90 protein-coding genes and 1 tRNA gene (2 of these 91 cut by a window edge) are annotated in these 115,343 nt (G+C 42.5%); 58 read left to right on the top strand and 33 right to left on the bottom strand.

Features of this window, described 5'->3' with window-relative positions; all coding sequences use genetic code 11:
- Positions 1 to 833 carry the 5' portion of a metallophosphoesterase gene (locus K2W90_03710; GenBank protein MBY0353445.1) on the bottom strand. It extends 574 nt beyond the left edge of the window, so only the first 833 of its 1,407 coding nucleotides appear in the window; the start codon lies at positions 831 to 833; the stop codon falls past the left edge of the window.
- 19 nt (positions 834 to 852) lie between these two features.
- On the bottom strand, positions 853 to 2,571 hold the full coding sequence (gene thrS, locus K2W90_03705) for a threonine--tRNA ligase (protein ID MBY0353444.1): 1,719 nt from the start codon (positions 2,569 to 2,571) through the stop codon (positions 853 to 855).
- Positions 2,572 to 2,745: 174 nt separating this feature from the next.
- Between thrS and K2W90_03700 the strand changes: the two genes are divergently transcribed.
- Positions 2,746 to 4,236, top strand: coding sequence for a PhoH family protein (locus K2W90_03700; protein ID MBY0353443.1), 1,491 nt, complete (start codon positions 2,746 to 2,748; stop codon positions 4,234 to 4,236).
- Positions 4,237 to 4,243: 7 nt separating this feature from the next.
- Here K2W90_03700 and cmk read toward each other — a convergent pair whose 3' ends face one another.
- Together cmk and K2W90_03690 are read right to left on the bottom strand one after the other, a co-directional pair.
- Positions 4,244 to 4,927: a (d)CMP kinase gene (gene cmk / locus K2W90_03695; protein MBY0353442.1), complete on the bottom strand. Its 684-nt coding sequence runs from the start codon at positions 4,925 to 4,927 to the stop codon at positions 4,244 to 4,246.
- A gap of 26 nt (positions 4,928 to 4,953) precedes the next feature.
- The gene (locus K2W90_03690; protein ID MBY0353441.1) at positions 4,954 to 5,493 is read right to left on the bottom strand and encodes a hypothetical protein; all 540 of its coding nucleotides are present in this window, start codon (positions 5,491 to 5,493) and stop codon (positions 4,954 to 4,956) included.
- 144 nt (positions 5,494 to 5,637) lie between these two features.
- Between K2W90_03690 and mutS the strand changes: the two genes are divergently transcribed.
- Together mutS and K2W90_03680 are read left to right on the top strand one after the other, a co-directional pair.
- A complete protein-coding gene (mutS, locus tag K2W90_03685) occupies positions 5,638 to 8,226 on the top strand; it encodes a DNA mismatch repair protein MutS (protein MBY0353440.1) in 2,589 nt (862 codons plus the stop codon).
- Positions 8,227 to 8,488: 262 nt separating this feature from the next.
- On the top strand, positions 8,489 to 8,956 hold the full coding sequence (locus K2W90_03680; GenBank protein MBY0353439.1) for a hypothetical protein: 468 nt from the start codon (positions 8,489 to 8,491) through the stop codon (positions 8,954 to 8,956).
- Positions 8,957 to 9,038: 82 nt separating this feature from the next.
- Here K2W90_03680 and K2W90_03675 read toward each other — a convergent pair whose 3' ends face one another.
- A complete protein-coding gene (locus tag K2W90_03675; GenBank protein ID MBY0353438.1) occupies positions 9,039 to 9,701 on the bottom strand; it encodes an endonuclease III in 663 nt (220 codons plus the stop codon).
- A 150-nt stretch (positions 9,702 to 9,851) separates the two neighbouring features.
- Between K2W90_03675 and K2W90_03670 the strand changes: the two genes are divergently transcribed.
- Both K2W90_03670 and K2W90_03665 read left to right on the top strand, forming a co-directional pair.
- A complete protein-coding gene (locus K2W90_03670; GenBank protein MBY0353437.1) occupies positions 9,852 to 10,787 on the top strand; it encodes a tyrosine-type recombinase/integrase in 936 nt (311 codons plus the stop codon).
- A 19-nt stretch (positions 10,788 to 10,806) separates the two neighbouring features.
- Positions 10,807 to 11,913 (top strand): protein phosphatase 2C domain-containing protein, encoded by a 1,107-nt coding sequence (locus K2W90_03665; GenBank protein MBY0353436.1) that lies wholly within the window; start codon positions 10,807 to 10,809, stop codon positions 11,911 to 11,913.
- Between the two features lie 5 nt (positions 11,914 to 11,918).
- Here the strand turns inward: K2W90_03665 and trpS are convergent, their stop codons facing one another.
- The gene (gene trpS / locus K2W90_03660; GenBank protein MBY0353435.1) at positions 11,919 to 12,926 is read right to left on the bottom strand and encodes a tryptophan--tRNA ligase; all 1,008 of its coding nucleotides are present in this window, start codon (positions 12,924 to 12,926) and stop codon (positions 11,919 to 11,921) included.
- 158 nt (positions 12,927 to 13,084) lie between these two features.
- On the opposite strand from trpS, the gene K2W90_03655 reads away from it, so the two are divergent.
- A complete protein-coding gene (locus K2W90_03655; protein MBY0353434.1) occupies positions 13,085 to 14,971 on the top strand; it encodes a heparinase II/III family protein in 1,887 nt (628 codons plus the stop codon).
- Here the strand turns inward: K2W90_03655 and K2W90_03650 are convergent.
- The 4 genes from K2W90_03650 to murF all read right to left on the bottom strand — a co-directional run bounded on the left by K2W90_03650 (position 14,968) and on the right by murF (position 20,060).
- On the bottom strand, positions 14,968 to 15,501 hold the full coding sequence (locus K2W90_03650) for a hypothetical protein (GenBank protein ID MBY0353433.1): 534 nt from the start codon (positions 15,499 to 15,501) through the stop codon (positions 14,968 to 14,970). The genes K2W90_03655 and K2W90_03650 overlap by 4 nt on opposite strands.
- A gap of 207 nt (positions 15,502 to 15,708) precedes the next feature.
- A complete protein-coding gene (locus tag K2W90_03645; protein MBY0353432.1) occupies positions 15,709 to 17,496 on the bottom strand; it encodes a hypothetical protein in 1,788 nt (595 codons plus the stop codon).
- Positions 17,497 to 17,593: 97 nt separating this feature from the next.
- Positions 17,594 to 18,547, bottom strand: a complete 954-nt coding sequence (locus K2W90_03640; protein ID MBY0353431.1) for a hypothetical protein — start codon at positions 18,545 to 18,547, stop codon at positions 17,594 to 17,596.
- Between the two features lie 100 nt (positions 18,548 to 18,647).
- Positions 18,648 to 20,060, bottom strand: coding sequence for a UDP-N-acetylmuramoyl-tripeptide--D-alanyl-D-alanine ligase (murF, locus tag K2W90_03635; GenBank protein MBY0353430.1), 1,413 nt, complete (start codon positions 20,058 to 20,060; stop codon positions 18,648 to 18,650).
- Between the two features lie 382 nt (positions 20,061 to 20,442).
- Here murF and K2W90_03630 point away from each other — a divergent pair, with 382 nt between their 5' ends.
- Positions 20,443 to 21,792 carry an AAA family ATPase gene (locus K2W90_03630; GenBank protein ID MBY0353429.1) on the top strand — a complete coding sequence of 450 codons (1,350 nt, stop codon included), beginning with the start codon at positions 20,443 to 20,445 and terminating at the stop codon, positions 21,790 to 21,792.
- On the opposite strand, the gene K2W90_03625 is transcribed toward K2W90_03630, so the two are convergent.
- The 4 genes from K2W90_03625 to K2W90_03610 all read right to left on the bottom strand — a co-directional run bounded on the left by K2W90_03625 (position 21,789) and on the right by K2W90_03610 (position 26,340).
- Positions 21,789 to 24,374, bottom strand: a complete 2,586-nt coding sequence (locus tag K2W90_03625) for a DNA translocase FtsK (protein ID MBY0353428.1) — start codon at positions 24,372 to 24,374, stop codon at positions 21,789 to 21,791. The two genes, K2W90_03630 and K2W90_03625, sit on opposite strands and share 4 nt — an antisense overlap.
- Before the next feature lie 100 nt (positions 24,375 to 24,474).
- Entirely contained in the window at positions 24,475 to 24,918 is a 444-nt protein-coding gene (locus K2W90_03620) for a hypothetical protein (GenBank protein MBY0353427.1), read from the bottom strand.
- Positions 24,906 to 25,199, bottom strand: a complete 294-nt coding sequence (locus K2W90_03615; protein ID MBY0353426.1) for a hypothetical protein — start codon at positions 25,197 to 25,199, stop codon at positions 24,906 to 24,908. The genes K2W90_03620 and K2W90_03615 overlap by 13 nt, the downstream gene beginning before the upstream one ends.
- Before the next feature lie 16 nt (positions 25,200 to 25,215).
- Entirely contained in the window at positions 25,216 to 26,340 is a 1,125-nt protein-coding gene (locus K2W90_03610; GenBank protein ID MBY0353425.1) for a hypothetical protein, read from the bottom strand.
- 528 nt (positions 26,341 to 26,868) lie between these two features.
- On the opposite strand from K2W90_03610, the gene K2W90_03605 reads away from it, so the two are divergent.
- From K2W90_03605 to K2W90_03590, 4 genes are all read left to right on the top strand, one after another.
- A complete protein-coding gene (locus tag K2W90_03605) occupies positions 26,869 to 28,434 on the top strand; it encodes a hypothetical protein (protein MBY0353424.1) in 1,566 nt (521 codons plus the stop codon).
- A gap of 193 nt (positions 28,435 to 28,627) precedes the next feature.
- Positions 28,628 to 29,764, top strand: coding sequence for a PDDEXK nuclease domain-containing protein (locus K2W90_03600; protein MBY0353423.1), 1,137 nt, complete (start codon positions 28,628 to 28,630; stop codon positions 29,762 to 29,764).
- Between the two features lie 110 nt (positions 29,765 to 29,874).
- The gene (locus K2W90_03595; protein MBY0353422.1) at positions 29,875 to 31,428 is read left to right on the top strand and encodes a hypothetical protein; all 1,554 of its coding nucleotides are present in this window, start codon (positions 29,875 to 29,877) and stop codon (positions 31,426 to 31,428) included.
- A gap of 147 nt (positions 31,429 to 31,575) precedes the next feature.
- Entirely contained in the window at positions 31,576 to 33,318 is a 1,743-nt protein-coding gene (locus tag K2W90_03590; protein MBY0353421.1) for a hypothetical protein, read from the top strand.
- A gap of 112 nt (positions 33,319 to 33,430) precedes the next feature.
- On the opposite strand, the gene K2W90_03585 is transcribed toward K2W90_03590, so the two are convergent.
- Positions 33,431 to 34,633: an ATP-binding protein gene (locus tag K2W90_03585; GenBank protein MBY0353420.1), complete on the bottom strand. Its 1,203-nt coding sequence runs from the start codon at positions 34,631 to 34,633 to the stop codon at positions 33,431 to 33,433.
- 239 nt (positions 34,634 to 34,872) lie between these two features.
- Here K2W90_03585 and K2W90_03580 point away from each other — a divergent pair, with 239 nt between their 5' ends.
- From K2W90_03580 to K2W90_03525, 12 genes are all read left to right on the top strand, one after another.
- Positions 34,873 to 36,003, top strand: coding sequence for an ATP-binding protein (locus K2W90_03580; GenBank protein MBY0353419.1), 1,131 nt, complete (start codon positions 34,873 to 34,875; stop codon positions 36,001 to 36,003).
- A 108-nt stretch (positions 36,004 to 36,111) separates the two neighbouring features.
- Positions 36,112 to 36,996, top strand: coding sequence for an Rpn family recombination-promoting nuclease/putative transposase (locus K2W90_03575; protein ID MBY0353418.1), 885 nt, complete (start codon positions 36,112 to 36,114; stop codon positions 36,994 to 36,996).
- Positions 36,997 to 37,220: 224 nt separating this feature from the next.
- Positions 37,221 to 37,445, top strand: coding sequence for a hypothetical protein (locus tag K2W90_03570; GenBank protein ID MBY0353417.1), 225 nt, complete (start codon positions 37,221 to 37,223; stop codon positions 37,443 to 37,445).
- Positions 37,442 to 37,777 carry a type II toxin-antitoxin system RelE/ParE family toxin gene (locus K2W90_03565; protein MBY0353416.1) on the top strand — a complete coding sequence of 112 codons (336 nt, stop codon included), beginning with the start codon at positions 37,442 to 37,444 and terminating at the stop codon, positions 37,775 to 37,777. Before K2W90_03570 ends, K2W90_03565 begins: the two co-directional genes overlap by 4 nt.
- Positions 37,778 to 38,250: 473 nt before the next feature.
- Entirely contained in the window at positions 38,251 to 39,744 is a 1,494-nt protein-coding gene (locus tag K2W90_03560; protein ID MBY0353415.1) for a hypothetical protein, read from the top strand.
- 109 nt (positions 39,745 to 39,853) lie between these two features.
- The gene (locus K2W90_03555; protein MBY0353414.1) at positions 39,854 to 42,046 is read left to right on the top strand and encodes a hypothetical protein; all 2,193 of its coding nucleotides are present in this window, start codon (positions 39,854 to 39,856) and stop codon (positions 42,044 to 42,046) included.
- A 21-nt stretch (positions 42,047 to 42,067) separates the two neighbouring features.
- Entirely contained in the window at positions 42,068 to 42,484 is a 417-nt protein-coding gene (locus K2W90_03550; protein MBY0353413.1) for a hypothetical protein, read from the top strand.
- 261 nt (positions 42,485 to 42,745) lie between these two features.
- A complete protein-coding gene (locus tag K2W90_03545; GenBank protein ID MBY0353412.1) occupies positions 42,746 to 44,500 on the top strand; it encodes a hypothetical protein in 1,755 nt (584 codons plus the stop codon).
- Between the two features lie 21 nt (positions 44,501 to 44,521).
- Positions 44,522 to 44,938: a hypothetical protein gene (locus tag K2W90_03540; protein MBY0353411.1), complete on the top strand. Its 417-nt coding sequence runs from the start codon at positions 44,522 to 44,524 to the stop codon at positions 44,936 to 44,938.
- Between the two features lie 382 nt (positions 44,939 to 45,320).
- Positions 45,321 to 46,946: a hypothetical protein gene (locus K2W90_03535; protein ID MBY0353410.1), complete on the top strand. Its 1,626-nt coding sequence runs from the start codon at positions 45,321 to 45,323 to the stop codon at positions 46,944 to 46,946.
- Positions 46,947 to 47,298: 352 nt separating this feature from the next.
- A complete protein-coding gene (locus K2W90_03530) occupies positions 47,299 to 48,153 on the top strand; it encodes a hypothetical protein (protein ID MBY0353409.1) in 855 nt (284 codons plus the stop codon).
- Between the two features lie 37 nt (positions 48,154 to 48,190).
- A complete protein-coding gene (locus tag K2W90_03525; protein MBY0353408.1) occupies positions 48,191 to 48,862 on the top strand; it encodes a hypothetical protein in 672 nt (223 codons plus the stop codon).
- An 87-nt stretch (positions 48,863 to 48,949) separates the two neighbouring features.
- Here K2W90_03525 and K2W90_03520 read toward each other — a convergent pair whose 3' ends face one another.
- Both K2W90_03520 and acpP read right to left on the bottom strand, forming a co-directional pair.
- The gene (locus K2W90_03520; GenBank protein ID MBY0353407.1) at positions 48,950 to 50,404 is read right to left on the bottom strand and encodes a beta-ketoacyl-[acyl-carrier-protein] synthase family protein; all 1,455 of its coding nucleotides are present in this window, start codon (positions 50,402 to 50,404) and stop codon (positions 48,950 to 48,952) included.
- 12 nt (positions 50,405 to 50,416) lie between these two features.
- Positions 50,417 to 50,665, bottom strand: a complete 249-nt coding sequence (acpP, locus tag K2W90_03515) for an acyl carrier protein (GenBank protein MBY0353406.1) — start codon at positions 50,663 to 50,665, stop codon at positions 50,417 to 50,419.
- A 155-nt stretch (positions 50,666 to 50,820) separates the two neighbouring features.
- Between acpP and K2W90_03510 the strand changes: the two genes are divergently transcribed.
- Both K2W90_03510 and K2W90_03505 read left to right on the top strand, forming a co-directional pair.
- Positions 50,821 to 51,120 (top strand): nucleotidyltransferase domain-containing protein, encoded by a 300-nt coding sequence (locus tag K2W90_03510; protein MBY0353405.1) that lies wholly within the window; start codon positions 50,821 to 50,823, stop codon positions 51,118 to 51,120.
- A complete protein-coding gene (locus K2W90_03505; protein ID MBY0353404.1) occupies positions 51,108 to 51,545 on the top strand; it encodes a nucleotidyltransferase substrate binding protein in 438 nt (145 codons plus the stop codon). The genes K2W90_03510 and K2W90_03505 overlap by 13 nt, the downstream gene beginning before the upstream one ends.
- A gap of 9 nt (positions 51,546 to 51,554) precedes the next feature.
- Here the strand turns inward: K2W90_03505 and fabG are convergent, their stop codons facing one another.
- The 3 genes from fabG to K2W90_03490 all read right to left on the bottom strand — a co-directional run bounded on the left by fabG (position 51,555) and on the right by K2W90_03490 (position 54,812).
- Complete coding sequence (gene fabG, locus K2W90_03500; GenBank protein ID MBY0353403.1) at positions 51,555 to 52,352, bottom strand: 3-oxoacyl-ACP reductase FabG; 798 nt, start codon at positions 52,350 to 52,352, stop codon at positions 51,555 to 51,557.
- Entirely contained in the window at positions 52,295 to 52,639 is a 345-nt protein-coding gene (locus K2W90_03495) for a hypothetical protein (protein ID MBY0353402.1), read from the bottom strand. Before K2W90_03495 ends, fabG begins: the two co-directional genes overlap by 58 nt.
- 331 nt (positions 52,640 to 52,970) lie before the next feature.
- Positions 52,971 to 54,812 carry a cation-translocating P-type ATPase gene (locus tag K2W90_03490; GenBank protein MBY0353401.1) on the bottom strand — a complete coding sequence of 614 codons (1,842 nt, stop codon included), beginning with the start codon at positions 54,810 to 54,812 and terminating at the stop codon, positions 52,971 to 52,973.
- 217 nt (positions 54,813 to 55,029) lie between these two features.
- Between K2W90_03490 and K2W90_03485 the strand changes: the two genes are divergently transcribed.
- Positions 55,030 to 56,208 (top strand): ATP-binding protein, encoded by a 1,179-nt coding sequence (locus K2W90_03485; protein MBY0353400.1) that lies wholly within the window; start codon positions 55,030 to 55,032, stop codon positions 56,206 to 56,208.
- Positions 56,209 to 56,236: 28 nt separating this feature from the next.
- Here the strand turns inward: K2W90_03485 and K2W90_03480 are convergent, their stop codons facing one another.
- The 6 genes from K2W90_03480 to rpmF form a co-directional block, all read right to left on the bottom strand.
- Positions 56,237 to 57,121: an Rpn family recombination-promoting nuclease/putative transposase gene (locus tag K2W90_03480; protein MBY0353399.1), complete on the bottom strand. Its 885-nt coding sequence runs from the start codon at positions 57,119 to 57,121 to the stop codon at positions 56,237 to 56,239.
- A gap of 42 nt (positions 57,122 to 57,163) precedes the next feature.
- Positions 57,164 to 58,252, bottom strand: a complete 1,089-nt coding sequence (gene fabD, locus K2W90_03475; GenBank protein MBY0353398.1) for an ACP S-malonyltransferase — start codon at positions 58,250 to 58,252, stop codon at positions 57,164 to 57,166.
- 62 nt (positions 58,253 to 58,314) lie between these two features.
- Entirely contained in the window at positions 58,315 to 59,730 is a 1,416-nt protein-coding gene (gene gltX, locus K2W90_03470) for a glutamate--tRNA ligase (GenBank protein MBY0353397.1), read from the bottom strand.
- Between the two features lie 23 nt (positions 59,731 to 59,753).
- Entirely contained in the window at positions 59,754 to 60,476 is a 723-nt protein-coding gene (locus tag K2W90_03465; protein ID MBY0353396.1) for a hypothetical protein, read from the bottom strand.
- A 140-nt stretch (positions 60,477 to 60,616) separates the two neighbouring features.
- Positions 60,617 to 61,582 carry a phosphate acyltransferase PlsX gene (gene plsX / locus K2W90_03460; protein ID MBY0353395.1) on the bottom strand — a complete coding sequence of 322 codons (966 nt, stop codon included), beginning with the start codon at positions 61,580 to 61,582 and terminating at the stop codon, positions 60,617 to 60,619.
- 110 nt (positions 61,583 to 61,692) lie between these two features.
- Positions 61,693 to 61,968 (bottom strand): 50S ribosomal protein L32, encoded by a 276-nt coding sequence (gene rpmF / locus K2W90_03455; protein MBY0353394.1) that lies wholly within the window; start codon positions 61,966 to 61,968, stop codon positions 61,693 to 61,695.
- Positions 61,969 to 62,176: 208 nt separating this feature from the next.
- Here rpmF and tsf point away from each other — a divergent pair, with 208 nt between their 5' ends.
- From tsf to frr, 3 genes are read left to right on the top strand one after another with little or no spacing between them, the layout of a single operon-like run.
- Positions 62,177 to 63,043, top strand: a complete 867-nt coding sequence (tsf, locus tag K2W90_03450) for a translation elongation factor Ts (GenBank protein ID MBY0353393.1) — start codon at positions 62,177 to 62,179, stop codon at positions 63,041 to 63,043.
- 2 nt (positions 63,044 to 63,045) lie between these two features.
- On the top strand, positions 63,046 to 63,741 hold the full coding sequence (locus K2W90_03445) for a uridine monophosphate kinase (GenBank protein ID MBY0353392.1): 696 nt from the start codon (positions 63,046 to 63,048) through the stop codon (positions 63,739 to 63,741).
- A gap of 20 nt (positions 63,742 to 63,761) precedes the next feature.
- Positions 63,762 to 64,346: a ribosome recycling factor gene (gene frr, locus K2W90_03440; GenBank protein MBY0353391.1), complete on the top strand. Its 585-nt coding sequence runs from the start codon at positions 63,762 to 63,764 to the stop codon at positions 64,344 to 64,346.
- 55 nt (positions 64,347 to 64,401) lie between these two features.
- On the opposite strand, the gene K2W90_03435 is transcribed toward frr, so the two are convergent.
- Positions 64,402 to 65,388 (bottom strand): ankyrin repeat domain-containing protein, encoded by a 987-nt coding sequence (locus tag K2W90_03435; protein MBY0353390.1) that lies wholly within the window; start codon positions 65,386 to 65,388, stop codon positions 64,402 to 64,404.
- A 110-nt stretch (positions 65,389 to 65,498) separates the two neighbouring features.
- The gene (locus tag K2W90_03430; protein MBY0353389.1) at positions 65,499 to 66,479 is read right to left on the bottom strand and encodes a hypothetical protein; all 981 of its coding nucleotides are present in this window, start codon (positions 66,477 to 66,479) and stop codon (positions 65,499 to 65,501) included.
- A gap of 297 nt (positions 66,480 to 66,776) precedes the next feature.
- Between K2W90_03430 and K2W90_03425 the strand changes: the two genes are divergently transcribed.
- Positions 66,777 to 67,409, top strand: a complete 633-nt coding sequence (locus tag K2W90_03425) for a hypothetical protein (protein ID MBY0353388.1) — start codon at positions 66,777 to 66,779, stop codon at positions 67,407 to 67,409.
- A 159-nt stretch (positions 67,410 to 67,568) separates the two neighbouring features.
- Positions 67,569 to 71,009, top strand: a complete 3,441-nt coding sequence (gene dnaE / locus K2W90_03420; GenBank protein ID MBY0353387.1) for a DNA polymerase III subunit alpha — start codon at positions 67,569 to 67,571, stop codon at positions 71,007 to 71,009.
- 4 nt (positions 71,010 to 71,013) lie between these two features.
- On the opposite strand, the gene K2W90_03415 is transcribed toward dnaE, so the two are convergent.
- Positions 71,014 to 71,568: a hypothetical protein gene (locus K2W90_03415; protein MBY0353386.1), complete on the bottom strand. Its 555-nt coding sequence runs from the start codon at positions 71,566 to 71,568 to the stop codon at positions 71,014 to 71,016.
- Positions 71,569 to 71,712: 144 nt separating this feature from the next.
- On the opposite strand from K2W90_03415, the gene K2W90_03410 reads away from it, so the two are divergent.
- From K2W90_03410 to K2W90_03340, 15 genes are all read left to right on the top strand, one after another.
- Complete coding sequence (locus tag K2W90_03410) at positions 71,713 to 73,245, top strand: acyl-CoA carboxylase subunit beta (protein ID MBY0353385.1); 1,533 nt, start codon at positions 71,713 to 71,715, stop codon at positions 73,243 to 73,245.
- Positions 73,246 to 73,331: 86 nt separating this feature from the next.
- On the top strand, positions 73,332 to 75,344 hold the full coding sequence (locus K2W90_03405; GenBank protein ID MBY0353384.1) for a hypothetical protein: 2,013 nt from the start codon (positions 73,332 to 73,334) through the stop codon (positions 75,342 to 75,344).
- An 84-nt stretch (positions 75,345 to 75,428) separates the two neighbouring features.
- Positions 75,429 to 76,109 carry a GNAT family N-acetyltransferase gene (locus K2W90_03400; GenBank protein MBY0353383.1) on the top strand — a complete coding sequence of 227 codons (681 nt, stop codon included), beginning with the start codon at positions 75,429 to 75,431 and terminating at the stop codon, positions 76,107 to 76,109.
- A gap of 308 nt (positions 76,110 to 76,417) precedes the next feature.
- A complete protein-coding gene (locus tag K2W90_03395; GenBank protein MBY0353382.1) occupies positions 76,418 to 81,382 on the top strand; it encodes a GNAT family N-acetyltransferase in 4,965 nt (1,654 codons plus the stop codon).
- Positions 81,383 to 81,489: 107 nt separating this feature from the next.
- Positions 81,490 to 82,029 (top strand): DJ-1/PfpI family protein, encoded by a 540-nt coding sequence (locus K2W90_03390; GenBank protein ID MBY0353381.1) that lies wholly within the window; start codon positions 81,490 to 81,492, stop codon positions 82,027 to 82,029.
- A 31-nt stretch (positions 82,030 to 82,060) separates the two neighbouring features.
- Entirely contained in the window at positions 82,061 to 83,179 is a 1,119-nt protein-coding gene (gene hflX, locus K2W90_03385) for a GTPase HflX (GenBank protein MBY0353380.1), read from the top strand.
- A 52-nt stretch (positions 83,180 to 83,231) separates the two neighbouring features.
- Positions 83,232 to 84,239: a type I glyceraldehyde-3-phosphate dehydrogenase gene (locus tag K2W90_03380; protein MBY0353379.1), complete on the top strand. Its 1,008-nt coding sequence runs from the start codon at positions 83,232 to 83,234 to the stop codon at positions 84,237 to 84,239.
- Positions 84,240 to 84,283: 44 nt separating this feature from the next.
- Positions 84,284 to 84,360 (top strand) — tRNA-Ile (locus K2W90_03375).
- Between the two features lie 38 nt (positions 84,361 to 84,398).
- Entirely contained in the window at positions 84,399 to 85,136 is a 738-nt protein-coding gene (locus K2W90_03370; protein ID MBY0353378.1) for a hypothetical protein, read from the top strand.
- 18 nt (positions 85,137 to 85,154) lie between these two features.
- The gene (locus K2W90_03365) at positions 85,155 to 85,676 is read left to right on the top strand and encodes a ribonuclease HI family protein (GenBank protein ID MBY0353377.1); all 522 of its coding nucleotides are present in this window, start codon (positions 85,155 to 85,157) and stop codon (positions 85,674 to 85,676) included.
- An 18-nt stretch (positions 85,677 to 85,694) separates the two neighbouring features.
- Positions 85,695 to 87,023, top strand: a complete 1,329-nt coding sequence (locus tag K2W90_03360; GenBank protein MBY0353376.1) for a SpoIID/LytB domain-containing protein — start codon at positions 85,695 to 85,697, stop codon at positions 87,021 to 87,023.
- A gap of 23 nt (positions 87,024 to 87,046) precedes the next feature.
- On the top strand, positions 87,047 to 87,523 hold the full coding sequence (locus K2W90_03355) for a metal-dependent hydrolase (GenBank protein ID MBY0353375.1): 477 nt from the start codon (positions 87,047 to 87,049) through the stop codon (positions 87,521 to 87,523).
- 313 nt (positions 87,524 to 87,836) lie between these two features.
- The gene (locus K2W90_03350) at positions 87,837 to 90,641 is read left to right on the top strand and encodes a hypothetical protein (GenBank protein MBY0353374.1); all 2,805 of its coding nucleotides are present in this window, start codon (positions 87,837 to 87,839) and stop codon (positions 90,639 to 90,641) included.
- Positions 90,642 to 90,657: 16 nt separating this feature from the next.
- Complete coding sequence (locus tag K2W90_03345) at positions 90,658 to 92,037, top strand: hypothetical protein (GenBank protein MBY0353373.1); 1,380 nt, start codon at positions 90,658 to 90,660, stop codon at positions 92,035 to 92,037.
- Between the two features lie 30 nt (positions 92,038 to 92,067).
- On the top strand, positions 92,068 to 92,622 hold the full coding sequence (locus tag K2W90_03340; protein MBY0353372.1) for a hypothetical protein: 555 nt from the start codon (positions 92,068 to 92,070) through the stop codon (positions 92,620 to 92,622).
- Between the two features lie 197 nt (positions 92,623 to 92,819).
- Here K2W90_03340 and K2W90_03335 read toward each other — a convergent pair whose 3' ends face one another.
- Positions 92,820 to 93,626 (bottom strand): TatD family hydrolase, encoded by an 807-nt coding sequence (locus K2W90_03335; GenBank protein MBY0353371.1) that lies wholly within the window; start codon positions 93,624 to 93,626, stop codon positions 92,820 to 92,822.
- Positions 93,627 to 93,915: 289 nt separating this feature from the next.
- On the opposite strand from K2W90_03335, the gene K2W90_03330 reads away from it, so the two are divergent.
- The 3 genes from K2W90_03330 to K2W90_03320 are packed head-to-tail and all read left to right on the top strand — an operon-like array spanning position 93,916 to position 98,682.
- On the top strand, positions 93,916 to 94,197 hold the full coding sequence (locus tag K2W90_03330) for an HU family DNA-binding protein (protein ID MBY0353370.1): 282 nt from the start codon (positions 93,916 to 93,918) through the stop codon (positions 94,195 to 94,197).
- Positions 94,198 to 94,228: 31 nt separating this feature from the next.
- Positions 94,229 to 95,092 (top strand): CPBP family intramembrane metalloprotease, encoded by an 864-nt coding sequence (locus tag K2W90_03325; GenBank protein ID MBY0353369.1) that lies wholly within the window; start codon positions 94,229 to 94,231, stop codon positions 95,090 to 95,092.
- A 59-nt stretch (positions 95,093 to 95,151) separates the two neighbouring features.
- Complete coding sequence (locus tag K2W90_03320; protein MBY0353368.1) at positions 95,152 to 98,682, top strand: hypothetical protein; 3,531 nt, start codon at positions 95,152 to 95,154, stop codon at positions 98,680 to 98,682.
- On the opposite strand, the gene K2W90_03315 is transcribed toward K2W90_03320, so the two are convergent.
- Positions 98,679 to 99,788, bottom strand: a complete 1,110-nt coding sequence (locus K2W90_03315; GenBank protein ID MBY0353367.1) for a rod shape-determining protein RodA — start codon at positions 99,786 to 99,788, stop codon at positions 98,679 to 98,681. The genes K2W90_03320 and K2W90_03315 overlap by 4 nt on opposite strands.
- A gap of 93 nt (positions 99,789 to 99,881) precedes the next feature.
- On the opposite strand from K2W90_03315, the gene K2W90_03310 reads away from it, so the two are divergent.
- The 4 genes from K2W90_03310 to K2W90_03295 all read left to right on the top strand — a co-directional run bounded on the left by K2W90_03310 (position 99,882) and on the right by K2W90_03295 (position 105,276).
- Positions 99,882 to 102,602 carry an SMC family ATPase gene (locus tag K2W90_03310; GenBank protein MBY0353366.1) on the top strand — a complete coding sequence of 907 codons (2,721 nt, stop codon included), beginning with the start codon at positions 99,882 to 99,884 and terminating at the stop codon, positions 102,600 to 102,602.
- A 108-nt stretch (positions 102,603 to 102,710) separates the two neighbouring features.
- The gene (locus K2W90_03305; protein ID MBY0353365.1) at positions 102,711 to 102,905 is read left to right on the top strand and encodes a hypothetical protein; all 195 of its coding nucleotides are present in this window, start codon (positions 102,711 to 102,713) and stop codon (positions 102,903 to 102,905) included.
- 148 nt (positions 102,906 to 103,053) lie between these two features.
- Positions 103,054 to 104,187 (top strand): ABC transporter substrate-binding protein, encoded by a 1,134-nt coding sequence (locus tag K2W90_03300; protein MBY0353364.1) that lies wholly within the window; start codon positions 103,054 to 103,056, stop codon positions 104,185 to 104,187.
- A 3-nt stretch (positions 104,188 to 104,190) separates the two neighbouring features.
- Positions 104,191 to 105,276, top strand: coding sequence for a hypothetical protein (locus K2W90_03295; protein MBY0353363.1), 1,086 nt, complete (start codon positions 104,191 to 104,193; stop codon positions 105,274 to 105,276).
- A gap of 21 nt (positions 105,277 to 105,297) precedes the next feature.
- Here K2W90_03295 and K2W90_03290 read toward each other — a convergent pair whose 3' ends face one another.
- The gene (locus K2W90_03290; protein MBY0353362.1) at positions 105,298 to 106,482 is read right to left on the bottom strand and encodes a phytanoyl-CoA dioxygenase family protein; all 1,185 of its coding nucleotides are present in this window, start codon (positions 106,480 to 106,482) and stop codon (positions 105,298 to 105,300) included.
- Positions 106,483 to 106,707: 225 nt separating this feature from the next.
- Here K2W90_03290 and K2W90_03285 point away from each other — a divergent pair, with 225 nt between their 5' ends.
- From K2W90_03285 to K2W90_03270, 4 genes are all read left to right on the top strand, one after another.
- Entirely contained in the window at positions 106,708 to 107,691 is a 984-nt protein-coding gene (locus K2W90_03285; GenBank protein MBY0353361.1) for a hypothetical protein, read from the top strand.
- Between the two features lie 114 nt (positions 107,692 to 107,805).
- Entirely contained in the window at positions 107,806 to 108,804 is a 999-nt protein-coding gene (locus tag K2W90_03280) for a hypothetical protein (protein MBY0353360.1), read from the top strand.
- Positions 108,805 to 108,923: 119 nt separating this feature from the next.
- Positions 108,924 to 109,913 carry a hypothetical protein gene (locus tag K2W90_03275; protein ID MBY0353359.1) on the top strand — a complete coding sequence of 330 codons (990 nt, stop codon included), beginning with the start codon at positions 108,924 to 108,926 and terminating at the stop codon, positions 109,911 to 109,913.
- 61 nt (positions 109,914 to 109,974) lie between these two features.
- Positions 109,975 to 110,976 carry a hypothetical protein gene (locus K2W90_03270; GenBank protein ID MBY0353358.1) on the top strand — a complete coding sequence of 334 codons (1,002 nt, stop codon included), beginning with the start codon at positions 109,975 to 109,977 and terminating at the stop codon, positions 110,974 to 110,976.
- A gap of 65 nt (positions 110,977 to 111,041) precedes the next feature.
- Here K2W90_03270 and lon read toward each other — a convergent pair whose 3' ends face one another.
- The gene (gene lon, locus K2W90_03265) at positions 111,042 to 113,495 is read right to left on the bottom strand and encodes an endopeptidase La (GenBank protein ID MBY0353357.1); all 2,454 of its coding nucleotides are present in this window, start codon (positions 113,493 to 113,495) and stop codon (positions 111,042 to 111,044) included.
- Between the two features lie 546 nt (positions 113,496 to 114,041).
- On the opposite strand from lon, the gene K2W90_03260 reads away from it, so the two are divergent.
- A protein-coding gene (locus tag K2W90_03260; GenBank protein MBY0353356.1) for a hypothetical protein crosses the window boundary here: on the top strand, positions 114,042 to 115,343 show its 5' portion. Its footprint extends 150 nt past the window's final position; 1,302 of the gene's 1,452 nt are visible here — the first part of the coding sequence; the start codon lies at positions 114,042 to 114,044; its stop codon lies beyond the right edge, outside the window.

Raw genomic sequence — 115,343 nt, 5'->3', positions numbered from 1 at the left:
TTTTGCAATGCGTTGTGACGATTAATGTTTTCAATCAACTCAAAACGCACATCGCGCGTTACTAAAAGCTGTTGCGGGTTAAAGCCAATTTCAATACCACTGTGCGAAAATTTAATAAAATTAGTAACATGCGTTTTTTCGTTAGCACAACCAACGTAGTACGTCAACGGCAAATAATCGTACCAGTACAACAAATCTGGGTAATAATAAATATCAAACTTTTCAGCAAATTCTTCAATTAAAGAGTAACGCTCTCCTAAATCTTGCTGACCAATTGTTGCATGCTGCTCATATAAATTTTTATTTGCAAGAGCATATTCGTGGTTACCACGCGTTAGAAACACTTTACCAAAATTAACGCGATTAAGATAAAAAAGAAGCCGCACAACTTCAACGCTGTGCGGCATATAATTACTATAATCACCAAGAAACATGATCACAAAATCTTCAGCAATAATGTGAAAGTCTTCATCCAGATAACCTTGCCGTTGCAAATCTTGCAAAATAACCACTAATGATTCAAGATCGCCGTGCACATCGCCAATTACCGCAATGCGCGTTCCCGGTTCAAAAATCTGTTTAACCACAAAAGGCGCAAAGATTTTATGCGCTTTTGCTTCTTCCAAAATTTTAAAATCACCAATCTCGCCATCCAAAAAGTCTTCACTTGGCATGGTATCGTAAAGCCAATTGCCCGCTTTTAAGCGCAATGCCGACTGCCGAACAAAAGTTTTAGCGGCTTCATCAAAATCTTGGTACGTTATGGCACGCAATTTTTTTAATGCATTGCTTTTACTTTTTTTAACAATATTTGGTAACGACCAATCACTCATTAGTTATCCTAAAAAGTTATTATGCTGACTGCTCTGCATTCAGCGCATCTGCTTTTGCACAAAGATCATGCACCGTCAAATCACCCTGCTGCTGGCCATCGGCCAAGCGTAACGTAACCGTTTTTTGCTCTTCTTCTTTCTTGCCAAGCACCAACATCCACGGCACTTTATCCATTTGTGCACGACGAATTTGTGCTGATATTTTGTCGCCCGACGTGTCAATTTCAACACGCAAACCATGCGCCGTTAATTGTTCGTACAAGCTTGTTGCATAGGCACTTTGATGATCGGTAATCATTAAAATACGTGCTTGTACCGGCGCAATCCAAAATGGCAAACGTCCTTTGCAATGCTCCAGCACCATGCCCAAAAAGCGCTCAATAGAACCTAAAATAGCACGATGTACAATAACCGGACGTTTTTTTGACTGATCGGAAGCAATGTACTCAAGATCAAAGTTGGTCGGCAAGGTAAAATCGACTTGAACAGTGCCACACTGCCATTCACGGCCCATGCTATCTTCAATCACAATTTCTATTTTGGGGCCGTAAAAAGCGCCCTCGCCTTCTTGAATTATGTACGCCACACCGGTACGGTCAAGCGCACTTTTGAGTGAATTAGTTGCTTTTTCAAAATCTTGATCATCACCCATATATTTTTCTGGGCGCGTAGAAATTGCTATTTTGATTTTTGAAAAGTTAAAGGCACGGTACACTTTGTCAGCCAATGCCAACACTTTTAACACTTCGTCCCCAACTTGATCGATGGTGCAATAAATATGACCGTCATCAATGGTAAACGCACGCACTCTAAACAAACCGTGCAACACGCCAGAAAGCTCGTAGCGATGCACATAACCAAACTCAGCCAAGCGCAATGGTAACTCGCGGTATGAGCGTGGACGCTCTTTATAAATCAAGATAGAACCAGGGCAGTTCATAGGCCGCACGCAGTCAGTTTGCTCGTCAATTGTGCAAAAATACATCTTATCTTTATAAAAATCATAATGCCCAGAAGTCTTCCATAAATCTTCTGCCATCATGAGCGGCGTACGAATCTCTTGGTTATCTTTGCGCAACAACGAGCGAATAAATTCGATCAGCTTGTTGTAGACCAAGAGTCCTTTGTGATGGAAAAATGGCATTCCCGGTGCTTCTTCGTGGAATGAGAAAAGATCAAGCTCTTTGCCCAAACGACGGTGATCATACATTTTAACTTCTTCAAGACGCTGCAAATAAGCATCTAAATCTTCTTTGGTTTCAAACGCAATACCAGAAATTCTTTGAAGCGCAACACCTTCGCGATTAGCACGCCAATACGAACCAGAAATGCTAGTCAACTGAAAATGCTTAACGTCTCCCGTTGAAGAAGTATGCCCACCGCGACACAGATCATAAAAATCGCCCTGACTATAAATACCTACTGTGTCGCCAGGAATTTCATCGATAAGTTCAAGTTTAAACTGGTTATCGTTAAAACGCTCACGCGCCTCAGCTTTTGGTACTTGGCCACCAACAATTTTGTAATCTTTTTTTGCAAGCTCACGCATTCTTGCTTCAATACGCGGCAAATCTTCTTCTTTAAAATTTGTTGTTGGCAAGAAGTCATAAAAAAAGCCGGTCTCGGTTACGGGTCCTATGGTCATTTTAGTACCTGGAAATAATTCCGTAACTGCATGCGCAAGCAAATGCGCTGCGGAATGTCGCAAATTGTGTAATTGTTCATTCATTTCGCTCATAAGACCCTTTCTTATTTTATGCAAATCAGCCAATGTATTGCAGACTCACTCACAAGATACCTATACTATTTTTCATGGCGGCAAATGATTGAGCACTAGTGTAGCACGAGCTCATCGTAATTAAAAGAAGCCAGCCACGGCAAACCATTCATACAAGTCAGAAAAGGAGACTTTGTGGAAGAAACAAAAAAGATCACCCAAAAAGTAGGCGGAAACGGCAAAGAATGCCCCATCAGGCTCAACCGCATTTTTGTACTTGATACCAACGTGCTTTTGCACGACCCAAAGGCCATTTTTGCCTTCAAGGGCGTGGTCATTGGTATCCCATTTGTGGTACTTGAAGAGCTGGACGGGTTTAAAAAAGAAAGTGGAGAAAAAGGGCACAACGCGCGTGAAGTTATTAGAACGTTGGACGATTTGCGCTCCAAAGGCCGCTTGCAAGAAGGAGTTGAGCTGAAAAATGGGACCGAAGGCGCTATATTACGAGTTTTTCCTTCGCCCACAAAAATTGATTTTTCGCAAACACTCACCAGCTTGAGCGAACAAACCGTCAAAGACAACCTCATTATTCAAACGGTTCAAGACTTGGCAGAACAAAATTGCGAAGTAACGCTGGTTACCAAAGATATCAACTCACGCGTTAAAGCAGATGTTTTGGGCCTGAACGCCGAAGACTATACCCGCGGCCAAATTACCTACGACCGCTACTACAAAGGCTGGATCGAGCTAGCCCTACCCGCAAAAGATTTAAAAGATATGAACAGCAATAAAGTGTTAAGTCTTGTTTCAGCCAAAGACCTTACCCCCAACGAATACATTATTTTAGAAAGTGAAAACAATCCAGAAAATAATCGTCTGTTCAGATTTTTGGGCGGCAACCAGTGCAAAGAAATTAATCCCATCACTATTTTGCACAGTTTTCAAGCGCGCAATATTCAACAGCTCATGGCGCTTGATTTGCTCATGGACGATTCCATTCAAATTGTAACCCTGCTAGGGCCCGCCGGGACCGGTAAAACTTTTCTTACGCTACTTGCTGGGCTATTTAAAGTTGCGTACGAAAAAGAATATCGCAAGCTTATGGTAGCCAGACCAATTGTTGCCTTGGGCGCCGATGTGGGCTACCTGCCCGGCGATATTCAAGAAAAATTGCATTTGTGGATGCAACCGGTACACGACAATCTTGAATTTATTTCAAGTGAACTCTTGCGCGGCAACGAAGAAGATTTACAAATGGATCGCAATGACCGCAAGCCACGCTGGCGCAAAGGCAAACATCACGAGCGAGAACGCGAACAACATCATCAACAAAAACGTTACCAAGATATGCACTATGTTGAAAAGCTGGTACAAAAAGGAATATTGAGTCTTGAAGCAATTACGTACATGCGCGGACGCTCTATCCCTTATCAATTTGTGTTTATCGACGAAGTACAGAACTTAACACCACACGAAGTTAAAACATTAGTTAGTCGCGCAGGCCAAGGAACCAAAGTTATTTTGGCAGGCGATCCGTTTCAAATCGACTCACCATACTTAGATTTTACCAGCAACGGCCTGACGGTAACAACCGATAAACTCAAAGGATCTAGCCTTTTTGGTACGGCATTTTTAGAAAAGAGCGAACGCAGTGAGTTGGCACAATTGGCCGCAGATGTTTTATAAAATAAACTCACAAATCATTAATACAATGCAAAAACTCTTGCAGCGTATCGTCTTTTGTTAACGCAGAATTGTCTATAACCGTGGCTCCCTCAGGAACCCTGAGCGGGGCCACTTCTCTTTGTGTATCGCGCTGATCGCGCACTTCAAGCTCTTCACGAATTTTTTCAAAATTCATGTCGCCATTTTTACGTTTTGCATCACCCACCAAACGCTGAGCGCGCACATCAAGCGAGGCGGTCAAATAAAACTTGTAATCAGCATCAGGGAACACAACCGACCCACAATCGCGGCCATCGGCAACAATGTCATATTTTTTACCAACACGTCGTTGCAGCGGCAACAAGCGCTCACGCACTAGTTTGCTAGCGCTAATAATTGAAGCCAATTGATCAACATCGCTCTGATACAACGCTTCAGTCACATTACGACCATCAATGGTAATTTGTGGTTTGCCGTTATCATACGAATAATCAATACTCTCAATCAACGCCAAATCATCTTCTTGAATCACGCACGGACCAATGCACGTTACTATTTGGCTTATTTGAGCACCATATTTATTTTTCAACAAATAAGCAAAAGCTCGATACAACAAACCAGTGTACAAATAATAGCACCCCAATCTGCTGGCCAGCGCTTGTGCTACCCAGCTTTTGCCACTGGCAGCAGGGCCATCGATAGTAATAATCATCTCACTCCCTTTTTCACAATCTTCTATTACTTTTTTTGTGTTCTTTTAAAAAATAGCTCGGCACGGCTCAAAAGCTCCAGGCGATCATGATCATCGACTGCTTTTTCTTTTTTTGCTTTAATCTTTTGTGCAATGGCAGGATCAGTCAACTCTTCTTCAGGTGCCGTCACCGGATCAATCTCCAGCAAGGCAAGATAGATATACTCCAAAAAAAAGTCACGTGCTGTTTCTAAGAGCCCGGACACGCCAGACCTACCAGGAGTACCAAGCCTTCCCGGTGTACCAAATAGCCGATTTGGACTAGCACAACTCTCTGCTTCTTTTTCTTTTGCCGCCGCATAGGCATCCAGAATCATGCTCTCAGTTATAACATCGCTAGATTTAATTTTTTTACATTTGCCATAACGATCGGGTGCTTTTTTAAGCCCTAATTGCATAGCCATCATCCCACAACCAGCAGGAGCGGTTACTGCAAACTCTCCTTTTTTCTCAGCAGCCGGCAAAATAGGCCTAGAAACTCCGCACAAAACTATGACACTCAAAAAAATAATTAGCTGTTTTTTCATAATGCATCTCCTTGATTTTGATTTCAGAAAAATTCTCTCAGAAGTTTTTTCATGCTACGCGCTTTTTTTAAAATGGCAATAATCAATTAAAACCGCTATACTACCACTCCAAAAGCCTCGCAAAATTTTAACCTGTTAAAAATAATGATTCAAGATAAAATTACCCCGTTAATGCAACAATATTTTGCCATTAAACAAGAATATGACGATGCTCTGGTGTTTTTTCAGGTCGGTGATTTTTATGAACTCTTTTTTGATGATGCTATTAAAGCCTCATCATTTCTTGCCATTGCACTTACCAAACGCGGCAAAAACCAGGGCAAAGATATTCCGTTGTGCGGCGTTCCGGTACATTCACTGAATCATTATCTTAAAAAATTAATTGCGGGTGGCTTTAAAGTTGCCATTTGCGATCAACTCACCAAACCACAGCCCGGCACGGTTGTGCAGCGCGGCGTCACACAGGTTTTAACGCCAGGAACGCTCACCGATTCAGCAATGCTTGATGAAAAATCGGCATCGTACTTAATGTCATTTTTCCCTGGTGAACACGCGTGGGGCATGGTCTTTTCAGAGCTGTTAACTGCACAGCTTTTTGCTACCAGCGTACCAGCCGGTGCACACAAAATGATTGAAGCAGAACTCATTCGCTTCTTTCCTGATGAAGTTATTTTATCGCAAGGCAACCGCATAAAACCGTTTAATGTTTATTTTAAAAAGCTTGGCTACTGCGCCAGCTTTGCGCCCTACCAGATTGAAGAAATTACCGATGATATTTATGGCCCACTGGCCGGAACTGGTTGGTTTGAACAGCAATTTAATGCCAAAACTCAACAGCAACTTTTAGAAAAAAAAGAGCTGGCACACTCACTTGACGTTTTGTACCGCTATCTCAACAAGAACCAAGCAGCCTCGCTTTCGCAGTTTAAATCAGTCAATTTTTATCAGCCAGACGATTACGTAATTTTAGATCATGCGACACAAAAAAATTTAGAAATCATAGAAAACAACCAAGACGGCAGTCGCAAAAACTCTCTCTTTGCCGTTATGGACCACGCCAAAACCGCCATGGGCTCACGCACGCTCAAAAAATGGTTGCAACGCCCGCTGGTGCAAAAAGATGCTATTGTGCAGCGTCAAGAAGTTATTGTTAACTTGATCAACAACATTAGCACCATGCAAAAAACAGAAAATTTTTTAAGCCAGCTGGCTGACCTTGAGCGCATTATTGGCCGCATTGCCCTGCGCAAAGCGTCGCTGCACGATTATCTTGCACTTAAAAACTCGCTGGGCATAACACCCGACATTAAAGATCTGCTAACAACACTTACCAAGAGCAGCCTGGCGCTGGCAATTGCTGACAAAATTTACGACTTTGACGACCTGGTGAATCTGCTTGAAAAAAGCCTCAACGAAGATACCAGCAATACGTACGCAATAAAAAAGGGCTTTGACCACCAACTCGACCATTTTCGTAATTTAATTGAAAACGGCCAACAAGAAATTCTGAAACTTGAACGACAAGAAATTGAACGCACTGGCATTGGCAGCCTAAAAATTCGCTACAACAACATAAGCGGCTATTACCTTGAAATTACCAATCCAAATTTATCGCAAGTACCGGCAGATTATATTTATCAGCAAAAGCTGGTTAATCGCGTTCGCTTTACCACGCCAGAACTGCAAAACTTAGAACGCGACATTAACACCGCACAAAGCGAAATTGATGTGGTGCAGGCCGATGTGTACCAACGTATTAAAAACGAAGTTGAAAAACAGTTAACACAACTGCGCCACACCGCACAAGCTCTTGCCTATTTAGACAGCTTGTTTGGTTTGGCCGAGTGCGCGTACAACAATCATTATGTTGTGCCGCAGTTTAACGACCATCATGACATTATTATTAACGGCGGCAGACACCCAGTAGTTGAAACAACACGTGAAGGCGCATTTGTAAAAAATAATACGGTACTTAACGACGAACAATCGTTATTGATTATTACCGGCCCCAACATGGGCGGTAAATCTACCTACTTGCGCCAAGTTGCCCTGATCTGCATCATGGCACAATGCGGCAGCCTGGTTCCAGCCGACAGTGCAAGCCTGCCACTACTTGATCGCATTTTTACGCGCATTGGCTCTGGCGACAATGTTGCAGAAGGTAAAAGTACCTTTTTGGTTGAAATGGAAGAAACCGCAACAATCTGTACGCAGGCAACAAAAAACAGCTTAGTAATTTTAGATGAAGTTGGCCGCGGCACCAGCACCTTTGATGGCATTGCGCTGGCACAGGCAATTATTGAATATTTAATGCAACATGTTGGCGCCAAATGTTTATTTGCAACCCATTATCATGAGCTTACCACACTGGCAAGCCAATTTTCGGCAATAAAAAATTATAGCATGCAATGTAAAAAAATTGGTTCACGTTTGCACTTTTTGCACACCATAGAACCAGGCATTGCACACAGCAGCTTTGGTTTAGATGTTGCACGACTGGCACAACTACCACAGTCAATTATTGAACGCGCCGGCAACATTCAACAGGACTTGCGCATGCATACCACCGGCACTGCACAGCTTCTTACACAAGAACCATGCACGTGCCAACATGCGCCACAAGCATCACATGCAACAGACAATCTACTCAACAAAATCAAAACAATTAACATGAATGAGCTCACGCCAAAACAAGCGTTTGATCTGTTGTGGGATTTAACAAAGAACGTATAACTAAAAAACAATAGATTTTCTGTCAGAAAATATATGCATAATAATTTTTGGTTATCAAAATGGGCTGCGAGAAATATATTTGATTTTTAAAAATATTATGGTACGATCGTCTCGCTTGGTAAACGTTATTTTGATTTTGGGTGGGTCGGTTCCTAAACCAAAATCGATAACGCAACAAAGTCGCGCGCAACTATGTTCTAAGCATCATTGTTAGTTTGACAGTATTTTGTTTTATTATAGTTTTTTATTAGGGGGTCTCCTCATGAAAAAGTTAGCTCTTACACTCGTTCTTTCCCTTGGCTTGGTTAACGCTACTTTTGCAGCAGCACCAGCTGAACAAGCACCAGAAGCAACCAACAATAATCAAATTATTGCTTGGATGAAAGCAAATCCTAAAAAAGCAACAGCGCTTATTGCAAGCATTATTGTTGCAGGATCTGCAGCAGGTGTTTACCTTGCTAAAGATACAGAATTCATGAAACCTAAGCTTGAAAAAGTAAAAGAAAAATATGAATCTGCAAAAAAATCTGCAACAGAAAAGAGAGATGCAAGCTGGACATCAATTAAAGCACATCCATATATCACCGGCGCAGTAGTTACTTCAATTGTAGCTGTTGCTGGTTTGGCTGCTTATGACCTTACCCGTGATGCAGACAAGTCACAACTTAAGAAACTTGCAAAAAGCATCAGAAAAGCTTTGTGCAAAGAAGAAACTGAAGTTGTTGCTTAGTTAAATACAAAGCACGAATTTCAAAAAAGGGATCAATCTGCGCGGTTGATCCCTTTTTTATTTGTTCATAAACAAACTACTATCATCGGCTACGCGTAACTCCCACGCGCTTACACTCAGATTTTATGGCACACTGGCTGCACTTTGGGCTCAGCGGCACACAAATATTTTGTCCCCACATTACCAACAATTTGTTCCACACGGTCCAATACCGTTGCGGCAATTTTTTCTGTAACGTCTGCTCAGTCTGCTCAACCGTTTTGGTAGCAATTAGCCCCAATCGGTTTGAAATACGGTGGACGTGCGTGTCCACACAAATGGCAGGCTTGTCAAACGCAAGACCCAAAACCAAGTTGGCCGTTTTCAGACCAACCCCTTTAATTGAAATCAATTCTTCAAACGTATCGGGCACTCTGCCTTCAAACCTATCAAGTAATGCCTGACTTACTTCTTGCAAAATACGTGCTTTATTTTTATAAAAACCAGTCTTAAAAACAATTTTTTCTAAACGAGCTCGGTCCATGGCACACAACACTTGTGGCGTTGTGGCAACAGCAAACAGCGCTCTGCACACATGCACCGTAGTAGTGTCTTTGGCGCGCAGGCTTAGCAAGCACGCAATTAAAATAAGAAAGGGATCTTTGCCATATTCATTAGTCAAAATATCGATTAATGGCAACGTCATGGAGCTGGTAGCTTTTTTCAAAATTTTTATAATTTTTATAATTTTTTCATGATTCGTCATTATCAAAAAACCCCAATCGCACTAAACGCGAGAAAACTGTTAACGAATATACTTTTTTTCCATATACTTGTCTGCTACACGCCGGCCTAGTTTATCATGACGGATGCTTGTCTGTATATCCGGGCCACTCAAAACAATAGGAGTACGTACTTGGAACTTTCAACGTTTAAAGAAAAAATGGGTGAATTTATCACCTTTCTTGATGTAGAAAAAAATGTCTCAGAAAATACCTTACGTGCCTATGAGTCTGATTTGCAACAACTTGCAACTTTTTGGGAAACCATTTCTAGCAAAGAAAAAAATGTGCCACACAGTTTTGACAAAATAATGCAACGCTACGCACTCGCGCTCTTTTATAAAAAGATTAGCAAACCTTCCCTTGCACGCAAACTTTCGAGCATGCGTTCCTTTATTGCGTATCTTAAAACACAAGGCGTCCCTGTTACCTTTACCTTCAAATCGCCCCGCCTAGACAAAAAACTGCCCACCACCCTTTCAGTTGACGAGATTTTTTACTTGCTCGATTCGGTAGATATCAAAGAGCTACCCACTAAATATCCCTACCGCGACAAAGCAATTTTTGAACTCATTTATGCAACGGGCGTACGCTGTTCAGAACTCATTAATATCAAACTTCTTGATATCAATCATCACGAACAAACAATCAGAATTATGGGGAAAGGGCGGCGCGAACGCATGGTCCTTTTTGGTAACAAAGCTCAACAAGCAGTTCAACAATATATCGAAGAAGAGCGCCCCGCCATGTTGCACAATCAAAAGCATGACTTTTTATTCGTAAACTGCAAAGGCACACCTATCACCTCCCGCTCGATACAACGCATTTTTGAAATGTTTAGAAAGTTTCTCAAAATAGATCGCAAGCTTACACCGCACAAAATACGTCATTCATTTGCAACACACCTGCTCAACGAAGGTGTTAATTTACGCGTTATTCAAGAATTGCTTGGCCACAAAACCATTGCAACAACCGAAATTTATACACACATCAGCAACCAAAAGCTGGCACAGCTGTGCGATGAAAAACACCCACTCAACGAACTTGACCATTTAGTTCATGAAGAATAATAAAGCAAAGGATAGTACTATGAAAACAATAGTAGCCATTTTCTCACTTTTTCTTTTTAGCAACAACACGTATCTTTTTTCAGCAGCCGGCTCATCAAACCCAGTGCCGGCATCATCATCAAATCGCAAGCGATTAGAACGTTCAGAAAGCCTTCCAATAAAAGCAAAAAAAGCCAGCTCTGTAGTGCGATCACACTCCGCACTCTCAAGCCTACCAACACAACTAAACCCCATTACGGCCACAGCTGCAAGACAAGGTGCACGGCCAAGAATGGAAGATACATTTTACAACAACGACAAGAAAAAACTTTGGGGAGTATATGATGGCCATGGCGGCACACGTATCGCATTACAAGCAAAAGAAAAGCTTCACAAACTTATTTTTGAGCACGAAAAAACATTAACCACCCAGCAAGCACTCATACAAAGTTTCGCTCAATTTCATGAAGAGATTAAATCAGAATCATATCGCATTGGCACCACGGCAACCGTTGCACTTGTGCGATCGGGAAAACTTTACGTTGCAAACGTTGGCGACTCTCGGGCAGTTTTATGCGTCAACGGCCACGCACAACAAGTCTCTATTGACCACAACCCAGACCTACCTTCAGAACAAACACGTATTGAGTCATTGGGTGGTGAAGTAAGTGTTATACCGTGCGGTAGAATTTTTGATTTTCTAGAAACAACTGAAAGCACCGTAAAAAAAGAGTATACAGTTGCTCGCTTTGGCAACAGTGGCTTGGCTGTTAGCAGAGCACTGGGCAATGTAAATTTAGGCGACCTTTTATGCGTAAAGCCAGACATTTACAGCAGAGATCTTAATGGCACGGAAGATTTTTTAATTATTGCAAGCGACGGCCTATGGGACGTTATGAGCAATCAGGCAGCTGTCGATTTGGTAAAACATTGGCTAAACGAAGGAATGCATCCACTTATTTGTGCAAACAACCTTGTTGATAAAGCTCTTGCGCTCTGGAACCACGACAACGTTACTGCAACCATTATTTTTTTTGATCCAGCAATAATCACCAAATGGACTCTTGATAGTGACCAAACAACCGAAGATGACGGCTATTCAACAGAAGAACTGCTTTCTTCTTTTTCAGGCAGTGACACCGAATAGATCAACTAAAAATAGTTAATTTTCATTGCCTGACGAATTTTTTGCATCATTACAGCGGCACGTTCACGCGTTGCCGCTGTTCCTTTTTTCAAAATATCCATCACCGCAGCAGGATCTTTAGCAAACTCTTTGCGACGGTTACGAATTGGTTCAAGAAAAGCCTGCAGTACTTCGTTCAAATATCTTTTAACTTTAACATCGCCAAGCCCACCGCGCTGGTACTGCTCTTTGAGCTGCGTAATCTGCTCTTTGTCGGTGCCAAATATGTCTAGATACATAAACACGGTATTGCCTTCTATCTTGCCCGGATCTTCAACGCGAATGTGCTCAGGGTCGGTATACATTGCCATCACTTTTTTCAGCAACGCATCAGGTTCTTCAGACAAATAAATAGCATTACCCAACGACTTGCTCATTTTTGCTTTGCCATCAATGCCTGGCAAGCGCCCTACTTCTTCATTTGACGGCACCATTGCCTGCGGCTCAACAAAAACCTCGCCATAAATACGATTAAAGCGACGCACAATTTCAACCGTCTGTTCAATAACCGGCAACTGATCGTGCCCTACCGGCACCAACTCAGCATTTAAAAAAGTAATGTCGGCAGCCTGACTCACTGGATAGGCAAGAAAACCAACCGAAACATTTTTTTCCATGCCTTTTTGATGAATTTCAGTCTTAACGGTTGGGTTGCGTTCCAAACGCGCAACGGTTACTAAATTAAGATAGTAAACGGTCAATTCAGCAATTTCAGGAATCATTGATTGAACAAAAATAGTAGTTTTGGTTGGATCAATACCAACGGCCAAATAATCAAGCGCCACTTCCAAAATATTATTGGCAATCTTTTCTGGGTTTTCAACATTGTCAGTCAGACCTTGCACGTCAGCAAGCATAACAAATTGCTTGCAGGTTTCTTGCAAAACCAAACGATTGCGCAATGAACCAACATAATGTCCCAAATGCAGAGGCCCAGTTGGCCGGTCACCCGTTAAAACTATTTTTTTATTCATAACAATTATTTCTTTCTTTAAATTCTGATTTTTCCCGCACTGAGCACTCTTATCACTTTAGTGTACCCAAAAACACCAAGCATTCAAGAAGTAACCCTTTTCTTCAACAACAAGCATACCTGTGCTACGCTGAACGGGTAAAAAAAAGGAGCCTCACCATGATATCTCGACTTACTCACTATCTCAAACGCTTAAGCGAACTTGGTCCTCGTGGCCTACACGCAACACTGCAGCGACGCCTAATTGCCTATCACTTTACAAAAAAACTCAGACAAAAAGCTCTAGCAGGAACGGTGCACAGCACGTGGCACAACATTCAATACCGCTACCGTCTTCCCGAACTCGACGATTTTATTGCACAGCTGCACCAAAACAATATTGTGCACAATCTACTTACCAATCCAACATTTGCAGGCTTACTCCCAACCTCACACACCAATCCAGCAAAAATCATCCACCAGGCTGACTTGGCCGTTCAAAAAACATTTTCTATCTTGGGCTCGGCACCGCAAACATTTACTACCATACCGTGGCAACACGATTTCAAACTCGATACACTTAACCAGCAAGAATTTTCTAGCTCTTCAAACGTTTACAAAAACAGCGCCCCACTTTTTTATACCGACATTACCATTCCCAACCAACCAACAACATCGCAACACTATCAAGCTGACATAAAAATACCGTGGGATCTTTCACGCTTTCATCACGCTTTTTTTCTTGGCAGCGCTTACCAGCTCACGCATGACCAACAGTACTCAAACGCCTTTTTTGAGCAAGCACATTCGTGGATAACAGCCAATCCTTTTTTGTTGGGCGTTAATTGGGTCTGCGCTATGGACGTTGCAATCCGCGCTATCAACTTGATTTGGGGCTTTTTGTTGTGCCAACCAACCTCAGCACAAGCAGAGCAATTAATCTGCTCGCTCTACGACCATGCAATTTACTTAGCCGCCAACAACACCGCTTCAGACAAAGCAAATAATCATTATGTAGCGGAGCTTTTAGGCTCACTCTATTTAACAACATTTTTTAAAGCTATACCGTATTTTGAACAAAAAATAGAATTTTATAAAAATAAACTTGAACAAGAATTTGAAAGACAAATTCAGCCTGATGGCACAAGCTATGAAGGCTCCACTGCCTACCATCGCCTCGATACCGAAATGTATCTGCATTTTGCAAGCATTACAAACGTACTGAGTAAAGCGAACAAAACCGACGCTTTGATAAACTTTCTTGCCAAGAACACAACAGCTAATGGCACACTGATAAAAATTGGTGATGACGACAGTGGGAAATTAGTAACCGGCTTACACATACCACCAACAAATCAGAATCATGCAACAACGTACCCAAATTTTGGTTTGAGTATTATTAAACACAACCAGTGGCACATAACCTTTCGCCACCCAACGTTTGCACAAACGCAACCATCGGGCCATTTTCACCACGACCAACTTGCTTTTACACTCAGTTTAAGCGATACGCAACTACTTACCGATCCAGGCAGCTATTTGTACACAGCCAATGCGTCCTGGCGCAATGAATTTCGCTCAGCGCCTGCACACACCACCTTTTTTGCGTACTGCGCTGCTTGCAAGCACAACCAGAGCGACCTTTTCCAGCTTGCTCGAAAATCAGCACCACAAGCACCAAAAATACAAACCATTAATAACAGGATAATGGTACGCGATTCCTACCAAGCATGCCCTCATCTGAATGCAACACTCAACCGCACACTCACTCTTGATACAACAAACAACAAACTCATAATCGAAGATTGGTTCGAGTCAACAGCGCCAGTAACCGGCTGCTGGAATTTTATAGGACATCCAGAAATCACCCTCACAAAAAAAGAGCAGAAAACATGGATTTTTCAGAAAAATGAGAAACCAATGGCACTATTAACAAGTACGCTGGATCTACAAAAAAATGATACTTTTTTTGCGCCCGAATATGGTGTGCGCCTTGCAAGCCATAAGCTTACCGCAGAACAAATGACAACCTCCAAACAAACAACCGTAATTAGTTGGTCAGTTTAAACTGAGCACAAACCCAATAAAGCACTTGCGTGGTCCAACACCTCAGGATGTTTTTTACAAATACCTGCCTCATCTGGCTCGTATAATAAAATGCCAGTATTTTCATGCCGCATTGGCCAGGTAAACACATGAGGATTTGCAATCCCAATTTTTTGACCAAGTTCAGTCAGTGCATCAGAACAACACGTGCCATCTTTGCGCGCTACATTTTCATGATAAAATTTTTGGACCTGTAAATGAAATGCTGCCTGCTCCATGTCTGCCCCAAACGCATGCGGATTTTGCCATAAATCTTGTTGGTGAAATTTACACTCATCACGACAAAAACCTGCAACGCCCTTTAAACAAGAAAAATCGGGATTATCAATAAGATACGTCGCACGCTTAAAGCCCAACTGCGGCCCAAGCTCGTGCAAAATCATTTGAGCAAGACCTGCCACTTCACGGTTGTGCAATATTTTGTGCGGCAACTTCAACATTACATTACGAAGGTCTTCGTTTGACCATAGATCTGGCGCATGATTCTTCATGGCTCTCTCCCTTCATGCATTAGGTTTAATGATACCTTTGTACCTATTCTAGCCCAATAAAAAAGGATCAAACAAGAAAGGAAAAATAAAGGGGGAAAACAAGCGAATCTTACACATCCCCCCCCAAAAAAAGAAAAAAGCGCCAACATGTTCTGTTGACGCTTTTAAAAATTTAGTTACCAATAATAAGCAAGTAACTCAAAATATTTATTGAGCCACTGCAATATTGCGCGCTTCAAACGCATCGAGCAAGTCGTCGTGCACATTATTTGCCTGAGCTAATGCTATAAATTGTTCCATAGACAACTGTACAGAATATTGCTCCCAAAGACCTTGCAAACGCTCAAAGGCGTTATTAAATGCAACCTTAGGATTGTTCCATCGGTCTGCCATAGCTTCTTGAAATATTATATTAGGACCAACATGCCTAGAAAAAAGACGTATTAAATTTTCTAAAAATTTTCCGTACGCCTCATCTCCCATTACTTGATCAGTAAGACCTGTTTGTCTACTAAAGACACAACGATCTTCTACTTGACGACGCAATGACGTTAACCGAGCAACTCTTACATTAGTTTCAGGGTTAACGCGATCATGAAAATAAATAACCGTTTCTGAATCATCAATTCGAGTTACAGGACAATAACGAAAACCGTTTTCATCTGTTTGAGCACGTGCTTCAATGGTATTTAATTGATCAAGAGCAATTCCGCGCAAACGCGCACAATACTCATCAGAGTAACGAATACCACAATTAAACGTTCTATTAATAATATTGAAGGGTTCATGAAACTCTCTGGCAAACCTTAAGCGTCGTGCATGAGCATCACGTAAAAAGAGATACAAATTATTAACAAGATTTTGACGATATTCTTGAACAGCCGCAGCTGCACCTTCAGGTTGACCCTGCGGTTTAATAGAATCAAAATAATGAAGCCTTAAATCGCCCGCTATTTTTTCAGCACCAACAGTAATCCAATGTCCATTGGTATTGAGCAATAAAGCAATCTTGTCGCCTTGATTTAAACGCTCAACTTTATCAAGCATTTCGTCCAAAATTTGAAAAACCTGACCCTGACTCCACTGAGTAAGAGCATGGTCAGCCTGATCAATAACACCAATATGATTTCTTAAATCTTCATCCAGCGTTGCTACAACCGCTTCCAATTCTTCAGGCGTGAGGTTGTTGATTGGCCCCAGATAATCTTGACCATTATGAGCTCTAACAACGTCCTCCCAACCATTCAAATAAGCATTTTGAAACAACTCTCTATTTTCAATATCTTCTTGCAACTGCACATCATTAGGCGCCAATAAAAAAGAAAGCGCATTAAATACCGCGTAGTAACCACAATGCGTTCCATGATCAGGCAATGCTGGTTTTTCTTCTGGCTTTTCTTGTTGAACTTCTGACGCAACACTTGTTGAAGAAGAACTACTTACCGCAGCTTCTTCTACTTCAGACGGCGTTAATAATTGGGGAACATCGCCACCATTATCTTGAGAAGACACATTTGTGCGAGCATCTTTTATTACCGGTGCATCTTCTATTTCGCTTGAAGTACGCGTACTCCGCTTACGATTTCTACCAGAATTCCTTGGCGTACTCTTTGGTTGGTCCAGTTCTTGTGCAAGCTGTTGTGCAAGAACAAGTGCCATTTGAGCATCTTGATCAAGTAACCCTTGCATAAACTCCATTTGGTTTAAACAATGATATGCTTGGGTATAAGGAGCCAAAGCATATGGAAAAGGTGTTGACGAAGTACTTTCTTCCGCTAAAGCACCTGAAGAAGACGACGATGCAGAAGATGATGATGATGAACTTGAAGAGGAAGAAGGCTGAATTCCAGCAAAAACCCTACTCACAAGCCGACTCAACATAGAACCTGATTCCTGTTGTTCAGATTGCTCGTGGCCAGGTTGCATAGCTATAAGCCCACCGGGCAATGCTATTAATGACAAAAATAAGTATACATATAACTTCTTGATAATCATAAAGCCTCCAAATCTCCATTATTTATTTATATGTGTCAATTATAGCACAAAACTAACCAGGCAACAAACGGCTTTAAATGGCAAAATTTGCACTAATTTAGCGTTTTTTTAACATATCGATCAGCCGATCTGAACTAAAACGCCTAATAAATTCATATAATTGAGACGCTACAGCCAACTGGTTTTGATCTCGATTTAATGAATCGAATTGATAAATCGTTACTATATCATCAACTTTTCTAGCGCCAAGCGTAATCCAATGCCCGCCAATGTTGAAAATAAAAGCAACCTTACGCCCACGCTCAAGTTCCGCAATAACCCAAATCAGCCTTTTTGTTAAACCAAATCCTTGCCCAGCAAACCAGCCGTCAATTAGACCATGCTGAATAACTTCAATAGGCGCTTGTGTAAGAAGCTCACTCTTCTCAATAATATTCTCAATAGCAAAAGTACCCAGATTGTTTTTGTATGATAAATCTTTTTCCCACGGCTTAATTGTACTGCGCAACAATGAACGATTATTAATAGCTCCAGGCCATTCACTGTCGCTCAGACACGTAAACAATTGTGCAAAAAACAGCGCATAATAACCACAGTGAAGACCGTGCGTTATGCGACGAGAACCTTGGTAACTTACCGCACTAGAATCATTTTGCTGCAAACACGTATAAAAAAGAAGTGCGTCAGATGGCGTAGTTGAACTGGAAGAACTTGAGCTACTAGAACTTGAGCTTGAAGAACTGCTTGCTGGAGCATCATAATTAATAGCTAATGTTGGCGTGAAAGGAACCAAAAATTCGTCCCTTACCGCCAAAAGTTCTTGCAATGGCGTTAAAGCGGGCGGCAAACTTACAACTTTCTGGAGTTCTTGCTCAACATCTTCAGACAAATCAATAAGCGCAGAAGACACGGGAAGCACTGAAGGCACGGGCACGTCTTGTTGTAAGCCTCTGCAATGCCGCTTAGGATTGCGCCGTGGTTGCATAGCATTAACGGTGCCAGCAAGCACAAGTAACAACAATAAATAACATGATGTTTTTTTAAATAACATATAACCCCCACTCAAAATACATAAAAAATAACTTAATTATGTATCCAGAATAGCTTAAAATTGACTTTTGGTCAAAAGGCAAAAGGGGCAAAAATGGCGCTTATTCAACGATTTGTTCAACCATTTTGGTCAAATTAACCCCACGTGAAGCCTTTACCAAGACCAGGGACTGGTCATGCTCGCCCAGCATGGTTTTAAGCACTGTGGTGGCCTCTTGCCAGTCGGCAACCTGAGTGGCCTGCACGCCGCGCGCCAACGAATGGCCCGCCTGCCAGGCAAGCTCGCCAACTAAAATAACGGTTTGTATTGAAGAAAGCCGATTAACTAAACGACCAATTTGACGGTGCCAATAAACCTGTTTCTCCCCCAACTCCAACATATTACCAATAACCGCAATTTTGGCACCTGCGGTAGGCATTTGGTCAAAGGCAACCAAGGCGGCCTTCATGCTCTCAGGGTTAGCATTGTAGCAATCACTAATCACACGGCCACGCTTGCCACGAATATCTTTAATTTCAAAGCGGTGGGCAAAGCCTTCGTACTGCTCTATGCCATTGACCACCGCATCCAAAGGAATCTCTAAAAAATAAGCAACGGTACTAGCCGCTAACGCATTATTAACCATGCCCAAATGATTGCCGGGCATAGTAACGGTCACTTTTGCACCATACCATTTCAACACAAACTGGGTTGCCAGCACACCATCGGCACCGGTAACCACACGCACTTTGCGCGCCTGCACTTGGTTTTTTGTTTTAAAACCAAATTTTGCAACCGGATGAGGATAACTAGCATCGGCCAACAAATCTTGATCGCCGCAAATAATGCCAATGTTAGTTGGCGAGAAATACCGAAACATCTTCTTTTTTTCATACGCAATGTCGTGCAATGAACCAAGACCTAGCGCATGCGCATGAGCAATAAACGTAATAACGCCAATGGTTGGGCGCAACAAATCAATTTGCGATTCAATCTCGCCTTTATCGTTAATGCCCACTTCAAAGACGGCTACCTTGTGTTCACGCTGCACGTGTGACAAATTAAGCGCAATGCCCAACAACGTATTTTGATTGCCATAAGAAACAGCAGCAGGCACGCCGGCATGGCGCAACATTGAGCGCAGCATCTCTTTGGTCGACGTTTTGCCAACCGAACCGGTAATCCCAACAAGTGGAATAGTAAGTTGCGCGCGCCACGCTTTTGCCAATGCTATCATTGCTTGTTGCGTGTCGGCAGCAATAATAATAACTAAGCGCTCTTTAACACGCTCGCTCAACGCTTCCAGTACCGCACGCTTGCTAATCAAAAGCCCCCACGCACCATTACCGATTGCTTGATCTATAAAATCATGGCCATCAACGCGGTTGCCCGACAAGGCAACAAACAATTGGTTTTCTTGCTTGGAACGACTATCAATTGAAAAAGAAATATCCCCTTCAACACAAGCCTGTCTGCCAACATATACTGATGCATCGCCAAGCGTTTCGCATAAAAAATCTTTACTAACCCACATGCCCTAAATCTTTCGTGAACAGGTATCTCCATCATCCTGCGCAATCAAAATAACCACGCACACACTGGCAAAATTTACTTTTTTTCTCATGTTTGTCAAGATTTACTTAAAAATCTGACAACTTCTTGACCGTTGAAAATTTTTTGAGAAAAAGCAAAACTACGCTGCCTATCAGCTTTATACGAAATAGCCTTGGATTATACGCTATTTACACAGCACTAGCAAAGGAAAGTGCGCGTTTCAGCAAAAATCTTGACTTCCCAGACCCTCTAGCGTACTTTTTAACCATGACAAAGCAAAAGTATCCGTCTTTTTTAACCATAAACCACCCAAAGTATCCGTCTTTTTTAACCATGGCTCTCATTTTGCCCAGGAAAAACCAATGAAACGCGTCATCGATTTTTATCTCAAAGAATGGAAAATATCTCCCTACCGCAAACCCCTGCTGCTCCGCGGTGCCCGCCAAGTAGGCAAAACGTACGCCATTCAACAGCTTGGGAAATCGTTCGACAATATTCTTGAGGTCAATTTTGAAACAGACGATCAGTTCAAAAATATTTTTGATCACGACCTAGACCCACACCGCATTGCACGCGACCTTGCGCTGCATCTGGGCACCACCATAACTCCTGGCTCAACACTTATTTTTTTGGATGAAATTCAAACGGTCCCACGAGCATTAACAGCCTTGCGTTATTTTTACGAAAAATTTCCAGAGCAACACATTATCGCCGCCGGCTCGTTACTCGACTTTGCCCTCAAAGAAGTGGGTATTCCGGTGGGTCGCGTTTCGTCACTCTACGTCCACCCGTTATCATTTTTCGAATTTTTATGCGCCACTAACCACACAGTTCTAGCCCAAGCAATTTTAGAAAGTTCTCTAGACAACCCTTTTAGCCAAACAATTCATGAAAAACTTTTGACACTTGTTGGCCACTACCTTGCTATTGGCGGCATGCCAGAAGCGATAGCGCGTTGGGCAAGCAACCAAGATCCGCAAGCGTGCGTTGAAGTACACCGCGCATTAATTGATACCTACCGGCAAGACTTCAACAAATACGCCAATAAATTTCAACTAAACTACATAAATCTCGTCTTCAACGCTGTTCCCCGCCAAATCGGTTCAAAGTTTAAATACAGTTTAATCGAGGGCGACTACCGCAAACGAGAACTTGCACCATGTCTTGATCTGCTGTGCACAGCGGGCATTGCGCATACGATTTGTCACAGTGCTGGCAACGGCGTTCCACTGGGCGCCGAAGCTGACCTGAGCGATTATAAAACACTATTTTTAGATGTAGCGCTGTGTCAGACCGTTTTGGGGCTCAACCTTAAAGGGTGGTTTTTACAGCCACAACAAGAATTTATTAACAAAGGTCCGTTGGTAGAAGCGTTTATTGGGCAAGAATTACTCGCACACGCCCACCCAACTCAAAAATCGAACCTTTATTACTGGCGACGCAACACCAAAGGAAGCGAAGCAGAAGTTGATTATCTCATGCAAGACAACGGACAAATAATCCCGATTGAAGTCAAGAGCGGCATGGGCAGCACACTCAAAAGTATGCGCATGTTTTTAGACAGCCATCCACAATCTCCCTACGGCATTCGCTTTTCAACCAACAACTATTCTCAGCACGAAAAAATTATGTCGTGGCCACTCTACGCCATTGCCGGCGCTTTACTAAAAAGCCAACCAGAAACACGAGCCAGCTATGAAAGTATTCTTTAACGAATTACTTTGCGCGGCTTACTACCTTGTGCCGGCGCAATTAAACCACTCATTTCAAGCTGTTCAATAATGCGCGCCGACCGATTAAAACCAATACGATAACGGCGCTGCAGCATAGAAATGGAAATCTCATTAGTTGTCTTTAAAAAGTCGATAATCTCTGGGAACAACTCATCTTCAGCATCGCCACGCCCATCGCTATTTTCAACTTCCAAAACCTCGTGCAAGTTTAGATAGTGCACCTTGCGTTGCTCACGCAAAAACGCAGCCAGCTTTTGAATCTCTTGGTCAGAAATGTACGACGCATGCACACGTTTCAGATTTGTTGAAGCAGAACTCATAAACAACAAGTCACCCCGACCCAATAATTTTTCAGCACCGCCCTGGTCCAAAATAGTACGTGAGTCAACCTTTGAAGAAACACGAAAAGCAACGCGGCTTGGAAAGTTAACTTTAATCAGACCAGTCACCACATCAACCGATGGTCGCTGCGTTGCAACAATCATATGAATGCCAGAAGCTCGCGCCATTTGCGCAATACGCACAATGTGCGTTTCAACATCTTTGCCGGCAACAATCATTAAATCTGCCAACTCATCAATCATGACCACAATAAACGGCATTGGTTTAAGCAAATGCCCTTCTTGGTCGCGCATGCCGTGCGTAACCGCACGTTGATACTCAAGTACGTTACGCACACCAATCCCCGCCATGCGTTCATAGCGCTCTTCCATTTCTTGCACCACCCATTTTAAAACACCGGTAGCACGAGCTGGGTTGGTAACAATGGGAAACAGCAAATGTGGAATATCGGCGTACGGCGTAAACTCAAGACGTTTTGGATCAACTAAAATTAAGCGCAACTGGTCTGGCGTGCATTTGCACAATAAACTTGCCAACATTGCATTCAAACCAACCGATTTACCAGAACCAGTAGTCCCACCAACTAGCAAGTGCGGCATCTTGGCCAAATCTACAATGACCGGCGTTTTAACAACGTCCACGCCCAAAATTAACGGGAGCTCACCCTGAAAGTTTTCAAAGTCTGCCGAGCGCACCACATCAGAAAAATAAACGTTTTCGCGCGTTGGGTTGGCAATTTCAAAACCAACAGCATTCTTGCCCGGAATCGGCGCAATGGTTCTAATGCTCAATGCTGAAAGCGCCATGGCCAAGTCATCTTCAAGTGCGGTAATTTTACTAATTTTACTATCAATTTCTGGCTGATATTCAAACAGCGTGATCACCGGACCCGGCTTAATGTTGGTCACGCGGCCCTTTACGCCAAAATGTTGAAGCTTCTCTTCAAGTTTTTTTCCACGCGCTAACGCATCATCGTGCATGCGTTGCTCAAGTTGCGTGTCGGCTTGCGTGTCAAAAAGTTCAAGTTCGGGCAACGCAAATCTTTTTTGTTGCAACAGCTGCGCTTGCTTGTAAAGAGCAGCTTGATCAAACACGCGCGCATACGCCGTCGGCTCACCTGCAAACATATTTTTTTGAGCTACAGAATTTGGCAACAATAAGCGCTCGCGAAGCGGCGTTTCTGCTGCGTGACGCACAAATGTTCTGATTGTTTTGTTAGCAAATTTTTTTATCAACCCTTCGAGACGCCCTGCGGGCTCCTCAGGGAGAACGGAAAGAATATCTGCCCGTGAATCTCCAACCAATCCAGGCACTGCACCGTCCCACTCGTACGAATTTACATAATCAGAAGCATCTGCCGACTGCTCAACATCCCCCGCTCTCCCTGAGGAGCTCGAAGAGCGTCTCGAAGGGTCAACCTCGCCACTTACCAACGGCACCACAAAACCATCACTATACTGCGGCGCAAAAAGATCTTCAGGCGCAAACGCCTCATTCTCTTCACGATACTTTTTACCGCGCGCAAAAAGCGTACTAAAAACCCAACAGGTATTTGTTACAAGCCAACGCGTTGCAACACTCACTGCAATGATCGTATTTTTAAGGGCCCAGTAGCTGTACTGCGCCACATTATTCAGCACACTCAAAAGCGAAACTTGGCCAATAGTTGAAATGCTTACCCACAACAGAGACCACAAAATAATAGCCGTACCGCCATAGCCAAAGGGAAACTCAAGCAACTTGCACACAGCATAACCCAGCAAGCCACCGGCATAACTGTTGGTAATATCAAAACCATAGCGGTTGCACAAGCCCGCACTGGTAATCAGCATCATGGGCAAAAAGATGCACCGAATACGCGTAGTGCACACAGAACCGTGCACCAAAAAGAGATAGGCAGGTATCATAACGCATACCAACAAAACGTACACCGCTGAACCAAAAAAATAGACGAGCAATGCTGCCACGTTGGCGCCAACAATGCCCGCCCAATTTGTTGCTTGACCAATGCGAGCACCCGCATTAAGTAAATGAGGGTCGCTTGGATTGTGAGAAAAAAGCGCCAGTGCTAAAAAAATAAACAAACCGGTTAAACCAACACCAACCACTTCCTTTTGATACCATGTCGCTTTTTTTCCCGCGCTGGCTTGAAACCGCTGTTTTTGCCGATCCAAAAAATCGCGCATGCTGACTCGTCTAAATTTTTTCTTGCGCCACATAGCATCCCCTCTCCACAAAAAATGATTGCCTACTTCCCTTGTTGTTAAGCATACCGCTTTTGTTAAAAATTTTTCAACTTTTTAAAATTTCTAACAAAAATTATTTTTGCAGACTATTCTTTTCAACAATAGTTTTCATCAAATTGCAATAGTTACTAACTCGCTGAACAAATGGCTCCATAGCCTCAGGCTCCTGCTGGCCAATGCTGTTTTTTATTGAAAGCATCAACAGCGCCTGCTCGCCAAGTTGCGGCGTCAGCAAACCCGCGTGCACTGCCATGCGCACCACATCACGCATACTTTTTGGCCGCGCCAGCATTCCTGGCTTTTGCACACACACCGCCAAGTAGCCACTCAATTCATCAACACAATATTCAAAGCGCTTAGTAAGCGAATCGTGCATCATGGTAGCAAGTTTCTTGTAGCGAGCCTGATCCTTTTGGTCGCACCACTCACTCACATGATTAATATCATACAAAGCCTCTTCCAACGCTTTAAGTTTTTCATGCAACCGTTGCTGGTGCCGGCATGCTATTGTTTCCATACCACAAAACCCTTTTTTACTTCTTGTACTACATCATCATACTCATCATTAAGGTCTGCCAACTCAATGCAATAGGGAATTGTTGACTCGTGAAGATCTTCCAAAATATTGCCCAGCACCGCGATATCAATTTCTTGCTCGCGATCATCAAGAGCAACCTCAATTGGCATGGGCAAGTAGCCCTGAGTCTTGGCCCACGGACCATACAAATAAATAGAACACACCGGAAGGTGTTTGGAAATAATGGCAACAAGCCTATCTTTGTACTGTTCTTCAATCATAAAACGCTCCTTTCGTTTATTGAGAAATTGAGTATAGCACAATCAAAATGGGCAACAGTAGATATCCTGAAAACAGCCACAATAACCGCCGCTCTGCCAGCCACCAGGCACACCAGAGTGCCCCGTAGCCCACCACCGTGGCACCGGCAACCACAAGCATGGTTGTTGGTTGCAAAATTAACGACCAACCGTTTTGCATACATGCCCCGCCAATCCCAAAAACAACAAACGCTGCAATCACTACCGGCAGCTCAAGCAAAAAACAAACCTGAAATGCACGCCGCTGAGTAAAGCCAAGCCAACGAGCAGCCGCGTAGGTGCTGGCAAAACGCGAGATGCCGGGAAGTAAGGCAAGGCCTTGCACCAGGCCAAGGATTGCATACGTACTCCAGCTTACTGTTTTCTGAGATCCCTTATCCTTCGACCCTTCGACAAGCTCAGGGCTCAGGACGTACGGGATCTTAGGACAACCGTACTTTAACAAAATATCTCTACGCCCTGCATTTTCTAGCACAGTATTTTTTGATTCTTCCTGAATGTTAGCAGGATCTGTGTTTTGCCCCGCCCACCCTGAGCCTGTCGAAGGGCGAAGGGGCAAGTGAAACGTCTCAGCAGACTCTGAGCTTTCTCGCTCATCCCGTTCGCCCTGAGGAACAACTCGCAGAGTTGTGTCTCGAAGGGAACGCAGCAAAAACAACACCCCTGCCGTCACACACAAACCAACCAGCATGGTTGCATCATGCGCCAGCAGGGCATTATTTTTTAACAGTATCTTAAACAAACCAAAAAAAATACCGGTAATCACACTTGAACAAAACAAAAAAGAAACCAGGCGCGCAAGCACGCGCACAAACGCACGCTCGCTCTCGCGCACGCGCGCACCACACACGTACGCACGCGCAATGCGCACCACGCGCCGCACCCAGTGCACCCACGCATGCCGAAAAAAAATTAACACAATCAAAACCATGGGCCCGTGCAGCAGGTGGTCTAAAAAATTGGGAACTGATTGCTCAAGTGCTTGCGCACCAAACAAGAGTGGTGCCAACATAAACACAATACGCACGTGCGAAGAACTGCTAATCGGCCACGATTCGCTGATAATTTGCACAAAGATAATCCAATGGATGAAGTTACTCATCATCACCTCTCACGTAAAAAAAATTTTTAAAAAATTTTCTATGCACATCATAACCAAAAAAAAATTTTCAACTTTCCAGACGTCTCTCATTTTTTTTAAAACCGTGTACGTTTGAAATTAAAAAAACATGAAATTTTAATTTCAAGAATAGCGATAACTAGGCCTATTCGAGCTTTCTATGAAAAAATACTTGATATATTAGTTGAGGATCGTTAGTCTATCAACATGAGATTGTGAGATAGTAAAATGGGTACTGCAAGAAGATACAGGCCCAGTCAAGCAAATCACAAACTCTAAGTCAACACACACACGTTAAACGCACGCGCCATGCTATAGTTTCTACGTGAGTTGGAGTTAGAAGATTTATGAAGGTAGTCAATGAAGAAAGGAGGGAGCTCTAGAAAAAAATGTTGTTGATGAACGTTTTTGCCAACGTCATCAATTACTTCTACCAAGCAATTCACGCAAACGTTCTTGTTCAACAAAACGTTACAACGTTAAATTAACAAATTTGTGGAGAAGATGAGTATGAACAAATTAATGAGAAATTGTCTCTTGATTACTGCATTGGCAGTAGTTTCTAACGTACAAGCAGACGGTGATTCACACAATCAAACATTTTTAAACCCACGTTCACACGGCGTAAATCTTGCGCTTGAAAACGTGAACGGCTGGCAAAAACTTATTCACCGCAAAGGTGCCGACGATACATTTGGCGGTAACTTTCAGGTGATTGGTTATTACATGGCTTCAACTGATGAAGATGAGTTGGGCGAATATTTTGCACCAGAAACATCCCCAGCTGCAAACACACTCAGAGATAACCGCTTCAACTTTGGTTCAGTTGCTAACGCAACAAATAACGGTAACACCGTAGCTGATCAAACATTAAACTTCCGTCAATTTGTACACCAAGCAGCTGAGCTTGCAAATTTGGGCGAATTGGTCAAAGTTAACCTTCAACCAGAACAACGTGCTTATGGCGTACATTTGAACTATCACCAAGATTTAGACAAAATTCTTAAAGGTCTTTACTTCAAGATCAACGTGCCTATTGTAAACGTTGAAAACAGCATTGATCCAGAATTTACTGCTGGCGCAGTTACTCCAGCTCTTGCTGACGTAAGCGGTACAGTTCCTACTGCATTGGCTGCTTTGCAAGGTTATTTCAACGGTAGTTTTTCAAACACCAACGCAGTAAACGCTCAAGAAGCACTCAAGTTCTTGAAGTTTGGCGCAAACAACAATGAAGACAGCTCAACCGGCGTTGCAGACATCGACTTCATTCTTGGTTACTATTTCTTGTACACCAACAAATACCGCTTGGCAGTAAACCTTGGTGTTACAATCCCAACTGGTGACGACGCAGACAGCAACAAGCTTTTCGAAGCTATTGTTGGTAACGGCGATCATTGGGCATTTGGTGCTGGCCTTGACGGCGGTGCAACAATGTGGCAAAACGGCGATCACAGCTTAACTTTCCACTCAGCAATTAACTACCGTTATTTGTTTGAAGGAACAGAAAGAAGAACACTTGGCTTAAAAGATGCAGCTGGCAAGATTATTCCTTACGGCCATTATAAACTTCTTGGTCAATCAAATGGTGCCGCTGCTCCTTCAACCTTAATTCCTGCAGCTAACAAGCTGACCGTGAACTGCGATGTTACACCAGGCAGCCAACTTGACATGATTGTTGCATTTGCGTACCACTGCTGTGGTTTCACCTTCGACCTTGGTTACAACTTATTCTTCCGTGAAGAAGAAGATGTTGACCGCAAAGGCGCTATTTTTGGTGAACTTGTAAACGCAGCTGGCGCATGGGGTATTGTACATGCAAACCGAAACGTTGCTGGTGGTATTGCAAACGATGGCTCTCACTTCGTTGAGGCAATTACCGACTCCAAGAACGTTACCACCGACAACGCACAAACTCCAGACCAACTTACACACAAAATCTACGCAGGTCTTTCATATGCAACCTACAGCTGGGATGTGCCTCTGTTTGTTGGCCTTCATGGACACTATGAATGGGCTTCAGACAACTCCGGCATTAGCAACTGGGGAATTGGCGGAAAAGCTGGCGTTGCGTTCTAACGCACTCCAAACTCAGTCAATTAAAAAAAAGCCGGTCTTCTCGACCGGCTTTTTTTATTTAACACAACAAAACCTCACAAGCTGTAAGACTTTTAAAAAAATGCACTGTGCTTTGCAAAAGTGTTCTTTAATGCTATATTTTTCGAACCAAAAAGCATCAACAATAGCAGCCCAGAAATCGAGGAAGTGAAACGTGAGCGTTAAAAAAAAACAATTAAGCAACACAGCACATTACGCATCATTTCTTGAGCAATTAAAAAATAGAGTTAGTCAGGCACAACTCAAAGCATCGTTGGCGGTTAACAGCGAGCTAATTCAACTTTATTGGGATATGGGAAAATCTATTGTTGAGAAACAAGAGCAGGATGGATGGCGCGCACAAACAATAGAAAAGCTGGCCAAAGACCTACAAAATGCTTTTCCAGGAATGCAGGGCTTTTCCCAAACAAATATCTTTAGAATGAGAGCTTTCTACCTAGCTTATGGTAAAGTCCCACAGGCTGTGGGACTCGTAAATGAGCTGCCAGTAGCCAAAATCCCATGGGGACACAATATTTTGATCATCGAAAAATGTAAAGATTATCAAGAGCGTTTGTGGTACGCAAAACAAACTATAGACAACGGCCTCAGCAGATCAGCACTTGAGGACTGGATAAAGTCAAAATCTTACAAACGACATGGCAAGGCAATTACCAATTTTTCTGATCGACTACCAGCACCTCAATCTCAATTGGCTCAAGAAATGCTTAAAGATCCGTACAATTTTGATTTTCTCACGCTAGAGGCAGATTATCTTGAAACAAAATTAGAACAAGGACTTGTTGATAATATTCAAAAGTTACTCTTGGAACTTGGCAAAGGTTTTGCATTTATTGGCAGACAGCATCACCTTGAAATCGCCGGTGATGATTACTACCTTGACCTTCTCTTTTACCACACCAAGCTCCATTGCTACTGCGTGATTGAACTTAAAAATACCGACTTTAAACCAGAATACGCGGGCAAACTGAACTTTTATCTTTCTGCCGTTGATGATCTTTTAAAGCAAAAAAATGATAACCCATCCATTGGTATTTTATTATGCAAGACCAAGAAAAAACTTAAGGTTGAATACGCACTTCGTGATATCAATAAGCCAATAGGCGTTTCTGACTATGTAACCAAGGCTCTTGAAAACCTGCCAAAAAAACTGCAAAGCAGCTTGCCAACAATTCAGGATATCGAAGCTGAACTTATGTCAGGCACAAAAAAAACCACCCGCAAATCGGTCGTTGCTCAAAAAACTAAAACTGTCACAAAAAAAGCATCCGCTCGTAAATCAAAGAAATAACAACACCTTTCCAAAGGGTTTTCCAAAATACTTCCCTTCCCCACCCCCACCATGCTAGCTTTGCAGATAGCGTAGTTGAGTGAAGGTCATTCAAATTTGGAGAAGATGGTATGAAGAAATTAATCAGAAACAGTCTTTTAATTACCGCACTGGCAGTAATAGCCAACGTGCAGGCAGATGGTGACGCACACAATCAAACGTATTTAAACCCGCGCTCACACGGCGTTAACCTTGCGCTAGAAAATGTGAACAGCTGGCAAAAAATGGTTCACCGCACCGGCGCTAACAAAAAATTTAATGGAAATTTGCAGGTAATTGGTTATTACCAAGCATCAAGTGACAGTGAAGAAATTGGTGAATATTTTGCACCAGCAACCAACCCAACCACCAACTCACTCAAAGATAATCACTTCAACTTTGGTTCCAATGCTGGCAACAACGCTGCAGCAAACGAAACGTTAAACTACCGAAACTTCGTACATCAAAGTGCCAACATCACCGGCGCAGACACTGAATTGGTAAAACTCGCTTTCAATCCAAAACACCGTTCATTTGGCGTAACTTTACACCATCACCAAGATTTAGACAAACTGTGCAAAGGTCTTTATTTCAAACTCAACGTGCCATTTGTTAACGTTGCAACACGCATTGATGCAGACTTTACTGAACAATATAATGCAACAACTATTAACTTTGGTACCCCAGTTGCTGCCACTTCGGTTACCAACGCATTAAAAACGTACTTTGATGGCACCGGCGCCAACACCACGGCGGCAGACACGCAAGCAGCATTGCAATTTTTAAAATTTGGAAACATTAATAACGAAGACCATTCAAGCGGCTTGGCAGACATCGACTTCATACTTGGTTATTATTTTTGGTACAAAGACACATCGCGCGTAGCACTCAATCTTGGGTTAACTATCCCAACCGGCGATGAAGTAAAAAGTACTAAACTTTTTGAAGCAATTGTTGGCAACGGCGCGCACTGGGCTTTTGGTGCCGGCCTTGACGGTAGCGCTACCATGTGGCAAAAAAATCATCATGAACTCAGCATGCACGCCGCATTAAACTACCGCTACTTATTTGAAAATACTGAATACAGAACGCTTGGCTTAAAAGGTACGGACGGCACAATAATTCCGTGGGGCCACTACCAACTGGTGGGTCAAATTACCGGCGCTGCAACAACCTTAATTCCCGCAGCCAACAAATTAACCGTTGCATGTGATGTTACACCAGGCAGTCAACTTGATGGTATTCTTGGTTTTGCCTACCACAACCGCGGCTTCACAATTGATCTTGGCTACAATTTATATTATCGCACCCAAGAAGATGTTGACCGCAAAGGCAAGACACCAATTTTTGGCGAACTTGTTGGCGTAGTTGGCGCATGGGGCATTGTAACTCCTGCAGCTACTGCAAACAATACTGGTATTAATGCCGGAGAAATTCAAGTACCACTGACCGACAGCAACATCACAACTGACAATGCAAAAACACCATCACAACTTTCGCATAAAATTTATGCAGGGCTTGCGTACGCCGCTCAGGGCTGGGATGTGCCACTCTTTATTGGTATCAACACACATTATGAATGGGCGTCAGACAATGCAGCACTGAGCAACTGGGGAATTGGCGCCAAGGCTGGCATTGGGTTTTAGTCCCTCGATACACCCGACTTTGCATAAATGCTTCGCCAGGCACTCGGGATGAACTTTCTCAAAATACTTCCGTTCCCAGCATCTACCATGTTAGCTTTGCTGGTAGCGTAGTTTTTGAAAAAAAATCCAAAAAAAGGAGATAAAAGAATGTCACGTTCCATAACACAGTCTCCAGGCTTGCGTACCTCGCTGGTACTGGTAATCCTGCTCTTGTCTAGCCCAACAACCGCTTTTGCTGCCGACGCCGGGCTTTCTGCAGAGCAAGAGCTTTCTCCAGAGCAAACGGTTGAAACAACAGTACTGCCAGACATTACTCAAGTACCACAAGAACAACTACAACAAGAACAACCACTGCAGCAATCACCACAGCCGCAACTCAAAGAAAAAAAGCAAAAAGATAAACAGCCCAAACCAAAAGCCATACCACCCCGCTTTCTCAAACTGTTGCGCAAAGAAATCAACCGCACCGTTCAAGAAGCACAACAAGAAGAAACAAAAGCTCCTGGGCAGCGCCGCAAACGCAGCAAATCAATGGAAGTTCAAAAAAATAAAAGACATGTTGGCGGCCGTAACCGCAAACGCAAAGCTCGTGAACGCAGCAAACAAACCAGAAAACCAAAAGTTTTACACAAACAAGCAGCTCAAGAAAAAATGCAACAACTCGAAAAGCATCACAATCAATCTCCAATCGTTGTCCAAAGACACAAGAAACGAACACGACCACACATGCAACAAAAAAAATTGGGTCTCCCAACAAAAAACATTCGGCAAAAACTCGACCGCAAACGCGAGCGCATAGCCAAAAATGTTGCAACAAATGAATATCGCAAAGAACTTGAAGCAAAAAAAATTGCCGGCACACTCACACAAGAAGAAGCAACAATGCTTGAAGTTTTAGAAAAAGAACGAGAAACAAAAAAACGCATCAGAGAACTCTTACTCAAAGATCCAAAAACACTTACACCACAAGAACGCCGCGAACTCATGGAGCACGAACGCGCACAACGCCTAAAACGTAACGCTCTACGCTCTGAGGCGGCCAAGCATGCTCAGGGTAAGAAAAAACAACGACTCATCAACATGGGCAAGTACAAGAAAAGAAATGTTGGTAACCTAAAAATTGTTAAAGAACAAAAAGCTGGTCATAAAAAACCAAAAATTAAACAGGGGAAAAAAGCAAAAAAGAAACAAGGTAAAACCCTTCGACAAGCTCCCGGCTTCGCCAAGGCTACGACGGGCAGGCAGGGCAAGCGGGATAAACGACAAATGGGACCACGTGGCGTTATGATGCCACCACCGCCATTCCCAGGCGGGCCAGAAGCAAACTTTGCACCACTGCCTGGCGGCCCAGCAATGGAATTTGCCCCAGAACAAGCAATGGCCTACCCACAAGATGCGCAAGCACCACTAACGCCAGCAGAAGAAGCACAGTACCAACAATATCTTACCGACCAACAACAAAAACAACAGGAACCGGCACAACCAGAACTTGAACAAGCAGACCAAAACCAACCAGTAATGCCTGCTCAAGCACCGCAACAAGACACGCAAGCACCGTTAACAGCAGAAGAGCAAGCTCTGTACCAACAATATCTTGCAGCGCAACAACAACCAGCACAACAAGCGCCAGATCAACAAGCACCGTTGTCGCCAGAAGAAGAAGCAATGTACCAACAATATCTGGCAGCACAACAACAAGGCCAAGCACCCGCACAACAACCTCAATTTGAACAACCAGCTGCAGACCAAGCTCCACAACCAGCACCATCACGCAGAAATGTTAATCAAGGGCTTCCACCTGGGCGCTTAACAGAACGCGCAGTTGCAGCAGACGTGCCAGAAGGACCTGATGGCAGAGACATTGTACAAGCAACGCCGCCAGGGGATTAAACGCTGAACCTTTCTAAACACTCACGGAAAAGAGCCGGGCCTTCTGCCTGGCTCTTTTTTTTGCCCTTAGATACATTCTGCTACGCAGAACACTCTCGAGCGCGCGTAAGATTTATCGAGGGATACTGCCCACTTCTTGCCAACCAACAACAGTGCCACCAGACCGCTCATGCCTTTGCGTGCCGGTATACACAACATATCCCAGCGCCGGATCAACCTCGGCCAGTGTGCACCAAAATTTAAGGTTATCAAAAAAACGCTGATTAACTGTTGCGCCAGATTTAATTTCAACAGGCACAAGATCAACGCCATAATCCAAAAGACAGTCAACTTCATGACCATGACTGTCGCGCCAAAAATAGACACTTGGTTCCTGGCCCTTGTTAAAAAAAGCTTTGTAAAATTCTGCAATAACAAACGATTCCATCAGCCCACCACGCAGATAATGATCATGAAGCTGCTCTGACGAACCAATTTTTAAAAGCCAGCACGCAAGGCCGGTATCGTAAAAATAAAGCTTGGGCGATTTGATAAGCCGCTTACTAAAATTTTTAAAATGAGGCTGCAATAAAAAAACTACATAACTCGCTTCAAGAATTGAAATCCAAGAATTCACAGTTGGCACACTCACATTGCAATCATCTGCCAACGAAGTAGCGTTAAAAATCTGTCCAATGCGGCCAGCACACAAACGCATAAACCGCTGAAATTCACTCAGCTTTGCCACATTAATCAGCTGCCTCACATCACGCTCAACATATGTTTTGGTGTACTGCGGATAAAACTCCGCAGGAGTCATGTTGCGCGAAAATATGTTAGGATAACCACCGTTAAATAGTGCTGTATCAATATTTTCTGGCGATAAGCTACTGTGTTGCAACTCTTGAGCTGCCAGCGGCAAAAGTGTAAGCAGCGCAACACGACCGGCCAGCGACTGCGTTATTGCTTCACTTGGCCGGCATAGTCTTGACGACGACGGCTTCATAAGAAAGTTTTGCGAACCCGTCAAAATAAAATAACCAGGTCGATAGTTGGCATCAACAATACCTTGCATGTACGACAACAATGTCGGCTCATTCTGAAACTCATCAATTATGATCCCGGGCGTTCCATAATTGCGTTCTAAAAAATCACGCGGGTCATTGCGCACTGCTTCCAAGGTGTCCGGATCTTCCAACGAAAAGTAGCGGTGCTGCCAAAACACCTCTTTAGTCAAGGTGGTCTTGCCCGCTTGCCGCGGCCCAACAACGGCAACAACGCCAAACTTTGAAGCATAATGCAGCAAAACTGGCTTTAATTTTCTTTCAATAAACATACTTTTCCTCTCTAAAATCGATATACACCTGTGTAAAACTATAACTCGACTTACAGAATTACACAAGTTGTTTAATAACCACGTCCCAGTCGACTTATTCAGGCCGGCACTTCTTTTTAAGAAAATTTTCCGAAGGGCTTGCGTTTTTTATTTTGTCCTTGTAAATTGTAATGTTGATTTAAAAATTGCAGGGACAGGGGCCTAAATAACGCACTTTTTTGCAAAAATTGGAGAAAGCCATGAACAGAAAGTATTTTCTTGAAGAGATCGCCTTTCAGTACAAAATCCACTCCGTCTGCGGGCTGCTGGGGCCACGTCAGGTTGGCAAAACCACACTTGCCAAACAATACGCCGCACAATACCAAAATGTTCATTTTCTCGACCTGGAAAACCCCTTTGACTTGGCGCGGCTGGAAAACCCGATGCTCACGCTTTCTAACATTAACAGCGAACTGATTGTGATCGACGAGATCCAGCGCCGCCCAGACCTCTTTCCCGTACTGCGGGTGCTGGTTGACGAAAAGCCACGAAAGTTTTTAATCTTGGGCAGCGCCTCGCGTGACTTGCTCCAGCAATCATCTGAAACGCTGGCGGGCAGAATTGGGTACCTTGAACTCACGCCATTCGATATTTCTGAAACAAAAGAATATAACAAGCTCTGGCTGCGCGGGGGCTTTCCTCTTTCGTACCTTGCCAACTCAGAAAAAGAAAGCTATGCCTGGCGGCAAGCATATATTTCAACGTTTATGGAGCGCGATATCCCCAACCTTGGCTTCAATATTCCGCCAACACAAATGCGGCGCTTGTGGATGATGCTGGCACACAATCACGGTAATATTTTTAACGGATCTCAACTTGGCGCTTCGCTGGGCATTACACATTACCTTGTCCGTCAGTACGTCGAAATTTTGGCCGGCACGTTTATGGTCCGCATCTTGAACCCATGGTTTGAAAATACCCAAAAACGGCAGGTTAAATCACCAAAAGTTTATCTACGCGACAGTGGCTTGCTGCATGCACTTTTGGGCATTCAAGATGAGGCCGGGCTGCACGTTTACCCGCGCCTTGGCGCTTCATGGGAAGGTTTTGCGTTGGAAGAAATTATCAAAACATATCATGCGCAGCCTGAAGAATGCTTTTTTTGGGCAACGCAAAGTGGTGCCGAGCTTGATCTTTTAATCATTAAAGATGGTAAGCGCCTCGGCTTTGAAATTAAATATACCGACTCACCAAAAGTTACCAAATCGATGTCAATTGCGTTGGAAGATCTCAACTTGGACCATTTGTACCTGGTGCACCCGCACAATACAACCTTTCCACTTGCTGACAAAATTACAGCACAAGGAATTAGCAGCCTGGTTAAGCATTAATTTTTGAATCAAGCAGCCTGTTGGTTATTTTTTAGCTTCCTGTTATGCTGAGCCCAAAGACTTTTTTTAATGAAAAAACAATATGAAACCAGAAGCAAGGAACCTGATATGTTTTTTTTAGATCCAATGATCGATATTGCCTTTAAAAAACTTTTTGGTGATCAAGCAAAACAAGAGATTGTAATAAGCTTTTTGAATAGCGTTTTGGGGTGCAAAGAGGGAGAAAAGATTGTTAAGGTGGTAATTACTGATCCCTACAATACTCCGGACACAAAATGGCTCAAAACAAGCATTGTTGATGTTCGCTGCGTTGATCAAAGCGGTAAACATTACGTTATTGAGCTGCAAGTTGAAAGCCAAGATGATTATCCCGAACGAAGCCAATATTATGCAGCGCTGGCCATGGCTCGACAACTTAAAATTGGTGGAGAATATGAAAGCGTTATGCCGGTAATTTTTATTGGCGTTCTTGATTTTAATATTTTCGAAGATGCCGAATACCTGACACATCATAAAATTCTTAATACCAAAACACACACACACTCGTTGCGCCACCTAGAATTTCATTTCATTGAACTACGAAAATTTAACAAAACCTTGGAAGATCTTGATAATCTCGTTGATAAATGGATTTATCTTTTAAAAAATGCCTCAACCTTAAACACCATTCCAAAGCAATTTAAAAGCACCGTCGCTTTGAAAGAAGCAATGGAAGTGCTGGAAGAAGGAAACATGTCGCCAGAAGAACTTAGCGCATATGATCATTTTATTGATGCGCGACGAGTGGCAAAAAGTATTAAAAAAACACAAATCCGACATGGTATGAGACAGGGTATAAAGAAAACACAGCGTTCCATAGCGCTCAATTTATTATCACAACTCAGCATTGATCACGTTGCACGTGCTACCGGTTTATCGGTTGATGAAGTTAAAAAAATCAGCGCCTCGCTAGATTCTGTGAAAAAGAAAAAAAACAAAAAAACCTCGCGCTAAATTTTTCCGCACCCTCCTACGCCCTATCCTTCGCTTCATCCTTCGCTAAGATAGCTATGGCCGACAGGCCGGACGACAGGCAGATAGCTATTGACAGGCCGGGGCACAGGCAACCAGAATCACAAGCAGCCTGTTTGTTATTTTTTAGCTTCTTGCTATGCTGATCGAATAAAGTCCGCAGTGCAATGAGCAAAGAAAACGTTATTGAAATAAAAGGAAAAAGCATGAGACAAAAACTGAGTGAACTTTCAACTCAATTTATTGTTGATAAAGCAGGAAAAAAAACTGGCGTTATTTTGGATATGAAGACATTCCAAAACCTTCTTGAAGAAATCGAAGATTTGTACCTAGCAACGTTAGCTCAAGCTGCTTTGCAAGAAAAGGGTGAATGCGTTTCGCAAGAAGAAGTTGAAAAATACTTCAAAAAGTCGAAAAAATCCAAAAAATGAGTAGTTCTATTTCTTTCAAAAATTATCATGTTCAATGGCTTAAAGTTGCACTTAAAGCAATTGAATCTATTCCAAACCAAGAAAGAGCTAAAATTTTGGAGAAGACTAAATTTTTAGCAATAAATCAAGACCAACTTGATATAAAAAAACTCAAAGGCTACAAATCTGTGTACAGAATTAGAAGTGGTGACTACCGCATTGTCATAGAAGTTTCAAAAGAAGAAAAAACAATTTATGTGACAGCAATTGGACATCGCAAACATGTCTATGATTTGGTTAAGAAATTGTTTCTTATCTTTGGCATTAGTTCAATGTTCGGGCTACATTCATAAATTCCTGGGACTTCTAAGTCAGAAAAAGTGGTAATTAATGGCTTCTTCCTACGCCCTCCGTGGCTTTGGAGGACAGGCCAACGCACAAGCAACCAGAATCCGAAAAAGTGGTAATTAGTGGTTCCGTCAAGCACCGTGAGCACACAGAGCGCGTAAGCGCGGTTGCAGCGATTCGGTGCGACAAGCGGGTCTTGGGCAGCAGGCCCAAGTGCGCCATCCCAAAGGGGTCGCAATACCCCTTTGGAAAAAAACGAATAAATTTACTCATGAAAAAAGCAGAGATTGTAAAAAGATAAAAAGAGATAAAACTTTATTTGGGGACAAAAAAAACATTTTTAACAAAAATCTTGCTCTCACTAAAACCTTTCTATAGTCTCAAATCGAAGTCGCAAAGTACGCAGTGCGAGAGTATTTTCAAAAAAATATTCAAAGCTGCAAGGAAGAAGGGTTCTATCAAAAGGAGAAGGAAGAACATGAGAGTAAGTCTTCGTACACTCGCGCTTTTAGCGCTCTGTGTTGGCACTGTGTTTGCCGACAACGATAGTCAATATGCAAACAGAACGTTCCTTATGCCACGTCCCACCAATGTGGACAAAGCAATGGAATGGACAACATGGCACGCGCACTTTTTCAAAAAACATCAAGAAAAACATGGCATCAACAGTCATTTTCAAGTAACTGGTTTTTGGCAAGCATCAACCAATGATGAAGATCTTGGTACCTACTTTGGTATTGGGAACGGTAAAAACAGTTTTGTGGTTGGCGAAGCTGGTATTGATGGCGTAGAAATTGACGGCAGCTTGTTAATTCATAATGTTAACAGCAGTGGGAATGTTGATGATTTTGTTGAAAGCAACGTCAAATTCAGACCAGAACGCGAAGCTTTTGGTTTCCGTTTAGACTATATTCAAGACATCAACGCACCAATCAAAGGTCTGTTTTTCAAAGCTAGCATGCCTATCGTTCATGTTGAAACCGACATGGAAGTAAGCTTTAGCGATGAACACAAGGTTGACATTGTTGATGACAACTCAAACACTGAGTATGGCCTTGCAGACTTTTTTGCAGGTAAAATCGACATCACCGAAGGCTTCAACATGCAATCTCCTCTAAAATTTGCCAAAATTAACGGAGACCGCAGCAAAACGGGTATTGCCGACCTTGACTTGGCACTTGGCTACAAATACTTCCACAGTGCAACATCACACGCGTTTGTTTCGGTTTTTGTAACGGTACCAACAGGCTCCAAAGTACGCGGCACCTACCTCTTTGAACCGGTTGTTGGCAATGGCCACCACGTAGCACTTGGCGCAAGCGTGTATGCCGGCGCACAAGTATGGTCTGGTGAACAAGGCAAGTTGCGCGTAGACGGCTGCTTGAACTACTCGTACCTGTTTGAAGGCACTGAAGCTAGAACAATCGGACTTAAAAACATTATCACGGGCAACCCTCTAGCACTTGGCCATTACTACCTTGGCGCACAAATTGGCCAAGTAAACAAGCCATTTTTCCCATTGGCAAACGTTTTAACCCGCGACGTGCGCGTACAACCAAACAGCCAAATCGATGCTTTATTGAACCTTTCATTCCAAAGCAAACGCTTTATTGTTGAAGTTGGCTACAACTTGTACTGGAAAGATCAAGAATCTATTTGGATCAAAAATACTGACGATTTGATTGGCCAAGTAGGTATTATCAATAATGATATCGATGCAACAAGCGGCGTAGCAGTAACCGTAGACAACCTTCTTGGTGGCGCTGCTTTCACCGCAGACAATCTAGACGTTAACGCAGCCAAAACCCCTTCACAAATCACTCACAAACTATCAGCAGGCGCTGCCTTTAAATATAAGATCAATAACAGCTACCCATCATCAATTGGCATTGGCGGTTCGTACGAATTTGCACCTAAAAATTCGTCCGTTGAACAATATGCCGTGTGGGGTAAAGCAGGGTTTTCATTCTAAGAATATTGACTTTATGAGTGTCACCATTTTATAATTAAAATTGACACATAGAAATTAATTCAATAGTAAGAGAAAAGAGAAGAAAAACCCTAAAATTAAGGAGATAGAAATGAGAATACGTAAAAGTCTACTTACCTTGGTCGGCTTGCTCCTGATCACAGCCACAGGGCTTGATCTTAATTCGGCCGGACCCGTACGAGGCAGAGGCACAAGAAAGCCCGCTACTAAAGCAATCATACCAGCAACTGATTGGCAAACTATAAAAGACTATAACAAACATGCATCTAAAGCAGACAGAACAGCCAATGTTCAAAACGCAATAGATGCTGTTAAGGCGGCGGCCAAAAAGAGCGCTATACAAAAGGCAGTTAACGATCTTAAGTTACGCGGTAAAAACGCTAAAAATGCTCATGCTGGCGTTGGTTTTCATAGTGCAAACGCAGACCATGCTAGAGTTTCAACCGGGTTTATTGCAACAGCGAACAAAGTTCGTGAACTTAGAGCTGCAATCGACGCACATCCAAAAAAACAAGCAACGCATTTGAATGATCTCGAAACAAAATTTGATGACTACATAAAAATATTTTTCTTCAACAAACAATTGCCTTCGCCTTATTCCAGAGCTGCAGCAGTCACTACTGCGTTCAACGCGGCAAAAGCACCAGCAGTCAAAGGCGGCAGTGGCGGTGGCGGCGGTGGTGGTGGCACAGCAGCAGCCATTGCAGCCGCAAAAACAGACGCAGAAACAGCCGCAACAACATTGCTTACAAGCCTCAAGAATCATGTCGGGCTTGAGCAAGTTAATGGCGTGGCAGTTGCATCTCCCAATCTTACCACCGGCATCCAAGGCTTCTTGACAGCATTCGCTGCTGTGGCTGCAGCAACTCCTGGCGATCTGCCAGCTAACTGTACGTTCACTGCTGCTGGCGAAGCTGCCATGAAATTTGCAACCAGCGCAGCAGCCGGAAAGAAATTCACTACAGCCAAAACAGCCGCAGGAACACTCAATACCGCAATTACTAATGCAGAAACAGCCTTCAACGCAGCAAAAACCGTTGCAGCTTATAAGGCTGTTGAAGATGGCATGACAACAGCAGGCCAACAACCTCGTGATGCTTATCTTGCTTTCATTGCTGCATTTGACGCCGCAGTAGAAAAAGCAGACCCAAGAACAGGGCTTAAAAAATGGTTGGGCGCAAAGGCAGATGCTGCTAACTTGCTAACCGACACGCTTGCAAGCGATGCAAATATGAAAACTGGTGCTAAATACGATTTTGATTGGCCAGCATTAATTCTTAATTGGACTGCACCAAGCGACATAGAAACTGCAAGAAACGATGTGGTGGCAGATATTACTGCAAACGCCGGAGCCTTCAAAGACGCGATCTTGGCCAACTTGCAAGCTAAAGCAAAAGATAAATCTGGCGACATCAGCGGAGTGCCAAATAACAATGACTTATGGTTAATGGATACACCAGGTACAAACGGCGTCGCAGCTAACAATGACCTTCGTACAATAGCCTTCAACATCGCTGATGCAACTCATAAAGCAACAACCAAAGTCTTTACCGCTGCTGATACTGCGGTAACTTACGGTACAGAAGTTCAAAATCTCAAGACCAAAGCAGAGCTTATTGACGCACTGAAGGCTGCCTACAGAGCCTTAATTCCTGCCGCAAACTTCAAATTCACTACTGCTGGCAATCTTAACGATGGAACAATTACAGCCGCATTTAATAATGGCAATATGACCACCTGGTTGAACACAGCAACTGCTACTGATAACGCCAAAAATAACGCGGCCCATACTGCTTGCCAAACTGCTGCAGGAGAAATAGCGGCAGCTACTCTGGAATTAGCTAATCTTACAGATATAACCACTGCAGGCAATGCCAATAACAAAGCTAATATGCAAACAGCTATTACCGATGCTCATGCTGCGCTTACCACAGCCGTGAACAGAGTTGCAACCGCGATTGCACATGTTGCTGGCGCAAACCCAGTCACTGCCATTCTTGACCCTGGCTTCCCAGCCCTTAGCGCTGCAGATAAAGTAACTGCTATCAATGCTGTAATTGCATCCATAGCCGGAAAAACAGCGGCAGAAGCTGTAGCAGTTCTTGCCCAACTATCAGCAGGCAGTGTGGCTATAAATATGGGCGGTGTAGTAACTGCAGCTCCATCTGCTGGTTATGCCGGACTTGACGCAGCGGTTAAGGATGCTTTCCTTGAAGTAGCTGCGCAAGCTGAGGCCAATGGTCAAATTGATAATGCTGTTCTGACTGCCATAGCAGCATTTTAACTAACAGAGAAAGGATAATAAATGAAAAAAATATTGATTACACTAATATTATGCATCGCCGCAATGAACTCTTCACAGGCAGCTGCTGCGTACAGCGAAGATGATGTCAAAAATCTGGCGACCTTAATGGAAGCAACCGTAATGAACCGCGTTAAAGATGCTATTGCTGCTCTTGATAAAGTAGCAACAATGGCAGCTCTTCCAGATAATAATGCCAAATGGAACGCGTTGTGGGCACTGACCAGTTCATTCCCATTATTGGATATTAACACTGCTGCTGCTGGCGGAGCCCCAAAGATAAGAACAAATGCAATTAAAAACGCTATAGCTGCTGCAATAGCATCCCCAAATAACGGCGGCGCTATTCCTGGAACTTATACACTTGATCCTGCATCAGCAGCACGTCAAGCTCTTATAGTAGCCGGTAAAATCAGCTAATTCAATGGGAGGGCGCCAACCGGCGCCCTCTTCGCTTTTCTAGCCCTTTCTTAATTCCGAAAAAACACTCCACTCTCTTTTCCAGACATTTCTACAGAATCTTAACCGAACATTTTCACTGAGTTCCTACACGCTTCAACAAAACTCTTGCTTTTATATCTAAATATTTTCTATTATTAAATTAATTAGAATTGTGTAAGAATTGTTAAAACCAAAAAAGTAGTACCATATGTTTCACTACTCAAGGAAAGGGATGTCTTGATGAAGAATCGTTTTATTCCATATATTTTCATGCTCTCGCTCACGAGCATGTTTTTAGCGCCACTGCACGGCGGGGCGCCTAGCCCAGAGCTAACAGCGCTAGAACAGGGCCTGGGAGCGCTTAAAGCTAAGCTTGCAAAGCTTGGCGGCAAGCTCGATCGGCTTGTAAACCCTTTACACGCCCAAGCAAAAGATCTCAAAACGTGGCTTGACCTCAAAAAAGGCAGTAGCAAAAAAGTGCTCAGCCTTAAGTATTTGCGTGACGAGAACAACTATTCCAACCCTGTAGCTGCAAAAGTGTGGATCGACATGATTGGCGATTGGACCAACATCAAGGCAGAGTTGAAAGCGGTTAAAAATGAGCTTACAACAGCTAAAACAAGCAAAGATGTACAAGATTTTCAAAGGTTAATCTTGGCACAACTGCACGCCTATCTTAATGATCACACAAGAAGCGGTATACCAGCGACTTACCGCGCTCCCTTTGCAAACAGCGAAAGTAACTGGATAGACTTTAAAGCACTAAACCGCACAGCCCTTTTTGCCCACATCAGCTCTATCGCTGCAGCTTTTAACCACAATCACGCAGACGTTGCGACCAATCCTGCAGATTATGCAGAGTTAATTGAAAATGCAAAGACTGCAAACACAGCGCTCACGGTAGCAGCGATTAGGATTATGTTTGGAAACGCGGTTGTCAGCATAATGACAGCAACACCGACAGCAACAACACTTGCCGACGAACCAGCCTCTAATTCTGATGCAGATGTCACTGCTTGGCTCAATGCAAAGCTTGGAACAGCAGGGTTGAAACATGGTAAGAGCTTTGATGCGGCTACTCTTGCTGCAGGCAAAGCGATTATCACTGCTCATACGGCAGTTACTCAGGCTAACACCAATGCGGCTACTGCAATTGGAAACATCGCTCAGGTTTTAGTAGGACCAAACAGCTATGCAGACGTAGTCACGGCAATTAAGAACATTAAGCGTTCAATTAAAGCCTTCAATAAGGCCAAAGATAATGCACTTGATCTAGCTTCAAAAGACGCAAACGTAAGCTGCGTAGTCGCCTCCTATGACGCCGGTACAGGAAACATGACAAGCGCTACCCTACACGTTGTGGATAGCGGCAACAACGTACTACCACTTACACCAGCAGCTCTTGAGGAGTTGGCTCTGGTTACGGCAGAAAACAAGGCACGCGCAGCAGCTCATGGCGCACCAGTTACTCTTACCATAGACCTGAGCAGTCTTGACACAGCAGCTAAAGCAGAGGCTTTCATTGATGGCCTCGTGACAGCAACAACTGAAGCAGATGTTAAAACCTGGTTAGATGCTTTAGATACAAATCAGTTTGCAGAGTTAAAGAAGTTGGCAGATGGGATACACACCAACGTTAAAGACAACGATAAGATCAACTGGATTGTAGGTCACGTACAAACACCACCCAACCCAGTCACCGCTATTCTTGACCCTGGCTTCCCAGCCCTTATCCTTGCAGATAGAACAGCTGCTATAAATGCTGTAATTGCATCCATAGCCGGAAAACCTGCGGCAGATGTTGTAGCAGTTCTTGCCCAGCTATCAGCAGGTAGTATTGCTATAAGTGTGGGCGGTGTAGTAACTGCAGTTAAATCTGCTGGTTATGGTGCACTTGACCAAGCGGTTAAAGATGCTTTCCTTGAAGTAGCTGCGCAAGCTGAGGCCGATGGTCAAATTGATAATGCTGTTCTGACTGCCATAGCAGCATTTTAACTAACATAGAAAGGATAATAAATGAAAAAAATATTGATTACACTAATATTATGCATCGCCGCAATGAACTCTTCACAGGCAGCTGCTGCGTACAGCGAAGATGATGTCAAAAATCTGGCGACCTTAATGGAAGCAACCGTAATGAACCGCGTTAAAGATGCTATTGCTGCTCTTGATAAAGTAGCAACAATGGCAGCTCTTCCAGATAATAATGCCAAATGGAACGCGTTGTGGGCACTGACCAGTTCATTCCCATTATTGGATATTAACACTGCTGCTGCTGGCGGAGCCCCAAAGATAAGAACAAATGCAATTAAAAACGCTATAGCTGCTGCAATAGCATCCCCAAATAACGGCGGCGCTATTCCTGGAACTTATACACTTGATCCTGCATCAGCAGCACGTCAAGCTCTTATAGTAGCCGGTAAAATCAGCTAATTCAATGGGAGGGCGCCAACCGGCGCCCTCTTCACTTTCTAGCCAAACATCAACCAAACCAAAAGTCCCTCTCCAACAAGCTGGCCACTATTGGTAATTTTCAACCATTTAAGTCACTTTTCCTTCTACCAAGGCACATTCATCTGGCTTTCTTGTCTCCCTAAAAACCACCTTTCAAAAGCTAAAAACCTCACAAAACCTCCAAAAACACCAAAAAGCAACTTTTTGATGTTTTAAAAAACGCCAAAAACAATCAAAAACATGCATTTATACCCCATTTGACAATAAAACTCGATATGGGTAATCTGGTTAAAATGGTGTTTAAGCCATTTGGTTATTTTCAGTGAGGTTATATTTTTCTATTTTTTTGGAGGTATTTATTATGAAACTCACCAACACACACAAAGCGTTAGCTTTTGCTTTCGCAATTACTCTTTCCGCGTCCGGCCAGGTTTTTGGTGCTGCAGGTTTGCCAGAGACCATTAGAGACCTTAATGTTAACGTCACAGCAAGTAATGTATGTGAATTAGCTCTAGCATTTCGCGCGGCAACTCGCAACATGGTAGGCGAAAACAATGCAGAACATATTGCACAAACAGTAGACCAAGCAACACGTTTTCTTGATCAAGCAATGCTTCTGTGTACTGCTGATAATTTTCAAACCATAAAAAGCACCTTGCGTTTTCAAATTGTCAGTGGATTAAGACTAGATTTACAACAAGCTGATCAAGCTGAAGCTCTCATGGAAAAACTCAACACAACCTACGCAACCTTTGGACAAGTACAACAAGCACAAGAACAAGCTCGTTTGGCAGCAAGAACACGTGCACAAATGGCTCGTGATGGCTTTAACCATTTCGCAAGCTCAGCAAAAAACAAAATTTCTAGTCTGTTTTCAAGAACTGAACCAGCTGAAGAAATAGACACGAGAACATTTGCAGAGGCAATGGCAGAACAGTACGCTCAAGAAGAAGCTGCAAGAGCTGCACAAGAACCAGCCGACCAACCAGAAGAACCAGCTCAAGATCCAGTAACACCATCGCGCTGTTCTTTCTCTGCCGTTTGGAACGCTATGACCAGCAAATGGATGCTCGTTCCAGCAGGTTTTGTCGTTGCTTACTTTGGTGGTGCTTATGACATGGCTACAAAACTGTGGAGTTCAGATGCTCCAGCGCCGGTAACAGGCACAGAAGACAATCTTGATCTTCCAAGCTTTGATGCAAATCCTGTTAAAGATGCTGAATTAAGACAACATCATTTAGCAAACATTGAAGCACAAATGCCAAGCTCATCGTCAAGCAACAGCTCAATCGAAACGCCAAAGCCAGCTAAAAGCGCTATAGAACTTGAAGCTGACGAAATGAAATTTGTTGATAAACATGGCAATCCATTGACCGGTATGACTTTAACTGCTGCTAAAATAGCGTTTATTAGCAACGAACTAGCACGTCGCCAAGCTGCTGCAATTAAGCAAGCAGAACAAGCACGCCTTGAAGAACAAGATACATGCCCAGCTCATGAAATTCTTGCTACATGTGACACAGACCAAGATACACACACTGAAATTGGGTTCCGCAGAGCACAGGTCAAACGCATGCGCCACCAAGCACGGGCGGCAGAAGAAGCAGGTAATAAAACTGCATCAACGCAACCAAGCGCAGAACCAGCTCCTGAGCAAGTAATTGATCCAATCGCTGCTGTAAAGGCTGATGTTCAAGCAATTCTTAGCGATGTTGTTCCTACCGCAGAAGAACTTATGCATGACGCTGATTTGTACCAACATACTCTTGAAACAGTACAAAATGCTTTGGAATTATGCAATGAATCTGGCATGTTTAGCAACGAAACTCAAGCAGCAGAATTGATGGAAATCATCAATCCATTCAGATTAGCTGCTATCGCTGCGCAACAAGCTTCAGTTGAAACGCCGGTTGTTACTGAACAACCACAAGCTTACAGCGTACCAAGCATGAGCGGATTCATTTACAAGAAATTCTTCAAAAGCTAAGAACTATGCTTAGATAAGAAACAAACAAGAGACGCACTGGTAGCAGTGCGTCTCTTTTCTAAAACTCGGTGCACATAAAATTTTTTCCGCAATAAAAACCTTAAACACCGACCCACCCAAAATCACCAACCTAGAGATTATTTCAAGAGGGTTGGGGGTAGAGGGACCCACAAAAAGGCCTGCTTGGATAAAACCGAGCGGGCCTTTGGTTTTATTTGGGACACTCAAAATTCAAATAACGACCTAGAAACCAACACAAAGCCCACCTCAACAAATTGACAAAAGTTTTGTCCAAGCTAAACTCATGTGGTAGTTTATTAATTGTCCTGGGGTTTTTTTAGGGGATCTTTCTATGAAATTTAATCGTATTATTGCGGCGGCATTGTGCGCTGCAACACTTGCCAGCACAACAGAACTTGTTGCTTGGGAATCATCTGAAGTCGCTCAAACTATTTTTGAGCCCTCTACAGTGCTTGATATCAGCCCAAAAGGCAAAGATCAAGGCTTTTTTGTTTTCGAAATTCTAGCCAAAGAATTTGATGCTCTGTGCAAAGAATTTAACGTTGTACCAGAAGTGATTGTTGAAGAAGCCGAAGTAGCTGCCAAAGACGTAGTAACTGAAGCTCAAAACGCTCACATAAACGCTCAAGCAACCGAAGAAGAAGTAACCGTTGAAGATTATACTTCAGTAACCCAAAACCATGCATGGACTTTGGTAAAAGTTACTGGAGCACTTATTGCTGTGCCCGTTGTACTTGCCGCTGCTTACCTTGCAAGCCACATCGACCTTGCTGCACAATGGTTGTCGTTAACAAACACTACACACCCAGATTCTTTGAAAATGTGCGGCCTTGACGAAGAAAATGGCATATTCCTTACTTCCAGCAGACCATTAAAAATAGAAGTAAAAGAAAACACAGAGCCGGCAACTGTTACCGCACCAAGCACGCCAGCAGAAGATGCTGAAGAGGTTTGCCAAGCGCCACATGCCGATTTTTATCTTGTTTGTAAGCCAGAAGATGAACCAACCGTTGCGCCAGAACAACCAGACGTAAAAGAAAACACAGAACCTGTAACAGAGCCTGTTATTGTTAACGAACCAAGCACTCCAGCAGAAGTTGAAACTCCGGTTGTTACTGAACAACCACAAGCCTACAGCGTACCGAGCATGAGCGGATTGCTTTACAAGACATTCTTCAAAAACTAAGAACAATTCTTACACAAAAAATAAAAAAGGTAATTTTATGAAACTTATTCGTTTTATTGCCCTGGTAACATTTGCCGCAACAATGACCACCAGCAACGCTCATAGCTACAACGCTCGAGCCGAGGCAACTGTCTGCGCTACGCTTGTACTGGCAACAGCAGCACTACTGGTAGGCTCTCAACTTGAGATGGTACAAAAGCTGTTTACCAGCACAGAGCAACCAGAAACCGGCACAGAGCTTAACGATGTTCTGAATGAGTTACTTACACAAGCATGCGCCAAACTTGAACAAGACAATGCATTAACGCCCGAAGAACAAGCAGTGTGCAACCTTGAAGGAACAACCACCGCAGAACGTGCGCAAGCGCTTGAAGCAATGCAACCACGATGCATAGTAACCAACAACAAAAAACGATGTATGGAAGAAAATCTTGAAACAGAAGTAAAGTACTTGCATCGCTCAATTTGCAACAATCCACAAGTTACCTTGTCAGTTGAAGAACAAGCACGCTGTGGTAATTTGACAGCAATTAAACAACTGCGTAGCCAAAAGTGTGAACAGAAGTTTAACGACCCAAGCTTCAACGTTAAAACATTGACCTATTCAGAGTTGCTCAACGATTGTGAAATAAGCTTAGCGCTTTCACCAAGCCAAGAACTTCGCGCAGCACGAGCATCTCTTGCTCTGCAGCCTAGCCTGATCTCATAAATTTTCTACATAAGTTATAAAAAAGAGGCGCATTGTTTAATGCGCCTCTTTTTTTATATATAAAATTTTTTCTAATTTTTTTTAAAACTACTTCTTAAAAACTAGTACCGCGTTGCCACCACCAAAGCCAAACGAATTTGAAAGCGCATAGCGCACCCGCGCTTCACGCGCTTTGCCCGGCACATAATCAAGTGTACAAGCCGGGTCCGGTTGGTCAAGATTAATGGTTGGTGGTATGAGCTGATGCTCAAGTGCCAACGCACAAATACCCGCTTCTACCCCGCCGGCAGCCGCAATCATGTGCCCGGTCATCGACTTTGTTGAGCTGACCAACGCATGTCCAGGCGTTTGTGGGTCAACGTGTGCACCAAAAACCTCTTTGAGTGCCAACGTTTCTACAACATCGTTCATCTGCGTTCCCGTGCCGTGGGCATTGATATAATCGATCTGGTCAGGCGTAATGCCAGCATCGCGCAACGCTTGTCTGATTGCTTGCACAGCACCGCGCCCTTCCGGGTGCATGGCCGTTAAATGGTAGGCATCGGCATTGGCGCCGTACCCAACAATCTGGGCATAAATATGCGCACCACGCGCCAGCGCATGGTCTTTGCGTTCAAGTACCAGCATGCCAGCACCTTCAGCAATCACAAAACCCGCTCGCTGCACATCAAACGGCCTGCTTGCCTCTTCCGGCTTTCCCTGCCAACGCGAAAGCGCACGCATGTTGTCAAAAGCGGTCATGGCAAACGGTGTTGCACACCCTTCTGCCCCGCCAGCAAGCATTATGGTGGCATAGCCGTCGCGCACGGCACGAAAGGCATGGCCCAGGGCGTCGGCGCCCGACGAACACGCACTGGTAAGCCCCAGCACCGGCCCTTGCAGGTTGTGCTGCATGGCTACCCAGGAGGCGGCAATGTTGTTGATTGCTTTGGGAATAACGAGTGGCGAAACGCCGTTTGCGCCGCGCGCTGCATAACCAAGCGCTGCTTCTTGTACGGTGCTCAAGCCGCCAATCCCCACGCCAACGTACACACCAAAAGTTTCTCGATCGTGCGGCGTGTTGTTGTCACAACCAGCGTCTGCCAGTGCTTGGCTACTTGCCAGCAATGCCAAGTGCGTAAAGCGCTCACTGCGGCTTTGTAACTTGGCGGGCAGCAAAGCGTTCAGCTGCTGTTGAATATTTTTTACCAAACCAACCGGCATGCCAACAACGTTGGATTCGTAAGATCCCTCGTCCTTCGACCCTTCGAGACGCCCTTCAGGCTCCTCAGGGAGAACGGAGGAAATTTTTTCCTGTACACCACAATCAGTTCCCCCTGACTCTTTGCCAGACTCAGCGCTAAAACCCTTTCCCGCCTTCCCTGAGGAGCTTGACGAAGCTTTGCGAAGACAAACGTCTCGAAGGGTTGAAGGGAGTGCCAAATCATAAGCAGTAATGCCAGAAATCCCGTTGCTCAGCGCATGCCAGGTTGTTGCGGTGTCGTTACCAACCGGGGTTACTAAACCAATGCCGGTGATAACAACTTCGTGTTTGTGCGCCACAATAAACGCGCGTTACTTGGTACGAGCTTGATGAATTAAATCAACCGCTTGCGCAATTGTTTTAATTTGTTCTGCGTCTTCATCTTTAATTTCAACACCAAAGGTTTCTTCAAAGCTCATAATAATTTCTACAATGTCCAACGAGTCGGCGCCAAGATCTTTGAATGTGGCCTCTGGCTTGATGTTTTCTTGTGGCATGCTTAATTTGTCGGCAATGATAAGTTGGATTTTTTGTAGTGTGTCTTCGCGTGAAAATGCCATGAGATTAATCTCCCTTTAATTGTGCTTTAGGTTGTTGTGTGTTGTTTACATTAACTATTCTTTTATGAAAGAATTAAAGGATAGCTAAAATTGAGAATTTTTCTATGCTATAATAGTTGTTATAGAAGATTTTTTTAAAAAATTACCTAAAAACTATGAATTATAAAGAAATAGAACCATACCATCAAAACCTCATAGATCTTGTTACTAAACATTTCCCATCATGCCGTCTTTACCTTTTTGGATCACGGGCAACACAAACCAATACCCCACACTCAGATATTGATTTGGCAATTGATTGTGGACAGGAAATACCATCAAGAGATCTTTCTGAACTTACCGACGCCATTGACACACTTAATATTCCATTTTGTGTTGATGTGGTTGACATACACAATACATCACCAATCATGGTTGAACAAATTAACAAATACGGAATTTTATGGAAAAAATAACCGGTATCGAAAAATTAATGGTAAAACAAACAACAATGTTACAAGCACTTTCAGGACTTAAGGAAGAAATAGATTCCTTAAACAAAATCTGCAAGAATGAATCGAGCGATGAAAAATTGATACGTACGTATCGCAATTCTGTAACAAAACTTTTTGAAATATCCTTCGATCTTTTCTGGAAATACGTAAAAGAATATCTTTGGGGCATGCACGGCATTGAACAACAATCCCCCAAAAGCGTTTTTCGCGAATGTTTCAAACTAGATTTCACCAACAAAACAGAAACGGCACATCTTTTGGATATCGTTGATGACCGCAATAGACTGGTGCATACCTACAACGAAGAAGTTGCTATCAAAATCTCTTACAAAATTCCACGGTACTATGATTTGATGAAAAAATTAGTTGACGCTATGAAGGTTTAAGCCCTCATATTAATACATCCCACCATTAACACTCAGCACCTGAGCGGTCACATAATCCGCCCTACCAGACGTCAAAAAGCCAACCATCTGCGCAACGTCTTCAACCGTGCCAAAGCGCTTGAGCGGGATACGCTCAAAGATATTTTTTTGAACGTCATCAGACAACCGCTGCGTCATTGCCGTTTCAATAAAACCAGGTGCTACGGCATTTACTAAAATATTGCGATTGGCATATTCGTGCGCAAGTGATTTGGTGAGTGCAATTAAACCTGCCTTGCTGGCAGCATAAGCCGCTTGACCGGCATTACCAGTGAGTGCCACAACCGAGCTCATATTCACAATGTACGCAGGCTTGCGCTGGTGCCCAGCACCATCATTTGCAACCATCATACGCTTGAGCGCTTGCTGTGAGCACAAAAAAGCACCTTTAAGATTCACGTTAAAAACAGCGTCCCAGTCGGCCTCGCGCATGCGCACTGCCAAGGCGTCGCGCGAAATGCCCGCGTTGTTTACTAAAACATCGAGACGTATTTTTTGTTGATCGACATAGAAAAATGCTTGCTGCACCGACGCAGCAGAAGAGATATCACACATAACATATTCAGCGCCTTCTTGAAGCAGCGAGCTTACCTGTTGCGTTGCTGCATCAAGACAATCAAGCACCACAACACGGTCGCCTCGTTGCAAAAAAAGTGATGTGATTGCGCGGCCAATGCCCTGCGCCCCACCGGTTACCATGCAGTACATTTCTACCGTCCTCGTTGCAATGCCGCTGCGTACGTGAAATCGTAAAAATAGCGCTGCCACTCTTCATCGGTGGTGTTGTATTCATTGTCATAGACAAAATGGTCAACCAGGGCCTCGCGCGTACGCAAAATCTCTTTGAGTCTGCCACAGCCTTTATTTTTTTGGTCACGCACCGTAAAATCGATCAACTCGAGAGCACGTTCAAATGCTTTTCGGCTCAACTCAAGATCCCCAGTCTTTTTCCAGTGAATCGTCCGTTCAACCTCGCTGCCAATATTGGCCATCTGTTCAAAGATAGAAAATTTAAACCAACGACCAGACTCATAGGTTTCTTTGTGAATAATCATGAAATCACCAGCTTGTTAACAATCTTCTTTCCCTCGATACATTTTTCCTCCGGAAAAACACTCGGGATGAGCGAGCTACACAGAACACTCGCGATAAGCGAAGAGTGCTGGAACCTACTTAAACTGCTAAAATTTCTATTTTCTTTAATCAAAACTACTTCACACCCGCTCATCCCGAGTGTTTTTGAGCAACGCGAAAAAATGTATCGAGGGACGTACATTTTTGCTGACATTTTTTTTAATTCTTGAATAGATATTTTTTCTCGCACAGTTTCCATAACATTCCCTTCTAGTTTTAACTGGACTTAAGAAGATTATCCGGTAATTTTCATTAATCAAGCTTAAATCGAATAAGTCGTGCTGAATTCACTAAAATAAAAAGATCTGTAACAGCATGAAACAACGCCGCTTCAATGGGCGTAACCACATTAAACAACGCAAGAACTATACCAAAAATGTGCACCGCTGCAAGCCCAACAAAAATATTTTGCAAAATCAAGCGAAAAACCTTACGGGAGAGCGCATATACAAACACAACGCCCTGCACATTGTTTGCCATCAAAACAATGTCTGCTGCCTGAATTGCAGGCTCCATGCCCATGGCACCCATCGCAATACCAACATCTGCTTGCACCAGCGCGGGAGCATCGTTAATGCCATCGCCAATCATGGCAACCTTGTGCCCTTTTTGCTGCAAATCTTTGATGATACGCAACTTTTCATCAGGATCAACCTGGCCAAAAACCGTTTCTATGCCCAACTGAGCAGCAACATGTTGCGCAACTTCAAGACGATCACCACTCAACAACATCACTTTTTTAATCCCAAATTTTTTGAGTTGATCAATCGTACTTTTTGCTTCAGGCCTCATTGAATCGGCAACGCCAATTCTCCCGCACAATTGATTATCGCATGCCAAATAAAAGAAAGTAGAACTGGAATCTTGCGTTGCAAGCAATGATTCAGGAATATGAATATTGGCATGCTCGGGCGCTTCAATAAAATGCTGGCTGCCCAGCACATATTTTTTGCCGGCATGCTCAACCTCAATACCATGCCCAGTTACCGATTCGTAGCGGTCCGGATCTGGGATCTCTCTATTATTTTGGGCAGCGCGCTGCAAAATTGCCTTGGCAAGCACATGCCCTGAACGTTTTTCCATCATTGCCGCAATTGTTACAATATCATCTTCAGAATACGATTGATTGAGCGATTCTATAGAAACAACCTCAGGTTGGCCAATAGTCAGTGTTCCCGTTTTGTCAAAAATGAGAATATCAACATCAGAAAAATGCTCCAATGCACTACCACCTTTAATTAAAATGCCCGAACGAAAAGCAGCTGCTGTTGCCGCCAAAATGGCAAGTGGCGTAATGAGCGTTAATTCGATGGGAGATCCAAAAACCAGCAAAGTAGTCACCAGCGAGAGATTGCCGGTTAAAAACCAGACAATGCCAATAAACACCATCATCAGCTGTACCACCACTAATGCTGCACGATTGGTTACCGAAACAATCGCTGCTTTTTCCTTTTCTGCTTGCTCAAGCAGGCGGCTAATTTTGCCAAAATGCGTTTCGGAACCAACCTTGCCAACCACCACCACAACACTACCCGCTTGAACAAAGGTGCCGGCAAACACCGGATCTTTAATCCCTTTTTCCAGCGGCGTACTTTCTCCGGTTAAAAACGATTCATTAATGCTGGCCTGACCATCAACAATAATGCCATCAACGGGAATTTGCTCACCTGTTTTTATAATCAAACGCATGTTTGGCTGCACGTTGCCCACTTCTAACACCTGCTCATGGCCATTAATAACCGCGGTTACGTTGGTTGGAACCAAACGAATCAGGCTTTCAATCGCCCTACCCGTTTTTTCTTTAATAAACTCTTCCGCATACTTTGCCAGATGCATAATAATCAGAACAACGATAATTGCCTGTTCTTCATGAGCTGCCAGCGCAACGCCGGTAGCAAAAATCAAAAATAACTCGGTGGTAATTTTTTTGTTGTATAAATCTTTAAGTGCATCAATGACAATGGGAACCAATGCAATAAAAAGTAGGCCATACATACCAAACACGCTTGCCGGTGCTTGATTGGCCAGCATAAGCCCAAACGCAACTGATATAACCAGAATATAACTACCGTAAAGAACGTTATACGTTTTCATATCATCTCTTTTTTTATAACCAAACATCTTACCACGCACGCCCGAAAGGTAAAAAGTATACTTTATGGTAGCATAAAACATTGCTGGAAATATATTGTATAGCAAACGAGTGAGATTTATTGAGCTTTTTAGATTGCTTGCTTTTCTCATTTTTTTGCTGAATACTCATACTAATTGAAAGTACGATTCTCAATCGGTCAGGAAATGGAGCCCAAAAATGCACATAAAACGCAAAATTACGCAAAATTTACTCGAAGCCTCTTCAGAGTTCCCCGTTGTTGCCGTTTTGGGCCCCCGCCAATCTGGCAAGACAACATTGGTACAATCAGCCTTTCCTGAAAAGCGCTATGTTTCTTTGGAAGATTATGACATACGCGCTCTGGCAGAAGAAGACCCACGCAGATTTTTGACCGATTATCCAAACGAAGCTGGTATTATTTTGGATGAAATTCAACACACACCAAAGCTTTTGTCGTACATGCAAACAATGGTTGATCGCGAAAAAAAGAATGGTTTTTTTATTGTTACCGGATCACAAAATTTTTTAGTAGATGAAGCAATAACACAAACACTTGCTGGACGGATGGCCGTGCTTACTTTGCTTCCATTATCGCTACAAGAACTTGAAGAAGCATCACTGTTACCAGAAAAAATTGATACGGCTCTGTACCGCGGTTTTTATCCAAAAGCGCATGCAGAAAAAGTTTCAGTTGATCGTTTGTACAGCAACTATCTACGTTTGTATGTTGAGCGCGACGTGCGCCAAATTAAAAATGTGGCGGATTTGAGCTTGTTCCAAAAGTTTATGCGCCTGTGCGCTGGACGCACTGGTCAAATACTCAATTTTACCTCACTAGGCAATGATTGCGGCGTTACGCACAGCACCGTGAGCGCATGGATCTCGCTGCTTGAAGCGAGCTACGTTATTTTTTTGCTGTACCCGTATTATGAAAATTATGGCAAACGAATCATTAAATCACCAAAACTTTATTTTGTTGATTCTGGCATTGCCTGCTCGTTACTCAAAATTCGTTCTGCTGAAGAGCTGGCCGACCACTATTTGCGCGGCAACCTGATTGAATCGATGATTATTACTGATTTATTGAAACAGCAACATAATCGCGAGCAACAACCAAGTCTTTATTTTTGGCGCGACCAAACCGGTCATGAAATTGATTGTATTATTGATACCTCTCGCTACCCAATCCCACTTGAAATTAAAGCCAGCTCAACGGTAGCAACTGACTTTTTTACGGGACTTAAAACTTGGCAAGAGATTGTTGAAAACAAAGAAAACCCCAAGTACTTAGTGTACGGAGGTGCGCAAAACCAAACGTGGCCACAGGCAGAAGTGCTCAGCTGGCGATCAGTTGGCGGGCTTATTGATACGATTTAAGAAAAATAGATTTTAAAGACGGTCAGAACTATTTTTTCAGAGCTTTGATTTTTTTAATTTCATCAACAGATAAACCGGTAATATCTGCAACTTGATTGATACTGAGCTTTGATAACATTTTTAGAACCATGTCTCGTTGGGCTTCTTCTCTACCCTGCTCCCTACCTTGAGCCCTACCCTGAGCTCTACCCTGCTCTCTACCCATCATTATTTGCGTTTCTTTAACACTTTCAGCAACCCTGCGTGCATCAACAAAGCGATCATACGCGGTAAGCTCAGCTGGCGACATGTTTCCTTCTTCAAGTACTTCCATCGCTTCTTCCAAAACCATAGGGGTTTTAAGCTGTTTAGGAATGGTATTTAATGTTGCAGCATTTTTTAAAAGATAAATCCATTTATCTATAACGTCGTCAAGTTGCTCAAGTGTTTTGTTAAATTTTTGCAACTCAATAAAATGAAACTCTAAGTGGCGCAACGAATGTGCATAGGTTTTGGTATTAAGAATTTTATGGTGAGTAAGGTAATCTGGTTCTTCAAAGATATTGAAGTCAAGAACACCAACAAAAATTACTGGCATAACGCTGCCGTATTGACCACCAATTTTAAGTTGTCGTGCCATTGCCAGTGCTGCATAATATTGGCTTCGTTCAGGGTAGTCGTTTTGACATTCAACTTGCAGCTCAATTATATAATTTCGCCCACTTTGATCAACACATCGAACGTCAACGATGCTTGTTTTAAGCCACTTTGTATCGGGCGTATTGTAGGGATCGGTAATCACCACACTAACAATCTTTTCCCCTTCTTTACACCCCAAAACGCTATTCAAAAAGCTTATAACAATTTCTTGCTTTGCCTGATCACCAAAAAGTTTTTTAAATGCAATATCGCTCATTGGATCTAAAAAAAGCATCTCTGGTTCCTTGGTATAAAGATTAAAATTCGAATTACTATTTTATTCCAGAACAGTAGCATCATCTTGCACAGGCGCAGCATCTTGCACAACTTCTTGCGCCACTTCAACAACCGGCTCAACAACAACCAGCTCGTCTTCAGCGCAGTACTCAGCATTGCAACCATCTTTGTGCTCGTGCTTTTCAACAACCTTGCCAAGAATTTCTAACAGCTTTTCAATATCGCTTTGATCATTAATTGAGATAATTTCTTTGTCTGGCCATTCGCGCCGCAACATCTTTGCATAGGCAATACCAGGCCCTACTTCAATAATAACATCACAATCTTTAAAATGCTGCATGCTTGGCCACCACAACACTGGACTGTTCATATGTTTTTGTAGTGCTTCATGCACCTGCGCCCCCGTGGTTGCAACAGCAGCATCAACGTTAGTAACAAGAGGAACGTGGAGATCTTTGAAATCAACTTTGACCATGTACTGCGCAAATTGTTGGGCAGCATTGTCCATGAGACGGGAGTGAAAGGCACCGGCAACATCAAGTTCGATAATTTTGCCACCAGCGGCACGAGCATCATCAATAACTTTTTCAAGCGTTTGAACCGTACCAGAAACAACAAGCTGTTTGCTGTTGTTATAGTTTACAATTTGAGCAACATGTTCCAAGCTTTCTGGAACATCGTGTTTTTTACAAATTTCATTAAGTTTATCATACGACAAACCAATCACGGCAACCATGGTACCGCGGGCTTCTAGCGTTGCTTCTTCCATAAACGTAGCACGCTTTTTTAAAAGATAAAGAGCATCGGGAAATGTCATACCACCAGCTGCAAACAGTGCTGCGTATTCGCCAGAACTGTGACCAGCAACAATGTCTGGCTGCACGCCGTAGCGTTCTTTAAGGAGCTGAGCAATGGCGGTACTCACTAAAAAAATTGAGGCTTGCGCATTAACCGTTCCGCGCAATTCATTGTCTGATGAAGCAAAACAAAGCCGGACAAAATTGTTGTCCAAACAATTTGATGCTTCTTCAAATAACTCTTGCACCACGCGTTCTTTATCATAAAATTCTTTTCCCATGCCCAGCGTTTGCGCGCCCTGACCGGGGAAAAGCATACCTATTTTTTTCATGGTAAATACCTTTCCGATACTACGTAAAGACTTATAACCTCACATACTAAAACCGCAGACTTTTACAGCCGTGCGAGCAACAACGAAATTCTTATGCTAGCTCGTTGATTGCCTAAAACTTCGATCAAATCAAAAACACCGGGGCTTTGAATTGATCCGGTTAATGCCAAGCGTAATGCTTGCGCTACATTAACCAACTTCTCTTGATGCGTATCACAAATTTTTTGTGCTGCATCAAGCAACGCTGCATGGGTAATTTCACCCGTTTGCACGTATGCTAAAAATTCTTGCAACAGCAATGCTGTTTGCGGAGTGCGCCATTTTTCAATCAACGCAAGGTCTAATTCTTGCGGATCGTGCGCAAAACTCATTATGTCATGGTGCAGCTGCACCAGCGTTATGGCACGCTGGCCATACAGCTTGACTAAACTTTCTAACTGCTTTTCTGACCAGGTTACTTGCAACTGGCTCACAGTAGCCGGGTTCATCTGCTCAAGCGCTTGCATAATCTGGCTAAATGATAATTGACGCATGTACATCGCGTTTAACCATTCAAGCTTTTTCATATCAAAAATTGAGCCTTTTTTACCAACGGCTTCTAGCGTAAATTTTTCAACCAACTCGTGGCGTGTAAACAGTTCCTGGTCACCATGCGACCAGCCCAAACGCACCAAGTAGTTGCATAAAGCATCGCCCAAAAAACCTTGTGCGCGATAATGTTCTACCGAAACGGCCGCATCGCGCTTGCTCAACTTACCACCAGATTTTCCCAAAATCAGCGGCAGATGGGCAAAAGCAGGCATCTGGCTACCCAGCGCTTGGTACAACAACACTTGCTTAATGGTGTTGGAAATATGATCTTCACCACGAATAATGTGGGTGATGTTCATAAAAATATCATCAACAACAACGCAAAAGTTGTACATAGGCAGGCCGTCACGTCGCACGATAATAAAGTCATCAAGCGTTTCTGTTGAAACATTGATCTTACCTCTAATGATATCGTCAAACGAAATCTCTTTGCCTACTGCGGGCAGTTTAAACCGAATTGCATGCGGTTTTTTCAAATCTTCTTGCGTAAACGCATTGTCGCGACAAATACCTGCGTACTTGTTTACAATGCCTTGTTCATGCGCTTGGACAACTTCGTCCATATCGCGGGGCGGGCAAAAACATGGGTATGCCAGCCCGCGATCCATTAATTCGTAAGCGTGCTTTACATGCCCAGGGGCACGGTCGCGCTGAAACACCATCTCTTCGTCGGGCAGCAGACCAAGCCATGTTAATGAGGCCAGCTGCGAGTCAAGGTATTCCTTGGTTGAGCGTTGCACGTCGGTATCTTCAATACGCAGCAAATAAGTTCCCTCATTATGCCGCGCAAACAGCCAGTTAAAAAGAGCGGTACGAACGCCGCCAATGTGTAAATGTCCCGTTGGTGATGGTGCAAAACGTACGCGCACCGGCTGTTTTGTATTCATAGTTTTTTATACCGCAATCTAATTTATACTGCTATCAAATCTAACTTTGCTTTCACGAGAGCAACTTGCTGTGCCAACTCAATCTCTGAGCCGTATTTCACCACAAATTGCTGCCAATAATTTTTTGCTTCATCAAACTTTTTGTTTACCCAGAAGTACTCGCCAAGATGGTACAAAGCTTGATCGTGCGCAACGTTTTGCTGCTCAAAGCTCATTGCTTTAAGACGCTCAAGACCAGCGTTGCGCTCTTCTTCTTTTTCGCTGTCAAGCTGCATCAAGGCAAGCTTAACATCATAATAACTTTTTAATTCGGCATTTTTCATATGCGCAAGCGCTTCACGCAACACGGTCAACGCTTCATCTTTGCGACCAAGATTGCTTAATGCTGCAGATTGCAATGCCAAAAAGGCAGCTGCAATGCCAGCACGACTATTGTTTGCATAACCTTGACGAAATGCCTGTTCTGTCTTTTCCCACTTTTCTTGTTCTGAATCAAATTGAAGATCGCTGGTAACGTTCTTTTGTGCTGCTTGCCCTTTAACTGGCGCTTGATAAACATTAAGCGCTTCAACAAAGTCACGGTGGGCTGCTACTTGCACACGCTGATCGTACATGCGATAACCAAAAAATGATGCGGCACCCAAGCTTGTGGCCAAAAGAGCCGTTATTACAAGCTTTTTATGCGCAACAAGATTGTTTATCAAACGATCAAGTCCTTGCAAAACTGGATTATTCATTGATTCCATGCTATCTCCAACGTTAAAGTAGGTAACAGTAAATTTACTACTGTGATTATTTTCAACTATAACTTATTTATAATAAAAGTATACAATTTTGTATATTTTGGCCAAAAATGGCAAAAAATGATGCTATTGGTAATTTTTTATCACTTTTTCTCAACAATACGGGCTGCTGCCAACATAATTGCTTGCTTAATATCATATTCATTGGCGCTGCCATGGCAAACAACTACACGGCCATTAACGCCTGCCAAGACTGCCCCACCAAAGGGCCTACCGGTAAATTTATCTTCAATTTCACTAAAAAACCGCTCTCCCCAGCTGGCAATGGCCTGTTTGCAGGCATCATCTTTGAGCTTGGTCAGCTCTTGTTTGCCATACGCTGCCAGCATATAATGAACCGATTCCATAGTTTTTATTAAGATATTGCCCGAAAAACCGTCACAAACAACCACGTCGGCTTTATTCACCACTATTTGGTATGGTTCAATATTACCCACAAAGTTAAGATTAGACTGCTTGAGTAGTCCAAAAACCTCTTTGGTTAATGCCGAACCCTTTTCATCTTCTTCCCCGTTGGCCAAAAGACCTACGCGGGGGTTGGCAATGCCCAAAACGTGTTGTGCATAATCGGCGCCCAAATGGGCAAATTGATATAAATGTTGGGGGCGACATTCTGTGTTGGCACCCAGATCGAGCCCAACAACACGACCATGCAACCCGGGCAAAAGGCCCAAAATAGCAGGTCGTTCGATATTTTCAGTTCTGCCAAGAATAAATGAGGCTGCTGCCATAAAAGCACCAGAATTGCCCGCAGAGACAACACCACGGCATTGCTGGTCTTTAACACTTCTTACCGCTTGAACAAGGGAAGAAGTCGGTTTTTTTCTAATCGAAAGAACTGGATTTTCGGCCATACCAATTCTTTCTGGCGCATCGGTAACTTTTATGGGATAACGCTGCCAAGTAGGATCAAGTTGATCTAAATGGGTTTTAACCAGCGCTTGCGGGCCAAAGATCATTACAGGAACATTATCTTTGGCAGCGCTGAGCGCACCAGAAACAACAACCTGAGGAGCGTGGTCGCCACCCATAGCATCAATAGCTATCATTGCTTGATCCTCTCGCACCTTATCATTTCTTTACGAAACGACTATGAGTTATCCGGTATGATAAGACTGTGTGATACAAAAAAAGGCTCTTTCAAGCCTTTTTTTAAACCTTATTTAGATTCTGGTGCCGCATCTGCTGCTAAAGCGCCTTCTGCTCGAGCATGAGCCATTTGGCCTTCGCGTGCTTTACCGCGCTCGAACATACGTTCACCCTTGGTGCGCAATACTTTTACGCCCTTGTAGTAACCGCACTCTTTGCACACTTGGTGCATAGCAACGGGGGATTGGCAGGTCAGGCAGCTCGCTGGAATACTTGGCTTAAGGCCTTTGTTTGCTGCGCGGCTATCGCGTCTGGATCGGGACTGTTTACGTTTAGGAACTGGCATTTCTCACTCCTGGTATGCATACGCTCAACTTCGAGCTTAACTAATTCATGAAGCTTTTAAAACTTGATATATGCCGTATAGCGTAATTTTATAACGTCTTTTTGTCAAAATCTAATTACAAACTTGTAAAATCAGTCATTTTTGGCACAATAGTAATTGATCATCAGAATATCACGATTTCTTCAAATTTCTAATGCAGGAGACACTCATGACAAAATCGAACATGGATTTAGTCAAAGAACTACGCGAAAAAACGCAAGTGAGCTTGATGGATTGCAGAAAAGCACTGGAAGAATCCCAAGGAGATATTGAAAAAGCTATTGAATTCCTCCGCAAAAAAGGCGCCTCAGTTGCTGCTAAGCGTGCAGAAAATGCTACCGACAACGGTCGTATTGAAGCATACATCAGCGATGACTTTAAACATGGTTCTTTGGTGGAAGTCGTGTGCGAAACAGATTTTTCTGCAAATACTGACGTTATGAAAGAATTTGCTATTCATGCAGCAAAACTTGCAACACAAGACAGCTGTTCAGACATAGCAAAACTTTTTGCAGACCATAAAGAACTTCAAGACCATCACAACGATATTTTGGCAAAAATTGCTGAAAACATTCAAGTCGGCGCTATCAAGAACTTTTCGGTTGGAAAATTTGGTATTGTTAACGCATACATCCATCCCGGTTCAACCGTTGGCGCTTTAATTGAGCTTGAAACAGAACAAGACGGCAGCGCACACCTGGAAGAATTGAAAAATCTTTCTCGCGACATTTGTATGCATATTGCGGTATTCAAGCCATTGTGCATTGCACCAGAAGATCTTGACCAAAGCTTAGTTGAAAAAGAACGCGATATTGTTAAAGAACAAGTTGCAGGCAGCAACAAACCAGCTAACATTATTGAAAAAATGATCACTGGCAAGCTCAGCAAGTACTATCAAGATGTATGCTTGACGCAACAAAAATTCATCAAAAACGAAGATGTAACCGTTGAACGTCAATTAGCTGAAGTTGGCAACAAAATCAAAAATACTATTAAAATTAAGCAATTTGCTCGCTTCACGGTAGGAAAAAAATAACTATGAAAAGAGTTTTGATCAAAATTAGTGGACAACTTTTTGATCACGCTGGCGCTGTGTTTAACAAAGAATTTGCTACTGCTTTAAGCAAACAACTTGTAGAACTTCAAAAAACCATGCTGTTTGGCATTGTTATTGGCGGCGGCAACTTTTTTCGTGGACATCAACATGGCCAACAGTTGGGACTGCCACGCAGCGCTGCTGATACCGTTGGCATGCTGGCAACCATGATGAACGGCGTTATTTTGCATAACTTTTTACGCGAAGCTGGCATTGACGCGCTGCTTTTGAGCGCACTAGAAGCTCCGCAAGTTGCGCCAAGCATTTCGCAACAAACTATTGATCAGGCATTGCGCAACAAGCAATGCATTATTTTTGCAGGCGGTACGGGTAATCCATTTGTATCAACCGATACCAATGCCATTATTCGCGCGCTCCAAATTGATGCAGACCAAGTGTGGAAGGCAACCAACGTAGATGCTGTCTACGATGCCGACCCAAGTAAAAACGTGCATGCAAAAGCATATAAGCAACTGAGTTACCAAGAAGTTATGAGTAAGCAACTTAAAGTTATGGACAGTGCCGCTATTGCCTTGGCACAAGAACATAACGTAGTAATTCGCGTTTTTGATGTTTTTGCACCAAACGCTTTATTAAACGCAGCTAGCGACCAAACAATTGGCAGTACAATTAGTTAACTACTCACAAAGGATTGATGATGGAAGAAATAGCATTTCTCGAAGGTGATTCTAAAAGTATAGAAAATCTTTTGAAACAAGAAATGGATAAGCCATTAAAGCATTTTGAAAAAGAATTGACCAGCATTCGTACCGGTAGAGCTTCAACAAAGTTGATTGAAGACCTCAAAGTTGAAAGCTATGGCCAATTTATGCCTCTTAAAGATATTGCTACACTTGCAGCTCCAGACAGCAGATTGCTGACTATTCAAGCGTGGGACTCAAACAATATCAGCGCTATTGAAAAAGCATTAACAACATCAGACCTTGGTGTTGTTCCAGCAAATGATGGCAGCATCATTCGCATTCAATTACCTCAAATGAGTTCAGCTCGTCGCGATGAATTGGTAAAAGTTTTGGGCAAAAAAACTGAAGAATGCCGCGTTGGCATTAGAAATGTGCGCAAAGACTTTCACAATGAAATTCGTGATGCAGAAAAGAAAAAGATCATTTCTGAAGATTTTGCAAAGAGACTTACTACGCTGTTGCAAAAAGTCACCGACGATTTTATTAGCAAAGTAGATACAACACATGATAAAAAGAGCGCTGAACTTAAGAGTTTATAAGCTTTTGATATCTTGAATTTTTAAAGGGGCAGCTCTTAACAGGCTGTCCCTTTTTTTATAACGCTAAACGCTCCAGCGCATATGCTAGCTCGAATTCTTGATCTTTCTTATAAAACTTCATACGCTCTTGGTCTGTTGCCAATCTCAAACGCCTTACAAAGTCTTTAAGAGCCTGATTTGCCAGTACAACCGGACCATTACCCCAACGATCTTGTACATCAAAACGGGCACCAGCACACGCAAGAAAATGGATGAGTTTACGCACGAGTGCACAATCACCCCGTAACTCCAAACCAACAGCGCACAGCAATGGTGTTCGTTCATAAAGATCGGTTGTTTCAAGTGAAGCACCAAAACAACAGAGCACACGAACCGCATTAACATCTTTTTGTTTTATGGCTATGTGCAACGGACTTGCTGCTTGCACCCCGCGCGCTTTAAGCAATTGCATTGCTTTTGAGTTTGAACTCATAACGACATAATTAAGCGGAGTAAGACCACTTGGGTCGGCATAACCGTGCGGGCTTGCACCGTTAAAAAGCACCTGTTCAAGTGCCTGATAGTCATGCTCGTACACCGCTGAGTACACCGCAGCATCTAGTGTGTGCCGCTCAAGGTACTCTTGTGTTTCACGCTCAAATTGCAAAAATTGGCTAACATTAAGAACTCTTTCTAATGTGGCACATGTTGCATGAAACTCATAAGCATCAATGGACTGGCGCTGCACACGACCCAACAAAAAAGTACGCGCACTGCGCATACTGCCAATTGGACCACCAGAAATAACGTAGGCAAGCCGGCACCAGCGCGAATTCATCAATACAAGCTTTTTAAAATTTTTGAAAAAAGAATCGATACCCGGACAATCATCAGTCGAAAGAACATAGTTAAAAATAGTAAGCATGAGCTCTTCAGGAAAAGATCGAAAATTTGAATCTTCAAAAGATACTTCTTCTTGCTCTATCCAATCGCTAGAACTCGCTGCAAAACATGGCTCAAAAAAACCTGTTACAACTATCATCATGAGCAATCTTATTTTCATGATCAGCCCCCTCATAATGAGCAGCTCCGTTTCCCACCGTGATTGAACTCTAGCAAGCTGGCATGAGAAAAAGAAAGTAATGAGCGTAAATAATTATATCGCTTGCTCAGTTACTTAATAAAAGCATGAAAAATAAGATAGAAAAAAAAGAGAGCCAGTAAAGCAATACCGGTCAACCTGCCTACCTCTTTTTTAAAAAGGCTGTATCCAACCAATGCAAACGTTGCAAACATAAAACACGAAGTTGAACGCAGCGGGGTTAAATCAATGGGAATGTCAGACAAAAACGTGAGCGTGCCCAGCACCAACGTACCGTGGCCCAGCACATTGCCCAGCGTTGGCCCCACCACCAGGCCATACTCTTTACTTTTTAACGCGTTGAGGCTGACCACCAGTTCTGGCAGCGAGGTACCCATGGCCACCACGGTTGCCCCCACCGTTTCTAGCGGCAGGCCACACCAGTACGAGCAGTGGGCCACACTGTGCACCACCACCATTGAAGAAGCAAGTACCAGCAACAGGCTCATGAAAAGCTTGAGCGCTATGCCCCACTTAGTGTACCAAAACGAAATACCTTTGTAGTACAACAGCTCATGCGTTACCGCATAGGCCTCTTGCAGCTCCTGCAGTGTACGATGGCGGTAGACCCACAACAACGAACCGGCGTAGCAAGCAATGAGCACCAGGCCGTAAAAACGTGTCAGCTGACCAATAAACAAATTGATCGCCATGATAATGCTGCTCAAAGCTAACAGGACCATTGAGCGCATTTGATCATTTTTGGTCAAAATGATGGACTTGGTTACCAGCAGGGTTATGCCTAAAATAAGGGTTGTTTCAGTAAAATTAGCCCCCACAACATCACCAGCAGCCATTTGCCCCACGCCCGTTAGGGCCGAAGAAATTGCCACGCACAATTCCGGAATGTTGGCCACAATGGGCAGCAAGATAAAGGCTATAAAAAAGCGGGTAACACCAAAGGCTGGCGCAACCTTGACGGCATAAGTTACCACCCGCCCGCCGGCAAACCAGAGCATAACCAGGCCCATAACGCTGCTGATTAAAAACATACTGATCATGACCGCATTCATAAAAAATCCCACTTTTTTGCATTTTTATAACTAAAGGGCTTTAGTTTAAAAACTTTTAGCAAACTTGTAACCTTTTTTAAAAAACTCACTTTTTAATTCAAATTTACGGTTTTTAAAAAATGACGTTTTCTATCTGCAACCTTAGATTTGTGCGACTGAGTCGATCAAAGTAAAAAAAAGAAACAAAATCATTGCAAGTAGAAATAAAAATATTGCAAGCTAAGTACATGCCAAAGGCAGCGCAACCTTTGGTTCAGGTAAAAATAATTACTAACCATAACTCAGGGAGATTCTATTATGAATTTTAAACAATACTTTGCCGCATTAGCATTTGTAGGCTTTAGCGTTACTGCTTCAGCAACTGCCCCAGCGTGGTTTAACCAAGTTCATGACGCATTAAACGATATCGATGCAAAGCTTGATGAATCGTCAATTGCACTACAAGGATGGAACAATGCTCTTGTTGGACTTGATAGTCAATTTGATGCAATGCAAGCACTGCGTCAGTCAACTTTTAACTTAATCAGAAACAAATTTAGTCTTATTCAGTCAGATTTAAACCAATCTGAACAAGATAGAATTATCGCTGTTAATAATCTTACTAACGAATTAAATATACTCAGAACAACAACTGACGAAGAAATTGCTCAGCTTCAAGCGCTTAATGCAGACTTGCAAGCACAACTTTTAGCAGCTCAAAATTCATTGATTAATGTAAACCAAGAGAACGAAGCTCATGCTCTTGGTATTATCAATAGCTTGACCGCGTTGCAAGCTAAGTACAGCGCGTTGCTGACGCAACGTGAATCGTTTAATAACACATTGCAAGCTTTTATCAACCGTGTATCTGCATTTGCTGATCAAAACAACGGCGACTTAAACCAAATCAGCAATGATCTTGGCTTAAACGCTCCAGTAGCTGGTGAGTAAAACTCGCCCGCTTTATACTGAATTTTATTACCGAGCAAGGTCTTAAGACTTTGCTCGGTATTTTTTTGTCTAAAAAAAAGGCTCAACTTTTGTGCTACTTTTCTGTACAATCGAATACCTTCTCAAATAATTTTTTACCGTTGCACAAAAAAGAGCATTATGAGCAATCACTTAACCCACTTGCACATTCACACTGAATACTCTCTGCTGGATGGCGCTATTCATCTCAAAGACTTGGTCAAAATGGCCAAAGAACAGGAATGGAAGGCTATCGGCATTTCTGATCATGGCAATATTTTTGGCGCCGTAAAATTTTTTCAGCTGGCACAGAAAGAAAAGGTTAAGCCAATCTTGGGCATAGAAATGTACTTTACGCCCGATGTTGCTATTAAAAATGCTAAAGAAAAATATTTCCATTTAATTTTGGTTGTGCAAAATAAAGTCGGTTATAAAAATTTATGTAAGCTCATTTCATATGCTTATCAGGAAGGTTTTTACTTTAAACCGCGTATCGATTATGCCATTTTAGCAAAGCACTCGGAAGGCCTTGTTGCCAGCACCGCGTGTCTTGGCGGACATATTCCAACACTGCTACAAGAAGATCGGCACGACGAAGCGGTGCAACGCATTTACCAATTTCAAGAAATTTTTGGCCCTGATCGTTTCTTTTTTGAACTGCAACCAACTGATCAAGAAAAACAGGCAGGCCTAAACAGCATGTTGCTCGATTATGGCAAGCGGTACAATGTGCCATGCATTGCTACCAGCGACGCACATTATTTAAGAAAAGAAGATCATCAAGCCCACGAAATGTTATTGTCGGTTCAAACTAAAGACGTTCTTTCAAACCCCAATCGCTTTTCGTTTGGTGATTGCCGGACATATGTCCGCTCCACCAGCGAAATGCTGGAAATTTTTAAAGGTCATGAAGAAGTTGTGTGGAACACAGGAAAAATTGCCGACAGCTGCGACTTTGATTTTGAGTGGGGAAAGCTATTTTTTCCACAATCACCGGTACCCAAAGAGTACACACAAGAAACTTTTTTTGAGCACTCCTGCCGTGAAGGTTTGGTGGAACTTAAACAAAAGGGTTTAATTCCGCAGGAACAGTATCCTGTTTATGATGCGCGGCTTGAAGAAGAAATTAGCTTGATCATGAAGATGGGCTTTATTGGTTACTTTTTGGTCGTTAGTGATTTTATTAAATGGGCAAAGGCACAAAAAATTCCAGTTGGTCCTGGCCGTGGTTCGGCTGCTGGTTCACTGGTTGCATGGGCCATGCAAATTACCAACGTAGACCCACTCAAATACAACTTACTCTTTGAACGTTTTTTAAACCCTGAACGCGTCAGCATGCCAGATATTGATATCGACTTTTGCATTGAAGGCCGTGAAGCGGTTATTAATCACGTTAAAGAAAAGTACGGGCACGATTGCGTATGCCAAATTATAACGTTTGGTACCATGATGGCAAAAAGCGTAATCAAAGACGTTGCGCGCGTGATGGAATTTCCGTTCCAAGATGCCAATGCACTAACCGACCTTATTCCCAACCAGCTCAATATTAACTTAACACAGGCATTTGAACTTGAACCACGCTTAAAAGAAATGGTTGATTCTGACCCTAAAGTTAAGCATCTGTTTGATATCTGCTTCAAACTTGAAGGGCTTACACGCCACGCGTCAAAACATGCTGCTGGCATTGTAATATCGCCCGAACCGCTTGACGAAGTGCTACCACTGTACATCCCACCAAAATCAACTGATCTGGTTGCACAATATGCTATGACCGAGCTTGAAAGTATCGGCTTTTTGAAGATGGACTTTTTAGGCTTAAAAAACTTAACGGTCATTGACCGCACCTTAAAAGTTATTAAGAAAAATCACGGTGTTGATATCGACTTAGACACGCTCCCTCTTGACGACAAAGCAGTATTTGAACTGATATCGCGGGGGCAAACCAACGCCATATTCCAATTTGAATCTGATGGGTTGAAAGAAGTATTGCGCAAACTTAAGCCATCAAAATTTGAAGACTTAATTGCAGTTAACGCGCTGTACCGACCAGGTCCGTTGGGCGCAGGCATGGTGGACGACTTTATTGAACGGCGCCACGGCCGCCAAGAAGTTACCTACGCTTTTGCTGAGTTAAAGCCAATCTTGGAAGAAACGTATGGCGTTATTGTGTATCAAGAACAGGTTATGAAAATCGCTTCTGCCATTGCGGGCTACTCACTGGGCGCGTCAGACATTTTGCGCCGCGCGATGGGAAAAAAGAAGGCTGAAGTAATGGCCGAGCAGCGCTCGTTGTTTGTGCAAGGTGCTAAAGAAAACAACTTTGATGAAAAAAAAGCAGGCGACCTGTTTGACTTGATGGCCTACTTTGCTGGGTATGGTTTTAACAAATCGCACTCAACAGCATACGCACTGATTGCCTACCAAACCGCGTATCTGAAAGCGCACTATCCAAAAGAGTTTATGGCTGCCTGTGTAAGCTTTGAAACCAGCAACCCAGACCAGCTCACGCACTATCTGCAAGAAATTAGCGACCTGGGCATAAGAACCATACCACCGGACATTAACCGTTCTGAAATGGAATTTGCTGCCATGCCAGATGGTATTTTGTTTGGACTGCAAGGCATTAAAAACGTTGGCGAAAACGCACTCAAAGATATTTTGAAAGAACGCGAAATTGCACCGTTTAAAGATATGCTGGACATGTGCAAGCGCGTTGACTTGCGCACGGTCAATAAGCGCGTTTTTGAAAGTTTAATTTATGCTGGCGCTCTTGACTGCTTGCCAGGCAACCGCGCACAAAAAATTGCCGAGCTTGAAAAAGTGCTAGCACGCGCGCACGAACTTAAAGAGCAAGAACTTACCGGCCAAATGGATTTGTTTGGCATGAGCCAAGATAAAAATAAAACCGAAGAATTTTACGCCTTTCAGCCATTGGCCGACTTTACTACCAAAGAAAAATTGGAAAAAGAAAAAGAGGTTGCCGGCTTTTATTTAAGCTCGCATCCACTACGTAGCTATCCCATTGTTCAATGGCTTGCAACTACCAGCTTTAAAGAAGCGTTACAAAAAATTGAATCGGTCACGTCGCTGCGCGAGCCTGATGTAGTATGCGTTGGCCTGCTGCAAAGCAAGCGCGTTATCAACACCAAAAAAGGTGATAAGATGGCATTTGCTAACATGGAAGATTTGTCCGATCATGCAGAAATTATTATCTTTCCCAAAACGTACAAAGAAGTTGAACAGCTACTTGATGAGCACGATGTCTTTTTGGTTAAGGGCACTATCGACATAACGTCGCAAAACAAATGCAAAATTAAAGCAAATGTTATGCTGCCCATCGAAATGATTTTCGAACAAACACACGCAATACAGGGCGTTACACTGGGCCTACCGGCAAACTTTGACGAAGAACTTGTTACACACATGCGCGCCATGCTCACCCCCGGCACCACCCCACTCATGCTCGCTTTTAACGAGAGCGGCATAGATTTGGTTTTACAAAGCAAACAACAGGTTGTTTGTAACTCAGATATTTTACAAGCACTTGAAAAGCACGGCATCAAAATCTCAATTGCTGTTTAGTACCTTATGCCAGACAGGTTTGCAGTCGCGCCCACACAGCACTTGGCACATGCTCTTGAAAAGATTTTACCAATGTTACTAAGCGATTTTTTTTGGTTAAATCGTCACAGTCGTTGGCGCGATCAATCACGATTTTGAATAATTCAAACAGCTGATCTTCACTCAATGCATGCTGTTTTGTTGTTTGTACCGTCGCATGAAGTGTCTGCTGCAGCTTTTCGTCCCAGTCGGCAATGACGTACAAATCAAGCACTATACCCCGCAAATCTTGGTTGGCCTGATCAAGCGCAAGCATGTGCTCACACACGGCAATTGCATTAACCCAACGCTTTTCTTTACGATACAAAAAGGCAGCCTGTTTATATTTTTCAGATGCAAGCTGATCGTCAAGTGCCCACAAGATATCACCTTCCAGCTGCAGCGCATACGCACGGTCTTCAAACGAGTGTGATAAAAGCCGGTAAACACTCAAAGCCTTTTCGCGCTCTTTGCGTGTGATGAGGTAGGCCAACTTAAACCATGCAACACTTGCACCGGCAAGATTTTTTCCAGACTCCATCGCTCTCCTTTTTTATTGCGCATAACAGGCATACTGCTATTTTAATTGGCCAATATTGGTTTGCATGCTACACTCGCTCTGTTTTAATTCAAAAATCTTTAACACACACAAGACAACGCCAGAAAATTACCACTAAACAAACTCATGATACACAACGATGCCCTAAAAATTTGGAAAACAAAAGAAATCACAGCACTTCAAGGTTCAGATTTAAAAAAAATCGAACAACAAGTCAATGCTGGAAAAAAAACAGCGCGACAGCGCCTAGACTTGCTGCTTGACCCAAATAGTTTTCAGGAAATTGACCAACTGGCAGCCTCTCCTTTTTTAACCCCCAAACTTTATACCGACGGCGTTGTAACCGGCTTTGGCACTGTTGCGGGCAAAAAAGTTGCCGTATACGCGCAAGATTTTACACTTAAGGGCGGTTCACTGGGCAAGCGCCACGCCGAAAAAATTTGCAAGGTCATGGACATGGCAGCAAAAATTGGCTGCCCAATTATTGGTATTATCGATTCTGGTGGCGCACGCATTGACGAAGGTATTCATGCGTTGGCTGGCTACGGCAGCATTTTTAAACGCAACGTTCATCTTTCTGGTGTTGTCCCACAAATCTCTCTCATTCTTGGCCCCTGCGCAGGAGGCGCTGCTTACTCACCTGCTCTGACTGACTTTGTTTTTATGACCGAACACATTAGCCAAATGTTTATCACCGGCCCACAGGTTATTAAAGAAGTTTTGGGCCAAACCATTACCAAAGAAGAACTTGGAGGCTCACAGGTGCATGCTGCTCTTTCTGGCGTTGCACACGTGATCAGCAAACATGAAGATGAGTGCTTTGCACAACTTAAAAAACTTTTGTCACTTTTGCCCAGCAACTATTTGGCAGCCGACGCAGACAGTACCCAAGAGCCAGCATCAGAACAACCACTCGACCGACTTATGCCAACGTCTGAAACAGCCAGCTACGACATCAAAAAAATTATTCGCGCAGTGGTTGATAGTGAAACGTTTTTTGAAATTCATGAGCTCTTTGCACAAAACATGGTGGTGGGCTTTGCACGCCTTGCCGGTAAAACAGTTGGCATGATAGCCAACCAACCATTACATAAAGCCGGCACTATCGACAGTGATGCCTCAACCAAAGCTGCCCGCTTTATCAATTGCTGCAACAATTTTTCGATTCCCATCATTTCATTAGTCGATGTTCCTGGTTTTTTACCCGGCATTGACCAAGAGCATCATGGCATTATTCGGCACGGCGCTAAACTTTTGTATGCGTATGCCAATGCTACGGTACCCAAAATTACCGTTATTACACGCAAGGCCTTTGGCGGTGCTTACATTGTAATGGGCAGCAAAGAGCTGGGGGCCGACTTTAACTTTGCCTGGCCAAGCGCACACATTGCCGTTTTGGGCCCCCAGGCAGCCATTGCCATTTTGTATGGCAAACAACTGGCCAATGAACCGGTTGAAAACAGGCCAGAGCTTAAAAAAATGCTAGAGACTACCTACCGGGAGGAATACCTGCACCCTTACGTTGCCGCAGAATATGGCTATATTGATGCTATTATCGAGCCCAACACTACACGCCAAATGCTTATAAAAGCCCTCACAATGGCTGAAAACAAGGTAGAAAGCCTGCCTAAAAAGAAAAACGGCAATATTCCGCTGTAAAGCCCACTTTTTAAAGATATTTTGACCCCCGCTGCCCCTCTGCTATAATATTACTAGTTGAATATTAAAATAAAAAAGGGGTTATTATGAAGAATTTCAAAAAACTAGCATTAGTGTCACTTTTTGCCAGCTTGATAGCTGGTAGCACCAGTCAAATTTTTGCTGCTAGCAGCAGCACCAGCTCAAGCAGCAGTTCCAGTAGCTCAAGCGAACAAGATATCGCCACCACAGAAATAACATGTCCTATCGATCCGGCAATTTTGGCCGATAAAGAAAAGCTTTCTACCTGCTTACAGATCATGCACCTTCGCGCACGAACCGTGCAAACAATGTACGACCGTGCTTGCCATGCACAGGGTCAAGTAGATATATTGTCTCATAGTATGAGTTTGCAAAAACATTTCTCAGATGCTAAAGAAAGTTTTGAAAAAATAAATATCGATTTTTATAAAGAAGCAGAAATTGTTTACTCTGAAGCTCCGCAAGACGTGCAACAATTTATCGACCACCTAGAAAAAGACGCAACGCTACGCATCAAACAAAACTATAATATTGCGCAATATCCAACATATTTCAATGTTGCCAACATTACAAAAACAAAACTACTTCCTTCGGTAATGCGCAAAAAATTCCTCTGGTCTGCTGCAGGCATAGCAGCATGTGGTAAAATTCTCGATTTTGCAAAGTTGGAAAACGCAACCTATCCTTACAAGCACTATCTGGCCTCAGTGTACAGAAAACTTGTTGACCATTACAAACAACACTACTCACTCGAACTTCCTGAAAGAATTTTTGCGCTCGACTGCGCTTACCTAACACTTTCACAAGACGATCTCATCACGCTTATTGAGTTATTGCAACAACATAATGCTGAAAGCATTGTTAATTTGCTTGAAAAACAAATAAGCTTGCAAGAAGAAACGCTTAAGGGCCAAAAAGCATCAGACACAAAAGCCCGCTTACAAGCCCAACGTCTGCGCAACACTTTTGCCCGAGTTAAAGAATCAATACACAGCTTCAAAAAATCTTTTCCACATTCCGCACACAACACAGCAAGAGAATATTTCTGTTACAATTACGCCTTGCCAGATATTCTTAACTTATTCACCAACAACATATTTTTACAATATGATATCTACTACATGAATATTATTGGCATTCTTGCCAAAGTATACCAAGTAAATGCCTCTGCTGTAAGTGAATTACACTATCCACCAGCAGCAGCCAAAGACATTTTGGCATGTTCTGAAAAATTCGACACCTTACTTGGACTTGAAACAATTCAAGAACCAAAGAAAACAGACACAATCGATGATAGCTGGATTGAAGAAATTGATGCAAAAAGAAAAGGACCTCGAGGGAAAAAAGGCAATAATCAAAGAAAAAAAGGCAAAGGATCACAAAAGCCAGTCACTAAGCCCGCATCAACTAAGTCTGCCAAAAAAACTCAGTCCTCAAGCGTACCTAGCTCTAGCACGTCAAGTTCATCTTCCAGTTCTAGCACACCAGCTACATCAACAACACCAACAAGCAGTGAACGGTTACTTCCTATTACCTTTAAAGAGCAAGTTGAACAAGAACCAGTTGCTCTTCTTCCCATACCCATGGAAGAACAAAGCGTAAATGAAGACTATATTGAATCAGAGCAAGAAAATTTTATTCACCTGGTAGACCTTGCACGAGCACCCCAAGGAGGCCAAGAAAATAGCGTGTTCATCTATCCACAAATCACGCTCCATGATCACAACCCACTTGCCAGCATAAAACTGAGCCAACGCACCCTCGAAAAATCTTTACGACCATGCGATAACAACCATGCGTTTACTCAACTTGTTGAAAACTACGGTTGCTATGCCAAACTTGAAAAAGTAGAAGAACTTTCTGATGGTAAATGCAAATGTTTTTATTCAATGCCGGGCAGAATAGCATCTCTTGCTTACCCTGCAGAACGAGCAGCTTATGTAGGTCCAAACGGATATTTTGAATTTATTATCATTAAAGCTACACCAGCAAGCACTGGCGGGACCTGCACTCATCGTTTTTTTAGGCCAGGATTTGTAGCGTTCCCTGAAAAATTAGACACTGAAACTTTAGCATAAAAAACCAATTTTATTGCGAACTCATAAAAGCCTACAGTATACTAACCTACTGTAGGCTTTTTATTATTTTTTAGGGGATTTCTCATGAACGAAAAATTTTTGTCAGTACGATTATTTTTCACTAAATATTTACACGCACTTATTGTTGTTGGTGTTGTTATAGCAGGCATTGCCGGCTATGCAACCTACACTCATATTAAAAAATCCCCACCCGCTACTGCTTTTCAACTATTGACTGAAATTCCTGAAGAACTCAAAGGTTCACTTGTCACGATTAAAAAATTAAAAGAAGAACACTTTCTTGACTACCACAACATGTTTTCTAACATTGTGCGCGAGAACATGGAATTTCCAAAGAATATCACACTCTCGTACACAATTATGTATCTCAAGAGCGAGCTAAAAAAAATGAATGCCAACAAAATGATTATTTATGTTGTGTACGACAACGCAGACAACAAACTGATTGGCTCTGTTGCTATTCGTGAAAAGAATGAGTCTGACCCTGGCCAATGCAGCTGCTGGATTAACGAAAACTACTGGGGCGGCGGGCGCATTCAAGAAGCGCTACGTTTAATTGCTAAAGCATGGTTTATGGTAAAACCATACGACAGCTTTTATGCTCAAGTACGGCTGTGGAACAAGCGCAGCTACCACGCACTGCTCAAGGCAGGCTTTGTAGACACCAACGACTATTTCTATGAAACCAACGGCGAGAAAGGCCGTCATATTTTGGAAATGCACCGAAAAACGGTTGCTGAATAAGGTTCATGTTCCTAACGTACTTTGTACGCAAATATCCTTTAATTTCAGGCTTTTTGGTAAAGAGGGGTTTTGGCGCTATGCCCAACCCCTCTTTTTTCCCTATTTCCTCGGTTTTTTGACCCGATTTGGCAAGCATTTTATTTTCTGTTAGAATATAAAAAATGGATTTTTAGGTATATTTTAGCTCTGCCCGGGCTCAACAAAGCGTAGGCAGACGGAGCCCGTCTATGTTAGAACTACGACGCGGCATTCGCCCTTTTAGGGCATAATTGCGCCGTAGCTTATAGCGAAGGCGAATGGAGGTTATTATGAAGTTTTTACGTTTACTTTCAACCGTTCTCACGTTCGCTCTTGGTTTGGCAACAACTGCCCTGCCAGGCAGCATTAAAGATATCAAAGGCATGTGGACCGTTTTCAGGCCTGAACACCGCTTGGCGTTGTCGCCAGTCTGTGGTGCGCTTGACATTGAAAATAAGTACACCGAAAATTTGTACTACTACGGCGACCCAGAGCATGCAACCGTACAGCTGATCCACGCAATTTTTAAGCCCGTTGCCGGCGCCTTTCAGCCAAGCAAGCTCAACTTGCCAGCATCGTGGTGTTCCGTCAGAACCATTGGTAAAATTTTGGGTGCTTTGGAAATGCATAAGCACGAAAGCAGCAATGTACTCAAGCGAGCACTGGAAACCGCTATAACAAACGATGCGGACTTTGTTGCAAAGCTCGATGAACACAAGCAAGAGTTTGTCGCTTCAATTGCCAACAAACTCAACATGCCTGGCTGCAGCGACCTTGCTCAGCTGACACAAACACTTGAAAGCACCTTGAAAAAATACGAAGAAACCAAAACACGAACAAACGAATATCTTCAAAAAGAGGGTGTATTTAAAATTGGTAAAGGACTTAAAGATCCTAAACTTTTGGCTCAAACACTGGAAGAATACCAAGCGCAGCTGAAGCGCCACGCTGCCGTGCTGACTGATGATCAACCAGCTTCAAGCCTTTTACCAACAATTCCCGCAGAATACCAAAGCGCTGCAAGTAGCTCGTCTGCAAGCAGTGCAACAACCACAACACGACAAAAACGTAGTCGCAACGATGACGGGGCTGAACCACAAGTGCTACGCCAGTGCTCACGCAGCGACTCTGCAAAAGAAAACTCACGTAAACATGAACGTACTGCCGGCGAAATATTGGCAAAAAAATGCCCTCGTACCAGACATAACCACGTTGTTGCGACTGTCTATGAAGCTGGCAACACGCCAGAAGAACGCGAAAAACGTTATCAACACTACCTTGCCTCCCGCACAGGAAGAAAAAAACAAAAACCAGCATTCGACATTAACGAAGCTATTCGTGTCTTGCGCACCAAGGCTCTTGTGCCAGAAATCAATCTTACCTTGAAAAAGTTGGACGCTTTGAAACAAGGTGTTCAAGTCAAAAAATTTGCTGACCTGATTACCGCATCGCTCAACGAATGCCGCTTGGCAGAATCTGCAACCACCACCGATCGATCTCATGAAAAACCTTACGCTGCCTACACCACGCAACAAGTGTTGCTCGCTTGGTTGTACAAAAAAGCTAACGACAAGCACAACTTTGCCGCATACGTAAACGCGCTGCCAGCAGAACTACTGCTTGCGCACGATGATATTGATGGCAATGATGTTTACCAAGGCGAAGATTACAAAACTATCCGCGCCAATCTTGAAAAACGCTATAACTCCATGTCCGATCAGGAAGTTTTCGAACAATTCAAAAACAATCAAGACCTTGCCGCAGTCGTGTACACCGAGTTGATGCACCAAAAATTTAGTCGCCCAATTCCGTACCTACCTGAGTACACAACGGTCAACTTCGATGCCACCCACCTTGCCGACTGCGTTGAAACAACCATTCGCAACTTGTGTAACGTGGCAACGTACGACCAATTTTCACGCACCTTTGGCCACCAACACGCACACATCACCATGTCGCCCGAACTGCAGGCTTTTTATGCAGGTGAAACCAACAATGCACACAACAACCTTGAAGACGACACCAATCGACTCGAAGTACACCAGGCATGGAGTAATCTTGTGCAAAACTTGCCCGCCATTGCATACGCAAAAATTAAGCTCCCTGGCCACGTGAAAGGCGTTGACTGCGTTGATCACCTCAAGATCAAGGGGTGCTTTATCAAGCTGCCTGCTGACGCTGTGCCGGCCTCACTTGAACGCACAACTGTTTCACTTACGCTAAATGATGGTACGCAACATTCTTTTGACTCGGTCGAAGCTAACGGCCTTACGCTCATTCTTGTTGACCCTGCCGCAGACTACCAACTGTACGAAGTAATGCCGCTCATGCAAAACATCATCATCATGCTCAATAAGTTTCTTGGTCTCAATCTTTTTGGCTCAGCATCGAGCAGCTCTGCTGCATGCCTATCAAACCCTGGCCAAGCATTTTTTGAACCAACGTTCAATGAAACATATTTTACAAAGCTCTGCGAACGCTGTGGCTGGAAAATTAACACGCAGTTGGAAAATATTGATGACCTTGAATTTGAACAGACAATTCCTCTTCTTGTCAACGGTTCGTCATTCAACCTTTTTGTAAATCCCTTGAATCATTCTTATGCAGAACGCACCAATATTCAACTGCAACAACCGCTCTATGCAAAAAATAGTGCTGATTATGCCTCTGACGAGATAAGGACTTCTCTTGATCCCTACGTACCATTGTTGACCAAGGTGTTTGGACTAGAGGCACTAGCATATTATACGAATATGATTCACGAAGTCTTGTGCTACGATGCATTATTTCAGTATAATCTTGATGATCCGCGTACTCAACTTGCTGTTGTCAAACATATTTTGAATGAATGCTTCTCAACCTGGACCAAGAGTACCGCAAGTCATATTTCATTGGTCGCACAACTCATAAAAGCACTACCGGTTAATGCAGATCGTTACTACCAAAGAGAAGTTGCACAATATTTAGGAGATATTTATCAAGATAGTAGCCACCATACTGTTTTTATAGAAAAATTCGGCAAAAGTAAGTCATTTAAAAAAGCCCTGATTGGTCTCATTGATGATCTTCTGCATAAATCCTTTTACACCTCTACACCTTTAGAAATACTCACAGGCCTAGATGGAGAGATGGCTCACCACTATGCAGTTACTCTCTCTACAAAAGATACTGACAACGTCAAACACCACCGTGCACTGCAAATATTTCGACTCCTCATTGGAAAAAATTACCAACCTGCTTTTGACGACGCAACACAGGCGGCAGCAGAAAAAATAAACTATCAAGATGAAGACGTTAAGCAGTCGGCACGTGGTCTCTTTCGTACCTTGTTTCAACAGGGCTACCAGACAGCAGTTGACTCAGCCATCAAGCTCATCGAAACAAACAGTGATCATGATGATCAACATGTTAGAAGTGCGGCGCTCAATCTTTTGGGTGCACTTTTGTCACCATCAACAGCACCCGCTTTGTTGCAAAGCGCTGCAGAACACTACATGAATCATCCAAAAGGATACTTTAGATTTACGGCTTTGGATGCCTTTACTCATCTTGTCAGCAACAAGCATGAGGCAGTATTTGAAAGCGCACTAAAAGCCGCTAAGGCCAATATCATGTTCTCCATCTGTCGTCGAGATGAGAAGGAACCAGGCATGTGCTGTTACCACATCGGCGATAAAGCCGTAACAGTCTTTGCAAAACTTTTTGAACAAGGGTACGAACCGACCTTTATGAAAGCAGCAGGGGCTATAGAGAAAAACTTAGTAAACGAAAAAAAACATGTAAGATATTGGGTTGTTGATCTGTTAAGAAAGCTTGTAGAAAAGGGTTATTCCTCGGTACATCACTACGCTCACAGCCTGGCGACACTACTTGGCAAGCACCATGGATACGCTGAAATCTCGCTAAAATTATTTCTGGCACTTGTTGAAAAAAACTATACACCGGCCTTCGATGAGGCAATAACGGTAGCAACTCAAAACATAAACGATCAGGAGTGGGACACCCAACATTTAGCAAGGCAAGTGTTCATATCCCTTTTTAAACAAGACTATCAACCTGCCTTCAAGGCAGCAACGCAGGCAGCTACAAACAGCATATGCCATGAAAATAAATATGCTCAACATTCGGCATTATTGTTGTTCAAAAGCCTTATCGAAAACAAATGTACATCAGCATTTGAACCAGGAACCCAAGCTGTACAAAAAAAAATAGACTTTCCGGACTATGACGAAAATCAACTAGTGGATTTGTGTACAGCACTTGTAGAACAGGACTATGAACCAGCAATTGAGCCAGCAACAAAAGTAGCTGAACAATCAACAACTCCTTACGTAGGACTCGCTCTTCTTCGCAAGGCTCTAAACAAATACAAGCAGCGGGTAAGCGATGACCTTGCCCGCCACAAAGAACAAGAAGGTGCCGCAAGCTCATCCGCCAGCAGCTCAGCCAGCTCTTCGGCAGCTAGCAGCTCAAACCAACTCATTGATGATGAACCAACAATCTTAGCACTTAAAGAGGCGCCAAAAACAATACGCCTTTCAAACATTACATTAGAAACATATGATTCCTCTCACCGCACGGCGGCCAATGAACTTTTCGATGCTGCAGGCACCACAACCAATGCTTACTTCTCCGGTTCTGCTTACGGACCTAAAAAAGGAAGGGCTCTTAAAAACTCACCAAGCACCAGCCGCTCTCTTCATTATTCACTGTTCTCTAACTCAAGCAATGAATTTGCGGGCAGCGTTTCAGTGAAAAAATCAAAAGACTGTGGTCAATTTAGTATCTGGATTGGCGAAAAATTTCAAGGACAAGGCTACTTTAACCAAGCCTTGCAAGCAATCTGCCAGGTCTGGTTTACCCATACAGTTGGCAGCTCCATACCAACGGATTTTAATGCCGAAGTTTACTACTGGAATATTAACAGCATCATTGCATTGGTAATGGGTGGTTTTGTTCAAGACGGAACTTTCCGCGATGGAGGAAAAACGCGCGACAACATTCGTACCGAAAGTGACGGCTACACGTTTGCGATGACCAAAGAAAACTGGCAACGTTACAACCAAATGAGCCCAGAAGAATTCCTCGTGGAGAAAAAACGACGCTGCGCACGTTTGCACACGTTGCTTACCAACCTTTCACAAAGAATTGGGGAAAGCAAGACAGCCATCGCAGGAGAAAACATTATCTGCACACAAGATGCTATAACGACCGCGCTCGCAAAAACTGAAGCCCTGTTAAAAACACTCGAGTAGACAATTACCCGGGCTCGCTCCTTTCTTTTTGGCCAGTTTTGCGTATGCTAAAGGCATATGCATAGTCATTGTTTTGGCCAAAACCAGTAAAAAAGGAGTGCCCCATCATGAACAAGCGCATCCTCTTTGTCCTCATGCCGTTGGATTTTCAGGACGTTGAATTCACCGAACCCTACACCATGTTAACCGCCCAAGGTTACCATGTGGACGTTGCTGGCTTTAAACCAGGCCCCGCACGTGGCACTCAAGGTTATGAGTTTACCCCAAACTTGTTATTGGGCGACATGGACACCCAGGACTTCGATTCATACGACGCAATCGTTATTCCTGGCGGCAAAGCCTCCCCTCAATTTTTGTGGGATAATGAAGAACTGCAAGACATAGTCCGCTACTTTCATGACTATGAGAAAATTGTTGCTGCTATTTGTTATGCCAGCATTGTGCCCGTGCAAGCAGGATTATTGCAAAATAAAGATGCTACGGTCTATCCAACTGACGAGGCAAAAGCTATACTGGAAGAATATGATGTCATTTTTGTAGACTCAGAATGTGTTGTGCTTCCTGAAGAAAGAATTATTACCTGCCAGGGCCCTCAAGCTGCCCAGACGTTTGGTCAAGCAATCTTGAACCTCTTGGAAGGTGAATAACAGGAAGCTTTATATAAGAAAGATTCCTCCCATGGCCCGCCCAGCAACACCAACCGATAGCATGCGTCCGCGCATTCTTATCGTTGGCATTTACGCTCCTTACAATCACCTTAAAAGCGCAGAACATTATTACGATGAATTTTTAAGCCTCATCCACACAGTCGGCATAACGTATGATGAAAGTATATTTTTAAAGCTCAGAAACACTGACAAAAATACCTTCTTTACCAAGGGAAAATTACAAGAAGTCGCTGACTTTTGTAACGAACACAGAATAGATGAAGTTATTATTTCAGAAGTTTTAACACCATTGCAAGAACGCAACCTTGAAGACTTTTTCAACTGCGTTGTGTACGACCGCACCAAACTGATTCTAGAAATTTTCAGAAATGCAGCCATAAGTTCAGAAAGCAAAGTGCAAATTGAAATGGCGGAAATTGAATTTTTAAAAACACGCGTTTTTGGTAAAGGCGTTCATTTGGCACAGCAAGCTGGCTATATTGGCGGCAAGGGACCAGGAGAAACGTTGGCCGAAGTTGCAAAACAAGAATTTGGCGAAAAACTGCGTCAAGCAAAAAAGAAGCTCGACACCTTACAACGCGCACGCGATACACAACGCAAACAGCGCTTGGAAAGCAAAATTCCTCTCGTATGTTTAATTGGTTATACCAACGCCGGTAAATCAAGTTTAATTAACCGCTTGACCAAAAGTGATGTTTTGGCAGAAGATAAGCTTTTTGCAACGCTCGACACCACCACACGCGAACTGTATTTAGGCAAAGACAAAAACATTCTTGTTTCAGATACCGTTGGTTTTATTAGCGAATTGCCACCAAAATTAATTGAAGCATTTAAGTCTACTCTTGATGAACTCAGATTTGCTTCATTGCTGGTACACGTTGTTGACGCAAGCAATCCAGCATGGCCAGACCACCTAAAAGTTGTTCATCAGATTCTTGAAGATCTTGGCGTTCAAGATAAATCAATGGTTTATGCATTTAATAAAGTTGATAAACTTTCTGATGAAGAACTAGAAAAGCTTAAGCACGACGTTCAGGAAATAAATCCACACGTTCTGATTAACACACGCTCAAAAGAAGGCGTAGCTGATCTTGTTACTTTCATGGCAGCTCACAATTTTAAAGCATAATATATTTTATTTTTTGTACGTTATTTGATACATCAGAAAAAAGGAGAATTCGATGTCAATTAACTTAGCAATTAACGGGTTCGGCCGCATTGGCCGAACCTTTTTGCGTACTATCATGTGCGACGCAAAAGCACGCTCAACGCTCAACGTAGTCGGCATTAACGTTGGCCCTACCCCGCCTCTCAATCTTGATCTGCTCTTTAAATACGACTCGGTCATGGGCACCTACCAAGGCCAAGTATCGTATGCAGATAATAAACTTGTTATTGATGGTCACGAAATCACCGTCGTCAGCGAAAATGAACCAGAAGCGTTGCCGTGGCAACGGCTTAATGTTAACTGGGTTGTAGAAGCTTCAGGCCACTTTACCACGCGCGAGCAAGCACAGCGCCACCCACTCTCAGAAAACGGCAAAATCTTAATTACCGCACCATCAAAAGATATTGATATCTCTATCATTCCTGGTGTGAACAGCCAAGCATACAATGCTAGCAAGCATCGCCTGATTTCGCTGGGCAGCTGCACCACCAACTGTTTTGCACCCTTGATCAAGGTTATTAATGACAACTTTACACTTGTGCAGGGCATGATGACTACCACGCATGCCTACACCGCGAGCCAAAATCTCTTGGACAACCAACACAAAGATGCACGGCGCGCACGCGCTGCTGCTACTAATATGGTCCCAGCAGCAACGGGTGCAAGCAAAGTTATTACCCAGATTTTCCCGGAACTGGAAGGAAAAATTTCGGCAACATCTCTGCGCGTACCACTGCCTATCATGTCACTAGTCGATTTTACATTTGTTACACAAGAAACCCTAACAGCTGAAAAGATTAACGAAGCATTCAAAACAGCAAGCGCAGGCTCACTCAAAAATATTGTTGAATACTGCAATAAACCACTGGTTTCATCAGATTTTATTGGCAACCCACACTCAGCAATCTTTGATAGTCTTTTAACAAACAGTACCGGCAGCATGCACAAAATCTTTGCATGGTACGACAATGAATTTGGTTACTCATCACGATTGAAAGAGTTTTTACTTCACAACTCATAAAAGTTGATTTACACTGACCTCAATTATAAATCATATGCATGTGGGGGCCCATAGCTCAGTTGGTTAGAGCAATCGGCTCATAACCGAAAGGTCCCAGGTTCAAGTCCTGGTGGGCCCACCACCTTCTTCATCACATCTTCCACCAAAAGAGAGGGCAGTATGACGGGAAAAGCTCTTTGGCAAAATTTAAAAATTCTTGCTGAATGTGACCACAACATCCTTAGCCTGGAAAAGCAGAAGCGAGAAGCTCAAAAAATTTTTACTACCGATCAAGAGCTTATTCAAAAGCTTGCCATCAGTATTGAAGAAAAAAAGAATCGTTTTCGCCAAGAACAAAAAAATGTAGATCTTCAAGAACTTCAAGCACACGACCTTAAAATAAAAGAAGAAGCAAAAAGAACACAGCTGGCAAATGTTGGTAGCCAAAAAGAATATCAGGCAGTGCGCAAAGAACTTGACCGCGTGAGCAGAGATCGCGATGAGCAAGAAGATGCTCTCTTAAAAGCATGGCATCAGCTAGAAACAGCACAAAAAAGCTATGAGCTTGAAGAAAAAAACAGTGTTGGTCGCACAGCAGATCTTACTGAAGACATACAAGCAAAAGCAGCAGCTGTGCAGACACTTGAGCAACAACTTGTTGAATTGCATGCAAAAAGAGAAACGCTGGTGCAAACTATTCCGCCAGAATGGCTGGTGCGTTATGATCGTATGAAACATAATGTTCCCGACCCAATTGTACCGGTGATACGTTCAAGTTGCAGCTCGTGTTTTTACGCCGTGCTACATCAAGATCTTTATAAATTAAAAAAATCAGACATATTGCCATGCCGCAGCTGCTACCGCTTTTTGTACTACGATCAAGAAGAAGAAAAGGATGTAGCAAAAGCTGCTTATTAAACTACCGTTAAGGCCATTATGAAAGAACAACAAAACTCATTTTTATCATCACAAGCTACCCAGCCGCAAAGCCTTACCTGGACCGTTTACATTGACGGTGCTGCTCGCGGCAATCCAGGACCAGCAGGAACCGGCATTTACGCGGTTGATCATAATGGCAAAGCAATTATTAAACAGGGCTTTTATATCGGCCTGAAGACAAACAATCAGGCAGAATATTTGGCCCTCGTCTTCGCACTTTTTTTAATTAAAAAAGAAGCAGAAAAACAAGAAGTAAACGATCTTTCTGTTCTGGTAATTTCAGACTCAGAACTGTTAGTTAAGCAAATGCGTGGCGCTTATAAAATGAAAAATCCCATTTTATTGCAAATCAAAATGGTTATTGAAATACTCTTGCAAGATTTAACCTGCCACTTTAAACACGTTTTGCGCGAATACAACACCGTGGCAGACGAACTTGCCAACCTGGGCGTTGATCACAAAAAAAAGCTCCCTGCTGCTTTAGCTGCTTTGGCAAAAACTCATCAACTGCCGCTTTAAATGGTGTAAAAAAACTTCATGAAAAAAAATAGTACTCTCGTTATTATTTTTTGCAGCACGATTATTTTTGGCGACATGTTCGTACAAACAATCTATGCAAACCCCACCAATGAAAGCCAAACAAGCGATCCAGAACAGGAAAATATTGAAGCAACGCCAACTCCTGACCTTACCGAACTGCCTAGCAAACCTATTTTTATTCATGTTTTGCTCAACGAGCTAGATGCACAAACACGCAGTTCACACACTATTAGTTCAAGCAACGGCTTTGTACTAGAAAGCCCCATTGGTCTTAAAAAAGCACTCTGGAAAAAAAATACCAAGATTACTATTATTGTAAAAGAGAATACGCTCTACTTACAATGCAAAGATGGTAAATACCGCAATGTTATTAACAACAACCTGGCGGTAACACCAATAGACGGCATTTTACACTTTGACAACCGATCATACCAAGGCACACTCAATATCCGCATAGACAAAGAAAAAAAAGCCCTTCTACTCATCAACAAAATTTCTTTGGACGATTATATCTATTCAGTTCTACGGTTTGAAAGCCTTTCGTACTGGCCACTAGAAATGCAAAAGGTGCAGGCCGTTGCCTCACGCACCTACGCCGTGTACCAAATGCTGGAAGCACGCACCAAGCGCGGCAAAAATGTGGGGTACGATATAAAAAACACTAATTTCCATCAAGTTTACCGTGGTGCTCACGACTGCACACATTTGCGCAAGGCGGTTGAAGAAACCCATAATCTGATACTCACGCACAACAAAGGGGTTGCGCTGACCATGTTTGATATCTGTTGTGGCGGTGTGGTGCCCAGCGATATGAAAAAAGCCGATCCAAAAAAACCGTATCTGTACCGCACCAATCAATGCACCTTCTGTGAAAAAAAGTCACTATTTAAATGGCAAGAGCACTTGTGCCCGATTGAAATGCTTAAACAACTGAAAGCAAACAAAAAGGTAGCCCACCACCTGAGGCCCATTAAAGAAATAACCCACATGGTTGTTCACGAACGCGATAAGGCAGGCATTGCTCACAAAATTAGAATTGCCAATAATGAAAAAAGCGTTATTGTACCAGCGGCTGATGTTAAGGCCAGCCTGGAGACAAAGCTCAAAAGCCTGGCATTAGACGTTAAACTGCGCAACGAAAAGGTAATGCTTACCGGCCGAGGTTTTGGCCACAATTTGGGACTATGCCAACTGGGTGCCCGCGAACTGGTAGCTCAGGGATGGAATTTTAAAGACATTCTCGCTTTTTACTACCCCTCCACCAATCTGGCCCGCTTGCGGCCAACAACCAAAGCAACACAGCACGAAATTAAAATTAATACGTAGGCACGCAAAAAAAGGAGAAGCGCATGCCTGGTTATAGAGTTCATTTGTCGGCAGGCCTGGTAACCTGGATTGTGGTATGGCAGGCAACCGCACACTTTTTATACCCACCAACAACAGCCGACCTCTTGTTTGGGCTAGGTTTGGGTCTTGTTGGTTCCATTTTCCCTGATATCGATGTTCGCAGCAAGATGCAGCGACTTTTTTATCTCTCGGCAATAGTTATAGTGCCGGTAGCGCTTTGGTACCATGCTTGGCAGTTCTTTTTTTGTTTTGCAGCCGCTGCTTTTTTGGTTGCTATTGTTCGGCACCGAACCATTACCCATCAATCCTGGTTTTTGGTCCTTATGCCCGGTTTTTTTGTTTTATACCTGGGGTACTTTAACCAAGCATCTTTTAATCATATTATCTCATATTATCTCTTTTTTGTTGCCGGCGCGCTCAGCCACGTGTTTCTTGATAAATCGATAACCAAATTTAAAAAACTCACCAAAAGATACTAAAACTTCCATTTCTAACTGAAATTATAATAAAAAAATAATCCTGCTTTTTTTAAGTAAAATCTTCAAAAAAACCCATTTTATAGGCTTTTTTGGCCTTTTAGACCCCTACCCATTTGACGAATAAATCATAACTTCGTAAGCTGGTTTTATAGTGCTGAAAAGGCTATAAACCCTATCATCAATAATTAAGTATTTTTATTACTTAATTAAGTAAGCACACATTTCAATGGGGACTTGGAGGTTATACCATTTTTCCTAAGGGGGAGATGGAGGTTATTTTTTGAGGTTATACCGTTAGCCGGGGGGCAACACAATGGTTATTTTTAATAAAAAATTCTTTTTATCAACGCTATTGGCATTGGGCCTACTTGCACAGCCAATGCAAACTCATGCTGCTGCGCAAAGCTTTGATCCCAGCCAAACAGCTTCATACATTATGGGCGAAGCGGTAAATAAGGTATTGTCTTCACGAAAGAAACTCTGCGTAAAAATTATCACAACACTCGCAGAAATAAAAACTGCTCTGCAAGCAAATACTAATCCTCTGAGCGCCACAACCAAACTAAGTAAAATCCATCCAAAATTGGCAATCGAGTTAGCAAAGAAAACAACCAATGAAGAAAAAATAGCATTTATTGATGAAACACTAAAAAAATACGTCATCTGCCAAAAACAAATGGAAAACAAACTCAGTGTTAGCGAGCAAGTTTACACACTCTTTGCGCGCAATGAGCAAAGTAATCGCGAAACACCCTCTCCCTTATTTGACTTTAATGCCTACAGCGAAGAATTAGAAATCATTTCAAAAAACGGACAAAAGAGCCTTCTTACTATTTTAAACAAGCACACCCGCCTAAGCTTGGGAGAGTTTAAGCTGGCAAAGACACTTGGCCAACCAACTGATAACGATACAGAACTGAGAAGACGCCAAGCTGTTTTAAGAGAATTAGTTGGAAACGATGCATTGCGCAAACGCATTGTTACCTACCTTGATGAAGTAAAAAAGATTGAACTTGATATTTTATCATTTTGGAATGGAGCTCTTACCAGCCATTTGCTTTCAAGTGGCCCTTTTATTAGTGGTTCTCATTCGTTAAGTTCAACAGTTAATGTATTAAAAAAAATACCAGGACTTAAAACATCGCTAGATAATGCTGATAAACAGCCATGGACACTTGGCATTTTTGGCGTATTGCTAGCAAGAATACAAGTGGGGTTTGTAACCTCAGGAGTTGATACCGTCTGGTCATTTGCACAAAATGGCCTAGAAACCCTGGCAAAAATTCCTGAATTAGTAAGCGAACACCTTGTTCCTTATTTTGGTGGCATTACCGTTTCAACAATACCATTAATTATTCACGCACTTTTAACCACGGTAAAAGGACACGCTTACTTGGAAAGAGAATTAAATGTATGGTTTAGAAGCCATGGCAACATTCGTCCAACAAATGTTACAACAGATTCAGTACTTGGTGTTTCAAAAAAAATAACCTTTGCATCAAAAACCATTGCACAAAAAGCATTAAGCGCATTTGCCAACAACGAACGTTTGTTTAGCAAACCTGATGCAGACAATGAAAATAGTATCATTGTTTCATACAGACCTGAAGTTGCTGAAGAAGTTTGTAGCCTCGTTAATCCTCGCTGGGACAATGCATTAAAAGTTATTGCTTTCGTACTATTCTTGGGTTACTTTGCACCAATTGCGCCAGATTTATTTGGTTCTGTAGCTCTAGAAAGCTTAATGCTCCCTACAAGCTGGACCGCCATGATTGGCAGCTTTCTTTCTTCTGCGCCTATTGCCATTGCCTGGGCAAGTTCAGAAGTACTCAACAACTTGGCAAGTGGACTCTACAGCCTAGTCAGAACCACCATTTTTGGGAAAATGTACCTAACAGATCCACTCCAAGAAGGCCTTGTTTCACAAGTTGATATGGTTGAAAAAGCTTATGACTTAAACAAGAAATTAGCTTTCTTTGTACAAAAAACTAAAGCGCTTAAAACAGTTCTTGAACAAAACGACGTGTTGCGCAATAACCTAACATGTCTCAGGCACCTTGATGCCCAACGATCAATTGTTACACCAACAACACCACGCGATCTGAAGACATTGCTACAAACACTCAATACAGCAGATATTAGCGGTGCTATTGAACCACTTGCAACACCTTCGTGGTACAGCCCACGCCGCTACAACCCATGGCGCATTATTAAAGGCCGCACCGTTGGCGTTGCCGATGCTGCCAACTACAAGGTTATGACTGAACATAAAGATTCGTTCTCGCACCTGCTTGAAGCTGTTGGCGAACTTGATATGTGGGTTGGCTTGGCTGAATTGTATAAAAAACATGAAGCAGACCAACAACATTGCTTTTGTTTTACAAGCTTTATATGCCCATCAACAGGTCCAACTGTCTATGATCCTGCACCATCTCTTGGAACGGCTCGTGGCCACCTTCGTGCCAATAACTTATGGTACCCATACCTGCTCAACAGAATGGAAAAACAAGACATTTCGCCATACGAATATCTTGAACTTGGTGGACCTAATCATCAAAAAACGGCACTTATTTACGGCGCCAACGCCAAAGGTAAATCAACGTTATTGCGCGCTATTGCCAACGCAACAATCCTTTCATTGTGCTTTGGTATAGCACCTGCACAAAACTTTACTATCATGCCACCATCAAAACTTTTGGTGAGCATTGTATCCAAAGACAATCCAGCGCGAGGGCTTTCAGGCTTCACGTCACACTTGGACAAGCTCAAAGACATTATTACCCAAGCGGCAACCTTGAAAGCACAAAATAAGCATGCACTAGTAATTATTGACGAGTTGTGCCAAGCCTCAACGGCTCTTGCTGGTGAACTTGCTTCTAAGAAAATGTTGGAACAAAACTTTGCAAACCCAGACAATAACGCACTAAGTTTTATAACGGTACACAAAGAAAGTCCTGCTGAACTGATTACCACCAGGCCAAACGACTTTAAGTTTTACGGATTTATGGATGACCGCAGTGTACAAACATTAACAACTTTAGACCAGATTAAAGAGCTCTTACAAAGCGCAAATGTAGAATCTTACGGAAAAGCACTTGCATACGGCCTTATTAACTAATCCTTGGGGGATGAATATGAAAAGAATATTTTTAGTACTTATCGCATTAAGTACAGCAACAAACGCGTTGCCTGCAACGCAAACTTTTTTAGATCCTGTTGAACAGACGGTTAAAGATCTTGAAAACCGTCTTGGCATTGAAGAAGATCCTGCTTATACAGCTTGCTGGTTCTGGAACTGTGGCACGCCAAAGGCAGTCATGGGCACCATTGAAAAAACAACCAATGCTTTCAAGGAAAAAATAGCAGAGCTTAATAAAAGTTTACAAAATTACAAACAACACAACGTGCCAACTGCGCCAATTGAACAACAAATACAAGAATACAACAAAGTAATAGATTGCTTGCAACAAAATAGACCAGCAGGAATTGATGCACAAGATTTCTTACTAAAAAATAAAGCAGCTCTTCAAAACATAGAAAAAAATGGACCAAAGTCTGAGAAAGACTTTATGTTGTTGAACATAGCGAATAATCTTTTGTTACGTGATAACCATGAACTTGAAAATTGTTTAAACACCATCAACCCAAAAATTATCGACGCAACAAGGCTTCAACCAGCTCGTCAGCTTGTTAACAACGTTGCCGCACTTAAAAACCAACGCGATGCAATTTCAAAGGCTCAACTTGAGTTTGATAAAGAACAAGCACGCATTAAACAAGAAGCAATAGATAGAAAGACATTTGAAGAACAAGAAAAGGTTCTTGCACAAGCGCGCGCTATTGAAAACACTCGCAAGCTTAAGCAAGAACAAGCAACAGCTGCTGAAAAAGCTAAGCAAGACGAGCTGCTTAAGAAAGCAGAAGAAATTGAATACGTAAGAAAAATTGAACAAGAAGAAGCAGCAGCTAAAAAGTTGGCAGAAGAACAAGAACTTCTTGAACGTGCTAAAACGTTAAAAACACAAGAAGAACGACAAAAAGAAGCAGAGAAAGCAAAACAAGAAAGCATTCTCAAAGATGCTGAAAAAATTAAGCAAGACCGAGAAGCTCAATTGTCACAAGAAACCGCCGCTCAAAAAGCTACCAACGATGAAATATTAAGAAAAGCAGAAGCAATCAAAGCAGAATTGGAAAAAGAACAACGCAAGCAAGAAGTTTTGAAAAAGATAGAAGAACTTGAAAAAGAACTTGCAAGCGAAGAAAGCCAAAAGACGTTCATTGAAACATTTTCTGACAAGCTTCCAGCATGGGAATCTTGTGCAAAATGGACACCTGCTGCTCTTTCAGTAGCTATTGCCGCTGTTGGCTACGTGCTTTATACAAAAATTAAAGCAGGCGTTACCAACAAGCTCAAAAAGACAAAAGCTAAAAAGTTTGCCTACCCAAAAAAGCCTATTTTTGTAACTACCGAGCCAATCATAAAACCAGAACATGAAGCGGCTGCTGCGGCATAAAAAGTAAAAACAAAGAAAGAAGTTACCATCATGAAAAAAGTATTTTTATTAGCTCTTACACTCATTGTTACGGCAGAAACAGCTAATGCTGCTGCAGTGCTTTTAGAAGGGCTTGGCACGGTAGATGCCGGCATATCTCTTGTTGGCACGGCATACAAATACTTTAATCCTGAAACAGACCAAAAATGTCGTGAATCAATGATCACATATGCCTCCCAAGAAATTGGCGAGCATATTAACGATGCAACAACAGACCTTACTGAAAATATGGATGCACAGTTTGAGAGTACCAACCAAAAGCTTAACGAAATGACACAAAAGATCATTGATCTTGAAGCATTATTACAAGAAAGCAGAGAATATCAGGAATTGTATTCAGGAAAAAATGACGCAGAACTCGAAAAACTCATCAAGACTTCTGGAGCAATTATTGGGACAATAGCAGCTATTCCTGTTATTGCTGGCATAGTTATTTGGCACAAGTTAATGCCACTTTACCAAGAAATGCTCGAAGCAAAAAAGGCTTTTGCTTCAGCTCCGGTAGCAACTACTTACGATCTGGTAAGAACTAATTTATTTGGATAACCTCCATCCGTCTTCGCTCTACCAGCTATGACGCGATTATGCCCTAAAAAGCGGATGCCGCGGCGTAGTTGTTAACGTAGACGGGCATTTTTCAAAGTATCTTTTAACCAAATAGACGTTCGTTGAAAATAAACAGCCTAAAAGCTAAAAGATAAGTTGGGGCCGGGACTTTTTACGGTCCCGGCCTTTTTTATTTGTTACAAATCAAAAAGCTTGGTCGCATTGGCCGTTGTCTGGCGCGCCAGCTCTTCCAAACTCACACCCTTCAGGTCAGCAATCGTTTGCGCAAAGAGCGGCAAATAAACGGGGCTGTTTTGTTTGCCACGATACTGCTGCGGTGGCAAAAACGGCGCATCAGTTTCTAAAATAATATGCTCAAGCGGCGTCGCTTTTACAATCGAGCGCAGCTCATCATTTTTTGGATAGGTTATGGGCCCGTCAATGCCAATATAAAAACCCCAGCCCACAACAATGTCTGCAAAATCTTGCTTTTGACTAAAGCAATGAATAGTCGCGCCTTTAATTTCTTTAACATACTCTTCCAAAACTCTCAGTAATTCTTCGCCAGCATCACGCACGTGAATAACCAACGGCAAGTTATATTCAAGCGCCAATTCAATCTGCGCTTTAAACGCATCAACTTGTCGTTGCGCATCAAATGGTTTGTGATAAAAATCTAAACCAACTTCACCAATCGCTTTAATTTTATTTTCTTCTTTATTTTTTACCAAGCGAACAATGTCTTCAAAATCTTTGCGCCAGGTTGGCGTGCAGTCACACGGATGCAAACCAACCGTTGCATAAACATTATCAAAATGCTGTGCCAGTGCTACTGAGTTCATACTTTCGGGCAGACTGGTACCAACGTTAATAATTTGAGTAACGCCGGCCCGCTTGGCTTGTTCTATAATATCGTGCACGAGCACAAAATGCTCCGGTTTGAGAAGCGTATCAAACTCGGTTTTTACCATCATGTTCAAATGGCAATGAGTGTCAACAAACATATTTTCCCTTTTTGTGTACAAAAATGAATCAAAAAAATAAGTGTACCATGAAGAACTTTTCAAAAAAATTAAAATTTTATTGATGCAAAAAACAACTTACATTCAGAAAAGAAAAATTAAACAAGAGCCAAAACCCACAATTATTTTTCTTTAATAAATAATAATAATACAAAAAAGTAAGAAAAACATTTATGTCTTCGCTCTTTTTCTTGACAAACCTGCAAACACAATCTAAATTTCACACTGAAACGTAATGTTGATAAGTTACACTCTTTTTCGGGAGACCGTTATGAACAAAAGCGAGTTGATCAACGCGCTAAGCGAAGAAACCAACTTCAGCAAGAAAGATGTTGCAAAAGTACTTGCAGCATTCACACGCATCATTGAAAGAACACTTAAAAAAGGTGGTAAGGTTTCTTTGACAGGATTTGGTACGTACTGGACATCAAAGCGCCCAGCACGTGTTGGTATTAATCCAGCAACCAAAGAAAAAATCAACCTGCCTGCCATCAAGGTGCCTCGTTTCAAACCAGGCAAACATCTTAAAGAGCAAATCCGCTCAGGTTATTAATCGGCACATCAAGTCGTACACTAGCTACAACATGATACAGCACAAAAAATGGAAAAGTTTAGGGCCGGTAGTTTTATCGGCCCTTTCTTTTGGAATCATCTTCGCCATGCTCGAGCCCTTGGCACGCTTACTAGACCCATCACTAACACTCTTTGCAAGCCGCGGCGCGGGCAAAATTGTTCAAACAATCTTAGCAATAAGTCACGTTTTGCTTTTGCTCAGTCTACAGCCACTCAGTTTTTTAAAAACATGGTTTAACCAAAACATTCGTTTTCTTGGTTCAACGTCGTGGCTCAAAGATTTTTTTACTACGTTTATTATTTTCTTTACCTTGCACAGCGCTTTACTCGGTTCTTTATGGCTTGCCGGCTACACACACTTCAACACAGCGTGGGGCACCCTGACTGGCGGCTTACTGGCAAGCATGGGCTTTGGATTTTTGGCAACGTTTATGCTGGCATGGACCGAAGAACTTATTTTTCGCGGGACCGTACTACCGTTTTTAAAACAATTTTTGAGTCCGTTAGAAAGTATCTTTTGGTCGGCACTGGTTTTTATGTTGTGCCACGATTTTTCAAACCCACTCAACCTGCTCACGGTTGATTACAAACTGGGACTTGGTCTCTTTTTGTTGGGCTTCATGCTCGCTTTAATTTTTCATATTTCCGGCAAACTGTATGCTGGCATGGGCGCTCATGCGGGGCTGGTATTTGTTAAAGTAATTATGCGCCGCGCACCATTGCTAGTTTACTTGCCAGCAAGCCAGCTGCCATGGTTTGTTAATGCAGATTTGCGGCAATCATTTTTGGTTCACGCACTCTTTGTGCTCGTAATCGTTTTTCTCATGATCGCGTATCGCGATCGCTTGAGTAATAAGCCACACTTAAAGGCTTAATTTCATTTTCTTGATTTCACTTTTTTAGCTGTGCTTTTTTGATTAAAAAGGGAGAAGTCATGAAAAAATTATTATTGTTTTTATTTTTTAGCTATTGCACAACTAACACACAAGCCGCTACAGCACCATTTCGCCGCCTAGCGATTTTTCTCGATCACAATCGCGCTGAAGCACCAACAACGGCCAGTCAACCACAATCAGCCGTAGCAGTACAATGTGCTATTGCCCTCAACCAAAAAGCCTGTCCCATACTTGTTGCCAATGCCATTCTTTTCAATCTTTTGGCGTGCAAAGCAGGCAACCTTGCTCAATTTCAAAGTGATTTTATTAAAGCAGTTGATTTAAAACTTGCAGAGTGGGATTTTTATCATCCGGCGCCCAATCTCTTTTTGTTAGTCCCAAAAGGTTATGTTGCAACTGAAACGGTTTCTCTGCCAAACATTAAAGAGGTACTCGTAACTGTTTTAAAAACAAAAAATCCAGTAACCCAAACAAACCTAGGGACTGAAGTATCGAACAGTCTCACTAATGCCAAGGATTTGCACACTAATCTTATTGCCGAGTTAACCGACATTTTGAATCTTAATGGAATCAACAGTACAAAATTTGAAGCAGCCCCAGGAGCTCCAGCTCTGGACCTTACCGACGTTAATCTGGCAAAAAACTTACAACCTTGGAACATGTTTATCAACGGACACGGTACTGTTGAATATGCACTTGCCGGTATTCCCGTTGAACTTATGACACACGTTGCGCTGCTGCTCAACAAGCTTAACGTCAACATTGTTTATGTACGAACGTGCTCTGGCGGCGGCAAAAACTTACAATACTTTCAATTCAAAAAAGATATCGACGACAGCAAGTTACCAATCAACCTTGATTACACGTTGGTTATGGGCGCAGTCACTGATGCAACGGTGACGTCTCAAACAATGACACAAATAGGCTTTGGAGGAACTACAGGTGTTTCGTGGCCAAAAAGCTCTGATTTACATTATTTCTTTGAACAAGCAGCATTGATTTCAGAGCAAAAGCAAAAACCAACGGTCAAGAAAGCAAAACCAGTTCCAAAAAAGAAAAAAGATTGGACCAACTCTTTCAAAAAATTTCTCAAAGAAGTATCGCTTTATGACGATTGGTATACACAAAACTTGGGCATCAACAGCATACCTCAAGCGCTCATACCAAACATCGGTTGGTTTACGGCCTTTGACATTGACCCTGCACTTCAGATTCTTTCAGAGCGCTTTATTCAAACGACAGCCGCACAAAACAAAAATATCGATATCACCGACAAGCACGCCGTTTTAATCTATCCCAAAACTATTGCCGCGCCCATAACCATTGCGCCAAAAAAAGCCATAAAAAAACCTTTGTGGATCCAAGATATCCCACCGGCTTTTACCAACTGGGCAAAAGCATTTTCTTTTGGAGCACCAACAGCTGATTTTGGCTCCAACACGTTCTACCCTACTTTTATTTCTATGATTCCGGGTAATGCCACGCACATTCTTGACAACATTCAAGTTGGTCCTGGCGGCGTACTGCATTTTATTCGTGACAGCTTTTTGAACCTGCAAGATAGATCGAGCAGAAAAACATTCTATATTAACACGCTGACAGGACCAGATGATGCTTATTCATATCTAGGCAAACCTAACCAAGGCAACATAACCCTCTCAAACGTTGTTATTCAAACATGGGTAGAAAACCCCGTTTTTAATGAGCGCTACAACGTTAACCTTTATTTTATGGTTGGCACTGACTATTGGGCCTTAGAACTTGTTAACATCAACCTAGCAGCACAGGGCTCAAGTGTTTGGAACCAGCTTGCAAAAATTTCAACCAAAGCAGATTTTGATAAAAAAATAACTGTCTGTGACCCAAGGCTTGCCAATGTGGAAAAACTCTTAAAAAAAGCTCGCAAAAGCTTTGAACGTAAAAAGAAACTTGCCAACATGTTTACACAAAAACAAACAGAGCGAGACAAAGCAGTAGCTGGAAAAACAGAGCCCGAACTGCCACCACAAGCACAACCAATTACTACCCCGCAACCCGCGCCAACATTTTCCGCAGGCCCGCTGGGCAACTTAGCACGGGGCTTGCAAGCTCTCAAGGCAAAATTGGGACAACTCGGCCAAGCTCTCACAACACTAAGTACTGGAAAAATTTTTGTCACAACCCCACCAAGCATTCCTACCCAGCCAACACCACCTAAAAAAACGCCTCCGGCTTTCCCACCAGCAACGCAGTATCAAAGCAAAATAGACAACGTTGTCAGCTCGCTTATAAAAAACTTTCCAACAACCACTACTGAATTTGAACAACTCTTTGTAACGCTGGGCACCAACCTCAATTTCGTTTTTGACGAAAAATCAGAAACGGCAGCAGCGCTGGTGCGCAAACAAGTAAGCGCTGCAAACGTACAAACAATTATCGACCAGGGCCTTGCCTACGCAGCAAACGCTCCTGAAGACCAAGCGCTCTTCATAAACTTCTTGGCTAATTTGGTAGATCTTGAACAAAAAACTGATGTTCCTGCGTTGATTATGCTTCAAACAATTGGCAAGCAACCGTACTTGCCAAAAGCAAACAAAAAAGATCTACTAGCCCTTTTAAAACTTGCCCAGCTTTCCGATACCCTTGAAAAGGCAACAACTGATACCTCTCGAACACAAGCTCTGCAAGCTATCAGCACAGCACTTGCTCCGCTCGCACTTGATGCAAAAAATTTGTACATGCGATTTTTTGCACAAAAAATTGATGTAACAAAACAAGAACAGTATAAGAATATATTCAAAGATATTTGCACGTTGCTGAACATTAGTAGTAGCACTCTGTGGACTAATGCAACAAGCAATCTTGATTTTTATTCCATGGGGCTGGCTATTTACAGAAAAACAGGGGTTGTAGATTCAAATTGGAACACCAGAATTTTCCACGAATGCAAATCTATGGCGCTTAATCAAGCTCACCAGTGCTTTGCTTATGCGCTAAGTTCATATTTTCTCTTCACAAGCTATGGAAGCTCTAATGACTCAACCACACTTGCTTTTATAGAAAAAGTTATAAACAATGTACCGCTCAGCAATTATGACAAAGCAGATTTGCTTGGCACATGCAGCGATTGTTATACCAATCATAATTTTGCACATCTCAAGCCATTGTACGACAAAACCGCACTACTTGCTCAACCTTTATGCGTTAAAAACTATGATCCAAAAACTACCCTCTTCACGCTACAAAATGACCAAAAACACCTTGCAAGCAAACGCAGAAATCAGGAGCTATTGAAAAATCTTGTCATGATCTACCTAACTACAGACTGTGGAACCGATCAGAACAAAAAGAATTATGATGTTGTTTATGACCACCTTGCTTCTGGTGACTGGAAAAACCAAGCAACGCTGAGCAGAAAAATTGCCATAATCACCACCATGGTAAAAAAATATGCAAGCAAGCCTGGACAAATCGAAGAATTATACAACAAAGTTAAAGCTGATTCAGAAATAATCGGACGCTTAAAAAGCACCACAATCAGCGGCCTTGATACAACTACAAAAAGCCTAATTGACCAACTATGCGCTTAAGAAAAAAAGCGCCGCATGGCAATGTTATTAAGCCAGCCTAGACTTGCCAAGGTAATCCACAGGTTGCTAATGCCATAGCTCAGTAGTGGCAATGATTGCCCAACAATTGGCAGCAGGCCCACCACCATACCAATGTTTATGCAGACCGAGAGCACAATGTGCATAATAAGACCCAACGAAATGATTTGGTTGGCAAACGACGGTATTTGAAAGATCAAATAAATCAGCCGCACACACAAGAGCGCAAAGAGAAAAATAAGAAAACAGGCACCCAGCAGGCCCCACTCTTCACAAATGACTGAAAAAATAAAGTCATTATGATCTTCAGGCAAAAAACCCAGCTTACTTTGCGTGCCTTGCAAAAAACCTTTGCCCAAAACACCGCCCGAACCAATCGCAATTTTTGACTGCTCAATTTGATAGCGCTCACGTTTAACATCGCCATACCCAAACAACACCAAAATGCGGCGCTGTTGGTACGGTTTAAGGCAGGTCCACAGCACCGGCGTTCCCAAAATTGAAACCAACACAGCAATAACAAAAAATTTGCGCGGCATTCCAATAAACCAAAATAAAATTAATCCAGAAAACAAAACGATCAACGCGGTGCCCAGATCGGGCTGGCGCGAAATTAAGATAAAACTGAGTAATAAAATAGTCAGTGGGTACCAAAACTGCTGCATGGTATACCGCTGGCCATCATCACGCGCTACATTATTAAATTCAGTAAAACAATACGCCACAAAAAGTGGAAATATTAACTTGGTCAGCTCTGAGGGCTGAAAACGAAAGAGATACAGCGAAATCCAACGCTGGGCACCCATGCCTACCCACCCGCCAACAACGGTATACAACAACAACGCCAAAATACCAAAGTAAGCCAAATAGCCAGCCTGAAGTATTTTACGCAAATCTACCAAACACATGATTACATAAATTACCAAACCTGAAACAACCCCAAACAGCTGCTTTTTAAAAAACATGGAACAAGGTTTTTCAACCTGATAGGTTGAGCTGAAAACAAATAACAAACCAATGCTCAACAAAATAAGCGTGACAACAAAATTAACCCAATCAAAATGACGCATGATACGTTTATCAAACATACTTTCTCACTACTACTTTTTACGGTACTAACACTTGTTCATCGCAAGTTCTTAGTATATCCTTGCGCTAGAACAATTTAAAGGACTCACCACATGATCCCTCGTAAACTAACGCTAAAAAACTTTTTGTGCTACGGCGATACCGCACAGGAAATAGATTTTAAAAATTATTCCCTCATCTGCCTTTCAGGCAAAAATGGCTATGGCAAATCCGCTTTGCTTGATGCCATGACGTGGGCTGTGTGGGGGCAAGCGCGTAAAGTAACCGGCGCCATAAAAGCCGACGACGGCTTGTTGCGCCTGGGCCAGAGTCGCATGATGGTGAGTTTTGAATTTGAACTGGGCAATAAGCGCTACCACGTACGCCGCGAATTTGCCAAAACCTATGGCAAGCCCTATGCCGCCCTGGACTTTGAAGTTTTTGAAGAGCAGACACAGCGCTTTGTTTCCTTAACCGACAAAACAATTAAACAAACACAAGACAAAATTGACGCAACAATCGGCTTAGATTTTGATACGTTTCTTAACTCAGCGTTTTTACGCCAAAACCAGTCTAACGAATTTTCAAAAAAAACACCCAAAGAGCGTAAGCAAATTTTGGCCAACATTTTGGGCCTGAGCAAATACGATCTGTTGCAGCAAGCAGCGTTGGACAAAGCAAAAAAATTTATTGACGACATCAAGTTTATTCAAAAGCTGCAAGAACAGTACCTGCTTGAGCTTGAAAAAAAACCACTTGTTGAACAAACGGCCAGTGATACCAAAAAAAATCTTATCACACTCAGCTCTGAGCTTGACCACCAACACAAGCAATTAATTGCCTTACAGCAGCAAGAGCAGCAACTGGTTGACCAACAACGCCAGTACGAGTTTTTGACGCAGCAGAATGAAACCTTGGCCAAGAAAGCAGTGCTCAAAAAAACTGAACTCTTAGAACTTCGCGCCGCCTGGCAAACGGCACACCGCAACGCGCTGCACCTGCCCGACACCAAAAAACTGGATGTCGAGAAACAACACCTGCGCGAACAAGAAAAAATTTTTATTACACAACAACAGGCTGGCTTAACCCTGCACGAGCATATTTTGCAAAAAAAAGAGAGCTACCAAAAGTTGGCACAGGCTTGGCAGCAAGAACAGGAAAAAACCCTACAGGAGCTGCGCCGAACACGCGAACGGGCTGAACTTGAAGCAAAGCACTTGGCAACACAACTGGCCAGCAAGCAGCGCGAAACAAGCGAGCGACAAGCTTTGCTCAAACAAACAAGCGACTCGATTAAAGAACTTGCCCTCAAACTGCAAGAGAAGCAGACCTTTACACAACAATTTCAAGCACTCAAAAGCCAATTCGACAAACGCCGCACGTTTTATAACACGCTGGTCCAGCGCGGCAATTATGCCAAAAACACCATTAGCGAGCTTGATCACAAAAAAAAAGCAGTCGACGACCAAACAAGCCCTTCCTGCCCACTCTGTTTACAAATTTTGACGGCAAAGCGTAAGCAATTTTTGAGCGTGCAATTTAGTAAAGAAGATGATTTTTTAAAACACCGACTTACCCGCGTTGCAACAATTATTAAAAAACTTAAGCAGCTGTTGCTCACGCAACACGAGCAGATGCAGCAACAAACGGCCAAAGCAGAGCAGTTTGCACATCTGCAGGCACAACACGACGAGCTGATAAAAAAAGAAGCCCAGCTAGCACAGGAATGCGCGCAGCTTGAGCAAGCGACTGCCCTGCTGCAACAACAACATGCTCAACGTGAGCAGGAGTGTACACAACTAACACAAGCGTACGAAGAACAAGAAAAAGCATTTGGCAAAGACAGCCCCAAAGCCAAAGAACTTGCGTTACTTGCACAAGAAATTAAAAAATTAATGACCGAAAAAGAACAGACTGCTCTTGACCACAATGCGTATGCCAAGCTGCAAGAAGCGATTAAAAAAATTGAAGTAGCATGCCAACAGGTACAAGCAACGCAACACGATCTTGGCAAACAAGAAAGCCGCAAAGAACGGATTGGGCAGATTTGTAACGAACTAAAAGAGGACAAGCAACAGGCAGCCGAGCTTGAAAAGCGCATTAAACAGCTTGCGTTCAACCCGCAAACAGCATTGGCCATGAGCACGACCATTGCCAATTTAGCACAGCAAGCAACAACACTCTCGCAAGAAAAAGAGCGTTTATTGCAAACGCTGGGCCGCTTAGAAAACGAGTTACAGCGGCTTGAAAAGGTTAAAAAAGAACAGGCCGAAAATATTAAAAAATTAAATAATCTTGAAGAAGAACGCGATGAATACCAAGTTATTGCGCAAGCATTTAGCAAAAACGGTATTCAGGCGCTGCTGATTGAAGAAGCTATTCCTGAAGTTGAGGAAGAGGCAAATAACATTCTTGCCCAACTAACCAACAATCAATCGCAAATTTTTATAGAATCACTGCACGATCTCAAAAGTGGTGGCGTTAAAGAAACGCTCGTGATAAAAATTTCTGATGCTGCCGGCATGCGACCGTACGAAATGTTTTCGGGCGGCGAAGCGTTTCGCATCGACTTTGCCCTGCGCATCGCCATTTCTAAATTGCTAGCACGGCGTGCGGGCACCGCACTGCAAACACTCATTATCGACGAAGGGTTTGGCTCGCAAGACGAAGAAGGCCTAACCAGACTCATGAATGCCATTCACGCAATCCAAAATGATTTTTCACGGGTTATTATTGTTTCACACTTGCCAGAATTTAAAGATAATTTCCCCGTCCACTTTATTGTAGAAAAAGGACCGAGCGGTTCTCAAGTTCACATTGAAGAACGCGGCTAGACTGCCACCCAAATAATCTCTTTTTTTTGAACATTTGATTTTAGCAACACAAGAACGCTACCATCATTCTTCACAGGGTTGAAAAGTTTTTTTTAAAAGGAGATTTTTATGTTTTCAATGTTTGGAAAACCAGCAGAAGCTGTTTCTCAAGGAGTTGGTGGGGCAATGAGCTCTCTCTACAAAATGATTATGGGAGCAGTTATTCTTAAAATTGCTGTAGGAATAATTATTGTTGTTGCCATTGGCGCTATTATTTATTGGGTTTTAAAAACATGCAATCACAAGAATAAGCGTAAACGATAGACATGAAAAAAGAGGGGTCGGTATCTGACCGATACTTCCCCCCCCCAAAAGAAAATAGGAGTAATAAACTCATATTACCAAAGCCAATTACGCTGTCAAAAGCTGCCTTAAAAAGCACCCAAATACCCTTATTTTGAAGGATTAAACGGTGAAAAGGACCAACACTCCCCCCATTTTTAACGTCTTGCTGCTCTTGGCAGCCTTCTGCCCCCTTGCCCTAAAAGCTCAAAAACTGAGCCCCAACCCAGCAGCCAATGAGATTGTTTTTGGCCAGTCGGGCACCTTTTCGGGCTCTTTGGGCCTGTACGGAAATATTATAAAAAATTCAATCGAACTTTGTTTTAGGACCACAAACGAACAAGGGGGCGTGAACGGAAAAATGCTACGTCTGGAAAGCCTAGAAGATAATGGCGACCCAGCACAAGCAGCCAGCAACGTTGCTACTTTGCGCACCAAAGGCATTGATATGTTTTTGGGCTCCATGGGCAGCCGCAGCATAGTAAAGCTTTTACCACAAGTTGAAGCCAACGATATCGCTTTATTCTTTCCGTGGGGTAGCAACGCACAGCTCAGAAACCAAAAACTTTCAAGTGTTATTAACGGCCCAGGTCTTTTAGAACCACAAATAAAAGCTTTAGTCGACCATATTGTTAATAACGTTAAACAAAAAAAGATCGCCATTTTTTATGCTGATGACGATTTTTCGACCAGTGCAAAAGATGATTTGGTAGCCCAACTAGGCAAGCACGGCATTGTGCCAACGGCACTCACGTCGTACAATCGTTTTACTATGGACATTATTGCTGCAGCAGAACCGCTCATTCAACACGACCCAAAGCTGGTAATCTGCATTGCCACCAGCATGCCAACGGTACGCTTAATCAAGCATTTTTTTGAACGTGGGCACTATGCAACAACATTTTTTGGCATCGATTCAACATTATTTGTGGGCAACATTTTGCAATCAAAAGGCATTGATTTTGCCTACACATCAGCCACACCAGACCCTGTTACCAGCCAACTGCCCATTGCACAGCAGTACCGCGAAAACTTACAAAAATATATGCCAACCGAAACGCCCAACATTCTTTCGTTTGCTTACTACCTAAGCGCTACGCTTATTGTTGACGCACTCAAAAAACTAGACGGCCAGATAACTAAAGAAAAAATAATTAATCAGATCGAAACCATGCGTAATTACAATCTTGGCGGTTTTATGATTAACTTTGACGCATCAACACGACACGCTTTCGGAAATGATGTTTCGTTGATAAAAGGATAAGCAATGTTTGATTCACTGTTTGAAAAAACACGTTATGCCAAAGTACAGCTCATAGCAACCACTTTGGCAGCTGTATACATTTTTTTCGTGATTTTAATACAATATCGTCAAGAATTTTATCCAGAACCAATCCCCACATTGCTTGAAGTCAGCGCCGAAGAAAAGAAGCTTGCTTCTCGCGTAGAAACTGGCATACACATCAACAATTTTCAAGAATTTTCTTTTACTAAAAACAAATTTATTATGGACGCTATTGTATGGTTCAAATTTGCAAAAACTACTGAATCGCTAGCAACACTGCAACGCTTTATCATTAAAAATGGGGAGCTTCTTGAAACTGAAAAGCTTATCATGCTTTCAGAACCTATCATCAAACTCATTGGCAATGATGTGCTCATCTGCTTTCATGTGTACACAAAATTTATGGCCAACATCCACTATAAACGCTTCCCCATCAGCGATCACCGACTCAACATCGTACTAGAAAACCGCTCGGTTACCGCACGCGAAATGTATTTTGAATCATCACCAGAAAACATCGCCCTCTCAGACGACATTTTAGTAAGAAATTGGGAGCCAAAAGCTAAGCATACGGTAACTGGCTTTACACAAGCTAACCTTAAAGCATCTGAACCTGCTATGGAAATTAACTATCCAACCGCCGTTTTTTCTATCGATTTCAAAAGCATTGGCGCTCGTGATGTTATTTCTTTGTACTTCCCACTCTTTGTTATCTTTTTCATTGGGCTACTTTCGCTGACTATCAACATTATTAACTCAGTACGACTTGGCATTATCGCTTCTTCACTGCCTGTTTTGGTGCTTTTTAGAATGGTTATTGACAACACATCTCCTACCGTTGGCAATACTACTCACATTGATTTTATTTTTTATGCAATTGTATTTTTATCACTACTCATATTATTTTTCCAAACATATGTCATGCTTGAGCTCCAACGTATTAAAGACATAGAACCAGGCTCAACAACTGAAGCAGCTATGGATCGCCTTGAAAAACTCAACAATCATGCATTTTTTGGCATTATATTTTTGCTTTTATTCCTGGTGACATACAATTATTTCAGATAATTGTATGTCACCAAAAAAAATTTAATACCAAGAATCAACATGCTCCAAGCTGCCTAGCCACCCGCCATACTGCGGTGCAAAATATTGCCGCGACTGTGCTGCCAAGGTACGAAAAAATGGATGCCTCTCATCAACAGTCAACCCATCAAAAGCCCCAAATGGTAATGTTGATTTAAAAACAAGCTGTTTGTCGGCCGAATAGGTAATAATAAAGGTATCGCGTGCAAGCTCGCCACAATTTGCCTTATGAATACCATTAGTATCGAAAAGAAAAATATCACCAGCCTTGCCCAGCGCCTTAAAAATAACCGGTTCTTTACCAAATTTCTTTCTGTAATAGTCCAAATCCCCCGACGTTCCAATATATGTCTCAAAATCGTGTGAAATAGCATGAGAGCCAAGAACATACGACAAATGACGCGACCGCTCTTCAACATCGCCCAGTAAAATCATCATTTTTACACGCTGGCCGGATTTGTCATGATGCCATTTAAATATACTGACTTCCTTGCCACCTGGCATATAATGCGTTGCCCAGCCTTTTACAATATAACCAACCTTCTCCAGATAATTATTAATCACCGAACAAACCAATTCATTACAGCAAAAATCTACTAATGTTTGTGATAATTTAAATGGGTTATTACAATGGTAAAGATTGGTTTCAGGATCATAGTAATCATCGCGTCTTTTTTCAACGTTAATCCCTCGTGCTCGCTGGTCATCCATTGAATCTACAAATTTTTGAAAGTCTTTCTGTAATTGCATCACCTCGGCGTCACTAAGAAGGCCAGAAATACGCACAATACCATTTTGATTAAGCGCTTCAAGGTAAGCAACACCCTGCTCGCCCAACCGATCATCAGAAAAACCAGGCTCTGGCAGACGTTGATAATATTCACGAACGCCATGCAAAAAAGCTCTGGATAAATTTTCAAGACATCTCACGTCACACAAACCGTAGCGCATAAGCAAAGCAACAATGCGGTGGTCTGCATGCTCACCCCTGGCCGCCATGGTAAAAAGAGATGCGTCAAATTGCTGGTCCTGGCACAAACGGCTTTCAAGCAAAACTTTTACACGTTCATAGTCACCTCGTTTTACCGCACCAACCAAATCATTTGACTTCAACGTTGTCGTAAAAATACCAAGAACAAAAAAATTGATGCCAAAAAAATTCACCCAACGCTTGAACTTTTTATTCATAATTCCTCCTTACACAATCCTTTTTAAAAAAACCACCGACATGCTAAAAAACTTTTATTATCAAGTCCTTGACAAAGCTTTGTCATTTTAATTAACTTTTCATAATGTTGTCATGGATTTTTAAAATTGACAAAGATAGGGAGGAGAACACGCGGAGGACAAAAAAGTTTTCTGTTCAGTTATGGGTAAGCAAAGACTTTATAATTAAAAAAGGGAGACATATTTATGAATATGAAGAAAATTTTAGCTCTTGCACTCGCATTTGCTGTTTCACAATCAGGAATCAGTGCCGACACTGGACGTTTGATCAACACCAATGAACAACCACGCAAATTGTTTACTAAAAACGTTCAAGTTGGTCAAAATGATCAAGGCGAAGAAAACAGAAAAAACTTTGAATCAACCGGCAAAGCATTCTTTAGAAGAGGCCTTGCGATTGGTTCTGGTGGCAATATTAACGAGCAAGGCGTGTCCACCTGCGGTAAGCGCGAAGAAGTAATGAACATGCCATTCAACCCATCAACCCAACTTATTTGTGTTGAATTTTGCGATTCAGGAGAAAGTGAAGGAGGCGCAGTTATTGACAGACTAACTTATTGCGGTTCAGCTACAACTGAAGACAACGAATTTTCTCAAGCAATCGCTCCAATTATAACCACCGTTGATCGCATCTATCTTAATAACGGCACCAACGTCAGCAACTCATTCCGTGGCAACGAAGACGATTTCATGGAAACAATAAACACCAATCTAGGATGCGAGGCACAAGACTGTGACAGTTTCTATGGAACAAATCTTAATAACATCAGCTTTAGCGAACACCCAATACCTCATGTAGCCGGCAACAAAAAAGTCTACATTGGCCTTTATCATGACGACGAAAAACAATTTTATTGCCAACAATACCCATTCGTTTTCCAAGATGGCGGATGCATATTTATCAACATTAGAAGCTGCAATCTTAAAAGCGTCACCGTTGTTGATCTTCCAAACGAAAACTTCACCTCCTTCCAAACAATTTTGCAAGAAAAAATTAAATATCAACTCTCAGGCTATAGCATTTTCCAAATCTGGGCAATTGCCGACGCAATTGTAGCAAACAACTACGCTACAACATTAACAAACTTACTCATCACCAACACTGAAGAATCAGTAGCCGAAGCTTGCGCATACATACAAAATCTCGCTTGCTACATGTTTGGCTGCTAAGCGCTCAATAGCTTTGACACACGCAGTATTTTTCAAATCTAGTCGGGGCAGGTACAGCAGTGCCTGCCCCGATTGACATAAACAGGTTAGTTACAAAAAATAAGGACACATGCTATGAAGAATTTATCAGTAAAGATTGTGCTTTTGAGCATAATTGCTCTCTCACTACCAACTGCACACTCAAAAGAAGAACTACGCTTGGCAAAAACCGATCTTCAAGTTCTTTCCAATAATATTCAAATTGGGCAAAACAACGCGGATAAAAACAGAAGAGACTTGGAAGTTACCCGTGAAACATTTTTGCGTAAAAACCTGGTAATTGGCAGTGGTGGCAATATCGAAACCCCAGCTACCCAAAACAATCCCGAAGTTAGAAATTGCGGCTGCGCGCGCCACATTAGTACATTGGACTTCAATCCAAACACTCAACTTTTGTGCATCGAATTTTGTACCAATGACTCTGACAGCAATGGTGCTTGGGTCAATTTAAATTTCTGCGGCAAAGCAGTCCCTAGATATCAACAAGAAGAACTTGAATCGATAATTCCAATATCTTCCACTTACACACGCCTTTTCGTATCCAGTAGCGATCCTGAAGATGACAGCTATCTTTGGGCAAATTCTGAAGTTATTCGCGATGACCAAGGAGAGAACAACTGTCCATATGGTACCTGCATTTACTCTTTTTATTTTCAGCAAGCACAATATCCGTACAAAACAGGACCATGCGTAGATAGCACTAAAGTATACATTGGGCTTTTTGATGACGATGACAACGAATGGGCCTTTTATCTTCAAGATACCTACGACTATGTCTTTCAGTCTGGCTGCCTCTTTGCAGATGTTATATCGTGCAACATCAAACACGTAAGCGTTGTAGACATTCCTCAAGAATTTTTTGAGTTTGACTCTGTCTTACAAGAAAAAATCAGATTTGTTGTAGAACAAGAAAACAGCAACGTTTTCCAAATATTCGGCGTTGCACATTACATAGCAATAACCGAAGGCCTTGAAAGCGCACTGACCGCACTGGTTAATGGCAACGAGTCAGAAGTAGAACAAGCTTGCAACCAAATTTATGGCATCTGGCTTAATTTGTATGTTTGTGATTAAACGCATGTTAACGCTTTATCTCAAGTAATCATGGTAAAAAATTGACATACGTATCTAAACAAAGCGAGGCAGGTGCACACAAACACCTGCCTCATTTACTATCATAGAAAGACACACTTATGAAAACTATCTATTCAAAGATTATCCTTTTAAGCATAACCAGCTTAACCCTTCAAGTAGCCCATGCAGAAGAAGGTATTACGCGGCTCTCACCAACTGATCGTTCTATTTACGAAAAAAACATTCAAATTGGCAAAAATGACCAAAATAAAAACCGAAGAGACCTAGAAGTTACCCGCGAAACATTTTGTCGCGGCAAGGTTGTTGTTGGCAGCGGAAGCAATGTAGATATCGAAAACAATAGAAATTGTGGCTGCAACCGGACAATTGTTGATCTTGACTTCAATCCAAACACTCAGCTTTTGTGCATAGAATTTTGCAATAGCAACGCAGACACTAATGGCGCTTGGCTCAATATAAATTTTTGTGGGAAAGCAATACCACGCAAAAATCAGTGCTATTTAGACCCAATAATTCCTATTTCTTCTACTTATACGCGCCTTTTTGTTTCCAGCAGCGACCCCGCAGATGATAGTTATCTTTGGGCCAACTCTACCGTTATTCGCGATGACCAAGGCAATGACAACTGTCCAGATGGTACCTGCTTATACAATTTTCGCTTCACAAGAGCACAATATCCGTATATTCCAACGCCAAACACACCAAGTACCAAAGTATATATTGGCCTTTACGATAACGACAGCTCAGACTATGCTTTTTATTTAAAAAACTGTTATGACTATATTTTTCTTAAAGGCTGTCTTTTTGTAGACGCTGTTTCATGCCAAATCAGACACATAAGCGTTGTTAACATTCCACAGCATATTTTCTCGTTTGAGCAAATACTTCAAAACAAAATCATCAACATCGTATGCAACCAAGAAGGTAGTAATGTCTTCCAGGCATTTGGTGTTGGAAAAAAAATTGCTGAAACACAAGACCTAGCAACAACACTCACCAATCTCCTTTTGGGCTCTGCAACACAAGTACAAAACGCATGCAATCAAATTTTGGCTCTCTGGCAAGAGCTCTATATCGTTGTAACATAAAAACAAATCGATGCTTGCTCGATAAAACCTGCATCGATAAAAACCACAGGGAAAAACACATATGAAAATTTTTTCTTCAAAAATTATACTCTTGGGCATAATCATACTAACGTTACCAGCAGCACACTCAAAAGAAGAAGCACTGCGCTTGGCAAAATCAGATCTTCAAGTTCTTTCCAACAATATTCAAATTGGTCAAAACAACTTGGATAAAAACAGAAGAGATCTGGAAGTTACACGCGAAACATTTTTGCGTAAAAACCTGATAATTGGCAGTGGTGGCAATATCGAAACCCCAGCTACCCAAAATAATCCCGAAGTTAGGAATTGCGGCTGCGCGCGCCACATTGGCACACTTCCTTTTACGCCAAATACTCAACTCTTGTGCATCGAATTTTGCGATAATGATCAAGACAGCAACGGGGCCTGGCTTAATATGGTTTTTTGCGGCAAAGTAGCACTACAAAACCAAAACCAAGAAGAAGAAGAAGAAGAATCTCTCATTCCTATTTCTGCAACCTACACACGGCTTTTTGTATCAAACTCTAACGTAAACGATAGCTCTCTTTGGGCAAATTATACGGTCATTCGCGATGATGAGGGAAGTGACAACCCTCCATATGGAGCCAACATCAGCTCTTTTGATTTTATAAACAGCCAGTATCCTTATCCAATTGATTCTAAAGTATATGTTGGCCTTTACGACGACGATGACAACGACATAGCATTTTATACCAAACAATACGACTATCTCTTTCAAGAAGGCTGTCTCTTTGTTGACTCTACATCATGCAATATCAAAAATATAAGCGTTGTTGATATCCCACAAGATTTTTTCTCGCTTCATCCAGCCTTGCAAGAAAAAATTATTTACGTAGTAACAGTAGTTGAATGCGGCAACATTTTTCAAGTCTTTGGCATAGCACACTTGCTAGCAATGTACCCAGAACTTGTGGACATGCTGACTGAGTTTCTTCTTTCTGAAGACGAAGACTTGATAAATGAAGCTTGTTACTTCATTTCTATCATTTGGTACTATTTATATGTTGCTATGATTATCTAAAATCAAGTCTTACTAATAAAAAAGGGCTGTCGATTTTGACAGCCCTTTTTTATTAGTAAACAGTTCTACTTTTTTGATGTCTTCTTTTTAGTCGCCGGTGACTTTTTAGTCGTCTGTTTTTTCTTCTTTTTTGGCGCAACCTTGCGCGTTCTAAACGGCGATTCAGTTAACGCATGCTTTAAAACATCGTCAATAGTTGTTGCATAAATAATCGTCAGCTTTGCATCAAGTTCATTTTTAAACTCTTGCACATCTCGCTCATTTGCCTTAGGCACAATAACCGTCATTTTGTCAAAACGTATCGCTGCCAACAACTTTTCTTTAAGACCACCAATCGCCAAGACACGACCATTCAAGGTAGCCTCACCCGTCATAGCAACATCTGCTTTTACCGGAATTTTGGTCAATGCAGAAATCAAACCAGTTGCCATCGTAATACCCGCCGAAGGTCCATCTTTTGGAATAGCTCCTTCAGGAATGTGGATGTGAATATCAACGTCGGCATAGAAATTGTCTTTAAGCCCAAAGTCTTTGGCTCGTGAACGCGTATAGCTCATAGCCGCTTGGGCCGATTCTTGCATAACTTCACCAAGTTGACCCGTAAGCGTTAACGCTCCTTTGCCCGGCAAAATAGTTACTTCTATTTCTAAAACATCGCCACCAACTTCTGTCCATGCCAAGCCGGTAACCAGCCCAACAGCATTTTCGGCTTTAGTATCTGGTCGGCGAAACGGCGGAGAACCAAACCACTTTTCAATAAGCTCGTCAGTAACTTCAACCGTTGTACATTTTTTATTGCTGAGCATTTCTTGAATACACTTACGCGCTACCTTTGCCAATGCACGCTCAAGCTGGCGAACACCAGCTTCTTTAGTATATTCATCAATAACTTTGATCAATACTTTGTCTGGCATATTTATATGCGAAGTCTCAAGAGCATGCTCTTTAAATACCTTTGGCAACAAGAACTTTTTGGCAATTGCAATCTTTTCTTCAAGCGTATAGCCAGAAAGATTGATCATTTCCATGCGATCGAGCAATGGGTACGGAATATTGTCTGCCACGTTGGCCGTAGTAATAAACATAACCTTAGACAAGTCATAACCAACTTCTAAAAAGTTATCTGAAAAGTCTTTGTTTTGCTCTGGATCAAGAACTTCAAGCAATGCAGATGCGGGATCGCCCCTAAAATCCATAGCCATTTTGTCGATTTCGTCGAGCAAAATAATCGGATTAATAACACCAGCCTTTTTCATAACTTGAATAATCTTACCCGGCATAGCACCAATGTACGTTCTACGATGTCCACGAATCTCTGCTTCATCACGCATACCACCCAGCGAAATGCGAACCATTTTGCGGCCAAGCGCATCGGCAATTGATTGAGCAAGAGAAGTCTTACCAACACCCGGAGGGCCTGCTAAGCACAAAATTGGGGCACGCTTAAGCTGATCTTTGGCAAACTTGCGAGCAGCCAAAAATTCAATAACACGCTCTTTTGGTTTTTTCATGCTGGCATGAGACGAATCAAGCATCGCTTCAGCTTGTTTTAAGCTTACCGTATCTTTAGTTCCCTTGTGCCATGGCAACTCGATAAGCCAGTCAACATAATTTCTGCTCACCGAAGCTTCTGGCGAAGTTGGCTGCATTTGTTCAAGACGCTTAAGTTCTGCATCAACCTTTTCCATAGCTTCAGCAGGTAACTTGCATTTATTAGCACGCTTACGCAAGTCAGCAATCTCAAGCTGATAATCTTCGCGACCAAGTTCGCGCTGAATAGCACGCATCTGTTCGGTAAGATAGTAATCACGCTGATGCTTTTCAACTTGGCTTTGTACACGCTTACGAATACTTTTTTCAGCCTTTAAAATCTCAAGTTCACTTCTCAGCAAAACCGCCAAGCGCAAAGCACGTTCTTTAATATCAATAGTTTCTAAAATTTGCTGACGTTCGTAAAAATCAAGGTGCATATGCACCGCAATTGTGTCAGCCAGATAGTCAAGATCTTGTGGTCCTTTAAAAAGTCCCAAAACATCGGTAGACATTTTTTCGTTCAAATTGACGTACTCTTTGAATAGCTCATAAAGATTACGCCACAGGGCTGTGTTATCGGCAGAATCTTCTACCGGAACTGGAATTAAATCTTCAGCCAAAACACTCAAATAATCGTCTGAATTGGTAACTTCAACAATGCGTGAGCGCGCCAAACCTTCAATCAAAATTTTCAGCGTGCCATTGGCCATGCGAGCAACTTGCAAAATATGCGCACGCGTCCCATAGTCAAAAAGATCTTCCTTGCCAGGCTTATCAACATCTGAAGACCGCTGAGCAGTTACAAAAACTTGCTTATTGGCAGCCATGGCAGCATCAACCGCTTTAATTGAAAAGTCGCGACCAACAACAACAGGGATTATACTCTTGGGTAATGCAACAAGATTACGCAGGGGCAAAACAGGCAAAACAACCTGACTACCCTTTTCATAGCCTTGTTCTATTCCGTGATTATCAGGTTTCTTCATGTTTTATTCTTAATTTTATTAGTTTTAGTAATCAACATACGTTTGAACCCTATGATTTTACAACAATAAAATAGGCTTGTAAATACGAGAAAAAAACGACTAGATCGACAAAAAGTCACCCCATCTTACAAACAAGCCTGCACCAACAAAGCACAAATAGTATTCTACCTGAAACAAACACCCTTATTTATACGAAAAATCAACAACAATCAACAAAATCCCCACTTTTTCCAATTGACTTTATACCCGAGCACTTTATACTGAAACTATCTAAAACATAGGACTTGTAGGCCCTTTTATTTAATTTCACCACCATAATGAAGTTTAATAAGTACGATACGTTTAATAAGTACACGGCCATAGCTCTCAGCGGGTGCTCTAATCCGCCATCACTTTGCACGCCATTATTTCTAGCACAAAAATTTTTTAAATTTCATTTTTCTTTTTTACGAAGTCGGGTATCTTGTTGTTCCCAGCTTTTCTTAACAGATAGAAAAGACAGGCGTTACCAAATTATTACCAATAATCCTTTTTTATGGAGTGATCATGCAAGAAAAGCTCTCCGGTAAGTTATATAAGTTATGGGGCATTAAGCGAGAGTTTCTTCTCAAAATATTGCTACTTTCAGCAACGTACTTCTTTTTAATGGCTTGCCACGTAATTTGGAAGCCGCTTAAGTACTCGCTTTTTGGCCAAATTGTTGGCACCAGCTCCGTTCCTTTCGCTAAAATTTCTTCTCTGCTTTTCTTGATTCCGCTCATCTTACTCTACTCAAAACTTGTCGACTGGCTCAGACGCCACCACCTTCTCTACTTTTTTACTATATCACACGCTCTTGGTGGTCTATTTTTTTACTACTTCATTTCGCACCCTGTTTACGGCATTGCTAACAGCGACACAGGACCAAGCCGTTACATCGGCTGGCTCTTTTACTTCTTTATGGAAAGCTTCGACGCTTTTCTTTCAACCACCTTCTGGTCATTTGCCGACTCAGTAAACAACGCCAACGACGCAAAATACTATTATGGCTTTTTTGTTTCCGGCTCAAAAATTGGCGGCATGCTCACAGCAGCAACGCTTTACTTTGTACTCACTGGTGCAACAGCAGAAAGCCAATTAGCTATTATTCCTAACGCACTTTTAATTGGCAGTGGTATGCTTTTTGCTGCAGCAAGCTGCATTTACTTGCTCGTTAAAAAGGTACCCGAAGGCATTATGCACGGCTACGAAAAAGTATATCAACTCGAAAAGCATAAAGATGTTGAAGCTACAGACAATGAAACACCCAAAGCGCTGCCAACACAATTTCAAGGCTTCATGCGCTCAGTTATGAGTGCCTTTGACGGCCTAACACTCATGGTAAAAAGTGCTTATGTCATGGGTATTTTCTCGCTGGTATTTTTCTACGAAATCATTATCGCTATTTTTGATTACTTGGTAATGCTACGTGCCGAAAGTGCACATCCTTCAATTGGTTCAATGACTGCTTACTATGCGCTGTATTTTTTCATTATGAATGGCATTGGTTTGTGCATTAGCTTGTTTGGAACCACCCCTCTCTTACGTATTTTGGGTATCAGAATGTCACTCTTTGCCTTCCCACTCATCTGCCTTATCATGCTGGGCATAACATTTATATTCCCTCAAGGCTGGATTTTGTTTGGCACCCTGATTGGCTTGCGCGCTTTTAACTATGCGCTCAACCATCCAACACGAGAAGTTTTGTATATTCCAACAACAAAAGATATCAAATTTAAAGCCAAAACATGGACCGATGCTTTTGGCTCTCGTATTGCCAAAGGGTTTGGTTCATTCTTCAACTTAGCTCTTCAAAGTGTTACGCCAGCT

The sequence above is a fragment of the Candidatus Babeliales bacterium genome (assembly GCA_019749895.1).
Classification (GTDB): Bacteria; Babelota; Babeliae; order Babelales; family RVW-14; genus AaIE-18.
This window is presented reverse-complemented; position numbering and strand designations above follow the sequence as displayed.

Bases quoted from the DNA above. Each gene is read 5' to 3' on its own strand.
- K2W90_03395 (MBY0353382.1), top strand. From the start codon at position 76,418: ATGAAGTTTTTACGTTTACTTTCAACCGTTCTCACGTTCGCTCTTGGT.
- dnaE (MBY0353387.1), top strand. From the start codon at position 67,569: ATGAGCAATCACTTAACCCACTTGCACATTCACACTGAATACTCTCTG.
- K2W90_03610 (MBY0353425.1), bottom strand. From the start codon at position 26,340: ATGAGTAACTTCATCCATTGGATTATCTTTGTGCAAATTATCAGCGAA.
- K2W90_03560 (MBY0353415.1), top strand. From the start codon at position 38,251: ATGAGAGTAAGTCTTCGTACACTCGCGCTTTTAGCGCTCTGTGTTGGC.
- K2W90_03270 (MBY0353358.1), top strand. From the start codon at position 109,975: ATGAAAATTTTTTCTTCAAAAATTATACTCTTGGGCATAATCATACTA.
- lon (MBY0353357.1), bottom strand. From the start codon at position 113,495: ATGAAGAAACCTGATAATCACGGAATAGAACAAGGCTATGAAAAGGGT.
- K2W90_03550 (MBY0353413.1), top strand. From the start codon at position 42,068: ATGAAAAAAATATTGATTACACTAATATTATGCATCGCCGCAATGAAC.
- K2W90_03320 (MBY0353368.1), top strand. From the start codon at position 95,152: ATGAAAAAATTATTATTGTTTTTATTTTTTAGCTATTGCACAACTAAC.
- K2W90_03425 (MBY0353388.1), top strand. From the start codon at position 66,777: ATGAATTTTAAACAATACTTTGCCGCATTAGCATTTGTAGGCTTTAGC.
- K2W90_03585 (MBY0353420.1), bottom strand. From the start codon at position 34,633: ATGTTTATTGAAAGAAAATTAAAGCCAGTTTTGCTGCATTATGCTTCA.
- K2W90_03615 (MBY0353426.1), bottom strand. From the start codon at position 25,199: ATGATTGAAGAACAGTACAAAGATAGGCTTGTTGCCATTATTTCCAAA.
- K2W90_03325 (MBY0353369.1), top strand. From the start codon at position 94,229: ATGATACAGCACAAAAAATGGAAAAGTTTAGGGCCGGTAGTTTTATCG.
- K2W90_03575 (MBY0353418.1), top strand. From the start codon at position 36,112: ATGTTTTTTTTAGATCCAATGATCGATATTGCCTTTAAAAAACTTTTT.
- cmk (MBY0353442.1), bottom strand. From the start codon at position 4,927: ATGATTATTACTATCGATGGCCCTGCTGCCAGTGGCAAAAGCTGGGTA.
- K2W90_03580 (MBY0353419.1), top strand. From the start codon at position 34,873: ATGAACAGAAAGTATTTTCTTGAAGAGATCGCCTTTCAGTACAAAATC.
- K2W90_03340 (MBY0353372.1), top strand. From the start codon at position 92,068: ATGAAAAAAGTATTTTTATTAGCTCTTACACTCATTGTTACGGCAGAA.
- K2W90_03680 (MBY0353439.1), top strand. From the start codon at position 8,489: ATGAAAAAGTTAGCTCTTACACTCGTTCTTTCCCTTGGCTTGGTTAAC.
- mutS (MBY0353440.1), top strand. From the start codon at position 5,638: ATGATTCAAGATAAAATTACCCCGTTAATGCAACAATATTTTGCCATT.
- K2W90_03285 (MBY0353361.1), top strand. From the start codon at position 106,708: ATGAATATGAAGAAAATTTTAGCTCTTGCACTCGCATTTGCTGTTTCA.
- K2W90_03315 (MBY0353367.1), bottom strand. From the start codon at position 99,788: ATGTTTGATAAACGTATCATGCGTCATTTTGATTGGGTTAATTTTGTT.
- K2W90_03480 (MBY0353399.1), bottom strand. From the start codon at position 57,121: ATGCTTTTTTTAGATCCAATGAGCGATATTGCATTTAAAAAACTTTTT.
- K2W90_03405 (MBY0353384.1), top strand. From the start codon at position 73,332: ATGAAGAATTTCAAAAAACTAGCATTAGTGTCACTTTTTGCCAGCTTG.
- K2W90_03545 (MBY0353412.1), top strand. From the start codon at position 42,746: ATGAAGAATCGTTTTATTCCATATATTTTCATGCTCTCGCTCACGAGC.
- K2W90_03365 (MBY0353377.1), top strand. From the start codon at position 85,155: ATGAAAGAACAACAAAACTCATTTTTATCATCACAAGCTACCCAGCCG.
- rpmF (MBY0353394.1), bottom strand. From the start codon at position 61,968: ATGCCAGTTCCTAAACGTAAACAGTCCCGATCCAGACGCGATAGCCGC.
- K2W90_03345 (MBY0353373.1), top strand. From the start codon at position 90,658: ATGAAAAGAATATTTTTAGTACTTATCGCATTAAGTACAGCAACAAAC.
- K2W90_03360 (MBY0353376.1), top strand. From the start codon at position 85,695: ATGAAAAAAAATAGTACTCTCGTTATTATTTTTTGCAGCACGATTATT.
- K2W90_03355 (MBY0353375.1), top strand. From the start codon at position 87,047: ATGCCTGGTTATAGAGTTCATTTGTCGGCAGGCCTGGTAACCTGGATT.
- K2W90_03445 (MBY0353392.1), top strand. From the start codon at position 63,046: ATGAAAAGAGTTTTGATCAAAATTAGTGGACAACTTTTTGATCACGCT.
- K2W90_03280 (MBY0353360.1), top strand. From the start codon at position 107,806: ATGAAGAATTTATCAGTAAAGATTGTGCTTTTGAGCATAATTGCTCTC.
- K2W90_03690 (MBY0353441.1), bottom strand. From the start codon at position 5,493: ATGAAAAAACAGCTAATTATTTTTTTGAGTGTCATAGTTTTGTGCGGA.
- K2W90_03565 (MBY0353416.1), top strand. From the start codon at position 37,442: ATGAGTAGTTCTATTTCTTTCAAAAATTATCATGTTCAATGGCTTAAA.
- K2W90_03335 (MBY0353371.1), bottom strand. From the start codon at position 93,626: ATGTTTGTTGACACTCATTGCCATTTGAACATGATGGTAAAAACCGAG.
- K2W90_03490 (MBY0353401.1), bottom strand. From the start codon at position 54,812: ATGAAAACGTATAACGTTCTTTACGGTAGTTATATTCTGGTTATATCA.
- K2W90_03675 (MBY0353438.1), bottom strand. From the start codon at position 9,701: ATGACGAATCATGAAAAAATTATAAAAATTATAAAAATTTTGAAAAAA.
- gltX (MBY0353397.1), bottom strand. From the start codon at position 59,730: ATGAATACAAAACAGCCGGTGCGCGTACGTTTTGCACCATCACCAACG.
- K2W90_03535 (MBY0353410.1), top strand. From the start codon at position 45,321: ATGAAACTCACCAACACACACAAAGCGTTAGCTTTTGCTTTCGCAATT.
- K2W90_03290 (MBY0353362.1), bottom strand. From the start codon at position 106,482: ATGAATAAAAAGTTCAAGCGTTGGGTGAATTTTTTTGGCATCAATTTT.
- K2W90_03505 (MBY0353404.1), top strand. From the start codon at position 51,108: ATGGAAAAAATAACCGGTATCGAAAAATTAATGGTAAAACAAACAACA.
- trpS (MBY0353435.1), bottom strand. From the start codon at position 12,926: ATGAATAAAAAAATAGTTTTAACGGGTGACCGGCCAACTGGGCCTCTG.
- murF (MBY0353430.1), bottom strand. From the start codon at position 20,060: ATGTGGGTTAGTAAAGATTTTTTATGCGAAACGCTTGGCGATGCATCA.
- K2W90_03390 (MBY0353381.1), top strand. From the start codon at position 81,490: ATGAACAAGCGCATCCTCTTTGTCCTCATGCCGTTGGATTTTCAGGAC.
- K2W90_03525 (MBY0353408.1), top strand. From the start codon at position 48,191: ATGAAACTTATTCGTTTTATTGCCCTGGTAACATTTGCCGCAACAATG.
- K2W90_03310 (MBY0353366.1), top strand. From the start codon at position 99,882: ATGATCCCTCGTAAACTAACGCTAAAAAACTTTTTGTGCTACGGCGAT.
- K2W90_03305 (MBY0353365.1), top strand. From the start codon at position 102,711: ATGTTTTCAATGTTTGGAAAACCAGCAGAAGCTGTTTCTCAAGGAGTT.
- K2W90_03665 (MBY0353436.1), top strand. From the start codon at position 10,807: ATGAAAACAATAGTAGCCATTTTCTCACTTTTTCTTTTTAGCAACAAC.
- K2W90_03295 (MBY0353363.1), top strand. From the start codon at position 104,191: ATGTTTGATTCACTGTTTGAAAAAACACGTTATGCCAAAGTACAGCTC.
- acpP (MBY0353406.1), bottom strand. From the start codon at position 50,665: ATGGCATTTTCACGCGAAGACACACTACAAAAAATCCAACTTATCATT.
- K2W90_03540 (MBY0353411.1), top strand. From the start codon at position 44,522: ATGAAAAAAATATTGATTACACTAATATTATGCATCGCCGCAATGAAC.
- hflX (MBY0353380.1), top strand. From the start codon at position 82,061: ATGGCCCGCCCAGCAACACCAACCGATAGCATGCGTCCGCGCATTCTT.
- K2W90_03510 (MBY0353405.1), top strand. From the start codon at position 50,821: ATGAATTATAAAGAAATAGAACCATACCATCAAAACCTCATAGATCTT.
- K2W90_03400 (MBY0353383.1), top strand. From the start codon at position 75,429: ATGAACGAAAAATTTTTGTCAGTACGATTATTTTTCACTAAATATTTA.
- K2W90_03410 (MBY0353385.1), top strand. From the start codon at position 71,713: ATGATACACAACGATGCCCTAAAAATTTGGAAAACAAAAGAAATCACA.
- tsf (MBY0353393.1), top strand. From the start codon at position 62,177: ATGACAAAATCGAACATGGATTTAGTCAAAGAACTACGCGAAAAAACG.
- K2W90_03645 (MBY0353432.1), bottom strand. From the start codon at position 17,496: ATGATTATCAAGAAGTTATATGTATACTTATTTTTGTCATTAATAGCA.
- K2W90_03620 (MBY0353427.1), bottom strand. From the start codon at position 24,918: ATGGAAACAATAGCATGCCGGCACCAGCAACGGTTGCATGAAAAACTT.
- K2W90_03640 (MBY0353431.1), bottom strand. From the start codon at position 18,547: ATGTTATTTAAAAAAACATCATGTTATTTATTGTTGTTACTTGTGCTT.
- K2W90_03655 (MBY0353434.1), top strand. From the start codon at position 13,085: ATGATATCTCGACTTACTCACTATCTCAAACGCTTAAGCGAACTTGGT.
- K2W90_03555 (MBY0353414.1), top strand. From the start codon at position 39,854: ATGAGAATACGTAAAAGTCTACTTACCTTGGTCGGCTTGCTCCTGATC.
- K2W90_03605 (MBY0353424.1), top strand. From the start codon at position 26,869: ATGAACAAATTAATGAGAAATTGTCTCTTGATTACTGCATTGGCAGTA.
- thrS (MBY0353444.1), bottom strand. From the start codon at position 2,571: ATGAGCGAAATGAATGAACAATTACACAATTTGCGACATTCCGCAGCG.
- K2W90_03530 (MBY0353409.1), top strand. From the start codon at position 47,299: ATGAAATTTAATCGTATTATTGCGGCGGCATTGTGCGCTGCAACACTT.
- K2W90_03275 (MBY0353359.1), top strand. From the start codon at position 108,924: ATGAAAACTATCTATTCAAAGATTATCCTTTTAAGCATAACCAGCTTA.
- K2W90_03650 (MBY0353433.1), bottom strand. From the start codon at position 15,501: ATGAAGAATCATGCGCCAGATCTATGGTCAAACGAAGACCTTCGTAAT.
- K2W90_03465 (MBY0353396.1), bottom strand. From the start codon at position 60,476: ATGGAATCAATGAATAATCCAGTTTTGCAAGGACTTGATCGTTTGATA.
- K2W90_03630 (MBY0353429.1), top strand. From the start codon at position 20,443: ATGAAACGCGTCATCGATTTTTATCTCAAAGAATGGAAAATATCTCCC.
- K2W90_03370 (MBY0353378.1), top strand. From the start codon at position 84,399: ATGACGGGAAAAGCTCTTTGGCAAAATTTAAAAATTCTTGCTGAATGT.
- K2W90_03595 (MBY0353422.1), top strand. From the start codon at position 29,875: ATGAAGAAATTAATCAGAAACAGTCTTTTAATTACCGCACTGGCAGTA.
- K2W90_03625 (MBY0353428.1), bottom strand. From the start codon at position 24,374: ATGTGGCGCAAGAAAAAATTTAGACGAGTCAGCATGCGCGATTTTTTG.
- K2W90_03350 (MBY0353374.1), top strand. From the start codon at position 87,837: ATGGTTATTTTTAATAAAAAATTCTTTTTATCAACGCTATTGGCATTG.
- K2W90_03380 (MBY0353379.1), top strand. From the start codon at position 83,232: ATGTCAATTAACTTAGCAATTAACGGGTTCGGCCGCATTGGCCGAACC.
- K2W90_03435 (MBY0353390.1), bottom strand. From the start codon at position 65,388: ATGAAAATAAGATTGCTCATGATGATAGTTGTAACAGGTTTTTTTGAG.
- K2W90_03430 (MBY0353389.1), bottom strand. From the start codon at position 66,479: ATGAATGCGGTCATGATCAGTATGTTTTTAATCAGCAGCGTTATGGGC.
- K2W90_03485 (MBY0353400.1), top strand. From the start codon at position 55,030: ATGCACATAAAACGCAAAATTACGCAAAATTTACTCGAAGCCTCTTCA.
- fabD (MBY0353398.1), bottom strand. From the start codon at position 58,252: ATGAAAAAAATAGGTATGCTTTTCCCCGGTCAGGGCGCGCAAACGCTG.
- frr (MBY0353391.1), top strand. From the start codon at position 63,762: ATGGAAGAAATAGCATTTCTCGAAGGTGATTCTAAAAGTATAGAAAAT.
- K2W90_03570 (MBY0353417.1), top strand. From the start codon at position 37,221: ATGAGACAAAAACTGAGTGAACTTTCAACTCAATTTATTGTTGATAAA.
- K2W90_03415 (MBY0353386.1), bottom strand. From the start codon at position 71,568: ATGGAGTCTGGAAAAAATCTTGCCGGTGCAAGTGTTGCATGGTTTAAG.
- K2W90_03590 (MBY0353421.1), top strand. From the start codon at position 31,576: ATGTCACGTTCCATAACACAGTCTCCAGGCTTGCGTACCTCGCTGGTA.
- K2W90_03495 (MBY0353402.1), bottom strand. From the start codon at position 52,639: ATGATTATTCACAAAGAAACCTATGAGTCTGGTCGTTGGTTTAAATTT.
- plsX (MBY0353395.1), bottom strand. From the start codon at position 61,582: ATGATAGCTATTGATGCTATGGGTGGCGACCACGCTCCTCAGGTTGTT.
- K2W90_03330 (MBY0353370.1), top strand. From the start codon at position 93,916: ATGAACAAAAGCGAGTTGATCAACGCGCTAAGCGAAGAAACCAACTTC.